We start from the raw sequence: 111158 nt of genomic DNA on the forward strand, positions 1-111158 counted from the left end.
GACGCTGACCAACAGCGGCCTGATCAGCGGCGACGGCACCAACGGCGGCTATGGCCTGCTGAACCGCGGCACCATAGCCACGCTGGTCAACACGGTGGGCGGCACCTTCGCCGCGCTGGCCGGCACGGTGGGCTATGGCCTGCTCAATCAAAGCATCCTGAACACCGTCGTCAACTATGGCCTCATGACCGGCCACGACGGCGGCGTGCAGAACATGGGCACCATCCAGCTGCTGGACAACGCGGCAGGCGGGACTTCTTAACTTGCTCGACCAAGTCACCCGAACAGCCCGCCTCGTAAGAGCGCGGGCTGTTGGTCGTTTGCGGCTCGGCCGTTCGGGTCGCGGCGACGGTGAGGATGCCGGCGAGATCTCCGTGCAGGTCTATCCCGCAAGCCATCCGCCGCTGGGGTCAGAACGATGCGGCTGACCAGCGACCGGATCAGCTCAGCGGCGCGGGGGCGCGTCTCCTCCTGTTGCAGGGCGTCATGCGTGGCCGGGCCGTCCGCAGCTGGTTGCCGCACCACGTCATAGCCGTAGGCGTTGCCACCGCCGGATTTACCGAGTTCGACCCGGCCGCGAAGCCCCCGGTGGGTCTTGTCGCGCAGCTCCTTGAGGAACAGGGCGTTCATGGTGCCCTTGAGGCCGACATGCAGGGCGCTGACCTCGCTCTCGGCCAGGGTGACGATCTTGACGCCCGCGAATCCCATGCGTTTGAACAGGCCGGCGATATCCTCCTGGTCGCGGCTGAGGCGGTCCATCGCTTCGGCCAGCACGATGGCGAACATCCCCCGTGTCGCGTCCTGGATCAGTTCCTGGATGCCGGGACGCAGCAGTGACGCGCCGGACATGGTGCGGTCGGTATAGCTGTCAGTGATTGTCCACCCTTGGCGCTCGGCATGGAGGCGACAGAGCCGTAGCTGGTCTTCAATCGACGCATCGCGCTGATTGTCGGAACTGTAGCGGGCGTAGAGCGCGACCTTGGTCATTCCGGCCTCTTGCTACTTGGGCTTCGCCTTCGGTTGCCGCGCGCTGTCAAAGTATTGATCAGCCGCGTGCCGCGCGAGGAGCCGGACCAGCTCCACCAGCCGAGGATCCGGCATGACAGCAGGCTGGAAGGTGAGCCGGACTTTTCCATGGTGCCGATTTCTTGCGTCAGGCGCGTCACGGGTGTTCCCCAGCTTTGGTTGGAGCCGATCCAGTCCGCCAGGATGACCAGGCCGGTTACGCGCCACGTCTCGGCGCCCAGCTCTTCCGGGTAATTGTCGGGGAACGCCGGCCGACCGATCAGATCCAACGCTGCGTCGGTGAAGGCCCCGGCATCGGTGATGCTGGCCTCCGTCATGGCGTTGTTGAGGGCCGGGTCTGTCGTGGGGGCGCCATGGTGGGCGACCGCGGCCTGTACCCACGGGGTGAGGCCGCGCAGGCGCCGCTCCCTGGCTAGGGCTTTCCACAGGCTGTGGCCGATGTCGCCATGGCCCGAGGTCGAAAGGCGGGCGTGTGGCGTCCGGCCGGCCTCGGCGGACAGCAGTTGCTGCAAGGCCGGGACCTTGCACTGGAAGTTCTCGGCGAACTTACCGAGATCGTGCAGCGCCGCCGCCAGAACCAGCCGCTGGCGGCATGCCTCAGGGGACAGGTTCAGGGCTGCCGCCACCGCCGCCAGCCATGCTGGCCGGACGTCCAGCAAGGCGGCCATCGCGGCAGCCACGTCCAAGCTGTGGTAGGCCACGGGATGCCAGGACTGAACGGCATCCGGTCGAGGCTGAGCCTTGCCCCAGTAGGCGGTGAGGAAGGGCAAGACCATACTATGACGCATCTTTCGCCTACATTGAGGTTGTAGGGGATAAACATCAATAAAACGAAAATGTGAATCTATGCCCATCTTTAAATTGGGGAGAGGGGGCCCTTTGCCTCCTCTCCCCCGCGAGTGCCGGCCGCCGCCCGGCAGGGTCGCGGCCGCGCAGGCCCGGCGACATGGTCATGATCACCGGGGTCGCGACGGCCCGCCCGCCCTGGCAACCCGGCCGGGCGCGCCGGCGCTCGCCCCCCTCTCCCCCCGCGCGGTCGCCCGCCTCCGGGAAACACGCACGGCGCCCGGCGGCGCCTTCCGTATCGCCAACGCCGCTGTTGCCGCCACCGTCGTCGATGCCGGCATTCACCGGTCCCGACGGCCCGAACCAGGCAGTGCAGGAACGGGACCAGCAGCGCCGGCAAGCCGCCGCGTCCCCGGTGTTCTTCACCGTTACGGCCCATACGGCCGGTCCGTTGCGGGAAGCGAGGGAGACGGCAGGGCAGGGCGGCGCCGGCCCATCTGACGAAAATGTTGGCGAGGAAAACGATCCCAACCAGCAGGCTCATAAGCGCGCCTTCCTGCACGGACCGGCGAACACCGCGACCGTGACGGCCCATCGGCTGCAGCCGCCAATCTCCCCTTATGTCATCCAGGCCGGAACAGTCCTGGCGGCGGCGCTGGTGACCGGGCTGAACTCCGACCTGCCGGGGCAGGTCATCGCCCAGGTGACGGAAGACATCTACAGTGTCACCGGCCGCTTCCTGCTGATCCCCCAGGGCGCCCGGCTGCTGGGCACTTACGACAGCGCCGTGACCTACTACGGCCAGTCGCGCATCCTGGTGGTGTGGACGCGCCTGCTGCTGCCCAACGGTAAATCCCTGGTTCTGGACCGCCTGTCAGCCACCAACACGGAAGGCCACGCCGGCCTGGAGGACGAGGTCGATTACCATACCGGCCGTTTGCTGCGCGGCATGGGTGTCAGGCGAACTGGCCAGCAATGGCGACACCCAGACCAGCGGCGGCGGCAACGTCGTCGTGGCCGTGCGCCAGAGCGGCGACAACGCTGCCAACCAGGTAGGGCAGCGGCTGGCCGCCAATGACTTGGGCGTCCAGCCCACTCAGACGGATCGACCGGGGCTGCCCCTGCGGGTGTTGGGTGAACCGCGACTTGGTTCTTGAACCGTACTCTCAGAAGTGAACCTCCCGACAATTTCAGCGCGGTTCATTAGAGGTTGCCGGTTCCCCTGGGCGTTACGCTATCAGGACGCGGGTTCGGCAGCTCCTCCCGTCAACTCACCCATCGCTGACTTGGTTCGATGCCGGAACAGCATCCCGGCCACGGCCGGCAGTACCAGCAGCGTCAAAGCGGTGGAGGTTATCAGGCCACCGATCACCACCGTTGCCAACGGCCGCTGCACCTCGGCACCCGTGCCGGTGGCCAGGGCCATGGGCACGAAGCCCAGGGAGGCGACCAGGGCCGTCATGAGCACGGGGCGCACCCGCTCCATGGCGCCCCGCAGCACCGATTGGTCCGCGTCCATGCCATCATCCAGGTGCTTTCGGATGGCGCCGATCATGACCAGGCCGTTCAGCACGGCCACGCCGGAGAGGGCGATGAAGCCCACCGCGGCGCTGATCGAGAACGGGATGTCCCGCAGCACCAAGGCGAACACGCCGCCGGCCAGGGCCAAGGGCACGGCGGAGAACACCGCCACGGCCGCGCCGAAGCTGCCCAGGGCCATGTACAGCAGGGCGAAGATCAGGATGAAACAAGCGGGCACCACGATGGTCAGGCGCCGGGTGGCCGACTGCAGGTTTTCGAACTGCCCACCCCAGTCGGTGTAGCAGCCGGGCGGCAGTTCGATGCGGCCCACCTTCTCCTGGGCCTCGTTGATGAACCCGCCCACGTCGCGGCCGCGGACGTTGGTCTGGACCACGATCATGCGCTTGCCGTTCTCACGGCTGATCTGGTTCAGGCCCTCCGTGTAGCTGAACCGCACCAGCTCCCTTAAGGGGACGGAAGCGCGGGGTTTGCCCGGCTCGGCCGGCAGCATGACGGGGATGGACCCCAGCAATGCCACATCGTCCCGCTGGGCCGCCGGGAGGCGGACCACCACGTTGAAGCGGCGGTCGCCCTCGAACAATAAACCAGCTTCTCGGCCGCTGAGTGCCGCAGCCACCGTGTCGGTGATGTCCTCCACCGTCAGGCCCAGCGGGCCGGCGGCGTCCCGGTCCACCTGGATGTCGAAGGTGGGGGCGCCGCTGGTCTGTTCCGCCTGCACGTCGGCGGCACCCGGAACGGTCCGCAAGGCCGCGGCGATCTTCTGCGCCGTGGCGCTCATGGCCTCCAGATCATCACCGTAGAGTTTGACCGCCACATCGCTGCGCACGCCGGCGATCAGTTCGTTGAACCGCATCTGGATGGGCTGCTGGATCTCATAGCGGTTGCCCACCAGCTCGTTCGACTTGTCCTCGATCCTTTTCAGCAGGTCGGCCTTGGTCTTCACGTCCGCCGGCCATTCGCTCTCCGGCTTGGGAATGACGTAGGTGTCCGAGGCGTTGGGCGGCATGGGGTCGGTGCCCAGGTCGGCGTTGCCGGTCTTGGAGAACACCATGGCCACCTCCGGCAGGCTCGACAACGCCCGCTCGATCTGCAGTTGCATGTTCTTGGACTGCTCCACCGAGGTGGAGGGGATGCGGAAGGCGGTGACCGTGACATCCTTTTCATCCAGTTGGGGCATGAACTCTTCCCCCAGCGTGGTGAACAGGGTGGCGGCCAGGGCGAAGACCGCCACGCCGCCCGCCAGGAACGGCAGGGGATGGGCCACGGCCCGGTGCAGCACCGGCTCATACCGGCGCTTGAACCACCGCACCGGCGCCACCTCCACCTCGCTGACCTTGCCCCGTACCACCAGGGCCACCATGGCTGGCACGAAGGTGATGGACAGGACGAAGGCGGCGACCAGGGCCAGCATCAGGGTGATGGCCATGGGCGAGAAGGTCTTGCCCTCAACTCCCTGGAAGGTCAACAGCGGCACGAACACCAGCAGGATGATGGCCTGGCCGTAGACGGTGGGGCGCACCATCTCCTTCGCCGCGGCGATGGTCTCCTCCATCCGTTCGCCGGCGCTGAGCAAACGGCCCTCATGGTGCTGGCGTTCCGCCAGGCGGCGGAGCGCGTTTTCCACGACGATGACGGCGCCGTCGACGATGAGGCCGAAGTCCAAAGCGCCCAGGCTCATCAGGTTGCCCGAGACGCGCAGGGCGTTCATGCCCGTGGCCGTCATAAGCATGGTCAGGGGAATGACCACCGCCGTGATCAGCGCGGCGCGGATGTTGCCCAGCAGCAGGAACAGTACGGCGATGACCAGCAGCGCCCCCTCCACCAGGTTCTTCTCCACCGTGCCGATGGTGGCGGCCACCAGTTTGGACCGGTCGTAGGCCGGCTTGGCGGTGATGTCCGGCGGCAGGGTCCGGGCGATCTGCTCCAGCTTCTCGCGCACCGCCGTGGCGACGATGCGGCTGTTTGATCCGGTGAGCATCAGGACGGTGCTGATCACCGCCTCGCTGCCCATCTTGCTGCCAGCGCCGGTGCGGACCGCGCCACCGATGACGACATTGGCCACGTCACCGATGCGGATGGGCACGCCGGCCTTGGTGGCGACCACCACGCGGCCGATCTCATCCATGGAGCGAAGGCGCGCGTCCGCGCGCACCAGAAACGATTCCCCGGCCCGCTGGACGTAGTTGGCGCCGGCCGAGAGGTTGCCGGCTTCCAGCGCACGGGCCAACTCGGTGAAGGAGATGCCGTGGGCCGCCATCTTCACCAGGTCTGGCTCCACCACGTACTGCTTCACGTAGCCGCCGTTGGAATCCACGCCAGCCACGCCCAGCACGTTGCGCAGCTGCGGCCGGATGACCCAATCCTGAACCGTGCGCAGGTAGGAGGCCTTGGATATCGTATCGGTCAGCCGCTCACCTTCCGGTGTCAGGTAGGAGCCGTCCTTCTGCCAGCCCGGTTTGCCATCGATGGCGGTGGCACCCTTGCCGTCGGGATGCTGGTATTCCACGCTGAACATGAAGATCTCGCCCAGGCCGGTGGTGACCGGGGCCAATTGCGGCTGTATGCCCGGCGGCAGGGTGTCCTTGGCCTGGGCCAGGCGTTCCGTCACCTGCTGGCGAGCGAAGTAGATGTCGGTGGCGTCGGTGAAGACAGCCGTCACCTGGCTGAAGCCGTTGCGGGTCAGCGACCGGGTGGTCTGCAGGCCAGGGATGCCGGCAAGGGCCGTCTCCACCGAGAAGGTAACCTGCTTTTCCAGGTCCACCGGCCCCAGCGTGGGGACGAAGGTGTTGATCTGGACCTGGCGGTTGGTGATGTCGGGCACGGCGTCGATGGGCAGCAGGGTGACCTGCCAGGCGCCGATGGCCGCGACGACGAGGGCGAGGAAGGCCACGAGCCAACGGGCCTTCACGGAGAATTCCAGGATTTTGGCGATCATTCCTCTACCTCCGCTTTGCCCAGTTCGGCCTTCAGCAGGAAAGAATTGATCGTGGCGATGCGCTGCCCGGCCTTCAGGCCGCCCGACAGTTCCACCAGATCGCCGCTGCGCCGGGCCAGGGTCACCGGCTGCGCCGTGAACCCCTCCTTGGTGCGCAGGAAGACGACCTCGCGGCCGGCGATGGTCTGCACGGCGATGGTGGGAACGGTGACCCTGTCGCCCGCCGTCTCCTTGGCGGTGAACAGCGTGGCCCGGACATACTGGCCGGGCAGCAGTCCTTCCGCCGGCTGGTCGAGCGCCAGCAGCGCGGTGGCCTGCAGCGTCTCCCGGTTCACACCCGGCGTCAGCGACAGCACATGGGCGTCCAGGGTGCGCCCATCGCCCGTGGTGATGGTGGCCCGGTCTCCGCTGCGCAAGCGGCTGGCCGCGTCCGCCGGCACCGTCGCCTCGATCTGGGTGCGGGCGGGATCGGCCACGCGGAACAGTTCGGATTCCACCTGGACATAGGCGCCCAGGCTGGCGGACACGATGGTGACCCGTCCGTCGATCGGGCTCACCACCTGGATGGAGCGGCCATCGGATGCCAGGCGGGCGGCGCCCGCCGAGGCGATGGCGCGGCGCAGTTCGGCCTCCGCCGCTTCGGCTGCGGCCTGGGCCGCCTCCAGGTCCTGGCGGGGGGAGACGCCCTGATCGAACAGGGATTTCTCGCGGGCGGCCTGCTGCCGGGCCTGGGTCGCCTTTGCCTGGGCGGCGGCGCGGTCGGCGGCAAGGGTGGCAACCTCACGGCCCTCCACCTCGGCGACGACGTCACCGGCGCGCACGGCCTCGCCGATGCGCTTGTGGATGCGGGTGATGGTGCCCGGCGCGTGGGCGGTCAGCACTGCCAGGCCGTCGGGGGTCGCCGCGACGGTGGCCGTGGTGATGGTCTCCGCCTCGATGCCGCCGGCGGCGGCCGGCTGCACCTGGATCTCCGAGACCTTGATCTGCTCCTCGGTCATGGGCACGGACTGGCTTTCAGCCGGGGCGGCGGTCTTCGCGGCGGTGGGTGTTGCGGCGGGAGCGGCGGCAGGCGCCGGCGCGGTCATGCGGGCGACGCCGAAGCCGACGGCGGCGGCCAGCACCAGGCCCACGGCCGTGCCGGCCAAGTAGCCTATTCTGGGGGTAGACATGACTTAGTCTCCGAAAGGAATGCGGCCTTCGACGCGGGCCAAAGCCGTGATCGCGTCGACGCGGGCGAGTTGGGCATCCACCTTGGTGGCGTTGGCGACGCCTAGGGCGTGCCGGGCGGTGAGGAGTTCGGACAGGGGGGCCTTGCCCCCTTCGTAGGCGATGCGCGTCAGGCGATAGGCTTCCTGCGCCGCCGCCAGCGACTGGTCGGCTGCGGCCAGGCGGTCCTGCGCCGCACGGGCCTGCAGCCGTGCCGACCGCACGCCGGCTTCCGCTTCGCGCCGCGCCGCCTCCAGCCGCGCTTCGGCCCCGGTGAGGGAGGCTTGGGCGGCGCTGATGTTGCCGCGGTTGCGGTCGAACAGGGGCAGCGGGATAGAGACGCCGGCGACGAAGGTGGTGGCGCGGTCGCCCTCCAGCCGGCGCACGCCGAGGGAGGCGGTGACGTCCGGGGTCGCCCGGGCGCGTTCCACCTCCAGCCGGCGAAACGCCGCTTCGCGATCCGCCACCGACGCCCGGTAGCCGGGGCTGGCCAATGGATCCCCGGTGGGGGGATCTTGCCGCCCATCACCGCCTGTCCTCGCGGCGGCGGTGTCGAGCAGGCTGACGGGAAAGGCGGTATAGGGCTCGGGAGCCCCGGCCAGGACCGCCAGCCTGTCCAGCGCCGCGGCGCGGGCCGCCTTGGCCTGGCTGAGGTCCGCCCGCATGGACGTCAGCGTCGCCTGGGATTGGATGGTACGGACGGTGGCTTCCCGCCCGGCGGCGACCAGGGCGCGGGCCGCCTGGTCATCCCGCTGCGCTTCCTCCAGCTCGTCCTCGGCCAGGTCCACGCGGCGATCCGCCGCCTCGGCATCGGCATAGGCGAGCGCCAGGTCGCAGGCGTAGGCGATGCGCGTGGCGGCGAAGTGAGCCTGGCTGGCATCGACATCGGCCTGTCCGGCCGCCTGGCGGGCGCCACGCTTGCCGCCCAGTTCCACCAGCTGGTTGAACTGCAGCGTGGTCTCCGCCTGGTCGAAGGCCCGGTAGTTCCGGGTGCCGGCCACGTTTTCCGTCAGGACGCTGACGGTGGGGTTGGGCAGCGTGCCCGCCTGGTCGGCCAGGCCTTCCGCCTGGGCGATCAGGGCTTTGGCCGCCAGCAGGCGGGGGGCGGTCACCTCCGCCTCACCCAGCAATTGGGCATAGGAGGGCGCCGGCGCGGCCAAGGCCGGCGCGAAAGGGGCCGTACCCACAAGTATCCATGTGGGTGCGGCCGCCACCAGCGCTGCAGTCAGCAGCCGCTGGCAGGGTGCGGTTCGCATTCAAGTCTCCGTGATCTGATAGGGAAAGGCGCGGAGGCCTGGTCCTTCAGACGCGCGGAGGGCGTTCTTCCATGGGGGGTGCGATGGAGGCCAGTTGCGCCTCCAGTGGCTGCGGCCAAGGGGCCGACACGAAGGCCGGCGGCTGCAGCTGGTTGTCGGCGGGCGGTACACCGACGGCGTGCATGATGGCGTGGGCGGCCGTCATGTCATGCTCATGGTCGCCTAATCCCTGGAAACCGGCATGGTCATGCCTGGCTACCGGGGCGTTCACTGCGGTCACCGTCATCTCGATGGCCGCGTCCTCGTCCGGCAGATCCGGATGGTCCAGATGCAGTTCCCCCAGCAAGGCCAGGGACAGCACCGCCACGACGCCGAGCGCCGCCTGCAGCCGCACCACGGCGGCGCGGCAGGCGCGGGCGACATCGCCCCAGGCTATGGTGAACGGTGGCTGCATGGAATGCGGGTTTCGGCCTTGCGGGAGGCGGTGAACGGGATGGTGGAGGGTATCATAGAGCCTTAGGGTGATCCTCAGGGCAAGGCATTCCATCCCTGCCAGCCGCTATAAAGGCCGACCAGGATGATCAGGGCGCTGGAGGCATAGGGCGCCCGGCGCGCCAGGACGGCGAAGGTGCCGGAGAAGCGCTTGGCCGCGTGCCGCATGCCCAGGGCCGCGGCGGCGCCGACGCTCACCATGGTCAGGGCTAGGCCGATGCTGAAACACAGCACCAAGGCGACACCTAGGGTGACCTGCTTCAGTTGCAGGCACAGCACCAGCACGGTGATGGCGGCGGGACAGGGGATCAGGCCGCCGGTCAGGCCGAACAGGATGATCTGGCCCGTCGTCACCTGACGGTTGGCGAAGCGCCGCTGAATGTCGTTGGCGTGTTGCAACTCATGGGCGTCCTGGTAGCCGGTTAGCCCCAAATCCACGCCCGCCGTTTCAGGCGCGGGCTCGGTGAAGCGGAAGGCGTGCTGGTGCATGTGGCGGCCATGGCTGGCGCTGAGCAGGGCGGAGAATTCGTGCGGCTCCGGGATTTCCTCGGTCGATTCCCAATAATCGACCTTGTCCACCATGCCGAACCGCTGGCGGGCGCCATCCGGGCGAATGGTCTCAATCCATACCGCATCCTGCGGGGCCGCCGGCAGCACGCGGTCCCCCGCCAGGAAACGCACACGGAAGCGGGGCGGCACGCCGTCCTCGAACACCTCCACGTCGGCAATCACGCCGTGGCCGATCTCGGCGCTCTGCATTCCATGGCCAGCGTGGGCCCCGTGACCGTGGTGGTCATGGCCGTGATCGCCGTGGTCATGATCGTGCCCGTGATCATGGGTATGGTCGTGGGCATCTTCCGCCACCTGGGCCTGGCGGGCGCGCCACAGCATCCATAGGGCGACGGCGATGATGATGACGGCGGAAGCGATCTGGAAATAGGGCTCCGTCGTCTCCGCGTTCCAGGTGCGGCCGAAATGCAGGCCCGCCAGCGCCACCATCCAGACCACCAGGGTATGGGAAACGGTGGCCGACAGGCCCAGCAGCACCGCCTGGGTGACGGTGCCCCGAATGGCGATGATGAAGGCCGCCATCATGGTCTTGGAATGCCCCGGTTCAAGCCCATGCAGGGCGCCCAGCAGGATGGCGCTGGGAATGAACAGCCAAGCGTTGCCGGCCCCTTGCTGGAGCAGGTCGGAAAGCGGGGTCATTTGGGGCTCACAGGTATTTGGTGATTTCGGCCATCTCGGCCAGGCGGTCCCGGGTTTCCTTCGGCAACGGCCCCACGGCTTCGTAGAGGTGATGCTCGATATGGTGCAGGACCAGGAAGGTCTTGGCCTTGTCCACGGCCTTGACCACCGCCTGCAGCTGTTGGGCGATCACCAGGGCGTCACGCCCTTCCTCCACCATCTCCACGATCTTGGAGAGATGGCCTTGGGCGCGCTTCAGGCGGTTCAGGACGTCTGGGTTGTTGGCGTGGCTCATGATGGCCATATCCTATCCCCCAGGGGGGGATGTAGCAACGAAAAGAATCGAGGCCGCGGGACTTCGCTTGGGAGCCCGCGAGCCTGTTAGGGTGTCGGACGGAACACCAGGATTGTGGCGTCACCACCGAACCATCCGGCGCGGGCGGCGACGAACAGCCGGTCGAGTTCGGGCACGAACAGCGACGTTCGTGCCCCCGACACGGTCCTGATCCGGTCGTGGTGGACCAGTCCTTCGGGCGTGCGGTCGATGACATCCACGGCGCCCTCGCCACAACTCACGTAGTAGCGGCTGCGCACGGCGTCGAAGAAAATATCGTCGGTGTCGCCGCAGGTGGGGATGCTGCCGGTGACCGCGCCGTCTGCCGTGCTCAGCTCGGTCAGGCGGGCGGGGTTGCGGTAGCCGATGGCGACCCGCCCGGCCGCCGCGTCCAACGCCATCGGAAAATTGGACCGCATCTCCGGCGGCGACCAGGCCGCCACCCTCTGGCCCGTCTTGCGATCCAGCACGTCGATCTGCCGGCGGTCCGGGACGTTGACGTAAAGGCGGCCGGTGGCGGCGTCATAGTGGAAGCCCTCTGGATGAGCGGGCAAGGCCACGTCCGCGATCTTGGCTGGGCGGGCCGGATCGATGACGGCGATGCCGCCAGCCCCATATCCGACCAGGATCTGCCCGGTGGTCGCATCGACCCGGACATTGTCGGCGTCCTCGCCCAGGTCGACGGTCCCGGCCGGCGCCAAGGTGGTCGCTGTGTATAGGCGCACGCTGCCGTCGCCGGCGTTGGCGACGACAATCAGGTCCCGGGCCGGCAGGTATCCGATCCCCTGGGGTTCCTTCAGGCCGGTGATCCGGCTTGAGCGTTTCCGGCTGGTGATGTCGATGCTGTCCACGGTGCCGTTGCCGAGTTCGGCCACGAACAGGCGGTCATGTGCCAAGTCTACCGCCATGTGATCGATCCGCCCGCCGACATCGGGCAGCGGGATCGTCGCTTCCAGCACCAAGGGAGGATCGCCCGCGCCGGCCGATCCGGTGAGCAGGATGAGCAGGGCCGCCAGGACGGGCCAGCCGGCGCGGGCAGAGGGCATCACGAGTGGGCGACCTTCATCTGCGCCAAGGCGTCATGTAGGCCCCTGGCCAGTTTGACCGCGTCGTCGTTAGCCCAGAAGTGCATGAAGAACAGCCGGGGCTCGTCATCCAGCATGTGGTTGTGCAGCGCCGTGATCTCGATGCCGTTGTCGCGCAGCGCCTTGATGACCGGATTGACCTCGGAGGCGATCAGCACGAAGTCGCCGGTGATGGCCGCCTTACCGGCGCCGGTGGGCTGAAAATTGATGGCGATGCCGGCACCCATGGACGGGGGGATTTCCATGCCGCCGGCTTTGGCGGCCTCCGCCCGGGGGATCGTTACCTGGTAGACGCCGCCATTGACCTTGCCCGTGTAGCCCAGCGCCTTATCCAGTGCGGCGGTGTCCAGGTCGATGGCAGCCGGGGCCGGTGCGGCCGCCGGCGCCGCCAGTGGCGTTTTGCTCTTGGCCAGAGCGTCGTGCAGCACCGTCGCCAGCTTGACCGCGTCGCCATGACCGTCGACATGCATGTAGAGCGTGGCGGGCTGGGCGCGCAGCAGGTGGTTGTGCAGGGCGGTGATCTGGATGCCGCCGTCCTCCAGTTCCTTCGCCACCGGGTTGACTTCGTCCTGGGTCAGCACCAGGTCGCCCATCACCATGGCCTGGCCCTGGGCGGTTTCCTTGAACGCGAGCCAGGAGCCCAGGGCCAGCGTGGGCTTTATGGCGACGCCGTCCAGGGTCACCGCAAGGTCGGTGCGCGGCAGGCCCACCTTGTAGACGCCGTCTGGCTGCACGGCGACGGCCTTGCCCAGCGCCTGGCCGACCGCCGTCCAGTCGGTGTCGGCTGCTATGCCCGGCGTCGCGGCGGCGGCCATGGCGGCGACCGCCATGGCGCGGAGAATGTGGGTATTCATACAGGATCGCTCCTTCAGTAAGGCCGGTTCACAGTGTTCGGCCGCTGTGTCCTGCCCACCGTCACGCGGCGGGCGCGGCCTGGGGAAGCCCGGCCTGGCGGATGGCCGGCGGCCAGTTGTGCTGCTCGCCCTGGCCGTCGCGGCACCAGGCGTAGAGGGCGTCGTAGACGGTCATACCGTGGCGCAGCATTTCGTGATCGTCCTGGAATAGCGCCGACAGCCCCAGCGACACGGCGACCAGACCAGCCGCCTGCGGCGCGAGGTCCAGCCGGGCCGTATCCGCCCCCCGGACGATCAAGGCCAGTTGCTGCAGGGCGGCGTTGCCAGCCAGGCCGTAACGGTCGAGGAAGATGTCGAAGCTGCACCTTTCGCCCACGTGGCTAAGATCGGCGCCGGGCAAGTCGTAGGGGATGGCGCCTGTCTCCGCTGCCACCTGGAAAACCATGTCGGCGGGCACGTAAAGGAATTCCGGTTCTGGATCGATGAAGCGCGCAACCAGCCAGGGGCAGGCGATGCGATCGATCTTGGGGCGTTCACGCGTGATCCATTTCATGGCTGGAACTCCCTCGGCGGCGTCGGGGCGCCGGCATGCCCGGTCGCCGCGATACAGGCTCCGTCGGCGTTCGGGGAAAATGATACACATGTTGCACTGAGTCAATCTCAGCGATAAGGTGTATCAAGATCGACATATGACCCACCAGGATTGGGGGCCCCTCATGCCCAGCTTCTTCAGCGAACTGTTCTCCGGTGGTGAGAACCTGGGCGCCATCGGCTTGGTTGGGCTCGGTTTCTTCCTTGCCGTTCTGCTCCTGAAGCGCCTGTATGCCGGCGGCGTCCGCCGTTGGCGGCGGGCGGTGTGGTGAAGGAATGAGGACGGGATGAACGACACCGGCACGACACGGGACGATTGGCTGCTGCTGGTCCATCAGCTGCCGGCCAAGCCGGCCTACCTGCGGGTCAAGGTCTGGCGGCGTCTTCAGGCCCTGGGCGCGGTGCCGATCAAGAATGCCGTTCACGTGTTGCCTTGCACCGAGGAGGCGCGGGAGGATTTCGCCTGGCTGATCCGGGAAATCCTGGAAGGCGGCGGCGAGGCCACCCTGTGCGAGGCGCGCTTTATCGACGGGTTGGCCGATGCGGATGTGCGCGGCCTGTTCGACCAGGCGCGGGACGAGGACTACGCCACCGTCGCGGCGGAGGCCCGTGCCCTGCTGGAAGGGGTGCAGGCCGATCCCGCGAAGATGGATGAGGCCCGTGCCGGGGCGGTTCGCCTGCGGACACGCCTGAACCAGATCGCCGCCATCGACTTCTTCGGCGCCCACGGGCGTGCGGCGGCGTCGGGTGTGCTCGACCTCCTGGAGACCACGACACGCGAGCGGAACGAGATGCCAGCCAATGAATCGGTCCAGGCCCCCCTGGACAGCTACAAGGGGCTACGGTGGATCACGCGCCAGGGTATCCATGTGGACCGCATCGCCACGGCTTGGCTGGTGCGGCGCTTCATCGATGCCGGGGCTGTGTTCACCTTCGTGCCGTCACGCTCGGTGGAGGCGGTCTCCGGCGCCGTGCGCTTCGACATGATGGACGGCGAGGTCACGCATGAGGGTGACCGCTGCACCTTCGAGGTGCTGCTGGGCCGCATCGGCCTCGCCGATCCCGCCCTCCAGGCCGTCGCCGAAATCATCCATGACATCGACCTGAAGGATGGCAAGTTCGGCCGGGCGGAGGCCGACGGCATCCGGGTGCTGATCGCCGGCATCTGCATGGGCACCAAGGACGACGAGGAACGCCTGGCCCGGGGCATGGCCGTGTTCGACGACCTGCTGGGCTTTTTCCGCAAGAAGGGAAACTGATGCCATGACCGATACGGTCCTCCGCCCTTCCGCCGAGGCTCCCGCCCACGGCATCTCCTTCGGGGAGGCCGCCCGCGTCTGGGCCCGGGTGGCGGCGCTCAGCTTCGGCGGGCCCGCCGGGCAGATCGCGGTGATGCACCGCATCGTGGTGGAGGAGAAGCGCTGGATCGGGGAGGAGCGGTTCCTGCACGCCCTGAACTACTGCATGCTGCTGCCCGGGCCGGAGGCGCAGCAACTGGCGGTCTACATCGGCTGGCTGCTGCACAAGACGCGGGGCGGCCTGGTCGCCGGCACCCTGTTCGTGCTGCCGGGCTTTCTCTCCATCCTGGCGCTGAGCTGGGTCTATGTCCTGCTGGGCTCGGTCGACGCCGTGGCCGGCCTGTTCTTCGGCCTGAAGTCGGCCGTGCTGGCCGTGGTGCTGCAGGCGGTGGTGCGCGTGGGCTCCCGCGCCCTGAAGAACCGGGCCATGGTGGTGCTGGCCGCAGTCGCGTTCGTGGCCATCTTCGTGGCGCAGGTGCCGTTCCCCCTCATCGTGCTGGGGGCCGGGCTCATTGGCTTCGCCGGCGGCAAGGCGGGGCACCCGGCCTTCAAGGGGGGCAAGGGACATGGGGCCGCCGGTGGCAAGGCGGTGCCGGACCGGGAGACGGCGCTGGGTGAGGAGATGCCGGCCCACGCCCATCCGTCCCTGTCCTGGTCCCTGATGATTTCCGGCGCCTGCCTGGCCCTGTGGCTCATTCCGGTCGCGTTGCTGCTCCTGCTGCTGGGCCCGGACGATGTGTTCAGCCGCATCGGCGTGTTCTTTTCGCAGATGGCCGTCGTCACCTTCGGCGGCGCCTACGCGGTGCTGGCCTACGTCGCCCAGCAGGCGGTGGACACCTATCACTGGCTGGCGCCGGGAGAGATGCTGGACGGCCTGGGCATGGCGGAAACGACGCCCGGCCCCCTGATCATGGTGCTGGAGTTCGTGGGCTTCCTGGCCGCGTTCCGGTCGCCCGGCGCCCTGCCGCCGCTGCTGGCTGGCACGCTGGCGGCGGTGCTGACCACCTGGGTGACCTTCGTGCCCTGCTTCCTGTGGATTTTCCTGGGTGCGCCCTTCATCGAGAAACTGCGTGGCAACCGTGCCGTCTCCGCCACCCTGACGGCGATCACCGCCGCCGTGGTGGGGGTGATCCTCAACCTCGCCGTCTGGTTCGCCCTGCACGCCCTGTTCCGGGAGGTGGCGGATGTCCAGGCGCTGGGCCTGGTGCTGGAGATCCCGGTGCTGGCCAGCGTGAACGTCGTCGCCCTGCTGCTGACCACGGCGGCCATCGTCGCCGTGTTCCGCTTCAAGGTCGGGATGATCCCGGTGCTGGCCGCCTGTTCCCTGGCCGGCCTGGCGCTGCGTCTGGCCGGCGTCGCCTGACCGGCCTCAGGTCTCCGAGTGCTCGTGCGTGTGCCGGTGGTGCAGGTCCGGATAGTGCGGATGCCGGTGCACCATGGGCGCATGGCGGTGGACGTGGGAATGGGGCTCGCTCACCGAGACGCCCGGCCCGTGATCATGCTGGTGATGTTCGTCGTGCACGTGGACGTGCTCATGTTCCATCTCCTCATGCGCGTGTTCATGGTCATGGTGCTCGACCAAGTGCAGGTAGAGCCCGATGCCCATCAGGACGGCCGCCGCCAGCAGGCGATAGGTCAGCGGTTCGCTGAACAGGATGATGGCCAGGATGGCGCCGATAAACGGGGCCATGGAGAAATAGGCGCCGGTCCGCGCCGTGCCCAGGTGGCGCAGGCCCAGGACGAACAGGACCAGGCTGAGGCCGTAGCCGAAGAAGCCGACCACGGCCGCTCCGCCGATGACTGCCAGGGACGGCAGGGTGGCGCCTTGCGACAGGGCCAAGGCCAGGTTGACCGATCCAGCCACCAGCCCCTTGGTCATGGCGATCTGCACCGGGTCTGCCGAACTGAGCTTGCGGGTCAGGTTGTTGTCCACCCCCCAGGCCAAGCAGGCCCCGGCAACGGCCAGGGCGCCCCAGCCCACGCCCTCCGGCCCGCCCTGCCAAGACAGCAGCAGCGCCCCTACCAGAATCGCCAGTGCGCCCAGCAGCAGGCGTCGGTCGACGTTCTCATGAAAGGCCAGCCAGGCGATGCCCATGGTGGCCAGGCCTTCCAGGTTCAGCAGCAGGGCGGCGCTGGAGGCGGGGGTACGGGTCAGGCCCACCATCAGCAGCACGGGGCCGATCACACCGCCGGCCAGCACGACGGCGCTCAGCCACGGCAGGTCGCTCCGGCGCAGGGGGGCCTCCGGCGCCTCGATGCCCAGGAAGCGCCGCGCCAGATGCACAATGCCCAGCCCCAGGCCGGACCCCAGATACAGCAGGTCCGCCAGCAGCCAGGGATCGGAGTGCCCCAGCAGAAGCTTGGCCAGCGGCGTGCTGGCGCCGAACAGCGCAGCCGAGGTCAGGGCGAGCGGAACGCCCGGCCAGGCGGCGGATCGATGAAGGGCCATGGCCCTTACTCCCAAGCGGGTTACGCGGACAGCAGGTGTTCAGCCAATGCCACGTGCAACCTAACCCCGGTCGCCATGATGTCGTCGTTAAAATCGTATTGCGGATGGTGCAGAGGGGCGGATCCGCTCTCCCGCCCCTGACCCAGCCAGAGATAGGCACCCTTGCACGCCTGCAGCATGAAGGCGAAGTCCTCGGAGGTGAAGGCCGGTTCAGGCGCCAGGATGGCTTGGGGACAGACGCTCGCGGCCACGGCCAATGCCTCCGCCGCGGCATCGGCATCGTTGATGGTGGCAGGATAATAGCGGTCATAGATGACCGTAACCCGCGTGCCGCTGGCGATGGCCACGCCCTCCGCCACTTGGCGCAGGGCCGCCTCGATCCGGTCCTGTACGGCTGGATCGAAGCTGCGCACCGTGCCGACGACCGTGACCGTGGCGGGCAGGACGTTATGCGCATGGCCGCCGTTGATCTGGGTGACCGACAGCACAGCATTGGTCATGGGCGGGATGCGGCGGGCGATGATGGTGTTCAGCTGGCCCACTAGGTCGCTGGCCGCCAAGATCGCATCGGGTGTCTGGTGGGGCAGGGCGGCGTGGCCACCGCGCCCTTCCAGGCGGATCTCGAACTTGTCGGCGGCGGCCATGATGGGCCCTGGCCGCGTGGCCGCGGTGCCGGCGGGAAGGTCCGGCCAGTTATGCAGGGCGAAGACGCGATCGCAGGGGAAACGCTGGAACAATCCGTCCTGCACCATGGCCCGCGCGCCGCCCTGGCCTTCCTCGGCCGGCTGGAAAATGAAGTGGACGGTACCGTCGAAGCGGCGGGTACGCGCCAGGTGGCGGGCGGCGCCCAGCAGCATGGAGACATGACCGTCGTGCCCGCAGCCATGGAAGGCGCCGGTATGGCGGCTTTGATAGGGCAGGCCAGTCTGCTCATGGATGGGCAAGGCGTCCATGTCGGCCCGCAGACCGACGCGGCGGTCTGACCCACCGGCCTTGAGCACGCCCACCACGCCGGTGCCGCCGATACCGGTGTGGACCTCCATGCCTAGGTCTTTCAGCGCCGCCGCGATGCGGGCGGCCGTGCGGTGCTCGGCGAAGCCCAGTTCGGGATGGGCATGCAGATCGCGCCGGAAGGCGATCAGCGGTTCAATGAGATCGTCGATTTCCGGCATGGCGTTTCTCCGGCGGCGGCTATCCCCCATGGCCGGCTATTCGCGCTCGAACAGGCCCTGGATGGGGTAGTGTTGTTTGATGAAGGGAGTCTTTATGACGATGTAGCTGAAGTATTTTTCAATGCCGAAATCACCCTCCAACATGCCTTCGATGATGGACTGGTAATGAGTGACGCCGGTGGTGATGAACTTCAGCAGGTAGTCGTAGCCGCCGCTGACCAGGTGGCATTCCACGATCTCGTCAATCTTGCGGATCTTGGATTCGAAGCGGGAGAAGTCGCCGCTGCGATGCTCCGACAACGTCACCTCGGTGAAAACCGTCATGAAGTCGCCCAGCTTCTGATAATTGATCTGGGCCCCGTAACCCGTGATGTACCCGGCCTTTTCCAGCCGCTTCACCCGCGCCAGACAGGGGCTGGGCGACAACCCCACGGCGTCGGCCAGCTCCACATTGGTGATGCGGCCGCTCTGCTGAAGCTGCACCAGGATGTTCAGGTCGATACGGTCTAGTTTGGGGCCGAGCGTCATGTTCCGATGGGATCTCCTGTCCCGGGCAATGGAAATTACTCAGCCCTGACGCCAACCGGGCGCGGCCGGGCCTACCATCAGCTTACACCGTTCGGGGGCCTAATTGCCCGCCAACTATTTATCATGAAAGCACCGCCCGGACGTCCGGCTGGTCAAGTATCCCGTCGAGTGTCCGCCGGATACGCGCAAAAATCAGATCCATTTCATCTTCCGTGCAGCACAAGGCCGGGGCCAGCCCCAGTATCCCGTCACCGAAAGCGCGGAAAATGACACCGTTGCGATAGCCTTCGGCGAACAGCCGGTCGGGAATTTTCAGTGCCGCGTCGAATCTCGTTTTGGATGTCTTGTCGGTGACCAATTCAATTGCGCCCAGAAGGCCTTGGCCACGTACGTCGCCAACCAGGGGATGATCGGCCAGACCGTCCAGCCCGGCCTTGAACCGCCCGGCCACATGCTGGCCATTGGCCAGGATGCCGCCCTCGGTGTAGAGGCGCAGGACTTCCAGCCCGATGGCGGCGCTGACCGGATGGCCGGAGTAGGTGTAGCCGTGGCCGATGGGCAGGTCGGGCGCCGCCCCGTCGGCGATGCCCTGGTACACGGCATCCGACATCAGGACCGCGCCCATGGGTGCGTAGCCGGCCGTCAGGCCCTTGGCCACGGTCATCAGGTCGGGGCTGACGTCCTCATGCTCGCAGGCGAACATCGGGCCGGTGCGACCGAAGCCGGTGATGACCTCATCCGCCACGAACAGGATGCCCAACTCGGCGCAGGTGTCGCGCATGGCTTTCAGCCAGCCCTTGGGCGGCACGATGACACCACCCGATCCTTGGATGGGTTCGCAGAAGAAGGCCGCCACGGTGTCCGCGCCCAACTCGGCCACCTTGGCGCGCAGGTCGGCCACGGACCGTGCGATCACCGCCGCCGGTTCCTCGCCCACCGGGCTGCGATAAGGATAGGGGGACGGTATATGATGCTGCCAGCGCAGCGGGACGTCGAAGTTGCGGTGGAAGTTGGCCAGCGCCGTCAGGCCGGAACTCATGGCGGAAGAGCCATGATAGCCTCGCTCCAGCGCGATGAACTGCTTCTTCTCCGGTTTGCCCAGGGCGTTGAAGTAGTGGATGACGTAGCGGATGGCGCTGTCCACCGCGTCCGACCCGCCCAGGGTGAAATAGACGTGGGTCAGCGATGGCGGCGCCAGTTCCACCAGGCGCTGGGCCAGACGCACCGCCGGCTCCGACCCGAAGTGGAAATAGCCGGTGGCGTAGGGTAGGCGGCGGATCTGCTCGGCCGCGACCTCGGCGATGCTCTCCTGCCCATAGCCGACATTGACGCACCACAGGCCGGCGAAGGCGTCCAGCAGTTCGCGGCCGTCCATGTCGGTCACGTACATCCCCCGGCCGCTTCGCAGAAGGGTGGCCCCACGTGCCTCATGGCCACGGAAGGAGGTGACGGGATGGATCAGATAGTCGCGATCGACATCCACGAGGGAACGGTTGCGCTTCAGCATCGGCCTCTGGCTCGTCAGGGGGTCCATGAGGGGAAGCCTAGCCGACGCCGGGTGGTGGGATGCGCCGTGTTGGCGGCCCAGGGGATGCGCCGCGACCCTTCTTGCGGGTCGCGGCAGCACAAAATGCCGCGTCAGCGCAACGCCTCGGCGATGGCCTTGCCGCACTCCTCGGTGCCGGCCTTGCCCTTCAGGTCGGCGGTGCGCAGGCCGGGTTCCTTCAGCACCGTTTCGATGGCGGCCATGATGGCCTTGGCGGCGTCGGTTTCCCCCAGATGCTCCAGCATCATGGCGGCCGACCATATCTGGCCCACGGGATTGGCTATGCCCTTGCCCGCGATGTCGGGGGCGGAGCCATGCACCGGCTCGAACAGCGAGGGGTGGACGCCGTCCGGATTGATGTTGCCCGACGGCGCCACGCCGATGGTGCCGGTGCAGGCGGGCCCGAGGTCCGACAGGATGTCGCCGAACAGGTTGGATGCCACCACCACGTCGAAACGGTCGGGGTTCAGCACGAACTGCGCCGTCAGGATGTCGATGTGGTACTTGTCCCAGCGCACGTCGGGATAGTGGGCCGCCATCGCCTCCACCCGCTGGTCCCAGAAGGGCATGGTGATGGCGATGCCGTTGGACTTGGTGGCGGAGGTCAGGTGCCGGTTGGGGCGGCGGTTGGCCAGGTCGAAGGCGTAGCGCAGCACGCGGTCGACGCCGAAGCGGGTCATGACCGTCTCCTGGATCACGACCTCGCGCTCCGTGCCGGCGAACATATGGCCGCCGACGGAGGAATACTCGCCCTCGGTGTTTTCCCGCACGATCCAGAAATCGATACTGCCAGGCTCACGGCCCGACAGGGGCGAGGGCACGCCGGGCAGCAGGCGGGCGGGACGCAGGTTGACGTACTGGTCGTATTCCCGGCGGAACTGCAGCAGCGATCCCCAAAGGGAGACATGGTCCGGCACCGTTTCCGGCCAGCCGACGGCGCCGAAGAAAAGGGCGTCGGGCGTGCCGATGCGCTCCTTCCAATCCTCCGGCATCATGCGGCCGTGCCGGGCGTAGTAATCGCAGGAGGCGAAGTCGTGCCAGCGCTGCTCCAGCGTGAAGCCGTACAGGCTGGCCGCCCGTTCCAGCACGCGGATGCCCTCCGGCACCACTTCCTTGCCGATGCCGTCACCGGGGATGACGGCGATGGCGTAGCTGCGCTCGGTCTTGGTCATGACAGGGTTCCCAGCTTGAGGCCGCCGATGTGGAAGGCCTTGTGCTCAAGGTACTCTTCAATGCCCGCCTGGCCACCCTCGCGACCCAGGCCGGACTGCTTGACGCCGCCGAAGGGCGACATCTCCATGGCGATGGATCCGGTGTTCAGCGCCACCATGCCGGCCTCCAGCCGTTCGGACACGCGGAAGGCCCGGTGCAGGTCATTGGTATAGAAATAGCTGGCCAGGCCATAGGGCGTGGCGTTGGCCAGGGCGACCGCCTCATCCTCGCCGTGGAACCGGAACAACGGCGCTACGGGCCCGAAGGTTTCCTCGTGCGCCAGGCGCATGTCCGGTGTGGCGCCCGTCAGCACCACCGGGGCCGCGAACCGGCTGATGTCGCCGTCGTTGTCGGCCTGGGCGGTGACGCGGGCGCCGTGGGCCAGGGCGTCCTCGACATGGTCGCGCACTTTGCGCACGGCGGCGGCGTTGATCAGGGGGCCGATGGTGGTGCCGGCGGCCATGCCGGGCCCCACGCGCAGGGCCGTGACCGCCCGGCCCAGTCGTTCGGCAAAGGCGTCATGGATGCCGGCCTGCACCAGGATGCGGTTGGGGCATACGCAGGTCTGGCCGGCATTGCGGAACTTGGCGGCCATGGCGCCGGCCACGGCCTGGTCCAGGTCGGCGTCGTCGAAGACGATAAGGGGCGCGTTGCCGCCCAGCTCCAGGCTCAGGCGCTTCACCGTGTCGGCACATTGCCGCATCAGCAGGGCGCCGACACGGGTGGACCCGGTGAAGGATAGCTTGCGTACCAGCGGGTTCGCCGTCAGCTCCCGACCGATGGCGTCGGGCATGCCGGTGACGACGTTCAGCACGCCGGCCGGAACGCCCGCCCGTTCGGCGAGCACGGCCAGCGCCAGGGCGGTGAAGGGCGTCAGGTCGGACGGCTTGATCACCACGGTGCAGCCGGCCGCCAGGGCCGGCGCGCATTTGCGGGTGATCATGGCAGCGGGGAAGTTCCAGGGGGTGATGACGGCGCAGACGCCAACCGCCTCCTTGCGCACCAGGATGCGGCGGTCAGCTTCCGGCGCCGGCACTTCATAGCCCTGCACCCGCCGGCCTTCCTCCGCGAACCACCTCACGAAGGAGGCGGCGTAGCGCACCTCACCGGCCGCTTCGGCCAGGGGCTTGCCCTGCTCCGCCGTCATGATGCGGGCCAAGTCGTCGACATGTTCCAGGATCAGCGCGTGCCAACGCGCCAGAATATCGCAGCGCTGTCCGGCGGTGCGGGCGCGCCAGGGTCCGTGCGCCGCCGCCGCCGCGTCGATGGCGGCGCGGGTGTCGTCCTCATTGCAATCGGGCGCCGTGCCCAGGGGCCGGCCGGTCGCGGGATCGGTGACGGTGATGGTTCGGTCGGTGGACGACGGGCGCCAGGCGCCGCCAATGAAGGCCAGGCCCGGCAGCAGCGCCGGGTCCTTCAGGTCAAGCATGGTCATGGGAAGCCCTCTTGGGGTGGGGCGCTGTCAGCCGAGCGCCTGGCTGGCCAGCGCGAAGGTGTGCACGTCCACGTCCGGCGGGGCCAGGGGCCCGCGCGCCATGCGGGTCACCCGGCCGACACAGGGCAGGCCCAGGTCGTCCAGCCAGGTGGCCAGGTCGTCGTCGCCCGGGATGTCGACGCGGGAGAACATGCCGGCGTTGGATCCCAGCCAGTGGGAGATCAGGGTCTTGGCCCCCTCCGCATCCGGGGCCACCACCGGGCCGATGACGTAGCCGCGGCCGAAGCGGCGGAACAGGGCGAAGCCGATCGCCCGGCTGTCCCGGTCCAGCACCACCCCGTGGGCGGCCTTGCGCAGCTCCGCGAACAGGCTGGCGCGGTCCATGCCGCAGGCCCGGCGATCCAGGGTGACGATGGCGTCATGGTCGCTGCTACTCAGCGGCCGCACCCGCTCATTCGGGCGCAGGCTGGGGATCGGGACGGAAAACGCCGCCCCCTGGTGCTGCCGGATCTCACCAAAGGCGGTGAAGCCCAGGCGGGTGTAGAGGGGCAGGCCCTCGGTCGTGGCGTTCAGCACGATGGTGCGATCGCCCAGCCGCGCCATCATCGCGTCCATCAATTGGCGGCCGATACCCGCACCTTGCTTTTCCCCGGCGACGATGACCATGCCCAGCGTGGCGACCTCGGGGCCGTAGGGCCAGCCCATGATGGTGCCGACGATGGCCCCGTTCTCCTCCACCACGATGCCCGTGCCGGCCCGCAGCATGAAATCCCAATCCTCAATTCGATGCGGCCATTGCAGCTTGCGGGAAAGCGCATGCGCTTGGGGCAGGTCATCCGCCGTCATGTCCCGCAGTTTCACCAGGAGATCGGTACGTCTTTCCATCGGCCATCTTCTCGTTGGCTTCCCCGGGGAATCCCGGTGCGTTCTTGGCGGTCGATGTCGGCATGATATGCCGAAGGATGCGGTCGACCCTGTCAATCGTGCACAGACTATAAGGGCGGCGGCGGAGCATTCGATGCCGCCTTGCGCGTCAAATCAGAAGATTATGGCGCGCGCGGTTCGATCCGATCCCGCCAAATGCCGGCATTGGCACCCCTGTCACGGGCTGACGGCCGATTGGCGGTCGCGTTGGAGATGCTGCAACGCCTGCCCGTCATGGTGGCACAGCAGTTCGTTGCCACCACCCAGAACGATACGGGGCGGGGGCAGGCGGTCGCACAAGCCCTCAACCCGGGCGGCGCATCGCGGCAGAAAGCGGCACAGATTCGCACTCTGGGCGGTGGCCAGGGGCGGCGGAGTCGCCGCCATTTCCTTCTCCTCCAGCCAGCCCCGGCGCATTTCCGGAACCGACCCGATCAGCAAATCGGTGTAGGGGTGGACGGGAGCGTCGCCGAAGCCGTTGCGCGGCCCCATCTCCACCTTCTGGCCGGCGTACAGCACCGCGATGTCGTCGCAGATGGCGCGGACAGTGGAGATGTCGTGGCTGATGAACAGGTAGGACAGGTCCAGTTCACGCCGCAGCTCGGCCAGCAAATCCAGGATGGCGGCGCCGACCACTGTGTCCAGCGCCGACGTCACCTCGTCGCACAGGATAAGGTGGGGATCGGCCGCCAGGGCCCTGGCCAGGTTCACACGCTGCTTTTGGCCGCCGGACAGCTCGCCACAGTGCCGGTCGGCAAGACCTGCGGGCAGTTGGGTCAGGTCCAGCAGTTCGGCCACACGGCGGTTCCGCGCCCGGCCGTCCATGCCATGATAGAAGGCCAGGGGCCGGCCCAGGATGCGGGACACGGTATGGGCGGGGTTCAGCGCGGTATCCGCGTTCTGAAAGACCAGTTGGATGCGCTGGAACTGTTCGCGGGTTCGGCCCGACAATGTGGGGGCCAGGGGGTGTCCCTGGAACAGCACTTGGCCGCTGGCGGGCGCCACCAGGCCGGCGATGACCCGGGCCAGCGTGGACTTTCCGGAACCGGATTCGCCAATGACACCCAGCGTCGTGCCCTTGGTGATGGATAGGGTGACGTCGCGCAGGACCGGGAGCTTGGGCACGCCCCCTTCCACCCGGCCATAGCCCGCCGTCAGGCCGCGTACCTCCAGAAGCGGGGGCGCCTGCTGGGGGGCGGGGCGGTGGGGCCTAGCTTGCGTCGAGGGACGTGCCGCCGCCATGAGGGTGCGGGTATAGATGTCGGCTGGTTTCTCCAGCACCTGGCTGGCGTCACCGGCCTCGCGCACCCGACCCCGTTGCAGCACCACGATGCGGTCCGCGACCTGCGCCACGACTGCCAGATCGTGCGAAACGTACAGCGCCGTGGCGCCCTGTTGGCGCACCACCCGCTTGAAGGCGCGCAGCACGTCGATCTGGGTGGTGACGTCCAGGGCGGTGGTCGGTTCGTCCAGGATCACCAGCTCCGGATCCGTCATCAGGGCCATTGCGGCCATCAGCCGCTGCAGTTGCCCGCCCGACAGCTGGTGGACATAGCGCCCGCCGATGGCTTCCGGCTCGGGCAGGGCCAGGGCGCGGAACAGGCCCACGGCCTTGGCCTCGGCCGCCGGCCGGGATATCAGGCCGCGCCCCACCGCCGCCTCCACCACCTGGTCCATGATGGTGCGCGACGGGTTGAAGGCGGAAGCGGCGCTTTGCGCCACATAGGCGATCCGGTTGCCGCGCACGGTGCGCAACTGCGACGCGTCCAGGGTCAAGATTTCCGTGTCGCCCACCCGCACGCCTCCGCCCGCGAGGCGGCAGCCCCCCCTGGCATAGCCCATCAAGGCCAGGGCGATGCTGGTCTTGCCCGACCCGGATTCCCCAATCAGCGCCAGCACCTGCCCCTTGGGGATGGTGAAGTCCACATCGTTGACGATGGGCGTTTCCTGGCCGCCAGCGGCTGGCGCGGTAATCCGCAGGCCTGAAACTTGGACATGATCCTGCGCGGCGCCCATCTCAACGCCCCCCAGTGATGCGCCGGCCGCGCTCCGGCAGGGCGTCGATCAGCAAGTTGACGCCGATGGTCAGCGTGGCGATGGCCATGGCCGGCGCCAGGATGGCCAGAGCGCCGTCGCCCAGGCCGGAGATATTCTCCCGGACCAGTGAGCCCAAGTCGGCGTTGGGCGGCTGCACGCCCAGGCCCAGGAAGCTCAAGCCTGAGAGCAGCAGTACAATGAAAACGAAGCGCAGGCCGAAATCCGCCAGTACGGGATGGATCATGTTGGGCATGATTTCCGCGGTGGCGATGTACAGCCGGCCCTCGCCTCGGGCGTAAGCCACCTGCACGTAGTCCATCTGATTTAGATTGATGGCCAAGGCCCGGGCGATACGGAAGGCCCCCGGGGTGTAGGTCGCCGCCGCGATCAGCAGCAGCAAGGTCAGGGACGACCCGAAGGCGGCGACCAGCACCAGGGCGAACACCTTGCTGGGAATGGATATCAGGGTGTCCATGAAACGGCTGATCACCTCATCGACCCAACGGGGGCAGACGGTGGCGGTCAACGCCAAGCCGGCGCCGGTCGCGCTGGCCAGCAAGGCGGAGGCCAGGGCCAGGCCGACCGTGTATTGGGCCCCGGAAAGCAGGCGGCTCAGCACGTCGCGGCCCAGATAGTCACTGCCCAGCCAGTGCTGGGCGCTCATGCTGTCGAAAACCTCCGGCGAGACGAAGGCGCCCACGTCATAGGGGGCCAGCAGGGGCCCGGCGGCGCCCAGGACCAGCCACAGGACGACCAGCGCCAAGCCCACCCGCCCCGATGTGGGCAGACCGGACAACCAGTGCCGAACCCGGCTCGCGGCTGTGGACGCCGGTTTCAACATGCTTTCCTCGCGCAAGGGGACGGTGGGGGTCATTGGCCGCGCAGCCTCGGGTTGGCCAGAATGGCGCAGACGTCGGCCGCCAGCATCAGCAACAGGTAGGCCACGCAGAAGATCATGGCGCATGCCTGCAGCAGGGGCATGTCACGGCTGGTGACGGCATTGACCATCAGGCTGGCGATGCCGGGATAATTGAAGATCGTCTCGACGATGACGGCACCACCCAGCAGGTAGGATAGGCTGAGCGCCATGGCGTTGACGATGGGGGCCACGGCGTTGGGCAGCACATGGACCAGCACGACGCGCGAGGGGGACAACCCCTTCAACAGCGCCATCTCCACATAAGGACGGCTCAACTGGTCGATGACGGCCGCGCGGGTCATGCGCGCCATCTGCGCCACGGTCACGCAGGCCAGGGTCATCACCGGCATGGCATATCCGCGCAGCATCTCCGCCCAGCCAATTCCCTCGCGCACCACGGTGATGGACGGCAGCCACCGCAGTGTGACGGAAAAGACCAGGACGGCGATGGTCGCCACCAGGAATTCCGGCACCGCCACCATGCCCAGGGTCATCAGGTTCAAGGCCCGGTCCAGTCCCGTGTCGCGGTAAAGGGCCGACAGGATGCCAATGGCCAGGGCCAGCGGAATGGCGACGGCGGCGGTGAGGCCGGCCAGCGTCAGTGAATTGGGCAGGCGTCCGGCGATGACCTGGCCGACCGGCATGTTCGCCACCAGCGACTGGCCGGGATCGCCCTTGATCATGCCGCCCAGCCAGCGCACATAGCGCAGGTGTGCCGGCTGGTCCAGACCCATCTGGTGGCGCAGGGCGGCCACGGCCTCCGGCGTGGCGCTTTGTCCCAGCGTCTCTTCCGCGGCGTCGCCGGGCAGCAGCGCGCTTATGGTGAAGACCACCAGGGACACCAACAGCAAGGTCAGCAGCGCCGATCCTAGCCTGCGCAGGATCAGGCGACCGGCCGCGGCGATGCCGCTGCGATTTCTTAGGGAGCCATGGGCCACGGGTCAGCCCTCCCACCAGACATGTTCTGCGAAGGAATAGCCCATAAGACCGCCGATGGGGATGGAGCCCAGCCCCTTCAAGCGCTGGTCATATCCATCCAGCGAACTGATGAAGACCGGAATGCCGACGCCGCAATGGTCATGCACCAGTACCTGCATGTCGCCGTACATCTGGCGCCGGCGCGCCTCGTCCCGTTCGCCACGCGCCGCTAGCAGCAATTGGTCGAACTGCTCATTCCGCCAGCCGGATTCGTTCCACGGCGCGTCCGACTTGTAGAACAGGCTGAACAGCATGTCTGCCGTGGGCCGCGGGTTGGTATTGCCGAAGCCCAGCGGGTGCTTCATCCAGTGGGTAGACCAGTAGCCGTCGGCCGGCACCCGGTTAACCGCCAGGTGCAGCCCCGCTTGGGCTGCGAATTCCTGCAGCATCGAGGCCATGTCCACCGATCCATCGGCGGCCGGCGAGGCGTAGACAGGCAGCCGCGCCCCCGCCAGGCCCGCCTTGCGCAGATGGAAGCCGGCGCGATCCGGGTCGTAGGGCCGCTGTGGCAGATCGGCTAGGTAATAGGGACTGCCGGGCGGGATTGGCTGGTCGTTGGCGATGGTGGCGTAGTTGCGGTACAGCGTGCGGCGGACGAGTTCGCGGTTGAACAGGAACTTCATGGCCAGCACGAAATCCGGATCCCGTGTGGGCAGGGCGTCCTGCCGCATGATCAGATTGGTGTACAGGCCGGATTTGGTTTCCAGCACGCGGTGGCCGAGCGACGCCTCGATACGGCGGGCGGAGCGGGGGTTCACCGCGTTGACCAGGTGGACATCGCCTGACAGTAGGGCGTTGACGCGCGACACCTCATCCGGAATGCCGAGCAGCTCGATCCCGTCCAAATAAGGTCTGCCCTCGACCCAGTAGTTTTCGTTGCGCGCGGCGATGGTCGCGATGCCGGGTTGGAAGGAGGTGCAGCGATAGGGCCCGGTGCCGATGGCCTGGCGAAAGTCGGCGGTGCCGTCCTGCACGATCAGGAAGTGCGAGTCCGCCAGGATGGCCGGCAGGTCGGCGTTGGGGCCGGTCAGTTCGATCGTCACCTCGTTGGAGCCGGAGACGGTGACGCGCCTGAACTGGTCCGCGATGGTCCTGACCTTCGATGCTGTGGCCGGGTCCTGGTGCCGCATCAGGGAATAGACCACGTCCTGCGGTGACAGCGGCTTGCCATCATGAAAAGTCACGCCCGTGCGCAGGACGGCCCGCCATAGGATCCGGTCGTCGCTTTCCAGCGTCTCAGCCAGGGCGGGTTCCGCTGACAGGTCCGCGCGGTATCGCGTCAGGCCGCTGTAGAACATGTAGTGGCGGGCGTAGTCGGTTGACAGGGCGCCCTTGGCCGGATCTAGCGTATCGGCCGTGGAGCTGGACATGCCGGCCACGCGGATGCGGCCACCTCGCTGGGGCAGCGCCGGGTCCTGACCGGCCCCGAACGCCGGTCCGCCCGCCGTCAGACCCGCTGCCAGCATCCCGCCCATGAGGTGCCGCCGCGTGATCAGGGATGTGGTCGCACGGGCCGTCAATGCAGGATGTCCTGGACGCGGTAATAGGCGCCCACCAGCGGAAGGAACCAGGGCTTGCCGAGGTGCCCCGGGATGCTGGGCCAATCCAGGTCCGCCCAGGGGTTGGCCTGGGGCCGGCCCATCATCACCTCGGCCATGCGCTCCCCCATGTAGGTCGCCATCTGCACGCCATGGCCGCTGTAGCCCATCGAGTAATACAGGCCGTCATGCTGGCCGGCGCGGGGCAGGCGGTCGGCGGTCAGGTCGACCATGCCGCCCCAGCAATAGTCGATGCGCGTTCCCGCCAGTTCGGGGAAGGTCTGGCCCAGCGTCGCCTCCAGGATGCGCCCGCTCTTGAGGTCGGACAGGGGATTGGAAACGGCGAACCGCGCCCGCCCGCCGAAGACCAGGCGGTTGTCGGTGGTGGTCCGGAAGTAGTTGCCGATATTCTTGCTGGTGACGTAGTTGCGCCGCCTGGGGAACAGCCGGTCCAGCAGCGCCGGGTCCAACGGCTGGGTGACGATGATGAAGCTGCCGACGGAAACGATGCGGCGGCGGAACCATTGCAGTGGGCGCAGGGCGCCCCCGGTGCCGCCGCCGCCCGTGGCGATCAGAACCTGGTCGGCGACGATCTCGCCCCGGGGCGTCACCACCCGCCAGTCGCCGCCGGGGCGGCGTAGGATGTCGACCGCCGGGGTGTGTTCATGAATGCGGGCGCCCGCCCGGGCGGCAGCGTGGGCCATTCCCACCCCGAACTTGCCGACGTGCAGCTGGGCGCTGGTCGTCTGGATCAGGCCACCGTGGAAGGCGGCGGAGCCGATCTCGTCCCCGATGCGGCCGGGCGCTACCAACTCCACATCGGTGTCGATTTCCGCCCGCAACACGTCGTATGCCCTGGCCAGCTTCTCGAAATGCTCGGGCTTGGCCGCCAGCTTGAGACGGCCGGGACGGCGGAAATCACAGTCGATATCATTCTCGCGCGCCAGCCGTTCCACCGTGTCCACGGCCGCGACATGGGCGCGGTAGTAGGCGCCGGCGCGATCCCGGCCCAGCTTGGCGGACAGGGCGGCGTAATCGTGCGCCAGGCCATTGTTGCAATGGCCCCCATTGCGTCCCGACGCCGCCCCGATGGCACGGTCCGCCTCCAGCGCGGTGACGGACACACCCTGTTGGCTGAGCGCCAGGGCGGCGGAGAGGCCGGTGAAGCCGGCGCCGATGATGGCGACGTCCGTGCGGTTGTCCAGGCCGCCGTCCGCGCCGCCGGTGAAGGGGGGCGCGGTGTCCAGCCAGTAGGAGCAGGTCTTGGGTCCGGTCATGGAAGTCAGGGCCCGATGAGTGCGGCCACCAAGGCGCCGTGGCGGTTGACGGTGACTTTTGGGGGCCGGAACGCGATCATGCGACGTCTTTCCTTTTGGGATGCCATGATTTGGCTGTTCGGCTCCGGCGTGGGCCCAGTCGAAGGGAAGGGTTCGGCCTTGCCGGCCGGCACCGCTTTCCACATTCCATGCGCACCCTGTCCGGTGACCATTCTTGTGAACCCATTAGGCCACAGGCCGATAAGAACATGTCCTTAAACTGCCCCGGGCCGGCGCAGGATTCCGCCTTTTGCCCATTGCATTCAGCATAGTTTGCTGCGGCGCGGGAAAGGCGGGCGGCGTCAATATCCGAGATCGCGCCGGATCAGGCCCTGCATAGGAATGCCGGCTTGATGACGCCGGATATTGTCCAGTAGGGCCTGACCGCCGGTGTCGGCTGTGGTCATGCTGGCGACGTGTGGTGTCAGGAGAATCTTGGGATGGCGCCAGAATGGATGAGTGGCGGGCGGTGGTTCGCTGTTCAGCACATCCAGCACGGCACCGGCCAGCCGACCGCCATCCAAGGCATCCAGCAAGTCGCTCTCGATCAGGTGTCCGCCCCGGCCAGCGTTGATCAGCCCTGCACCTTCGGGCAGCTGGTCGAAGGTCTCGCGGCATAATATGCCACGCGTCTCCGGCGTCAGCGGCAGCAGGCAGATCAGGATATCGCATTGCGCCAGGAAGTCCGGCAACTGCTCGCGTCCGGCGTAGCAGTCCACGCCGGCAATGGTATGCGGGGTTCGGCTCCATCCCAGTAAAGGGAAGCCGAAGGCGCTCAGTCGGGCTAGTACCGCCTGCCCCAGCACACCCAGACCCATGACGCCCACCCGCCGCTTGGCTGGCGGCACAAGACGGGCAGGTTGCCATCGGCCCTGGCGCTGGTCGCTGATGTAGTCGATCACCCGGCGGTGCAGGGCCAAGGTCGCGAATACCGCATATTCGACCATGCCTTCGGTCAGGCCAGCCTCAACCATGCGCACCACGGCAACGGACTGCGGCACCTGTGACAGGTCAAGCTGGTCAACGCCGGCACCGATGGAGAATAGAACCTCCAGGTTGGGCAAGGCCGCAAAGATGTCGGCGGCTGGCGCCCAGGCCGCGAGGTAGCGTATGGCTGCCGGATCCCCCATCTCCGGCCAAAGGTGAAAGCCGATGTCGGGGGCGTGGTCCGCAAACAGGGCCTGCCAAGCGCGGCCACGGTCAGACTCGGACTTGTAGAGGACGCTCATGACCGCACCTTCTGGATTGCGGTGACAGGGGATGGCGCTCCGGCCATGCGGCGCCGACGGTTGCGGGCCTTCGCCAACGCCAGGTGCAGCCACAGGGCCGGACCCGTGATCGCCAGCATCGCCAGCGAGAGGCCGGCGAACAAGGCAAACCCGAATCCGGCGGCGCCCGCGATTCCTCCGGTATGGATGGGCAGGGCGACCACCCAGGCGTCGGTATTCCGGTCAGCGGGCACGGACAGGGTCTCGTGCCCGGACATCAGATCGATGGTCACTTGGTGCACCGCCACGGGGCCGTACTCCGGCGCTCGGAAGTACACATCCAAAAGGTCGGCGCCCCGCGAACGCAGATCGCGAACGGGGTGGCCGGGGAAGCGCGCACGGGCCAGCGCCAGCGCCCCATCCCAATCGCTCATTGTCGCTAGGGTCGCCGTAGGCGATGGGGATGGAGCGGCCAGCACCATGGGTACCGCCAGGGTCAAGCCCGTCAGCGCGCTGATGGCGATGACGACGGCCGCGACCGCGCCCAGGATGCGATGGCCTTGCCGCAGAATCATGCGTGCCGGTTGGCTCCAGTGGATGGTCAGGCTTTGGCGCCAGCGTCCGGGGCGGGGCCACCAGTGTGCGAGGCCCACCAGCGTCACCATCAACGTGGCGAGACCAACCAGGATGATGACGGCCGTGCCCGGCCTGCCCGTCAGCATCTGGTCGTGCAGCCGGAGTAACGCGATGGCTGGAAAACGCCAGACGGATCCATCCCGCAGAATTCCGGCCGACTTCGGGTCAAGCGCGACATAGCGGGCGCAGCTATCGGGGTCGGTCAAATGGGCCAGGTAGGGGGCATCCGCCTGGCTGGGGAAGTCCAGCCGGCGCAACGTGGCGTTGGGATGCGCGGTGGCGAGAACCGCCTGCAGGCGTCTCAGCCGCACGGTGTCGGCGGCGGCACCATCCGTGGTTTGAGGGAGCGGCTCTTTCGTGTCCAAGCGAGGGCTCAGGGTATCCTGGAACAGCAGCAGGAGACCTGACGCCGCCTGGATCAGGATGAAAACCGCGGCGATCAGGCCGCAGTATTTATGCAGTTGATAAAGGGCGCGCTTGGAAATCACGAGGTCCTCCCGGCCCAAGGCGGCCACCCGGGGGCGCTGGCGGGCCGGGAGGGTCGCGGAATGGCGGCAGGGGCCGCCCTGTCGAGCCCTATCCCCGGAGGGATAGGGCGCCCTCGGGTCAGAACTTGTAGCGGACCCGTGCCTTGAACGTGCGTGGCGCGCCAGGCTGTACCCATAGCGCCGCGTAGCTGTTCGCGTACCACGTTTTATCGAACAGATTGTTGATTTCGCCGCTGAGCTCGATGTCGTCAGTCAAATGGACGGATCCCATCAACCGCACCAGCGTGTAGGCGGGCAGGGTGAAGGTCGTGCCGGTCTCCCCCAGCCGCTTGTCGACGTAGTTGACCCCGATGCCGACGTTGGCGGGCTTTTCCATCACGGAGAAGTCTTTGAACAGGATCAGGTTGCCGCTCAGTTCGGGAATGTTGATCAGTGGATCGCCCGTGGCCACGACCTTGCCGAAGTCGGGGTCGAGAACCGATGACGTCGAATAGGCGTCGACATAGGCGAAGCTGCCCAGCAACCGAAAATCATAGGGCAGCTTGGCACTGACGTCGAACTCGACACCCTTGCTTTCCGCGGTGCCGATGGCGATCACGTAGCCCGAGTGCACGGGATCGGCCGTGATGATGTTGTCCTTGCTCATCTTGAACAGGGCGATGGAACTGGTAATCCCCTGGTCCGGTGACACGTATTTTGCGCCGACCTCGTAAGATTCCGTTCTCTCGGGCGCGAAGGGCGTTCCGTAATAATCTTGCCCGGTATTCGCACGGAACCCTTGCCCGTAGCTGAAATAAACCGAGATTGACTTGGTGGGCTCATAGACGATGCCGACCTGCGGGCTGAAGGAATCCGGATTCTGACGTGTCGTCACATTCGTCGCCCGGGTCAGGATCGACTGCGAAAAGTCATCGTAACGCGCGCCCAGACGCAGCTTGATGCTGTCGGTGACATCGATCTGATCCTGCACGTAGGCGCCGGTGGTCTTGTCGCGCTCGTACTGATTAAAGACTAGGCTGGTGGTGGCGGGCAGCAAGCTCGCCGGCGTGTAGATGGGATTGTAGATGTCGATGGCGTTCTGCTGGGCGAATGTCGGATGTGTCGACAGGGCGGGCGGCCGCGACCGCGTCTGGAAGTTGTTGAATTTGAAGTCGTCGTAGTCGGCGCCCACCAGCACGTGGTGCGTGATGCCGAAGGTGTCGAACTGCCCGTTGATTTCGCCACGCAGGACCAGATCCTTGGTGTCGTAGCTGGTGTAGCGGCGCTGCCGGGAGAGCGTGCGGCCATCGGTGAAGAACGGCTGGCGGGATGTGACCAGTTCCGGCGTCTCACCGTAGCCGGTAAGGTCGGTGGTGCGATAGCCCGCCCCCAGCAAGACTCCCCACTTGTCGTTGAAGTCATGCTGCAACTGCAGTTGGTGGCCATAATCGTTGGTCTTGGTCGGCCCATCGGCTGGCTCGCCCAGGAAACGGGAAATGGGGATGACGCCGAGTTTGCCGTTGACCGCCACGACACCGCGGTCGAACGGGATCTCCTGATGCGTGTACGCGAACTGATAGGATACGCTGGTATTGTCGTTGAGGAACCACAGGATCGAGGGCGATACGGTTTCCTTCCTGGCGTGAACCGTGTCGCGGAAGCTGTCCTCGTCCTCGAAGGCGCCGTTCATACGGACGGCCAACCGCCTGCTGAGCGGGGTGGTATAGTCCGCCTCCCCTCGGAAATGACTATAGCTTCCACCTTCGAGCATGACGCTGCCCTCCGGCGTGAACTGCGGCTGCTTCGTGATGATGTTGACGGTGCCGCCTGGCTCGCCACGGCCGAACAGGGCGGATGTCGGGCCTTTCAAGACATCGATCCGTTCCACGCCGGAGACATCCCGGGGGCCGCCGAATCCCCGACCATAGTTGAAACCGTTGACGAGGAATCCGCTGGGAACATTGATATCGCCGGCGAAGCCTCGAACGGCGAAACCGTCCCACAGGCCGCCATAGCTGTTTTGCCGGGCCACGCCGCTGACCAAATCCAGGGCGTCGGCGAGGCGGGTGATGCCAACTTCCTGCAGCGTGGCGCCGCTTAACGTCTGAACATTTTGCGGTACGTCCTTGGCCGGCACGGTACCGACATATTGCTGCTTTTGCGCTGTGACCGTGATTTCCTCAAGGGTGTCGCCGGTGGCCGGGGCCTGGTCTTCCGCAGCGTGGGCCACGGGCTGGAGCATCAGGTAAGCCGCGGTCGCGGCACAAAAGAATCGAATACCGGAATGGCCCTTCATTTTCTCGCCCCCTGTTCTGATTTTAATGTGAAGGCTCCCTAGGGATTTTTTTGTAAAATCTCCCGCTTCGCGACGAATGTGCGCCGCGGCGTAAGATGTCAGAAGAGTGGACCCAACTTTCGCCCGTTTTATTAGGAATGATGGTGCCTGATCTTTCGGGAATCTTTGTTCGAAGACCAGGTTGTTTTCAGGGGGAAATATTGCGGCATCTTGCGAAACAGATGAATCTGCCGGCTCCTGATGGCAGACGTCATCACACCTATTCGGCGTGGGGCCTGAACAAATCCCCGTAAAATCCGACGGTCTTCACGGTCACTGTGACAGGAACATCGCTGCGGTTATGCCAATACCAGCCGTGCGTGCCCTCGAAAGGGGCGGTCAGGTCGCCCTGTGCGGCCGAAAGCTCCTTTTCCTTCCAGTAGCTGGTGAACTCGTCACCGGCATTCACCCGTTCGCCATGCATGTCCACCTTCACGGGCGCGCTCGCTTCCCAGCGGAAGATGAAATGATCGCCCTCCCGCATGTGGGCCTTGATCTCGGCGCCGGTGTGGGGCGCCAGGGTCAGGGTCATTTCATCGCTGCGCAGGGCCGTCGTCTTTTCGATCATGGCCCGGTTGGGAATGGGGATGCCGGTCGGTGCCTGGGACGGGGCCGTCACCCCCCTTTCGGTCTGGCTCATTCGGGTCAGGCCGATGGTGGAACCGATCCCGGTCAGGTCGATGCCGCGTTCGGCCGGCAGCACGAACAGGGTCAGGATCAGGGCCGCGGCCACGCCCGCCCCCGCTGTCGCCTTGGTCAGGGTGCCGCGGGCGACCACGTATTGGTCCATGGAAGGGCTCGCCATGTCAGGCTCCTTGCTGGAAATAGCCCGCCAGCTGATAGCCGGTCAGCACGAAGCCGGCGGCCATAAGGGCGGCGTTGGCCAGGACGACGCTGTGCCGGAAGTTCTCGGTCTGGCGCCATAGGCTCATCAGGATGAGGATGACGCTCAGCGCCAGGAACTGACCGATCTCCACACCCACGTTGAAGCTGACCAGGTTGGGGATCAGCCCCTCATGGGACAGCGCCAGTTCCTGCAGTTTGGTCGCCAGGCCGAAGCCATGGAAAAAGCCGAAGACCAGGACGGCGGCGCGGGGATTGGGCGTGAAGCCCAGCACGGTCTTGAAGGCTCCCAGGTTGTCCAGGGCCTTGTAGACCACTGACAGGCCGATGATGGCATCCACCAGGTAGGCATTGGCCCGCACGTCGGTCAGCACGCCCAGCAACAGCGTCGTGCTGTGGCCGATGGCGAACAGGGTGACGTAGCGGCCCACGTCCTTCAGCCGGTACAGCAGAAAGATGACGCCGACCAGGAACAGCAGATGATCATAGCCGGTGACCATGTGCTTGGCGCCCAGATAGATGTAGGGGACGATGTTGACGCCGTCGGCGCCGGTGATGAAGGCTTTGTCGGCGTCCGAAACGCCGTGGGCCCGGGCGGCCGTGGCGGTAAGGGCCGTGACAAGGGCGGCCAGCACAGCCAGCCGGCTCAACGCCTTGGCCGTGCGTGGGGTCGATGTGGAAAGCGGGCCTGCTGCCTGCATCGAGGCCCCCTTAGTTGATGGTGAAGGTGGTGCCCAGGCTGGTTTTCGTCGCGGTGTCGACGACCTGGACGGCGACCTGGGACTTGGCCGGGATGGTGGCGCCAGGCGCGTCGAAGCGGTTGCCGTCGGCGGGCTTCAGCGCCACCACCTGCGTCTTGCCGCCGGTTGTGATGCTGATCTGCCCCGTCATGGCGGTGGCCGCCACCGGTTCGTCATCATCGGTGACGTACAGAGCCACGGCGCCGGCCTTGTTCACCAGTTCGAACACTGTTTCGCCAGCCATCAGCACCACGCCGCCGTGCTGCGGCTTGGTGTTGCCATGCGCCAGGGCGGGCTGGGTGGCGGCCAGCGCCAGGGCGACCAGGGCTGGGCTCAGGAACTTTGGGAGGGTCATGGCGGGGCCTTTCAAAGAGGGGGCCGGGTTCATTCCGGCGCGTGCTGCAGCAGGAAGGACAGCGTGGCCCCAAGCTCGATTTCGTCGTATTTCTTCGGATCGTCCGTGGGGGCCTTATAGACCGCCTCGATCACGTTCAGGCCCTGGTTGCGCACCGGCAGGGTGACGGTGCCGTCGGCGGCCGTCTTCATCGGGGTGGCGTCGGGGTCGTTAACCAAGTCGTTGATGACCGACACGCCGGCGATTGGCTTGCCCTTGTACAGGACCCTGTAGGTCATGGGCGTGCCCAGCTTTTCCGGTATGGGGCCGACCGGGACGATCTGCAGTACCTGTCCCGGCAGGGCGGGAATGGGCTTCTCCAGCGGGCCGCGAACGCCCACCGTGTATTTGATGGTCTTTTCCGAATAGAAGGCGTTCGGCATTTCCTCCCGCGTCTTCTTCTCGAACTCCTCGCCCTTCATCCGCGACCAGATGCCGTTCTGCAGGACGGCGGCCACCAGGGTCGGGCGCTGCTCGGTGTCCAGGACCACCAGGGGGCCAGCCACGCGCAGCTTGGCCTCGATTGGCTGGTAATTGGCGTCATAGGCGGCAATGCCTTCGAAGCCCGGCAGACGCTTCACGGAATCCAGGTCGTCGGCGCCAACACCGTAGATCAAGGCTAACTGGCGGGCATGTTCGGCATACCAGATGGCGTGGGCGCCGGCGGGGCCGGACAAGAGGGCGCTGGTGAGCGCGGCGAGGGCGACGGGCTTGAAACGACGCATTATCGATCCCCTGTTTATGTTTTGACCCAGCACGCCTTTTGATGGCGGTCCCGTTCTTTTTAAGAAGGCTAACACCCCGGATTGGCGGGATGGCACCGATTGCGGGGGGCTTGGCGGCAGAAAACCATCCCGGGCCGGCGGGCGGACGGCCGATTGTGCTTTGGGTTTAACGGATGCGCCGGCGGATGGCCGCAGTTGCCGTCCGCCGGCGCGCCCCGCTTGTCAGTGGCGGTGGTCGGCTTCCGGATCACCGTTCGGCGATGCCGGGTCGTCATGATCGTGGTGATGATGGTGGGCATGCCCCTGATGATCGTCGAGGGCGGCGGGGTCGGGCAGGCGCTGTACGCCGATGCCATGGCGGTAGACGTTCTCCGCCCCATACCACCCGGTGATTGCCACCAGTCCCATGCCGCCAGCCACGCACAGCAGCAGCAGGGGATGGGCGCCTACGGCCCGCTTGCGGTCCAGCCAAGCGCCCAGCGACGCGACGGCCAGCACGGCCGCGGTGCGGTAGGCCCAGGTCAGGTGGATATGCACGTTCTCATGGCCGGCCAGGTCCATGGTGGACGTGGTCATGGCCCGCTGTCCCGTCAGGACGGCTGCCAGCGCCGCCACCGTACCCAGGCACAGCGACCAGCGCGCGGCGGTGGTCAGGGCTGGTGCCCATCCGGTCCTGTGCCGGACGGATGCCGCGATGAAAAACAGGAAGGTCAGAAGGGGCAGCGCCACGGCGAAATGAACCACCGCAGGGTGCCAGTTGGGCAGGATTTCCGGCATGGCTCAACCCTCGTGGTCATCGGGGCCGTGGCCCGTGGGCATGGCGGCGTCGTCCGGCATGACATGATCGATCCAGTAGGCGCCGGCCGAGGATCTCCCCAAGGTGAACATGACCTGGGCGCCGGGCCGCAATCCGACCAAGTCGATCCCCGGGGCTACCGGGAAGTCCATGGTCATGCCGGGCCAGTTCAGAGCGGTGATCGGGCCATGTGTCAGAGTAACGGTGCGGCGGGTGGCATCCACGGTGTTCACCGTGCCGGTGCCGACCGGCGTCTTGTCGGGCGTCTTGCCGGAATGGTCGTGGTCCATTTGAGGCGGGGCCGCCGCCAGGGCGGGCGCGTGCGTGATCATCAGCGCCGCCACGACGGCGCGCGCGAAGGTCTTCGGGATCATTTGATTCTCCCAGGGAATCTGGACTGGGCCGCCGATTGCGGAACGGCCGGGGTGGGGCGTGGCCTTACAGCCGGATCACGCCCCTGGGAGGTTCAAGTGGGGGAAGGGAGGTGATGCCGGTCCCGTCCGTATGCGCCGGCGATCCTGGCGCTCGCGCCTGGTCCGCCAGCCAGTCCGGTGCAGCCTGGGGGCTGAGTGCCGCCCCGTGGCAGGCCATGGCGCAGCACGGGGAGATCCCATGGCAGCAACAGCCGTCCTGGCATCCAAGGTCCTGCACGTCGGCCACCAGGACGGTGGGCGCCACGACGGCGACAGGGGCCGCCGCGACCTCGATGACAGTTTGTCGTCCCACGCCATGGGCCTGCGCCCGGCCAGCCCATCCGAGGACGCAGGCGGCGATGCATAGCAGGACGAAGAGTTGTGGGAGCGAACGGAGGCGCATGCCGGCACCATAACGGTCCGGTGCCGGGTGTGCAAAGGCGCATCGCAGGGCGCCGGCACCCATCCGTCACAACGGTATATCGTGCTGCGCCGATGCCCGCTGACGCGGAAGCCTGCCAATCGGAGCGATAACAAAGGCGCCATCATGTCGCGCGTTGGCGCTAGGCTTTTATGAATCGCGCCGGCCGGTATGCCGACCGCAAATCCAAAAACCTTAAGCGACAGGGGGCCTCCATGACTGTCTTGCGGCCGAAGTTCATCACGTTCGACTGCTATGGCACGCTGATCAACTTCGAGATGGCGCCGGTGGCGCGGACGGTTTACGCCGACCGCCTGGCGGGGGAGGCGCTGGAAGAGTTCTGCCGCGACTTCTCCGCCTACAGGCTGGACGCCGTCCTCGGCGCCTGGCGGCCGTACCGCGATGTGGTGGTCGAGGCCCTGCAGCGTGCGTGCAAGAAGGCGGGGGTCCCATATCGTGACGCCGACGGCGCGGCGCTGTATGCCGCCATTCCGACGTGGAACCCCCATTCCGACGTCGTTGAGCCGCTGAAGCGCGTCGCGGCCGAGTTTCCGCTCGTCATTCTGTCCAATTCGATGGTCGATCTCATCCCCCACAGCGTCGAGAGGCTGCAGGCGCCATTCCACACGGTCTGCACGGCGGAGGAGGCCCAGGCCTACAAGCCGCGGATGCGCGCCTTCGAGTTCATGTTTGACACTCTGGGCTGCGGGCCGGCGGACGTGCTCCACTGCTCCTCCAGCTTCCGCTACGACTTGATGACCGCCTATGACATGGGCATCACCATGAAGGCCTTCGTCAACCGGGGGCACGAGCCGCTGAACAGCTACTACCAGGTCCACGACATCCCCAACATCGGCGGCCTGCCTGCACTGGTGGGACTATGACCGCGAAGGCGCTGAAGGGCCTGGTGGGGGCCCCGGTGGGGGCCCCGGTGGGGGCCGTTGTCGATCTGCGGGCCTATGCGGCCGGCACGACCCCTGCGGACGACTGGATCGGCGGTCGCGCCGTGCCGGCCTTTACCGACGCCGCGGCCACCGTCGCGGCCCTGGCGCCGCGCGGGGAAGGGGGCGTCGATGGCCTGCTGGCAGACGAATTCGTCCTCGTTCTGAACGGTGGGCTTGAAATCGACAGCGATGGCGGCCGTCTCTCGCTGCGGGCGGGCATGAGCGCCGTGCTGCCAGTAGGGACAAGCTTCACCTGGCGGGCCGCCGAGGGAACGCTGCTGGTCATCGCCAGCTGCCCGGCGGCCCAGCCCGGGACGGCGGAGACGCCGGTGACGATCGACCAGGCCGCACCTCTCTCGCCCTCCAACCCGCCGCTGGCCGAATTACTGGTCGGCCCCACACCGTCCTGCCGGAACCATTCCGATTACTGGTCGGCCAGTCGTGAATTCGTTTGCGGGACCTGGGATTCCACGCCCTATCACCGCAGGCAGATGCCCTATCGCCATATCGAGCTCATGCATCTGCTGGAGGGCAGCGTCACTTTCGCTGACGCGGGCGGCAGCGTCACCTTCTCCGCCGGCGATGTTTGCCTGGTCATCCGGGGCGATGGCTGCGCGTGGATCAGCGAGACGCATGTCAAAAAGGTCTACGCGACGCAGCGTCCCGCGTGACCATCGCGGCGGCCACGCGCCCGGACCGCCGGCGCCCCAACCACTGGCGCGTCGCCACGGTATCTTATATCGCCTTGCGTCCATGTCGCCGCATGACGGTGGCGCGGTTCGGCGACATACGGGAGAAGTTGCCGGCGGAGGCTGGCTTAATAAACGGCAACAAAGTCATCGCCGACAAGCACGGGGAACGGGACATGGGCCAAATCGCGTCGGTTGGATCTGGATCATTTGTGGTGAGTGAAGCGTCCGCGAAGCGCACGACGATGGCGCGGCCGCGACTTCAGAATATCGACGCGCTGCGCGGGCTGGTCATGGTCTTCATGCTGCTCGACCATGTTCGCGAGACGTGGTTCCTGTATGTGCCCGTCGCCGATCCGGTCGATGCCCGGACGGCTGCGCCGGCGGTGTTTCTCGCCCGTCTGCTGGTCAGCCTGTGTGCGCCCATCTTCGTCGCCCTCACCGGTCTCGGCGTCTATCTGTATGCCAGCAATCACACCAGGGGCGAAACGACGGCTTATTTGGTGAAACGCGGCCTTCTGCTGATGGCGATCGAGGTGCTGATCCTGTCGCCCATTTATTGGGGCATATCGCCGCCGATGCTCTGGCTGCAAGTCATCTGGTGCATCGGTGTGTGCATGATCGTGCTGGCGGCCTTGATCCGGCTGCCACGCCCCGCGTTGATCACCCTAGGCCTGGTCATCGTCTGCGGTCACAATCTTCTCGATCCCATCCACCTCACCCCCGATAATCCGCTGTTCATCCTTTGGGCCGAGCTGCATCAGCGCGATTTCATCGCGCTGCCGTTCGGCCTCGTCGCGAAAACGAGCTATCCCATTCTTCCGTGGATTGGTGTGATATCGCTGGGCTATGGCATCGGTCCGTGGTTCGAGGCAGACATTTCCCCGGAAACGCGCCAGCGCCGTCTTCTGACGCTTGGTTTCGGGATGATTGCCGCCTTCGTCGTGTTGCGCGCGCTCAACATCTATGGCGACAAGCCGTGGTTCGTCGTCGACGGTGATCCGCTGCGCACGATGATGAGCTTTCTGGCGCTCACCAAGTATCCGCCGTCTCTTCTCTTCCTGCTGCCGACCTTGGGCGTCGGCGCGGTTCTGCTCGCCTTGCTGGACCGCGTACGGGACTCCGGCTTCGTCGGTGTGCTGTCGGTGTTCGGTGGGGCGCCGATGTTCTTTTACATCGTCCATCTCTGCACGCTTCGTATTCTGTATCATATCGCCTTCGCGATCTGGGGTTCGAACCACGGCACCGTGTTCGGGGTTGGCAGCTACGGCTGGGTGGTCGTCTGGTATCTCGGTTTGATAATTCCCTTCTACGTGCCGACCGCGTGGTTCTCCCGCCTCAAGAGGCGCCGTCGCGACATCGCCTGGCTGAAATACTTTTAAGGCGGGGGGCTTTAACCAGCGCGCGCGTGGCGGCCCCTTCCTGATCCGGCATTGGACCCGCTTGACCACGCTTTCCAACCGGTCGCCCAACCAATCGTCGGCATGCATTTCCAAGAATCTCCAAGAGAACCCAAGATGATTGAAACCTTGTCCAAGCCGCCCGCCCATTCTGGTCAGATGACCCTTGACGCGGCTGAGACCCCGGCGCTGGTGCTTGACGTGGCGCGGTTTGATCGGAACGTGGCCCGATTGAAGGCGCGTTTGGCGCATCTCGGCGTTGGCTTCCGACCGCATGTGAAAACCGCCAAATCGATCGACGTGGCCCAGCGCCTTTTCGCGGGTGACCTGGGGCCGATCACCGTTTCGACAATAGCTGAAGCGGAATACTTCGCCGCCGCAGGTGCGACGGACATCGTCTATGCCGTCGGCTTGGCGCCGAAGAAGATCCCGCGGATACGTGACCTTGTGGCCCAGGGCGTGGACGTCGCGGTACTTATCGATACCGTCGAACAGGCCCAGGCCCTTGCCACGACGGCACTGGACGGCGGCGCGATGCCGGCGGTGTTGATCGAGATCGATTGTGACGGCCATCGCGGCGGGCTTTCCCCCGGTAACGCCGCGATCATCGAGATCGCGGATATTCTGCGGGCAGGGGCGGTGGAGGTCCGGGGTGTGCTCACCCATGCCGGGGAATCCTACGCGTGCCGGGGAGGTGTGGGCCTGGTGGAGGCTGCTGAGGGCGAGCGCGCGGCCGCGGTGGCCGCCGCCCAGGCTTTGCGCCGCCACGGGCACGCGGCGCCGGTGGTCAGCGTGGGCTCGACCCCGACCGCGCATTTCGCCCGCGATCTCGATGGTGTGACGGAAGTGCGCGCCGGTGTCTTCATGTTCTTCGATCTCGTGATGCATGGCATCGGCGTCTGCGCGGTCGATGACATCGCCGTCTCGGTGCTGGCCACCGTCATCGGACACAAGCTGGAAAAGGGCTGGATCCTGATTGACGCTGGCTGGATGGCCATGTCTCGCGACCGGGGGACGCAACGCCATCCCGTTGATCAAGGGTACGGCCTCGTCTGCGATATCGACGGTGTGCCGTGGCCGGATCTGATCGTGGATGATGCCAGCCAGGAGCATGGGATCATCAAGGTCCGGCCCGGCAGCGCCGCCGCGTTGCCCGACCTTCCGGTCGGTGCACGCGTGCGTATTCTGCCCAACCATGCATGCGCGACGGCGGCTCAGCATTGGGCCTACCAGGTGGTCACAACCGGCAGCCGCGACATCGTGGCGGCGTGGCCACGGATGCGGGGATGGTGAACCTCATGGAGATGAAGATCGAGACGTTGGAACCCGAGGGCCTTGCACGGCCAGGCGGCCACTACAGCCATGCCATCCGCTATGGCGGCTTGGTCTTCACGGCGGGCCAACTCGGCGTGCGCGCGGACGGCTCCCATACCGCTGATTTGGGGTTCGAAGATCAGGTCCGGCAGGCGCTGTCCAACGTGTTGGTGGCATTGCGCGCCGCTGGCGCTGGGCCCGGCGATATTCTCAAGGTCACTGCCTACATCGTCGGCGTTGAGAATTGGCCCTGCTTCAACGCGGTCTATGCCGAGATGATGGGGGACGCGCGGCCGGCGCGGACGGTGGTTCCGGTCGGCGAGTTGCATTACGGCTATCTGGTCGAGATCGATGCCGTGGCGGTGTGTGGCGCGACCGGCGCCCGGGAGGGCGCGATGAACATGATCTGATCGCAGCCTTCAGGTTTTCGATGGGCCGGCCATTCCGGCGAGCCCTGGTTTCCGTCCATCGTCGGCGCCTACCGCCGTCAGGATCTGGTGCGATGACATCTGGAATGAATTCGGTTGCGGCCGGGGATGTGAATCCGGGGCGGGCGCTTTATATCGACGGGGCATGGGGGCCGGCGTCCGGCCCGGTGTCGTTGCCGGTGGTCGACCCGGCAAGCGAGGCTGTGATCGCCGAACTCGCGGCGGCGACCGCCGCCGATCTCGACCGCGCCGTCGCGGCGGCGCGCGCGGCCCTGCCGGCGTTCAGCGCCACGCCGGTCGCGGATCGGCGTGCGCTGCTTGAGCGCATACACGCGCTGATCCTGGAGCGGGCGGAACCGCTGACCCAGGTGCTGTCGCGTGAGATGGGTGCGGCCATCAGCCATGCCCGCGCCGCCCATGTCCCCCTCGCGGCGGCGCACGTCCGTGCGGCTGCCGATGTGCTGGCGACCTATCCGTTCCTGACCATGCGGGGCACCACCGCCATCGTACGCGAGCCGATCGGGGTCTGTGGCCTGATCACGCCGTGGAACTGGCCGCTGTACCAAATAACGGCGAAGGTCGCCCCGGCCTTGGCTGCCGGATGCACCGTGGTGCTGAAGCCCAGCGAGTTGTCACCGCTGAACGCGTTGCTGTTTGCCGAAATCATGCACGACGCGGGCACGCCGCCAGGTGTCTTCAACTTGGTCAACGGCACCGGCCCGGAAATCGGGGCAGCCATGGCGGCCCATCCCGGTATCGACATGATCTCGATCACCGGTTCCAACCGGGCCGGCGTGCTGGTCGCCCAGGCGGCGGCGGTGACCGTCAAGCGGGTGACACAGGAACTGGGCGGCAAGTCGCCCAACGTTTTCCTGCCCGATGCCGATTTCCCGCGCGCCGTTCCGCTGGGTGTCATGGCCGCGTTCCGCAATGTTGGCCAGTCCTGCAGCGCGCCCACCCGCATGATCGTGCCCCGGGCCCGAATGGCGGAGGTGGAGGCCATCGCCCGGGCGACGGCCAGGGCCATCATCGTCGGCGATCCGTCCGACGGGAAGACCGTCTTGGGCCCCATCGCCAACCGCGCCCAGTTTGAACGCGTCCAGGCCATGATCGCCGCAGGTATCGCGGAGGGTGCCACTTTGGTCTGCGGCGGGCCCGGGCGTCCGGAGGGCAGGACCCGCGGCTTCTATGTCCGCCCGACGATCTTTTCGGGCGTCACGCGCGCGATGAGGGTCGCGCAGGAGGAAATCTTCGGGCCTGTCCTGTGCGTCATGCCTTACGACGATGTGGACGAGGCCGTCGATATCGCCAACGACACGGTCTTCGGGCTGGGCGGTCACGTCCAGGGGGGCGATATCGAACGCGCGCGCGATGTCGCTCGCCGCATCCGCACCGGGCAGGTTCATCTCAATCATCCCGCCTGGGATCCCCACGCGCCGTTCGGCGGCTACAAGCGGTCGGGCAACGGCCGGGAATACGGGGTCTTCGGTGTCGAGGAGTACCTCGAAACCAAGGCCATACTCGGCTACGCCTGACCTTCGTCTCATGGGAGATCGCATCGCCATGTCGGCGCCTCTACGTCTCATCCAGTCCTCCCCCGCCTTGCCCACCGAGGCCGATGCCGTGGTGATCGGTGGCGGCATCGTCGGCGCCTTCGCCACCTATTATCTCGCGATGCGGGGCCTGAAGGTCGCGCTGGTCGAGAAGGGCGTGGTCGGCGGTGAGCAATCGAGCCGCAACTGGGGCTGGTGCCGGCAGCAGAACCGCGATGCGCGTGAACTGCCGATATCAACCAAGAGCCTCGATCTTTGGGACCGCTTCGCCGCCGACAGTGGTGAGGATGCCGGATTTCGACGCTGCGGCTTGTTTTATCTGAGCAACGACGAAGAGGAACTGGACACCTGGGCCCGCTGGGGCGCCTTCGCGCGGACGGTCGGCGTCAGCACGCGGATGCTCGATGGCGCCGAGGCGACCGAACGGGGCGGTTTCACGGGGCGGCGTTGGCGGGGGGGCGTGTTGGCCCCGACCGACGGCATCGCCGACCCCGGGCTCGCGGCCCCGGCGGCGGCAAAGGCGGCGATGCGGCACGGCGGCACCGTTCATCAAGGCTGTGCCGCGCGGGGCATCGAACTGGCGGGCGGCGCAGTGAGCGGCGTCATTACCGAAAAGGGCACCATCCGTACGAAGCTGGCCATACACACCGGCGGCGCGTGGGCCTCTTCCTTTTGTCATCAGTTGGGCATTCGCTTCCCCCAGGCATCGGTGCGCCAGTCCATTGTCGCGGTGGCCAGCGACCAGATCGATTTGCCGGACGCCCTTCACACCAAGTCGGTGTCGATCACGCGCCGTGGCGACGGGTGTCATACCCTGTCGATCAGCGGGTGGGCGCGGGTCGATCCGACACCCCAGTTCTTCCGCTTCCACCGCGAATTCCTGCCCATGTTCCTGCGGCGCTGGCGCAGCCTGTCGCCGGGGGGGCTGGAAGGCTGGCGCTCCGGTCATGAAACGGGCTCCCGCTGGACCGTCGATCAGTCGACGCCGATGGAGCGGATGCGTGTTCTAGATCCAACGCCGGATCCGCGCACGGTACGCCTGACAGTGAAGCGGGCGGTCGACCTCGTTCCTGCCCTTAGGGCCGCTCCAGTCATGAACACCTGGGCCGGCTATATCGATAGCACGCCCGATGGCGTCCCAGTGATTGGTGAGATACCCGACGTCCCTGGCTTCATCCTTGCGGCGGGATTCAGTGGCCACGGCTTCGGCATCGGACCTGGCGCGGGGCACCTGATCGCTGATCTTGCAACGGGCTCCACACCGATCGTCGATCCTCGCCCTTATGCCCTATCACGCTTCGACAAGGGCGAGAAAATCGATGTCGCGGACTTCTGAGTAGTAGAACTAGCGCGACAGCGTCGGCATTTAGGGCCGACGATGCGGTATTTCGAGCAGAGAAGCAGCTGACCCTGCGCCATTTTCTCCGCCATCTGACATAAGAACCGCCAGACAGTCCGAATAGCATCTAATTCTAGGTGTTCGGTCCCAGGGATTGATGGTGCAATGACCTCACAGGAATGGAGGGATGCACTATGGGCCAGATACTTCACGGCAGCGCCCGCCGAAGCTGAGGCTCGCTTCCACGCCATGACGGACACTCCGGCCATGGCCGCCTGACTCAAACCAAAACGCCTCCGACAATCCCGGCGCGCTTCAGTTTGCCGACACTGGCCCTTCTGGGCGCCAGGCGGCTTTAACGTTAAAGCACATCGACATAAAGACTCTTATTGAGCATCAAGTGTAGCGCCATCATCTGGGCGGTCATCATTGCTGCTTTTGGATGAAGGAGATATGGCTGTTTCCGTCAGGCGGCTGCCCGAAACAGCAAGTTAAGATGGTTGCGGGCCCCCGCAACCAAATACGAAACCCCCGCCCGCATTGCGCAGGCGGGGGTTTTGCTTTTTGGGCCCCGGGAGATTGGCCAGGACGACCCCGGTTCGGTCCTTTGGCATGGCCAAGGCTGGCGGAACCCGACCGCCTTCCCTATGTTCTTCACGCCCACATCGCCAACCGGAGGGTCGTGCATGCACTTGAATTTGCTCGCAGTGGATATCCCCGCGCTGGATACCGTGGACCAGAAGACCCAGGCGTTCCTGGTCAGCCTCAACGCCCTCATCCCTTGGATCGTGACCAACGGTGTCAACCTGCTGGCGGCCATCCTGATCCTGCTGATCGGCCTGTGGCTGTCGGGCAAGGTCAGCCGCATCGTCACGGCCGTCCTGGGCCGCACCCCGCAGTTCGACGCCATGTTGCGCGGTTTCTTCGCCAGCCTGGCGCGCTACGCCGTGCTGACGCTGACCGTGCTGGCCTAATACAGCCCGCCCTCGGCCGTCCAGCTGTAGGTGAAGTCCGCCACCCATTTCTGGTTCGGGCCGTCGGCGCTGAACTGCCGATCCAGCATGTTGCCGGCGACGAGGGATCGTTTCCCCGCATCCTTGGGAAGATCACGCCGGCGCGGCCGGGCATGCAGTCCCCGTTGGCGCATCAACCGTTCCACACGATGCAGGCCGCAGGCGATCCCCTCCGCCAGCAAGGTCGTGCCGGACACGCCAGGCGCCGTAGACGGTATCGGCGCGTTTCGGTGGCGTTCTTGACACGGCTGGCTTGTCCGGAGATGGCGGCTACGCGGCGGACGCGATTCAAAGATATGTCACTGCCGGCCTCATGGCGCGCCCTAAGGCGGGGGCCTCAGCGGATCGGCACTGGACGGATGTGCGTGGTCAGTGCCGTGCCGACGGCTTGGGCTATGGTCTGGGCGCGGTCATCGACGCCGGCCCAGACGGCGCCCCGGACACGGGGGTCGACCTCCAGCAGCTTGACGCCGGCGGGCACCTCCGTCCCGTCCCGCACCACGCCGCGCAGGATGCCGTCGAAAGGGGCCTGGACGGCGGCGGCGCCCAGATAGCCAATGACATAGTCCTTGAAGACGCGGGAGCCGATCTCCATCGCCGTGTGCCAGCGGCCGGGGAAGGCGGAATAGGCGAAGCGTTCCGCCCCGCGGTTGCCCAGGGGCCGGACGATGCCGTCCGCGGGTTCCGTCGCGCCCTCGCGTACCAGGGCGCCCTGTCTGCCGGGCTTGGTCTCGATGGCGAAGTCGCAATTCTCACCGGCGGTGAAGCCGGGGCCGAGGCCGACGGTGACCTTGGCCAGGCGGCGCAGGTCGGGGGTGGTGCTGTATTTCTGCAGCCGGGCATCGACCAGCAGATCCAGGGTTCGGATGACGATCAGGTCCAGCAGGCCCAGTTCGGTGATGACCACGCCCTGGCGGCGGGCCAGGGCCGCCGCCGCGGCCATGCCACCGTCCACCCTTTCGGCGGCGATGCCCGCCAGGGTCACCGGGTCGTCGAACAGCGCGTCGTGGAAGGCCATCTTGCGGCGGATGACGGGGGGCGACGGGTCGTGGGACATGACCACGCCGTAACCCTGCTGGTGAAGCCGGATCGCTACGGCGGAGGCGATCTCATTGGTGCCTAGGATGATGGCGTAAGGCGCACGATCGGTCATCACGGCGTTCCAGTGCTCTTGGGGGTGGGGCAGGGGCTGTGCGGGTGGGAGCAGCCGGTGGCCACGGCCTCCAGGTCCCCCGCCAGGCCCAACCAGTCGCGCAAGCTCTCGAACCCGGCATGGCGCAGGCCGTCCACCTCCGCCAGCGGCCGGCGGATCAGCAGCGGATCGGCCACCATGAGGTTCAGGGCTGTGGCCGCGTCCAGGACGGCGGGATCGACGGTTCCCGCCTTCACGGCGGGTGCCGCCGGGTTGAACCAGGTGGCGACGGGCGCGTGGCCGAGGAAATCGCGCAGCCGTTCCGCCGTCCAGGGCTCGGCCAGCAGGTCGCGGACCAGCACCGTATGCCCCGCCGCCTCCAGCGCCCGGCGCTGGCGGGCGTTGGTGCGGCAGCCGGGCTTTTCATAGAAGACAATGGTGCTCATACCAGTTGCACCAGGGCGGCGCCGCCGATGCGGCCCAGCACCGTGTCCACCTTGCGGCGCACGTCGGCCAGGGCCAGCGGCTTGACCAGCGCGCCGTGGGCGCCTGCGGCCAGGGCTTGTAGCGCCAGCGCTTCCTCCGCTTTGGCGCAGACGATCAGCACCCGCACGCCGGGGAAGGTGCGCAGCAGGTCGCCCACCAGGCCCACGCCCCGTTCCGCCAGGAAGGCGGCACCCAGCAGCACCACGTCGGGTTTCAGCCAGTCCACGCCCTTGGCGTAGGCCTCCTCCGGCGTCGCCAGTTCATGCGCCTCGATCTCGTCATGCAGCATGAACTGCAAGGCGGCGCGGGTGATCTCATCCTGGTCCACGACGAAAACCCGCCGTTGGTCCACGGCCTTGGCGGTCTCGACCCCAATCTGCATGGCACGCCCTTTCCAATGATGGGCTGCCCCGTCCCGGGCATTGGGGTGTCCACAGCAATTTCCGTTCCGCAGGCGCTCATGGCCCAGGGAAGCAGCGGGGCCGGGCTTTTCCCGCACGGACGGGCGGCGGTGGGCTTGTTCCGTTTGCGACAGCCGCACACCGCCTGTCGGGTTCGGCACATCTTTGTCGGGGGCGTGGCAGTCGGTACAAGTATAATAATATCAACAGCTTATCATAAATCCTCCACTTGGCACACCGGTTGCTGAAATACCGGTCGGCTAGTGAGGGCTGAGTGCACGCCTACGCGTTGTCGAGCGATGTGCTCCTTCCCGAAATCCGCGGGCCAGCTTCTGCGAACGAGGATCGCCCCGACCTCAACCGGGGCATTGGCAATCGGCTCAACAATCGGTTCAAGGAGACCTTGAATGTCGGCACTGCGACAGATCGCGTTTTACGGCAAGGGTGGCATCGGCAAGTCCACCACCTCCCAGAACACCCTGGCGGCCCTGGCTGAAATGGGCCACCGCATCCTAATCGTCGGCTGCGATCCCAAGGCGGATTCCACCCGCCTCATCCTGCACGCCAAGGCCCAGGACACCATCCTCAGCCTGGCCGCCGCCGCCGGCAGCGTGGAGGATTTGGAGATCGAGGATGTCATGAAGGTCGGCTACCAGGACATCCGCTGCGTGGAATCCGGCGGTCCGGAGCCGGGCGTGGGCTGCGCCGGCCGCGGCGTCATCACCTCCATCAATTTCCTGGAGGAGAACGGCGCCTATGAAGACATCGACTACGTTTCCTATGACGTGCTGGGCGACGTGGTGTGCGGCGGCTTCGCCATGCCTATCCGCGAGAACAAGGCGCAGGAAATCTACATCGTCATGTCCGGCGAGATGATGGCCATGTACGCGGCCAACAACATCTCCAAGGGCATCCTGAAGTACGCCGTGTCCGGCGGCGTGCGCCTGGGCGGCCTGATCTGCAACGAGCGCCAGACCGACAAGGAGCTGGAGCTGGCGGAGAACCTGGCCAAGAAGCTGGGCACACAGCTGATCTACTTCGTGCCGCGCGACAACATCGTGCAGCACGCGGAACTGCGCCGCATGACGGTGCTGGAATACGCGCCGGAGAGCGCCCAGGCCAACCACTACCGCAACCTGGCCACCCGCATCCACAACAACGCCGGCAAGGGCATCATCCCCACCCCCATCACCATGGACGAGCTTGAGGACATGCTGATGGAGCACGGGATCATGAAGGCCGTGGACGAAAGCCTGGTCGGCCGGACCGCCGCCCAGCTGGAACTGGCCTGAGCTGGAACTCGCCTGATCGGCGACGGCCGCCGGTGCCGCCCGGTCCCTCCGCATGGGGGCCGGGCGCGCGCCAGCGGGCTTTCTTCACCGGGGAACATGAGGGCAGCGAAATGAGTATGTCGGAGACGCAGAGCGTTGCGGAGATCAAGGAACGCAACAAGGAACTGATTGCCGAGGTCTTGCAGGTTTACCCGGAGAAGACCGCGAAACGGCGCGCCAAGCACCTGAACGTGCATGAGGCCGGCAAGTCCGATTGCGGCGTGAAGTCCAACCTGAAGTCCATTCCGGGCGTCATGACCATCCGCGGCTGCGCCTACGCCGGGTCCAAGGGCGTGGTGTGGGGCCCGATCAAGGACATGATCCACATCAGCCACGGCCCCGTGGGCTGCGGCCAGTATTCCTGGGCGGCGCGGCGCAACTATTACATCGGCACGACGGGCATCGACACCTTCGTGACCATGCAGTTCACCTCAGACTTCCAGGAAAAGGACATCGTTTTCGGCGGCGACAAGAAGCTGGCCAAGATCATCGATGAAATCCAGGAGCTGTTCCCGCTGAACAACGGCATCAGCATACAATCGGAATGCCCCATCGGCCTGATCGGTGACGACATCGAGGCGGTGTCGAAGGCCAAGTCCAAGGAATACGAGGGCAAGACCATCGTGCCCGTGCGCTGCGAGGGCTTTCGCGGCGTGTCGCAGTCCCTGGGCCACCACGTCGCCAACGACGCCATCCGCGACTGGGTTTTCGACAAGAGCGCGGCCAAGCCGGCGGCGTTCGAGGCCAGCCCCTACGACGTGGCCATCATCGGCGACTACAACATCGGCGGCGACGCCTGGTCATCCCGCATCCTGCTGGAGGAGATGGGCTTGCGCGTCATCGCCCAATGGTCGGGTGACGGTACCCTGGCGGAGCTGGAGAACACGCCCAAGGCCAAGCTGAACGTCCTGCACTGCTACCGTTCGATGAACTACATCTCGCGCCACATGGAAGAGAAGTACGGCATTCCCTGGTGCGAGTACAATTTCTTCGGCCCCAGCAAGATCGCCGAATCCCTGCGCAAGATTGCCAGTTACTTCGACGACAAGATCAAGGAGGGGGCCGAGCGCGTCATCGCCAAGTACCAGGCGCTGACGGACGCCGTCATCGCCAAGTACCGCCCGCGCCTGGAAGGCAAGACGGTGATGCTGTTCGTGGGCGGTCTGCGCCCCCGCCACGTCATCGGCGCCTATGAGGACCTGGGCATGGAGGTGGTGGGTACCGGCTATGAGTTCGGCCACAACGACGACTATCAGCGCACGGCCCAGCACTACGTCAAGGACGGCACGCTGATCTACGACGACGTGACCGGCTACGAGTTCGAGAAGTTCGTGGAACGCATCCAGCCGGACCTGGTCGGGTCGGGCATCAAGGAAAAGTACGTCTTCCAGAAGATGGGCGTGCCCTTCCGCCAGATGCATTCCTGGGACTATTCCGGCCCGTATCACGGCTATGACGGCTTCGCCATCTTCGCGCGGGACATGGACATGGCCATCAACGCCCCCGTCTGGAAGATGGCCAAGGCCCCCTGGAAGGGCGCGGCGCAACCCCGCCTGCTGGCCGCCGAATAAGGCGCTCCCGTACGACGTTCTTCGGAAAGGTTTCCATCATGACGCAGAGTGCCGAAAACGTGCTCGACCATTTCGAGCTGTTCCGTGGCCCGGAATACCAGGAAATGCTGGTCAACAAGCGCCAGCAGTTCGAGAACCGCCGCGATCCGGCGGAGGTGGAGCGGGTGCGGGAATGGGCCAAGACGCCCGAGTACCAGGAAAAGAACTTCGCCCGCGAGGCGCTGACCATCAATCCGGCCAAGGCCTGCCAGCCGCTGGGCGCCGTCTTCGCCGCCGTCGGCTTTGAAAGCACACTGCCCTTCGTACACGGTTCCCAAGGCTGCGTCGCCTATTACCGCAGCCATTTCTCCCGCCATTTCAAGGAGCCGTCCTCCTGCGTGTCGTCGTCGATGACCGAGGACGCGGCGGTGTTCGGCGGCCTGAACAACATGATCGACGGGCTGGCCAACGCCTATGCCATGTACAAGCCCAAGATGATCGCCGTCTCCACCACCTGCATGGCGGAGGTGATCGGCGACGACCTGAACGCCTTCATCAAGACGGCGAAGGAGAAGGGCTCCGTCCCCGCCGAGTATGACGTGCCCTTCGCCCACACCCCCGCCTTCGTCGGCAGCCACGTCACCGGCTACGACAACGTCATGAAGGGCATCCTGGACCATTTCTGGGACGGCAAGGCCGGCACCGCGCCCAAGCTGGAGCGCGTGCCCAACGGCAAGATCAACTTCATCGGCGGCTTCGACGGCTACACCGTCGGCAACCTGCGGGAGATCAAGCGCATCTTCGGGCTGATGGGGATCGACTACACCATCCTGGGCGACACCAGCGACGTCTGGGACACCCCCACGGATGGCGAATTCCGTATGTACGATGGCGGCACCACCCTGGAAGAGGCGGCCGACGCCATCCATGCCAAGGCCACCGTTTCCATGCAGGAATACTGCACGGAAAAGACCCTGCCGTTCATCGCGGCGCATGGGCAGGAGGTCGCCGCCTTCAACCACCCGGTGGGTGTCGCCGGCACCGACCGTTTCCTGATGGCATTGGCCCGCCTGACGGGTACGGAGATCCCGGTGGAGCTGGAGCGGGAGCGCGGCCGGCTGGTCGACGCCATCGCGGACTCCAGTGCCCACATCCATGGCAAGAAGTTCGCCATCTACGGCGATCCCGACCTGTGCCTGGGCCTGGCCGGCTTCCTGCTGGAACTGGGGGCGGAACCGACGCACGTGCTGGCCACCAACGGCAGCAAGGCCTGGGCGGCGAAGGTGCAGGAGCTGTTCGACAGTTCCCCCTTCGGGAAGAACTGCCACGTCCATCCCGGCCGCGACCTGTGGCACCTGCGCTCCCTGCTGTTCACGGAGCCGGTGGACTTCCTGATCGGCAACACCTACGGCAAGTACCTGGAGCGTGACACGGGCACGCCGCTGATCCGCATCGGCTTCCCCATCTTCGACCGGCACCACCATCACCGCTTCCCGCTGTGGGGATATCAGGGCGGGCTGAACGTGCTGGTGACCATCCTGGACAAGATCTTCGACACGATCGACCTCAACACCAACGTGCCATCCAAGACGGACTACAGCTTCGACATCATCCGCTGACGGCGGGCTTGGCCTCTCCGTGGCGTCTTCCCCAAAGACGCTTGCGTCCTGGCCGCGCCGCTTTGTCCCCCGGGGTTTCCCGTCGGGGCTGGCGGCGCGGCGCTTCTTGACCCGTTCAGGTGAGGAACACGGAAATGAGTTCGCTGTCGGCCACCATCCAGGACGTCTTCAACGAGCCCGGTTGCGCCAAGAACGCCACCAAGTCGGCGGCTGACCGCAAGAAGGGCTGCACCAAGCAGCTGCAGCCGGGCGGGGCGGCTGGCGGGTGTGCCTTCGACGGCGCCAAGATCGCCCTGCAGCCGCTGACCGACGTGGCCCACCTGGTCCACGGCCCCATCGCCTGCGAGGGCAATTCCTGGGACAACCGGGGCGCCAAATCCTCCGGCCCGACCCTGTGGCGCACCGGCTTCACCACCGACATCAATGAGACGGACATCGTCTTCGGCGGGGAGAAACGCCTGTTCAAGGCTATTCGTGAGATCATCGAGAAGTACGACCCGCCGGCGGTCTTCGTCTACCAGACCTGTATCCCGGCCATGACCGGCGACGATATCAACGCCGTGTGCAAGGCGGCGCGGGAGAAGTTCGGCAAGCCGGTCATCCCCGTCAATTCCCCGGGCTTCGTCGGGCCCAAGAACCTGGGCAACAAGCTGGCGGGCGAGGCCCTGCTGGACCACGTCATCGGCACCGAGGAACCGGACGAGACGACGCCCTACGACATCAACATCATCGGTGAATACAATCTGTCGGGCGAGCTGTGGCAGGTGAAGCCCCTGCTGGATGAGCTGGGCATCCGCATCCTGTCCTGCATCTCTGGCGATGGACGCTATCGCGAGGTGGCCTATTCCCACCGCGCCCGCGCGGCGATGATGGTGTGCTCCAAGGCCATGATCAACGTGGCCCGCAAGATGGAGGAACGCTACGGCATCCCCTTCTTCGAAGGGTCGTTCTACGGCATCGGCGATACCAGCGACAGCCTGCGCCAGATCGCCCGGCTGCTGGTCGAGCGGGGGGCGCCGTCCGACCTGCTGGACCGGACGGAGGCGCTGATCGCGCGGGAGGAGGCGCGGGCCTGGGCCGCCATCGCGCCGCTCAAGCCGCGCTTCGCCGGCAAGAAGGTGCTGCTGATCACCGGCGGGGTGAAGTCCTGGTCCGTGGTGGCGGCCCTGCAGGAGGCGGGGCTGGAACTGGTGGGCACCAGCGTCAAGAAATCCACCAAGGAGGACAAGGAGCGCATCAAGGAACTGCTGGGCCAGGATGCCCACATGATCGAGGACATGACCCCGCGCGAGATGTACCGCCTGCTTAAGGATGCCAAGGCGGACATCATGCTGTCGGGCGGCCGGTCGCAGTTCGTGGCGCTGAAGGCCGCCATGCCCTGGCTGGACATCAACCAGGAACGCCACCACGCCTACATGGGCTATGTCGGCATGGTGACGCTGATGGAACAAATCGCGCGCACCCTGTTCAACCCGGTGTGGGAGCAGGTGCGGCGCCCGGCGCCCTGGGATGACCCGGGCAATACCTGGCAGGCCCGCGCCGACGCCCAGCTGGCGGCGGAGGCTGCCGATCCGGAGAAGATTGAACAGGCGCGGCGGGCTGGTGCCGTCTGCACCTGCAAGGGTGTGGACCTCGGCACCATCGAGGACGCGGTCCGCGCGCATGGGCTGACATCGCTTGACGATGTACGCCGGCATACCGCGGCGGGCACCGGCTGTGGCGCCTGCGCCAGCCGGGTGGAAGAGGTGCTGGCCGCCCTGCCGGCCCTGGCGGCGGAGTAGGGGCCATGGCGACGGTCACCCACGTCAAGAAGGCCTGCGCGGTCAACCCGCTGAAGATGAGCCAACCCATCGGCGCCGCCTTGGCCTTCATGGGCCTGCGCGGCGCCATGCCCCTGCTGCACGGGTCGCAGGGCTGCACCTCCTTCGGGCTGGTGCTGTTCGTCCGCCACTTCAAGGAGGCCATCCCCCTGCAGACGACGGCGATGAGCGAGGTCGCCACCGTGCTGGGCGGCTACGACAATGTCGAACAAGCCATCCTGAACATCCACAAGCGCACCAAGCCGGAGATCATCGGCATCTGTTCCACCGGCGTCACCGAGACCAAGGGCGACGATGTGGAGGGTTACATCCGCCTGGTGCGGGAACGCCATGCGGAGGTGGCGCACCTGCCGCTGGTCTACGTTTCCACCCCCGACTTCAAGGACGCGTTCCAGGATGGGTGGGGCAAGGCCGTGACCCGCATGGTGCAGGAACTGGTGGCAGCCCCCCCGGCCGATGCTGCGCGCGACCCGGCCAGGGTCACGATACTGCCCGGCTGCCACATGACGCCGGGTGATTTGGACGAGTTGCGCACCATCCTGGAGGATTTCGGGCTGAAGTCCAGCTTCCTGCCCGACCTGGCGGGCTCGTTGGACGGCCACATTCCGGAAGACTTCACCCCCACCACCATCGGCGGCATCGGCGTGGATGAGGTGGCGGGCCTGGGCGCCTCATCCTGGGCCATCGCCATCGGTGAGCAGATGCGCCCAGCGGCGGAAGCCTTGCGGGACAGGACGGGCGTGCCCTTCCGCCTTTTCCCCCGCCTGTGCGGGCTGGAGGCGACCGACGCCTTCATCATGTTCCTGTCGGAGATCAGCGGCCGGCCGGTGCCTGTCAAATACCGGCGGCAGCGCGGACAGCTGGTGGACGCCATGCTGGACGGACACTTCCACATTGGCGGCCGTAAGGTGGCCATCGGGGCGGAGCCCGACCTGCTGGCCCATGTCGGCGGTATGCTGCACGCCATGGGCGCCCACATCACCGCCGCCGTCACCACCACCCATTCGCCCGTGCTGGCTGGGGTGGAGACGGACGAGGTGCTGATCGGCGACCTGGAGGATCTGGAGCGGCGGGCGCGGGAACGGGGGTGCGACCTCTTGATCACCCATTCCCATGGGCGCCAGGCGGCGGCCCGCCTGGGCATTCCGTTCTTTCGCATGGGCCTGCCCCTGTTCGACCGGCTGGGGGCCGGGCACCTGGTTTCCGTCGGCTACCGCGGGGCGCGGGATTTGATCTTCGCCCTCAGCAACCTGGTGATGGCCGACACCGAACAGCATCACGGGGCCACCCCCGACACCTGGCGGGTGGTGGACGGGGACGGCGCTCAATCGAAAGGGGAAGCCGCATGAAGGTCGCTTTCGCCACGCAGGACATGAAGCGGGTCGACGCCCATTTCGGCTGGGCCCGCAACATCGCCATCTATGAGCTGGATCCCGACGGCTATCGCCTGCTGCAGGCGGTGGAGTTCGCCGGTGATCTGCAGGAGGACGGCAACGAGGACAAGCTGGCGCCCAAGATCGAGGCGATCAAGGACTGCGCCATCCTCTATGTCGCCGCCATCGGCGGGTCCGGCGCCGCCCGCGTCGTCGCCAGCAACATCCACCCCATGAAGGTCACCCAGCCGGAACCCATCGAGGATCTGCTGGAACGCCTGCGCGCCGTGCTGAACGGCACGCCGCCGCCCTGGCTGCGCAAGGCCATGGCCAAGGGGGCCGTCCGTACTCTGGATTTCGAGGATTGATACCCATGTCCGACGTTCTGGAACTGCCGCCCGAAACGGTGGCGGCGCAAAGCCCCTTCATCCGCCAGCTGATCGTGATCTGGCGCGCCCAGGACACCCACGGCACCTGGGAGGGCAAGGCCGACCTGGATTTGCTGGAACCCTACATCGTCGACAAGGAGAAGCGGCGGCAGCTGCCCATCCTGGGCGATCCGGATCCGGAGACCATCTGGCGGCTGGAGCTGTTCTTCAACGCCGTGGCGCTCAGCATCGAGCAGGCGACGGGCGTCATGGTGTCCCCCATGCTGAAGATGAGCCATGAGGGTTTCGGCCGCATGGTGCTGATCGGCGGCCGTCTGGTGGTGGTGAACAAGCAGCTGCGCGATGTCCACCGCTTCGGCTTCGACACCCTGGCCAAGCTGGCGGAGGAGGGGGGCAAATACGTCCAGGCGGGCGTGGACATGATCGGGCGCTTTCCCGACGTCGCCCGTTATTGAGCGGATAGGGGAATTGCCATGAGCGATGTCGAGGCCCTGAAGAACGAGATCAAGAAGCAATCGGCCCGGGCCATGCAGGCCAAGATGGACCTGCATGACCTGTCGGAGGAACTGCCCGTCAACTGGACCTCCATCCTGGAGGTGGCACAGCGCGCCCACGACGCCTTCGCGGCGCTGGAGCTCAAGCGCGCCGACCTGAAGACGCTGGAAACCGCCGGGGCCACCGCCGCCCAGCTGTCCGTCGCGCCTTAGAAGGAGTTCGCCCCCATGTCCTCGCTCACCCGCGACGGCCGGTCCTGGCAGCCGGATTTCCTGATCGCCATCGATGCCAAGCGCTGCATCGGCTGCGGTCGCTGCTTCAAGGTCTGCGGCCGTGGGGTCATGGTCCTGAAGGGCCTGACCGAGGAGGGCGACCTGGTCGATCTCGGCAATGATGATGACGATGATGAGATCGAGAAGAAGGTGATGGTCATGGACGACGCAGGCGCCTGCGTCGGCTGCCGCGCCTGCGCCCGCGTCTGCCCCGCCAATTGCCAGACCCATGCGCCCCTGGCGGCGGACGCGGCGTGAGGAAGTGATGCGTGCCGCCGATGCGTATGGCTGGCTGATGAAGCGGGCGGGGCCGGCCGACCCCTTCGATCTGCATGTGGTGGCCAGCATCCTGGCGCTGGCCTGGGCCGAGGCGCTGGCGGGGCGGGGATCTTTGCCGCTCTGCGCCGGCCTGGATGGCATCGCCCTTGAGGGCCTGGCCCTCCGCCTGTTTCCGGGCGCCTGGGCCGGCATGGCCGCGCTGGCGGACGGCCCCGCCGCGCTGGAGGAGGATGAGCAGGCGGTGCGTGACCTGCTGTGGATGTATGCCGACGGCGGCACCCCGCTGCAGCGCGACCTGGCGACCATGATCGCCCGACGGTGCAGCCGACCCAACCACCTTTGGCAGGATCTGGGTCTGCGCAACCGGGGCGAGCTGTCGTCGTTGATGCAGCGCCACTTCGGCGGCCTCGCCCGCCGCAACAGCCAGGACATGAAATGGAAGAAGTTCCTGTTCCGCATGATCTGCCGGGCGGAGGGCTTCACCCTGTGCACCGCCCCCATCTGTACCGAGTGCGATGACTTCGACCATTGCTTCGGGGCGGAGGACGGCGAGGCCATGCTGGCCCACCTCCGCTCCGGCCGGCCTCCGCCCGCCCATTGAAGATACCGCCCATGTCAGAGACTTATGTCCTGTGCCGCGTGGACGACATCCCCAGCCGCAAGGCCCGGGGCTTTCAGCTGTTGCGCGTTGATGACGAGGGAGAGCATCGGCCCTGGGGCATCATCGTTGTGCGCTGGGGCCGGCAGGTGGTGGGCTACGTCAACCGCTGCCCGCACAACGGCGTGCACCTGGACTGGGAACGCAACCAGTTCCTGGACCCGGACGGCACACGGCTGATGTGCGGCAAGCACGGCGCCCTGTTCGACCTGGGCACGGGCCTGTGCGTGGATGGTCCCTGCCAGGGCGCCGGGCTTGAGCCGGTGGCGCTGTCCGTCGAGGACGGCGACATCTGCGTCACCGGCGTCACCCTGGTGGAAGAGGCGCCGTAGCGCCCCCGCCCTGTATCAGACCGGGTATCAGACCGGCCGGTTCTCGTTGCGGTTCTTCACCGGCAGCATCTGCGCCACGCCATCCTCATAGCTTATGGCCGGATAGCTTCGGTCGAAGCGCCGGGCGACATCCAGCAGCACGTCCAGCTTGCCGGCGGTGTCCAGCTTCTTGATGTCGTTCTTGTCGACGCCCATCAGGTCCATCATCTCCTTCCACACGGTGGATTCATCGCAGGGCAGGACGATGAAGGTGATGCCGTTCAGGGTGACCTGGTAACCGGCCAGCAGGTCGATGTTGTTGCAGAAGATGAAGTACTTGCCGCCGGATCGCAGCAGGCCGGACAGCACCTCCGACACGTCCTTGAGGTAGGCGAAGGAATGGATGTAGCCCGCCAGCACGGGGATCGTCGCCTCTCCCTCCTGCGCGTAGGTCAGCACCTGTTCCAGCTTGTACTCCGGCGGGCGCTTTTCATCCGCGATGTGCGGCTGAAACTTCAGGGCGATGTCGCCGCGAAAGCCGAAGCGGCCGGGCTTGGTCGTGGGCGCCTTCAGCACGGCGTTCATCAGGCGGTCTTCCTGGGCCAGGCGGGCCAGGGCGGTTTTTTCGATCGTTGTCGCGGTGGTCGTCATCGGGGTGCGGCTCCTGTACGGGGGAGGCCCGCGGGGGCGGGGCCTCGAGCGCCCCTTTGCAAAGGCTTTGCCGGTTGGGGCAACCGGTCCGCCACCCTTGGATTTGCGGGATTTTTCGCGCGTCCCGTCCCACCGATTGCAGCAAATACCCCTGTCGCAAACCCGACATCGGGGGTGTGAACGCAACAGGGTTCGGCGGGAAAACCCATATTTTCCAATGAACTCGGCCTTGGCACGTCCCTTGCGGAGGATCGCAGGTCACCAACCCTGGCAGGTGCCCCATGATCAACTTGACCCCCAGCGCCCTGAATGCCGTCCGCAGCGCCATCGCCGGCGCCGCCAACCCCACGGGCGGGCTACGCATCAGCGTCGATGCCGGCGGATGCGCCGGCTACAAATACATGATGGGCCTGGCCGGCGAGGCGGGGCCGGAGGACACCGTCATCGACCAGGACGGCGTCAAGGTCTTTGTCGACACCAAGAGTCATGAGCTGCTGGACGGCACCACCATCGACTTCGTCGTGGCGCTGGAAGGTTCGGGCTTCACCTTCGACAACCCCAACGCCAAGTCCGCCTGCGGCTGCGGCAAGTCCTTCGGTTGAGGGGGCCGGCCATGCTGATCCCCACGCTTGAGGAACAGACGGTTGACCGGGCGGTGCCGGACGGGACGGAAGACCGCCGCGTCCAGGTCATCCGCGCCGCCATCGCCGAAATCCGCCCCGGCCTGCAACGGGACGGCGGGGATTGTGAGTTGCTGGATGTGGAGGGCGACATCGTGCGCGTCCGGCTGACCGGGGCCTGTGTCATGTGCCGCCTCAGTAGCGCCACGCTGGACGGCATTCAGGCCCGGGTGGTGGAGCGCCTGGGAACCTTCGTCCGCCTGGTCCCGGTCCTGGGCCGGGCGCCGGGCCCGCACTAATCCGGGAGGGGAACCATCTCATGCGCCCCGTCTACCTCGACAACAATGCGACGACCGCCACCGACGCCAGCGTGGTGGCCGCCATGTTGCCCTGGTTCACGGAGCGGTTCGGCAACCCGTCCTCCGCCCACGCCGTCGGCGCGGCGGCGGCGGACGGCATCCGGCTGGCGCGGCGCCAGGTGCAGGCCCTGCTGGGCGCCGCCCACGACCATGAGATCATCTTCACCTCCGGCGGGACGGAGGCCAACAACACGGCCATCCTGTCGGCCCTGGACAGCCAGCCCGGCCGGGATGAGATCGTGACCACCGCTGTGGAACACCCCGCCATCCTGGCGCTGGCGGCGCACCTGGAAAAGACGCGCGGCATCAAGGTGCACACGGTCGGGGTGGACGGCGACGGCCGCCTGGACATGGACGATTTCGAACGGGCGCTGGGGCCGCGCACGGCCCTGGTCTCCGTCATGTGGGCGAATAACGAGACGGGGACCTTGTTTCCGGTGGCGGCGCTAGCACGCCAGGCCCATGCCGCCGGCGCCCTGTTCCACACCGACGCCGTCCAGGCCGTGGGCCGGGTGCCCCTGGGCCTGCGGGACACGGACATCGACATGCTGTCGCTGTCGGGACACAAGCTGCACGGTCCCAAGGGTATCGGCGCGCTGTACCTGCGCAAGGGCACCGCCTTCCGTCCGCTGCTGCGCGGCGGCCGGCAGGAACGGGGCCGGCGCGGCGGAACGGAAAACGTACCCGGCATCGTTGGCTTGGGCGCCGCGGCCGACCTGGCGGCGCGCTATCTGGAAACGGAACGCGGCTGGATCGGCCGTCTGCGCGACCGGCTGGAGCAAGGCGTGCTGGCGCGGATCGGCCAGGCCCACGTTCTGGGCGACCGGGGCAACCGCCTGGCCAACACCGCCTGCATCGCCTTCGACTATGTCGATGCCGACGCCCTGCTGCTGATGCTGGACCGGGCGGGCATTGCCGTGTCCTCCGGCTCGGCTTGCGCCTCCGGCGGGACGGAGCCGTCGCATGTGCTGCGCGCCATGCGCGTGCCGGCCGGCGCCATCCGGGGCGCCTTGCGCTTCTCACTTTCCCGTGACACGGCCGTCGCCGACATCGACCGGGTGCTGGATGTCCTGCCCGACATCGTCGGCCGCCTGCGGTCCAGTTCGCCCCTCTGGCGGGACCGTGCCCCCACCTTCGCCTGACCCTTCGCTCAAGGAGACGCAGCATGCTCAAGGCACCGCCCATCGTCATCAATGACAGCACGTTGCGCGATGGTGAACAGGCGCCCGGCGTCGCCTTCACCACGGCGGAAAAGGTGGCCATCGCCCGCAAGCTGGAGGCCGCCGGCGTGGATGAGATCGAGGCCGGCATCCCCGCCATGGGCGCCGAGGAGATCGAGGCCATGGCCGAGATCGGCGCCTCCCTCCACCAGGCGGCGGCCATTGCCTGGTGCCGCATGACGGAGGCCGATGTGGACGCCGCCCTGCGCACCGGCCTGACGCGCGTGAACCTGTCCGTGCCGGTGTCCGACCGGCAGATCCGGGTGAAGCTGCAGATCAGCCGCCAGGACATCATCCCCCGCATCCGCCGCGTGGTGTCCTACGCGCGGGACCGGGGCCTGGCCGTGGCGGTCGGCGGCGAGGATTCCAGCCGGGCGGAGATGGACTTCCTGCTGCGCGTCGTCGCCGCGGCGGAGGAGGCGGGCGCCCATCGTTTCCGCTTCGCCGATACCGTGGGCATCCTGGATCCCTTCCGCACCCATGAGATCTTCCGCCAGCTGTGCGCGGAGACGGATTTGGAACTGGAATTCCACGGCCACGATGATCTTGGCTTGGCCACCGCCAACACCCTGGCGGCGGTGCGCGGCGGCGCCACCCATGCCAGCGTCTGCGTCCTGGGCCTGGGTGAGCGGGCGGGCAACGCGGCGCTGGAAGAGGTGGTGGCCGCCCTGGGTCCCATCGCCCAACGGCGGACGGGCGTGGACCTGACCCAGTTGACAGGCCTGGCCGAACTGGTGGCCGTAGCCGCCGGCCGGCCCATCCCGGCGGCCAAGTCCATCGTCGGTTCGGCCGTCTTCGCCCACGAGTCCGGCATCCACGTGTCCGGCCTGCTGCGTGACCCCGAAACCTATGAGGCCATCCACCCCGCCTGGTTCGGCCGCGTGCGCTCCATCGTGCTGGGCAAGCATTCCGGCATGGCCGCCATCAACAACGCCCTGGAATCGCTGGGCCTGTCACCGGATGAGGGCCGCACGCGCCGCGTGCTGGATGAGGTGCGCAACTGCGCCGTCGCCTGGAAGCGCCCCATCAATGAGGGCGAACTCTTGAAGTTCTACGAGGCCGCTGGCGACTGACCAGGGTGACGGACCGGCGGGATGGGGGCGGCCATGGCACAGGAACGCGGACTGTGGGGGCTGGTGGGTGAGGACATCGCCTGCGTGAAGGCGCGCGACCCGGCGGCCCGGCACACGATGGAGATCGCGCTGACCTATCCGGGGCTGCACGCTGTCATCCACCACCGCATCGCCCACCGGCTGTGGCGGCGCGGCCTGCGCTTTCCTGCCCGGTTGCTGTCCTGGTTCGCGCGGCTGGTGACCAATGTCGACATCCACCCCGGTGCCCGCATCGGCCGGCGCTTCTTCATCGACCACGGTGCCGGCGTGGTCATCGGGGAAACAGCGGAGATCGGCGACGACGTGACCCTGTATCACGGCGTCACCCTGGGCGGGACCAGCTGGTCGCCCGGCAAGCGCCATCCCACCGTCGGGTCCGGCGTGCTGATCGGCGCCGGTGCCAAGGTGCTGGGGCCCATCACCGTGGGGACCGGCGCCCGCATCGGCGCCAATTCCGTGGTGGTGGAGGACGTGCCGCCGGGGATGACGGTGGTCGGTATTCCCGGCCGGGTGGTGCGCGACCCCCGCACCCGGCGGGGCACGGCCGGCCGTATCGACCTGGACCACCACCTGATCCCCGATCCGGTGGGGGATGCGTTGACCCTGATGTTGGACCGCATCGCCTTTCTTGAGGCGCGCCTGGCCCACACGCAGGGCCGGCTGGCGGCGCTTTTGTACGAACCCGAAGCGAAGGGCAGGGATCATGGGCGTGTTGGATGAGCTGTCGCGGCTGTCGTCGGCCGAGGATTTCTTCGTGTTCCTGGAGGTGCCGTTCGAGGCGGCGGTGGTCCGCGTCGCGCGCCTGCACATCCTGCGGCGCATGGGCCAGTACCTGCGCGGCAGCGAGGTGGAGGGCGCGTTCACCGGCCTGGACGAGGGCGAAATCCGGACGCTCTGTCGTGGCCATCTGGAACAGGCCTATCAGGACTTCGTCGCCTCCACCCCCATCGCGGAACGGCTGTTCAAGGTGCACCGCGACGCGGTGGCGCCCAAGCAGCCGGCGCCCAAGCCCTTCGTGCCGCTGGCGGTGCTGGACGGCGCCAAGGGGCCGTGAGGCCGAGAGCCGACAGGGGCTGTCGCGTATCCGACAAAGCGTCGCTTACGGGCGGACGGCGGAATGAAGGTGATTCAATGGCTTAGCGGGGCGCCCTCAATTGGCATGCCCCTTGCCAATCATGGCTGTGACCGCCGGATCGGCCGAGGGAAAGGAATAGGGAAATGCACATCGTCGTCTGCATGAAGCAGGTCCCTGACAGCGCGCAGATCCGGGTCCATCCCGTGACCAACACCATCATGCGCCAGGGCGTGCCCACCATCATCAACCCCTATGATTTGTTCGCGCTGGAGGAGGCCTTGCGCCTGCGCGACCGGTTGGGGGGCGAGGTGACGGTGCTGACCATGGGACCGCCCATGGCGGAGGAGTCGCTGCGCAAGGCGCTGACCTTCGGCGCCGACCGTGCCGTGCTGCTGACCGACCGGGCCTTCGCGGGCTCGGACACCCTGGCCACCAGCTTCGCCCTGGCCGCTGCCCTGGACAAGGTCAGCCAGGAGTTCGGGGAGCCGCCAATCATCTTCACCGGCAAGCAGACCATCGATGGCGACACGGCCCAGGTGGGGCCGGGCATCGCCAAGCGTCTGGGCCTGAACCAGCTGACCTACGTTGCCCGCATCGCCGACCTGGACCCCGCCGCCGGCACCATCACGGTGGAGCGTCGGGCGGAAGGGGGCCTGCAGGTCCTGCAAACCCGCCTGCCCGTGCTGATCACCATGCTGGAAGGCGTGAACGAGATCCGCCGGGGCAGCCTGGATGACGCCTACCGCGCGGCCCGGGCCCAAATCGTGCGGTGGAGTGCCGCCGATGCCGGCATCACCGAACTGGCGCGCTGCGGCTTGAAGGGATCGCCCACCATCGTGAAGAAGGTGTTCGCGCCCCAGGGTCGGGCGGAAAAGGTTCACCAGGTCCCGACCGCCGACCGGTCCGCCGACGAACTGGCGGCCGATGTCATCGCCGCGATTTTCCGGACCCAGCCGCCGCTGGAAGACGATCTGCTGCGGTTCGCCGCCGGCCAGTGACACCCCCGAGGGAGTAGAAGACGATGAGCGACGCCCCCCCCACCGGCCCCAAGCCTCCCGCCGCCGGCCGTGCCGGCACCAAGCGCGAACTGCCGGAGCGGTTCAAGGCTTACCGCCACGTCTGGGTGGTGGTCGAGTGCGAACACGGCGTCGTCCACCCCGTGTCGCTGGAACTGTTGGGGGAGGGGCGCAAGCTGGCGGACAAGCGCGGTGCCGACCTGGCGGGCGTGGTGCTGGCGGGCGACAGCCTGACGGCGGCCCAGACGGCGGCCGCCGCGTTCGAGCATGGCGCCGACCTGGTCTATACCGTGACGGCGCCCATCTTGGCGCACTATCGCAATGAGACCTACACCCGGGCCATGACCGATCTGGTGAACACCCACCAGCCGGAAATCCTGCTGCTGGGCGCCACCAACCTGGGGCGTGACCTGGCGGGATCGGTGGCGACCACGCTGCAAACCGGCCTGACGGCCGATTGCACCGAACTGGCCATCGATGACGAGGGTTCATTGGCGGCGACGCGGCCGACCTTCGGCGGGTCCTTGCTGTGCACCATCCTGACCCTGAACTATCGGCCGCAGATGGCCACCGTGCGCCCGCGCGTCATGGCCATGCCGGCGCGGGAACCGGGGCGCTGGGGTCGCATCGTCGAACACCCGCTGGACCTTGCGGAAGAGGACGTGGTCACCAAGGTGCTGCGCTTCATCGCCGACCGGGAAAGCGACAAGGCGCAGCTGGCCTATGCCGACATCGTGGTGGCCGGCGGCCTGGGCCTGCGCTCGGCGGAGAATTTCCAGCTGGTCCGCGCGCTGGCGGAGGTGCTGGGCGGCGACTACGGCGGGTCGCGCCCCCTGGTGCAGAAGGGCTGGATCACCGCCGACCGCCAGATCGGCCAGACGGGCAAGACCATCCGGCCCAAGCTGTACATCGCCGCCGGCATCTCCGGCGCCATCCAGCACCGCGTGGGGGTGGAGGGGGCGGACACCATCGTCGCCATCAACACCGACCCCAACGCCCCCATCTTCGACTTCGCCCACCTGGGCGTGGTTGCCGACGCGATAGAGTTGCTGCCGGCCCTGACCCGGGCCTTCCAGGCGCACCTGTCCGTCAACCGCCTTGCCGGCTGAAGGAGGGCCCCGTCATGATCAGGGACAAGTTCGACGCTATCGTCGTGGGAGCCGGCCCCTCGGGCAACGCCGCCGCCTATACCATGGCCAAGGAAGGGCTGAAGGTCCTGCAGCTGGAACGGGGGGAATACCCAGGCTCCAAGAACGTGCAGGGCGCCATCCTCTATGCCGACGCGCTGGAAAAGATCATTCCGGATTTCCGCGAGGACGCGCCGCTGGAACGCCATGTGATCGAGCAGCGGCTGTGGACCATGGACGACACGTCCTATGTCGGCATGCACTACCGTTCCGACGACTTCAATGAGGAAAAGCCCAATCGTTACACCATCATCCGCGCCCAGTTCGACAGGTGGTTCAGCGGCAAGGTGCGTGAGGCCGGTGCGGTCCTGCTGTGCGAGACGACGGTGACGGAACTGTTGCGCGATCCGCAGGGCCGGGTCATCGGTGTGCGCACCGACCGTGACGGCGGCACCGCCTTCGCCGATGTCGTCATCCTGGGAGAAGGGGTGAACGGCCTGGTGGGCCAGCGCTCCGGCCTGCGGCCCGAACTGAAGCCGGACACGGTGGCCCTGGCGGTCAAGGAAATGCATTTCCTGCCGCGCGAGGTCATCGAAAGCCGCTTCAACCTGGCGGGCAACGAGGGCGTGGTGATCGAGGCCATGGGCACCATCACCGACGGCATGACCGGCACCGGCTTCATCTACACCAACCAGGAATCCATCTCGATCGGCATCGGCTGCATCGTCTCGGACTTCGCGGAAAGCGGCCGCACGCCCTATGGCCTGCTGGAGGCGTTCAAGCGCCACCCCAGCGTCCGCCCCCTGCTGGAAGGTTCGGAATGCAAGGAGTATGCGGCCCACCTGATCCCGGAGGGCGGCTACAACGCCATGCCGGAGCTGTTCGGGGACGGCTGGATCGTGGTGGGCGATGCCGGGCAGTTCGTGAACGCCGTTCACCGTGAAGGCTCCAACCTGGCCATGACCACCGGCCGCATCGCCGGTGAGACGGTGGTGTGGCTGAAGCGGCGGCGGGAGATGGCGACCAAGGCCAACCTGGCCGAATACCAGCGCCGGCTGGAGGAAACCTTCGTCATGAAGGATCTGAGGAAGTATCGGCGCATCCCGGATTTCCTGCACCGCAACAAGCACATCTTCGGCGTCTATCCCAAGCTGCTGAGCGCCGCCGCCCAGACCTGGTTCCGGGTGGACGGCGTCGATAAGCGCGCCAAGGAAAAGCAGATCTTCCAATCATTCCGCAGCGGCCGGACCCTGCCCGGCCTGATCGGGGACGCCCTCAAACTGGCGAGGTCATGGCGATGATGAACACGACTGAGGTGGGGGCGGGCGCCCCTGGCGCACCGCTCGTGAAGGTGGAGGAGCGGCTGTTCCAGAACCGCTACCTGGTGGATGCCGGACGCCCGCATATCAAGATCAAGCCCCACACCGAACCCTCCAAGGCGCTGATGGCGCTGACCCACCTGTGTCCGGCCGGCTGTTACAGCCAGAACGACAAGGGCCAGGTCGAGGCGGTGGTGGACGGCTGCGTGGAATGCGGCACCTGCCGCGTGCTGACCGCCAAGACCGGGGAGGTGGAGTGGAACTATCCCCGCGGCGGCTTCGGCGTCCTGTTCAAGTTCGGCTGATGGCCATCGACGCGGGCGCCGGTGACCCGCTTCACCTCGCGGATGGGGCCATAGAACGGCTGCTGGAAGAGGACGTGCGCTTTGGCGACCTGACGACCCGTGCCTTGGGCATCGGTGGCCGGCCGGGCCGCATGCGCTTCCAGGCCCGCGCGGACATGGTGCTGTCCGGCGTGGACGAGGCCGCGCGTCTGCTGGCTCGGCTGGGCGCTGCGGTGACCGTCATGGCGCCCGCCGGATGCCGTTATGGCGGGGATGCCGTGCTTCTGGAGGCCACCGGTTCCGCCGCCGCCCTGCACGCCGGCTGGAAGGTGGCGCAGACCTTGATGGAGTGGGCGTCGGGCCTGGCCAGCGAGACCCGCGCCATCGTCGATGCCGCGCGGGCAGTCAACCCCGACATCGCGGTGCTGTGCACCCGCAAGTCCGTTCCCTACACGCGCCAGCTGGCATGCAAGGCGGTGCTGGCGGGGGGTGGGGACATCCACCGCCTGGGGCTTTCCGACACCATCCTGCTGTTCCCGGAACATCGGGTGTTTTTCGATCCGCCGCATGACTTGGCGGCGGCTATCGCGCGGCTGAAGCGGACGGCGCCGGAGCGCGCGGTCATGGTGGAGGTGACCAGCGAGGAGGATGCCCTGGCCGCCGCCGCCGCGCACGTCGATGTCATCCAACTGGAAAAGTTTGCGCCCGAGGCGGTGCACCGGCTGGTGCGCCGGTTGCCCCGGCGCGTGGACGGCCGGCCAGTCGTCGCCGCGGCCGGTGGCGTCACTGCCCAGAACGCGGGTGCATATGCGAAGGCGGGTGCCGACACGCTGGTTACCTCGGCCCCCTTCTTCGCCAAGCCGCGCGATATACAGGTGACTATAACGGCCTTATGAATCAAATGGATCTCAAAGAATAGTTTGCTGAATGAACATAATATTTTGCTGATTGAATATTGTGAATTCACTTGCGGTCTCGTGTTGCACCTGCGAAGCTTGCTTGCAGGTACTTGACTGGACTGGCAGTTGGCGGGGGCCGCGCCGCCGCATCGGTAGGCCTCGGGACACGAAAGGATTCGTGCGATGCCTATGACTGGTTCCGCCTCTCACGCGTCCGCGACATCCAGCCCGCCCTCGGCGGCCGATCGGTCGCGTGCCGGTGAATTCTCCTCCCGCGCGGAAATAGCGTTGCACGGGGTGTACGAGATTTCCAAGATCCTGGCGGTGCCCACCCGCCTGGAAACGACGCTGTCCAATGTCCTGGCGCTGCTCTCCAGCTTCCTGGAGATGCATCACGGCATCATCGCCCTGCTGGGCGATGACGGCTCACCCCAGGTGGTGGTGGGCCTGGGCTGGACGGAGAAGAACGCCAAGAGCCATTTCGACCGGCTGCCCGAACGGGCCATCGGCCAGATCGTCACGACGCAGATGCCGGTCGTGGTGGAGAACGTGGCCGACAATCCCCTGTTCGACGATTGGTCGGCCGTGGAATGGGGTGCCGGCTCGCGCGTGTCCTTCATCGGCGTGCCCATCAAGGAAAGGGACCGGGTCATCGGGACCTTGACGCTGGACCGCACGTGGGAGGGCAAGGCGACCTTCCGCCTGGATGAGGATGTGCGCTTCCTGGTCATGATCGCCAACCTGGTGGGTCAGACGGTGCGCCTGCACGACCTGATCGGCCGGGATCGCGACCGGCTGATGAGCGCGCAGCGCCGTCTGGAAAAGGAACTGATCGAAACCGCACGGCCGGAACGCGAGGTCAGGCCCCAGGGCATCGTCGGCAACAGCCCGGCCATCCGTTCGGTCATCGACAAGATCAAGATCGTGGCGCGCAGCCATTCCACCGTGCTGCTGCGCGGGGAATCCGGCACCGGCAAGGAATTGTTCGCCCGGGCGACGCACGACCTGTCGCCGCGCAGCGGCGGCCCGTTCGTGAAGCTGAACTGCGCCGCCCTGCCCGAGAGCATGCTGGAGTCAGAACTGTTCGGGCATGAGAAGGGGGCCTTCACCGGTGCCCTGTCCCAGCGCAAGGGCCGGTTCGAACTGGCCCACGGCGGCACCTTGTTCCTGGATGAGATCGGGGAAATCTCGGGCGCCTTCCAGGCCAAGCTGCTGCGCGTCCTGCAGGAAGGGGAGTTCGAGCGGGTGGGCGGCTCGCGCACGCTGAAGGTGGATGTCCGGCTGGTGGCCGCGACCAACAAAAACCTGGAGGAAGCGGTGGCGCGGGGGCAGTTCCGGGCCGACCTGTATTACCGCATCAACGTCGTCTCCATCTTCCTGCCGGCGGTGCGCGACCGCCGGGAAGACATCACCCTGCTGGCCCGCGAATTCCTGAAGCGCTTCAATGAGGAACACGGCACGCGCAAGAGCCTGACCGGCTCCGCCTACGCCGTCCTGGAAAGCTGCTACTTTCCCGGCAACGTGCGGGAGCTTGAGAATTGCGTGCGCCGGACGGCCACCCTCTCGCGGGACGCCGGCATCATCGCGGACGACTTCGCCTGCCGGCATGACGAGTGCCTGTCCTCCACCCTGTGGAAGGGGGCCATCGGTCCGGGCAGCGCCTTCAAGATCATGTCCCGCCCCTCGGCGCCCACGCCCCTCCCGCTCCGCCAGCCGGTGCCGATCGAGCCGGCCGCGGCGTTGGGGGATGGGGATGGCCCTCCGGCCACCTGCCCGCAGGCGGGAACCTGTGCTGCGGCCCAGGGCGATGGCTTGTCGGAACGGGATCGCCTGATCCAGGCGATGGAGACGGCGGGGTGGGTGCAGGCCAAAGCCGCAAGGTTGCTGAACCTGACGCCGCGCCAGGTGGGCTACGCCCTGATCAAGCACAACATCCCGGTGAAGAAGTTCTGAATTCCCGCCAAGGCCAAGAGCGGGTGCCCGTGGTCCCCGTGGACGTCCCAGTGGACCGCTGACTTGAGGATGAGACAGGAATGAAGCTGAGTGCCCGCAACGTCATCGCCGGTAAGGTCGTGGCCGTCACCAAGGGAGTGACCACCGCCCATGTGAAGATCGAGATCGCCGCCGGCAGCGTCATCACCTCATCGATCACCAATGAGTCGGTGGACGATCTGGGCCTGAAGGTGGGTGACACCGTCTCCGCCATCATCAAGTCCTCCGACGTGATCATCGGCAAGGAATAGGCGCTGCGGGGGGCCGGTGCCCGGCACCGGCCCCCCGGCCATCAGCGCAGGGCGCCCGCGACAACTTTTCCGCCGTCAATTGGCCCGCCGCCGGTCGGCCCGGCGGGCCCAGTCCTCCCACCAGGTGGTGATTACGCCCGTGTCGCACACCAGGGTGGTGCCATAGCCGCCGGTGAAGGCCGTCCACGCGTCGTAGAAACGCCAGGGCACAGCGGTCAGCACCGGCAATCCGGCGTCGATGGCGGCCGCGATCTCTCCCCTCAGGCCGCGACCCTCGGCCTCCGTCTTGCCGAATTTGTTGACCAGGACCAGTTCGACCCGGTCGGCCACGGCCTGGGCCACCGCCAGGGCCGCATCCGCCAGCCCGCCCGTGTCCAGGCGGCAGGCCACGGAACCGGGGCCCAGGTTCTGGCAGATGGGGATGACGCGGCCGGTGTTCAGGTCCATCACCTCCATCAGCTTCACCGGTCCGCAGTCGCCCTTGCGGTTGCGCTGGACGATGCCACCCACCCGGCGGCCGCGGTCGCGCAGACCCAGCGCGAAGTCGGCCAGCAGGGTGTCCACGTCATCCTCCGGCTGATAGATCACGGCGGCCAGGTTCAGCAGGTTGTCGGTATAGGCGACGCTGTCGGGCATGGGGGATCTCCTGTCCAGGGAAGCGGTCGCGGCGCGTGGCCGGATCAAGGGCGGGACTTGCACCGCGCATGCCACCGTTCGGCCGGTGCTGTGCCGCCACTTTACCAGGGGAAAGCGTCCATCGGCGGTAAGGGATACGACAGGCCTTGTCGGTTTCCCAACGCGACGACGCGTGGGAAAGCGCCGGTTTCAGGGCCTTCCAGCGTGGCACGGCCCTTGCTGAACTGAGGACGGCTTCCAATGGAAAGGACCGGCCCCGATGAAAGTGATGATCCGCCGCTCACCCGAGATCGGCCTTTCCGTCTACGTGCCGAAGAAGGATCTGGAAGAGCCGGTGGTGGAGGCGGAGCGGGAGGATCTGTGGGGGGGCTGGATCCGCATCGCCAATGGCTGGGTCCTGGACCTGCCGGAGATGGCGGCCGACACGCGCCTGCCGGTGACGGTCAACGCCCGCAAGCGGGGGGAGGAGGAGTGAGATGACAGCCTTGGCAACCGCCGCTTCCGTCATGCCCGACGGCCTTGCGGCCGAGCGCCTGCTGGTCGACCTGGCCGCGCAGTTGCGCGCCGGTGGGCTGGTTCCCTATCTGGGACCGGCGCTGGCCTGCCTGGCTCCGGTGGCGGCCCCAACCACGCATGAGGCGCTGGCCGACTTCTTCGCCGCCAAGGTGGCGCTGCCCCGCCGCGCCAAGGGCAACGCCTGGGCGGCGGCCCAGCACATCGAAAGCACGCGCCACCGTTCCACCGTTTCCACCCTGATGGCGGAGGCGTTCCGGCCGCCGGTGGCGCCTACGGCCCTGCATCGCCACCTGGCGGCCTTGGGCGTCCCGCTGATCGTCGACACCTGGTACGACGGCGCCATGCGCGCCGCCCTGGCGGCTTCCCGAGCCAGCTGGGGGGAGGTGCAGGGCATCACCCGCGCCGGCATCGGCGAGGATCGCTGGTACCGCTTCTATGACGCCGGCGGGCGGGAAACCACGCGCGACGCTGCGAGCGCCTGGGAAACCGTGCTGTACAAGCCGCACGGCGGCGTGGACCCGGTGCGCAATTTCCTGATCACCGATGCCGATTATGTCGAGGTGCTGACGGAAATCGATATCCAGACGCCCATTCCCGACATCGTGAAGGAACGGCGGCATGGCCGGGGTTTCCTGTTCGTGGGCTGCCGCTTCCACGACCAGCTGCTGCGCACCTATGCCCGCCAGGTTTCCAAGCGATCGGGTGACCGGCACTACGTGGTGGTGGAGCCGGCGACGCTGACCCGCAATGAGGTCAAGTTCTTCGCCGCGCAGGGCCTGACGCCCGTTGCCGTGCCGTTGCCGCGGGCTGTCGAAATCCTGTGCGGGGCTGTTGCGTAACGGACGCCGGTGTCCGGCTTCGGCGCGGTTTGTCGATAACCGCACAGCTGGCGTGAGGGCTTGAACTGAGGGTTCCCGCCGTTCTTCGGGATTCAAAGACGTGGCACGGCCTTTGCTGAAATACGGCGTGGGTTCAGGCGGGCCCGGCCAGGAAATGTCAAGCAAGCTTTCCCATTGAAATCGCCGCGCCCGCGCGCCGGGCCCAACAGTGAGGAACGGACATGCACGCATCCACAACGCAGGACGGGGCCGCCGGCCGTCTGGTCACCATCGACGCGGTGATGCAGCAGGTGGCCGAACACAAGGGGTGTGGTACCCAAGGGGGCAGCGGCAAGGCCAGCTGCGGTTCCGCCGCCGGCCAGGGCGACTTGCCGACCGAGATTTGGGAGAAGGTGAAGAACCACCCCTGCTACAGCGAGGAGGCGCATCACCATTACGCCCGCATGCACGTCGCCGTGGCGCCCGCCTGCAACATCCAGTGCAACTACTGCAATCGCAAGTACGACTGCGCCAACGAATCCCGCCCCGGCGTGGTGAGCGAGCGGCTGACGCCGGAGCAGGCGGCCAGGAAGGTGCTGGCCGTCGCCTCCACCATCCCGCAGATGACCGTGCTGGGCATCGCCGGGCCGGGCGACCCGCTGGCCAATCCGGCCAAGACGTTCAAGACCTTCGAGCTGATCTCCCAGACCGCGCCCGACATCAAGCTGTGCCTGTCCACCAACGGCCTGGCGCTGCCCGACCATGTCGACACCATCGCGCGCTACAACGTCGACCACGTCACCATCACCATCAACATGGTGGATCCGGAGGTGGGGGCGAAGATCTATCCCTGGGTCTATTGGAACCACAAGCGCTACACGGGCGTGGAGGCGGCGCGGCTGCTGACCGAGCGCCAGCTGCGCGGGCTGGAAATGCTGACCGAGCGGGGGATCCTGTGCAAGGTCAACTCCGTCATGATCCCGGGCGTCAACGACCGGCATCTGGTGGAGGTGAACCGGGCGGTGAAGTCGCGTGGCGCCTTCCTGCACAACATCATGCCCCTGATCTCCGCGCCCGAGCACGGCACCGTTTTCGGCCTGACGGGCCAGCGCGGCCCCACCGCCCAGGAACTGAAGGCCCTGCAGGATGACTGCGAGGGCGAGATGAACATGATGCGGCACTGCCGCCAGTGCCGGGCCGACGCCGTCGGCCTGCTGGGCGAGGATCGCAGCGCCGAATTCACCACCGAAAAGATCATGGAAATGGAGGTCGACTACGACCTGGAGGGCCGCCAGGCCTACCAGGCGCGGGTGGAGGAGGAACGGGTGGCCAAGGTGGCCGCCAAGCAGGAGGAACTGGCCACGCTTGCAGGCGCGCGCAGCGACATCACCCTGCTGGTGGCGGTGGCGACCAAGGGCTCGGGCCTGATCAACGAGCACTTCGGCCACGCCAAGGAATTCCAGGTCTACGAGCTGTCCACCGCCGGGGCCAAGTTCGTGGGTCACCGGCGCGTCGACCTCTATTGCCAGGGTGGCTTTGGCGATGAGGACAACCTGCAGACCGTCATCCGCGCCATCAACGACTGTCACGCCGTCTTCGTCGCCAAGATCGGCGGCTGTCCCAAGGCGGACCTGCTGGGGGCGGGCATCGAGCCCGTGGACCAGTACGCCCATGAGTTCATCGAGAAATCCGCCATCGCCTGGTTCAAGGGCTACCTGGGGAAGGTGGCGGCCGGTGAGCTGGTCCACAGCCCGCGCGGCGATGCCGCCATCCGCCAGGGCGCCCTGATCGTCGCCGCCTGATGCGCATTCCATTTGGACCGGGGCGGGCCGCATCCGGCCCCGGACCCATCCACCCGAAGGAGAATATGAAGCATGGCCTACAAGATCATCGCCTCGCAATGCACCAGCTGCTCCGCCTGCGAGGCGGAGTGCCCGAACGTGGCGATTTCGGAAAAGGGCGGCACCTTCGTCATCAATCCGAAGAAGTGCACGGAATGCATCGGGTATTTCGATGTGCCGCAGTGTGTCGCCGTCTGCCCAGTGGACAACACCTGCGTCATCGACACCACCTATCCCCGCTATCAGGCGGCCGGCTGAGGGGGATGGCGATGACCTTCACGATCACCCCGGCGGCCGAGCGTTTCATCCGCTTCATGCTGCGGGCCGATGGCGGGCCCGAGGCCGGGTTCCGCCTGGTCCTGAGCCCCGGTGGCTGTTCCGGCCTGTCGGCCGACATGAGCGTCCGCGCGGCGCCAGAGCCTGGCGACGCCGTGGTGGAGTGCTACGGCCTGCGTCTGTTCCTGCCCACGGAAAGCCGCCTGCTGCTGGCCGGCGTCACCATCGACTTCGCGGACGGCACTGCGCAGAGCGGCCTGGTGTTCCGCGACCCCAAGGCCGCCACCTCCTGCGCCACGGCACCCACGCCCATCGTGCGGCTGCAATAGGCGGGTGCCGGATGAGAGGGAATGGGGCCATGCGGGCAGGGCAAAAGGCGGCTGCGACGCCATTCCGGAAAGGCGGGCGGCCGCCCATCCCCGATGACGAATGGCTGTCCGCCGCCGTGTTGGGCGGCGGCCTGCCGCCGGATGTGCACCACAACCTGTCGGCCGCCGCCCAGGCCTATCATCTGGAGGAGGTGGCGGAACGCCATCTGCGTCTGGCGCGCCTGGCGGCACCCTGGCATCCGGCCGTCCTGATCGCCCTCTACCGCTTCTATTTCTACAAGGGCCGTCTGAAGGACGCGCTGGATATCGCCCGCCTTTGCCTGGCCAAGGCGGCGCAGGACAACAAGCTGCCGGCCGATTGGCGCCAGGTGGTGGCCACGGACGCGGATTTCGGCCGCTTCGACGCGCCGCTGCCCCGCTTCTTCCTGTTCACCCTCAAGGGCTACGCCTACCTGCACATGCGCATGGGCGGTCTGGACGAGGGCTTGGCGGCCGTCCTCAAGCTGCTGGAACTGGACCCCAGCGACAAGGTCGGCGCCCAGGTGCTGCTGAACGTCATCCAGCGCATGGGAGAGGACGACCATGACTGACATCGACGAGGCCGTGGACTGGCGGGGCAATGCCATTTCCTGCGATGCCTGCGGTTATGCCGCCCTGCTGGCGGCCGGCCGGTGTCGGCTGAAGCACGCCTGCGTCAACGATCGCTACGCCCGCCGCATCGACCGCTTCTTCACCTGGAATCCCACCCTGGCGGACACCCATGTGCGCCATCCCCATTTCGAGGTGCGGGCGATCGCGGCCAAGCACGCCGACATCTTCCTGCTGCCGCCCATGCTGGACGATCCGGAGGAGGCGGTGCGCTGGAACGCGGTGCGACGCCTGCCCCGGCGCTACGCCCTGCGCCTGCGCGACGATCCCCACCGCGAGGTGCGCATCCGCGTCGCCGCCCTGCTGGACGAAGCCGACTTGATCTCCATGGTCCGCGACCCCGATTACTACGTGCGCCTGATGGTGGCGCGCCGCGTCGGTCCCGGCCTGCTGGCCCGCATGATCGAGGACAAGGAGCCGGAGGTGCGCCGCATGGTCGCCGCCCGCGCGCCTGTCGAGTGGCTGATCCGCATGGCGGCCGATGCCGACGCCGACGTGCGGTACGAGGTGTCCAAGCGCCTGCCGGGCGACCTGCTGGCCCGCCTGAAGCGCGACCCCGACTGGCGGGTGCGGTTCGAGGTCGCCAGCCGCCTGCCCGTGGCGCAAGTCACCGACCTGGCCCGGGATGAGGACATCCTGGTGCGGGAAATGGTGGCGTCACGCCTGTTGCCGCCTACAACGCCTCGGACGCTGGAGCCCGCCATATTGGAGCCCACCATGTTGGAAATTGTGTCATGAGCAACATCGTCCGCGACAGCGACGTGGTGGAGATCGTCGATCCCCCCACCTTCACCTATGGGGAAAAGGTGCGGTCCCGGCGCACCGTCCGCAACGACGGCACCTACGCCGGCAAGGAGATCGGCGACATCCTCGCCAAGAAGGGGGAGGAAGGCTACGTCGTCAGCATCGGCACCTTCCTCCAGCAATTCTACATCTACGGCGTCGAATTCCCGGGCAGCGGCAACCGCGTGGGCATGAAGCGCAAGGAGCTGGAGGCCGTGCTGGCGGTTGCCGACGAGGACGACCTGCCCCTGCCCACCGCCCTGCCGGTGCCGGGCCGGGCCGTCAGGGGGCGACCATGATTGAGCCCCGCCAACCCCTGTACCAGTGGGGACAGCGCATGCGCGTGGTCAGCGACTTGGTCAACGACGGCGGCTATCCCGACACGCCGGCCGACGCCCTGCTGGAACCGGCGGGCACGGTGGGGGAGATCGTGCAGGTCGGGACCCATGTGGACAGCGGCACGCCCATCTACTTGGTCGAATTCCCCGACCGGCGGGTGATCGGCTGCCTGGAGGAAGAGATCGTTCCTGTCTGATACCAGCGGCACGGGACAGCGGCTCGTGCCGCTGTAGCCCGCGACGGCGGGCACCGGAGATTTCCGGGGAGCCGAAGGCGGACTGGAAATCGAGGAGAAGCCAAGCCAGCGGATGCTGGCGCCCGGCGTCTGAGGGGCATTTGAGCGGTCACGATCAAATGCCGTTGTTATGAGGGAGCCAGGGGAGGACCCCACGGGAGGAGGTATGTGCATGATGGCGGCGTCGCAAGGTCTCACCGCGGCGGGGCATCCCAACGATGTGGACCGCAAGCGCATCGAGCGCGCGTTGCAGGCGCGCCAGCGCTACCTCTACGTCCGGCCCAGCGTCGTGCCGGCCCAGGGCGGCTATCGCATCGAAAGCCCCTGCTGTTCCCGCAACGTGGACCGCGAGGGCGGGATCATCGACGTGGCGCTGATCCAGTTCAGCCAGGGGTATTGGCGGCTGTATCGCAAGGACCACGCCCAGGGGACCTGGGAGCCGCACGGCGCCTTCGGCCGGCTGGGCGACCTGCTGGACCTGCTGAACGTGGATGCCGACCGGCAGTTCTGGCAATGACGGGGGACGACATGGCGTTGAGCGTGGAAGACCTGGGGATGTTGGATGCGGTCCTGGCCGCCGCATCCGAGGATGCCTTCGCCACCCTGCGCCGCCAGCTGCCCCATCTGGCCTGGACGCGCTGCGACGCGTCGGACGTGGCGGAGGATCCCTTCCGCCGCTACGGCGGTTTTGACGTGCATTTGCTGGACGGCAGCGGGCATTGCGTGCGCCTGACGGCGGAGCCCGCCGATGCCACCGGCGTGCTGCTGGCCCGGCGGGTGGGATCATGACCACGCTGGCCGAGGTGCCGGCGGCGGCGGACCTGATCCGTCTCAGCGATCCGGACATCACGCCGGCGGAACTGGCGGCGGTGGAGCGGGTGCTGCGCACCCCCAACCTGGCCGCCGGCGCCGTGACGGAGGCGTTCGAAGAGGCGTTCGCGGCATATCTTGGCCGGCGCTACGCGGTGGCGGTGGCCAGCGGCACGCTGGGCCTGCTGATGGCGCTGCGCGCCCACGGCATCGGCCCGGGGCAGGAGGTCATTCTCTCCCCCTACGGTTTCCGCGAGACCCAGCATGCTGTCAGCCTGTCCGGCGCCCGGCCGGTCTTCGCCGATATCGACTATTGGGCGGGGACGCTGGCGCCGGACAAGGTGGCCGTCCGCATCACGCCCGACACGCGCGCCATCGTGGCCGCCAACACCAATGGCCACCCGGCCGCATGGGCGGGGTTGCGGGACCTGGCGAACCGGCACGGCCTGGTGCTGATCGAGGACAGCACGGAGGCCATCGGCTCCCGTTACCAGGGCGGTTTGGTCGGGACCTTCGGCGACACCGCCGTGTTCGATTTCTCCCAGCCCGGCGCGTTGTGCTGTGGCGAGGGCGGCATGGTGGTGACCGATGACGTGGACATCGCCATGGCCCTGCGCCGGCAATGCCGCCATCGCCTGGCCGAGCGAACCTCCGTGGTGGTGGGCGGCACGGCTCCTTATCAGGCGGCCTTGAGCGACCTGGCGTCCGCCCTGGGCCTGGCGCAGCTGCGCCGCCTGGATGAGATCCTGGAGAGGCGCCGGGGCGTGCAGCATCTGTATTTCAAGTACCTCCAGTCGTTCGAGGGCATCAAGGACCCCTATGTCGGGCCGGACGTCACCGAGGTGAACTGGTTCCTTTACCAGGTGCACCTGGGCACGCGCTTCTCCCGCTCCAGCCGCGACGCCATCGTGGAGGATTTGCGGCTGGCCGAGGTCGAGGCCGCCGCCTTCGGCCAGCCCCTGCATCTGCAGCGGCATTACTTCGACCTGGGTTATCGCCGGGGCGATTACTTCGTCACGGAGAAGGTGGCGGACCGCGCCATCGCCCTGCCGTTCCACACGCACCTCAACGAGGACCAGATCGCCCACATCGTCGAGACGATGAAGGATGCGTCGGTCAACGTCGGCGCCGGGGCGGCGATTTACTGACCCCTGATCAAAACCTTGAGGGAGCTTTTGGACATGTCGCTGCTCACCATCCTGCCGTCCGGCAAGACCATAGACGCCGCCGAGGGCATGACCCTGCTGGCCGCCATCCTGGCGGCGGACGAGACCCTGACCCACAAGTGCGACGGCAAGGCCTCGTGCGGGACCTGTCACGTCTTCGTCCAGGAAGGGCGCAAGGGCCTCTCCCGCATCGCGCGGGAAGAGAATGAGCGGCTGGACGCCATGGTCGGCGTGGGATCGAAATCGCGCCTGGCCTGCCAGGCCAAGGTGCTGGGGACCGAACCCATCAAGGTTGAACTGTTGGGCTTCGGCTCCGGCTTCTGACGAGGGGAACAGGAATGCACGTCGAGACGGTGATGATCCACGTCCGCTTCGCGCCGGACGGCACGGTGACGGAGATAGGGGAGCGGCCGGCCGCCGTTCCGGCCCAGGCCTGGTTCAACCTGCTGAGCCTGAAAGCCACTGGCCCCTACCAGGCCCTCGCCGGCGGCCGGGGTGTGTTCCGCCTGGCGCGATCAGAGATCGAGAGCCTGAAGGGGGAGGCCGCCGCCTAGGCCGCCCCTTTGCGGGGCCTCCAGCCCGCTTTCGGCTCCCTCAGAAATCTCCGGCGGACGCGGTCGCGTCCTTCAGCGGCTGAGGGCATTATTGTCCGGGCTGGTTGCGCATCCAGTCGGCCAAGGGCGTCAGCGCCTGCAGGATGGCCCCGCGCAAATCCGCATCCGGCACGGTGGCCATCAGCGCCTGGCTCATGCACAGCAGCCAGGCGTCGCGCTCGGCCACCCCCACCGTGAAGCCCAGGTGCCGCGCCCGCAGGCGCGGATGCCCGCGCTCCGCCGAATAATCGGCGGGGCCGCCCATCCATTGGGCCAGATAGAGCTTCAGCACGCGCTTGGTTTCCGTCAGGTCGGGGGCGTGCATTGCGCGCAGGCCGCGCACCTCCGGCAGGGTGTCCATCTGGTGGTAGAACGCCTCCACCAGCCGGTCGACGGCCGCCTGGCCGCCGATAGCCTCAAAGATCGTCTGCTGGGAAACCGCTTCGGTGATCATGGCGCCGCCTCTGTTCTGGTCCTATCGAAGGCCGGTTTTGCAGGAAACATGCCGGTGGCGGTGGCGGCGGAAAGCACGTGCGGCGGCGACGTTCGTTCCAAATCCCCCTGTCGGGATTGCAACAAACGTCCGGTTGCCGACGAGGCCAGTCCCTTGGAAAGGCCCGGGAATCCTGACTTCAGGCGGCTGGCACGGCCGTTGCTGATCATCCTGCTTAGCCAAGACCCAGCCACGATCGGATGGACCGCCATGTCGGACAGCGCGACCGCGAACCGCCCCGCCAGCAACGCCCCGTCCACCGGCCTGTTGGAGGGCATCGTCCAGGCGGAGGGCTACAAATACGGCTTCACCACCGATGTGGAGACGGAAGACGCGCCGCCCGGCCTGAACGAGGACACCGTCCGCTTCATCTCCGCCAAGAAGGGGGAGCCGGCGTGGCTGCTGGAATGGCGGCTGAAGGCCTTCCGCCGCTGGCAGACGATGGCGCCGCCGGATTGGGCCAAGCTGGACATCGCTCCCATCGACTACCAGGCCGCCAGCTATTATTCCGCGCCCAAGGCCGCGTCCGGCCCCAAGAGCCTGGACGAGGTCGATCCCGAGCTGCTGAAAACCTACGAGAAGCTGGGCATCCCCCTGGGGGAGCGCGCGGCCCTGGCCGGGGTGGCGGTGGACGCCGTGTTCGACAGCGTGTCGGTCGCCACCACCTTCAAGGACAAGCTGGCCGACCTGGGCATCATCTTCTGCTCCTTTGGTGAGGCGGTGCGGGAGCATCCGGAGCTGGTGCGGCGTTACCTGGGTTCCGTCGTCCCCCAGGGTGACAATTTCTTCGCGGCGCTCAATTCAGCGGTGTTTAGCGACGGTTCCTTCGTCTACGTGCCGGCGGGTGTCCGCTGTCCCATGGAACTGTCCACCTACTTTCGCATCAACGCCGCCAAGACGGGGCAGTTCGAGCGCACGTTGCTGATTGCCGACAAGGGCGCCTATGTCAGCTACCTGGAAGGTTGCACAGCGCCGCAGCGGGACGAAAACCAGCTGCATGCCGCCGTGGTGGAATTGGTGGCGCTGGAGGATGCGGAGATCAAGTACGCCACCGTCCAGAACTGGTATCCCGGGGACGAGAACGGCAAGGGCGGCATCTACAACTTCGTCACCAAGCGCGGCGCCTGCCGGGGGGCCCGATCCAAGATCAGCTGGGCGCAGGTGGAGACGGGCAGTGCCATCACCTGGAAGTATCCCAGCTGCCTGCTGGAAGGGGAAGGGTCTACCGGCGCCTTCTATTCCGTGGCCATTACCAACAACCGTCAGCAGGCCGACACCGGCACCAAGATGATCCACATCGGGCGCGACACCAGCTCGACCGTCATTTCCAAGGGCATCTCGGCCGGCCGGGGGCAGAACACCTATCGCGGCCAAGTCAAGGTGCTGTCGAATGCCGACGGCGCCCGCAACTATACCCAGTGCGACAGCCTGCTGATCGGCAAGCGCTGCGGCGCCCACACCGTGCCCTACATCGACGTGCGCCATCCGGGTGCCAAGGTGGAGCATGAGGCGACGACATCGAAGATCAGCGAAGACCAGATGTTCTATTGCCAGCAGCGCGGCCTGACGGCGGAAGACGCGCTGTCGCTGATCGTGAACGGTTTCTGCAAGGAAGTGCTGAACGAACTGCCCATGGAGTTCGCGGTCGAGGCGCAGAAGCTGCTGGCCGTAAGCCTGGAAGGCAGCGTGGGCTAGGCCGCTTGATACCCCCGCAACCCCGACCCAGCGAAGGGAACCATCATGAGCAAGCTTCTGGAAATCCGTGGACTGCGGGCCCGCATCGCCAATGGGCGGGAGGTGCTGAAGGGCATCGACCTGGACGTGGCGGCGGGGGAGGTGCACGCCATCATGGGCCCCAACGGTGCGGGCAAGAGCACCCTGTCCAGCGTGCTGGCGGGCAAGCCGGGGTATGAGGTGACCGGGGGCACGGTGCGCTACCTGGGCCGGGACCTGCTGGCCATGCCGGCGGACGAGCGAGCGCGGGAAGGGGTGTTCCTGGCCTTCCAGTACCCGGTGGAGATACCGGGCGTGAACAACATGTACTTCCTGCGCGCGGCCCTGAACGCCGGGCGCCGCCAGCGCGGCCAGGCGGAACTGGACGCGCAGCAGTTCCTGAAGGCCGTGCGCGACCGGCTGAAGCTGCTGGACATCGGTGACGACCTGCTGCGGCGCGCGGTCAATGTCGGCTTCTCCGGCGGGGAGAAGAAGCGGAACGAGATTTTCCAGATGGCCATGCTGGAGCCGAAGCTGGCCATCCTGGATGAAACCGACAGCGGCCTGGACATCGACGCCCTGCGCGCCGTGTCGGACGGTGTCAACCGCCTGCGCGATCCGGCCCGCGCCATCGTCATGATCACCCATTACCAGCGGCTGCTGGACTATATCGTGCCTGACCGGGTGCATGTGTTGGCCGACGGACGCATCGTCGCGTCCGGTGACAAGACCTTCGCCGCCGAATTGGAGCGCACCGGCTACGCTTATCTGGGCGACGCGGCTTGAGCGGGGGCGATGCCATGCTGATGACAGACGACAGCGCACCGTTCCGCGACGCCTTCGACCAGCTGCTGGCCACGGTGGCGGAACCCGCCTGGCTCACCACCCGCCGGCGGGTGGCGATGGACCGCTTCGCCCTGCTGGGCTTTCCCACCCGGCGGCAGGAAGCCTGGCGGTTCACCGACCTGGAACCGCTGATCGCGGCGCCCCCCCTGCCGGCGCCTCCCCTGCCGTCAGCAGGCGGTGGCGATGGGCCGGCACCGGCGTCGCTGGCGCCCTGGCTGCTGCCTGTTCCCACCCATCGGCTGGTCCTGGTGGACGGCCGGTTCGCGCCCGCGCTGTCGGCCGGTGGAACTCTGCCGGCTGGCGTATGGCTTGCCTCGGTGGCGGAGACGTTGCGGTGCCGACCGGACATGCTGGAACGCGCCTTCGGGGAAGGTGAGGAGGCATTTGCCGCCCTGAACGCCGCCCTGTTCACCGACGGGGCGGTCCTGGCGCTGGAACCGGGCGTGGTGCTGGAAACGCCGGTGGAGATCATCCATCACACCAGGTCCGCCGCCCATGCCCGTCTGCACATTGCCCTCGGGGCGGGTGCCCAGGCCATGGTGGTGGAAACGGCGATAAGCACGGGGGCCGGCTGGGGCAATACCGTCGGCGTCATCACCCTGGGCGCGGGTGCCGCGCTGACCCACGTACACATCCAGGCGGAGGATCCGGCCGCCTGCCATACGACCGCGGTGCGGGCCGTGCTGGCGGACCAGGCCCGGTATGAGACCTGCACCCTGATCACCGGCGGGCGCCTGTCCCGGCGGGACGTGGCGGTCACCCTGGCCGGCGACGGGGCGCAATTCCGCCTGCACGGCGCCTATCTGCTGGACGGCGGGCAGGAGGCCACCCTGTCGGTCCGGGCCGATCATCTGGGCCTGGGCTGCCGCACGGAGGAAGTGGTGAAGGGCGTGCTGGCGGGGGCCTCTCACGGCGTGTTCCTGGGCACCGTGGCCGTGGCGCCGGGCGCCGACGGCACCGACGCGCGCCAGCTGAACCGCAACCTGCTGCTCAGCCCCCAGGCGCGGGTGGACACCAAGCCGGAACTGGAAATCCTGGCCGACGACGTGAAGTGCAGCCACGGCGCCACGGTGGGTAGTCTGGACGAGGCGTCGCTGTTCTATCTCCAGGCGCGCGGGATCGATCCGGACGCCGCCCGCCGCATGCTGGTGGAGGCCTTCGCCGTCGACGCCATCGATGCCGCCGGCCTGCCGGATGCGCTGGCCGCCCTGGCCCGCCGGCACCTGCGGCGCTGGCTGGATGGGGGTGCGTCATGACCCTGCTGCTGGAAGACCGGGCCGCGATCCGGCCCGATGGCGCCGCGTTCGATCCGGTGGCTGTCCGCCGCCAGTTTCCCATCTTCGGGCGCAATCCCGGCCTGACCTTCCTGGACACGGCCGCCAGCGCGCAGAAGCCGCGCGCCGTGATCGACGGCATGGCCGAGTTCTACCGCACCGACTATGCCAACGTGCATCGCGGCGTCTACGGCCTGAGCGCCCGTTCCACCGCCCGGTTCGAGGCGGCGCGGGAAACGGTGGCGCGTTTCCTGAACGCCACCGACTCGTCGGAGATCGTCTTCGTGCGCGGTGCCACGGAGGGCATCAACCTGGTGGCGCAAAGCTGGGGGCCGGCCTTCCTGCGCCCCGGTGACCAGGTGGTGGTGTCGGAGTTGGAGCACCATTCCAATATCGTGCCGTGGCAGATGCTGCGCCAGCGCTTGGGGATAGAGCTGGTGGTGGCGCCTATCGGTGCCGATGGCGCCTTGGATCTGGTGGCGTTCCAGGGCCTGTTGAGCCCGCGCACCCGGCTGGTAGCCATGACCCACTTGGCCAATGTCACCGGCCATGTCGTGGCGGTGGAGGCTGTGGTGCGCCTGGCCCACGCCCAGGGCGCCGTGGTCCTGCTGGACGGATGCCAGGCGGTACCGCGCCTGCCGGTGGACGTGCGGGCGCTGGATTGCGACTTCTACGTCTTCTCTGGCCACAAGTGCTATGGCCCTACCGGCATCGGCGTGCTGTACGCCAAGCGCGCGCTGCTGGATGCCATGCCCCCCTGGCAGGGTGGCGGCGATATGATCCGCACCGTCAGCTTCGCTGAGACCACCTACCAGGACGCCCCCCAGCGGTTCGAGGCCGGGACGCCCGACATCGCCGGCGCCGTCGGCCTGGCCCTGGCGCTGGACTTCATGGACGGGCTGGGTCGCGCTGCCATCCGCGACCATGAAGCTGCCCTGACCCGTTATGCCGAGGCGCTGCTGACGGAAATCCCGGGGGTCAGCCTGGTGGCGGCGGGCGGCAGCCGGCTGGGTGCCCTGTCCTTCCTGGTGGACGGCATCCACCCGCACGATCTGGCCACCATTTTCGACCAGCACGACGTTGCGGTGCGGGCTGGCCACCACTGCGCCCAACCGCTGATGGACCGGCTGGACCTGCCGGCGACGGCCCGCGCCTCGTTTGGGGTCTACAGCACGGAGGCTGACGTGGAGCGCCTGGCCGAGGCCATCCGCGCGGCGCAAAAGCTGTTTGGTGTCGCGGCGCGATAGGAAGGGGCATCCCCATGGATTTGCGCGATCTCTACCAGGACATCATCCTGGACCACGGCCGTTCCCCCCGCAATTTCCGGGCCTTGGCCACGCCCAGCCACTTCGCCCATGGCCATAACCCGCTGTGCGGCGACAAGGTCACCATCTTCCTGCGCCTGGATGGCGACCGCATCGTGGATGTCAGTTTCGAGGGCAAGGGCTGCGCCATCTCCACCGCCTCCGCCTCCCTGATGACGGAGGTCGTACTGAACAAGACTCTGGCGGAGGCCGAGGCCCTGTTTGGCCATTTCCACGGCGCCGTGACAGGCGGGGGCGGTGATTTGCCTGTTGCACTGGCGGAGGAGGGGGAGCGGCTGCAGCCCCTGACGGGGGTCAAGGCCTACCCCACGCGGGTGAAGTGCGCGACCTTGGCCTGGCACACGCTGGAGGCGGCGGTGAAAGGCGGCGGCCTGCCCGTGCCGGTGAAGACGGAATAGGGGCGGCATCCATGCGCATCATCCGGGAAGAACCACTGCTGGCGGACGGGACGGCGGACGACGGCGACCCCGCCTTGATGGCGGCGGTGTTCGAGGCGCTGCGCACCGTCCGCGATCCAGAGATACCGGTCAACCTGGTCGATCTTGGCCTGATCTATCGGGTGCTGGTCCGCCGCGACGGCCTGGTCCATATCAACATGACCCTGACCACACCCGCCTGTCCCGTGGCCACCACGCTGCCGGGCCAGGTCCAGAACCTGGTCTCGCTGGTGCCGGGGGTCAGCGTGGTGCTGGTCGACATGGTCTGGGACCCGCCTTGGACCCGGGAACGCATGACTGAAAGCGCGCGCCTGGAACTGGGGCTGATTTAGGGGGTGTGACGATGGCTGCGGTTTCGGCCCTCGTGAACGCCGGGGGAAATCCGGCTGAGGTTTGCTGCGAGAAACCCAAGATCGATTTGAAAGGGCTGGGTCATATCTGGAAGGTCCCGCCATCATTCTCGCGATGCCAGTCCGCTAAAAAAGCGAAAGCCGGCCGCCGGAGGCGACGTAGTCCTTGAATGCCGCGAAGCGCGCCTCGCCGGAGACACCCAGGCGCGAGCCGCCCGGCCGCGTCATCATGAAGGCGGCGGCCGGCAACCTGAAGCGGCTGACCTTGGAACTTGGGGCAACGACCCGGCGACCGTCCTGCCGAGGGGAAGCCCGCCCTCCCCGTGAGCGCGGGCTTCGTCGTTTTAGGCCCCAAGTGGGACTTGGCCCAAAAGCGTCCGACCTTGGCCGGAACCTCGGCGTTGCGTTCCCGCTTACTCTGTACCCGCCGATAGCGCTTTCATCCAAGCCTCCGCCGGCTTGAGGCGCGCATGTCAGCGAGGCGTGGCCGGCACGGTGGGGGGTAGCAGGCGGCCCTGCAGGGCGCGGAACACCGTGCCCGCGGCCACCACGCCCACCACCAGGTTGGCCAGCAGGAACAGCCCCGGCGCCAACTGGGCCAGGACGCCGGTGTCGCCCCTGGCCGTCATGCGGACTGGCGTGGTCGCCAAGGCGGTAGCGCCGAAGGTAAAGGCCCAGAAGGCCGGGGTGAACGATTCCTTCAAAATCCAAGGCAACAGGCGCAGCAGCACCAAGGCTTGCAACAGGCCATAGCCGACCAGCATGCGGGGGAAAAGGGCCGGCAGGTCGGGTGCCACGCTGATCAGGGCGACCGCACCCACTACCGGTGGCGCCAGTTGCACACCCAGGGTGGGGCGCAGAGCAGGGGCCAGGGCCGGCGTGGTCAGCAGCCGGTGCAGCAGCACGGACTCGATGGCCAGCCAGCCGAAGAAGCCGGCGCCGAAGGCCATTTGGCCCGCCTCGCGATAGCCCAGGGCCGCCGCCACGATGGCGGCGACGAAGCTGCCCGCCACCGTGGGCAGGTACAACACGGCGGTGGTGGTGGTGGGGTCGCGCCCGCCCTGCCACAGCCCGCCCGTGCGCCACACGGCGAACAGCAGGGTGAAGGCGGCACCCAGGGTGTATAGCGCCAGGGCCAGGGGCCGCGAATGGGGCAGGGCGCCCCCCGCGACCAGCATGGTGGCGACGCCGGCCAGGCCGATGAAGCAGCATTGGACGGGATGATCCACCTCCGCCAGGGCGGCCGCGCGATGGTTGATCCATTTGGCGACGTACAGCAGCAGCACGATGGCCCACACCGCGGCGCCTGCTGCCATCAGCGTCTCGCCCACTGCAGACGGCAGGCCCCAGGCGTCATGGGCCGCCCGCCAGCTGGCACCCAGGCCGGTCAGGCCCAGCACGATGCCGAAGAAGGCGGCCGGGACGGGAGGCAGAAAGGGACGGTCGCTCATGGAGGCTCCTTGATGGCTCGAGCGGCATTTGCCAGGTCATTCAGCCTGACCAACTTGCCGCGCCCGTCAAGGTGGCGCTTAAGCCTCGCAACAAAGTTTGCGCTGACCCTAAATGGAGTAGTTGCCCTAAATGGAGTAGTTGAAGGAGTTGTAGGCTAGGTCGCTCAGCACCTGGTCCAACTGCTGGGCCGCCTGTCGCCCCGCCTCGTCCACCTTCACCACCTTGGCCGGGATGCCGGCGACGGTGGAATAAGGTTCCGTCGGCCGCAGCACGACCGAGCCGGCGGCGACGCGGGTGTAGGCACCGATCTCGATATTGCCCAGGATCTTGGCGCCGGCGCCGATGATCGTGCCCTTGCGCACCTTTGGATGGCGGTCGGTCGTATTCTTGCCGGTGCCGCCCAGGGTCACGTCCTGCAACAGCGACACGTCATCCTCAATCACCGCCGTCTCGCCCACCACCAGACCGGTCGCGTGGTCGAGGAAGACGCCTTGGCCAATGGCGGCAGCCGGGTGGATGTCGGTCTGGAACACCTCGGATGAGCGGCTCTGCAGGTACAGCGCGAAGTCACGCGCCCCGTTGATCCACAGCCAATGGGCCAGCCGGTGGGTCTGAATGGCGTGGAAGCCCTTGAAATAAAGGAAGGGCTCAATCAGCCGCTCGCAGGCCGGGTCCCGATCCAGCACGGCGGTGATGTCCGCGCGCAGGGCCGCCGCCAGCGTGGTGTCGTCGGCCGCCGCCTGGTTGAAGGTGTCGACGATCAGGGGCTGCGACACCACGTCGTTCTTCAGGCGCGCCGCGATGCGGTGGAACAGCGCCGTCTCGAACGAGGACTGGTTGATGATGGAATCCAGGAATAGGGGCGCCAACATGGGCGCGCCGGCCAGGGCTTCCTCCGCCTCGGTCCGGATGCGATCCCACAGACCGTCGCCGGTCAGCTGGGCTGCTGCTTTTTCACGGCGCACCAAAGCCAACCGTCCCCCAAGCACCGGCATCGCCATCCCTCCGCCCACGCGTCCACGCGACAGCGAAGGCTGCGCCCGGAAGCTATAAAGCCCCCATCGGGGCGTCAACAATTTGACAATGCTCAAGCGACCGAAGTGGTTCCTTGAGCCGGCCTCAATGAAAATAGGAACGGCCGCGACGATAGCCCCGGCCGTTCCTTGTGTGAAATGACGCGTGTCACATGGGCGGGTGGGGCTCAGTGGCCCATGACCTGCACCAGCTCCGCCGGCGCCTTGGCGAAAGGCTCGCGCGAGCCGTCGGCCGTCAGCTTGCCCGCGTGATCGTCCCAATGCAGGGTGGCGGTGGCGCCGCCCTTGCCCTTCTCATAGTCCAGGCTCAGGCCGTCGTCGTCATAGACGGTGAAGCTGGCGTCGCGGCCGGGATAGACCTTCAGGGCCACGATCTTCTGCTTTTCCGCCGTCGACTGCACGGCGGAGCCCAGGGGCAGGATGGACCCCGCCCGCACGAACAGGGGGATCTGGTCGATAGGGGACGCCACGGTCACCCACTGGCCGCCGGCCAGTTTCTCGTTGGTCCAGTAATTGTACCAGTCGGTCCCAGCCGGCAGGTAGACCTGCTTGCGCGTCTGACCGGGCTCCGTCACCGGCGCCACCAGGAAGGCTGGGCCGAACATGTATTCGGTGCCGATGTCCGCCACGGTGGGATCGTGGGGGAAGTCCATCCACAAGGCCCGCATGAAGGGCACGCCTGTGTCGTAGGTGGCCTTGGCCTGGGCGTAAAGGTAGGGCACCAGGGCGTAGCGCAGCGTGTCGTAGCGGGCCATGATGGCCTCCGCCTCCGGACCGAAGGCCCAGATCTCCGTGTGCTTGCGGTCGCCGTGCAGGCGCAGGGTGGGCAGGAAGGTGCCGTATTGGAACCAGCGGACCATCAGTTCCGGATAGTCGTGGTTCTGGCCAACCGTCTCCTCGGCGCCCGCCGGGCTGACCAGTGGCGTGCCGGTGTAGCTGGTCGTCTGTGGCAGGTACTGCCAGCCGCCGATGTCGTTGCCCCAATAGGCGATGCCCGAGGCTGTCATGTTCAGGCCGGTGGGGATCTGGCGGGCCAGTACCTCCCACTGCGGGCTGATGTCCGACGACCAGAACAGGGCGCCGGTGCGCTGGGACCCCAGATAGGCGGCGCGCGACAAGATCAGCGGCCGGCGGTTGGGCCGCCAGGCCCGCAGGCCTTGCGACGCATTTTCCACATGCAGCAGCGGGAAGACGTTGTGGTACCGGTCGCCGGAGCCGATGGAATAGAAGAAGCCGTCGGGCACCAGGTCCGGTTCCGTCTCATCCAGCCAGGGATAGTCGAAGCCGTGGCTCAGCACATTGTCGCGGGCGTGTTCCCAAAACCACTTGCGGGCGTCGGGATTGGTCACGTCGATCAGGCCGCCGGTGCGGTCGGAACGGAAGGGCAGGCCGTCCACGCTTCTGCCGTCCTCGTCCTTCAGCAGATAGCCCTTGGCATCCAGTTCGTTGAAATAGCGGCCCGAAGTCTCGAAACGCGGCCAGATGGAGATGATGGACTGCATGCCCATGGCGTGCAGGTCCTGGTTCATGGCGTCGGGGTTGGGGAATTCCGCCGGGTTGATGTCCAACTGGCCCATGCGGGTCCAGTAGAACCAGTCGATGACCATGATATCCAGCGGGTACTTCTTCTGCCGGTAGGTCTTGGCCACCCGCAGGATTTCATCCTGGCTGTCATACCGCGCCTTGGACTGGATCAGGCCGAAGGCGGCCTTGGGGGGAATGGGCGTCTTGCCGGTCAGGCGGGCGTAGGCGCCATAAATGTCGGCGGACGTATCGCCGGTGATGACGAAGAAGCTGACCCGCTCCCCCACGGTGGAGGTGAGGGAGGTGGCGCCGTTGATGCCGGCATTCAGCACCGTCTCCGCCGGGTTGTCCCAAACGATGGCATAGCCCTTGGAACTGACCAGCACCGGCACGCACACGGTTTCACCACCGGGCGCGTCATACCAGTGCTTGCAGTCCAGGGTGCGGCCGCGCAGGTCCAGCGGGCCGACCGACTGCTGGTTCTGCCCCATGCCGTAATAATGCTCGTCCGCCGGCGACTTGAAGCTGGCGCCGACCTGATAGGTCTTCTCGCCGGCCACGGTGTGCGGGGCCATGGACCAGCCGTCCATGTTCAGGACGACCTCACCGCGCGCGTTCTTCACCTGCAGGGTGACGGGCGGCAGCTGGGGCGCGAAGTACTTCTCCATGGTGGAGGGCACGCGCGGCGCCTTGGCCGCATCGACATGCAGGGTCAGGGCGCTGGAGGCGAAACTGTCGCCGCCCTGGTCGCTGGTCCGGTGGAATCCACTGTTGTCCACGGCGCCGGGCAGAAGACCGTAGCCAGGGCCCTTTAGCGCCTGGTCCTTTTCGGTGGCGATGGTGACGCGCACGACGTTGGCGCCGTAGCCTTCGACCGAGACGAAGGCACCGTAGCGGTCCAGCACCGCGATGGGGTCGGCCTTGGCCCCAGTGGTCAAAGTCGCCGTGAGGGCCAGGGCCGACACGAAACCCACCAGCGCCGCCCGCAGGAACGGCTTCCTTTTTCTCGAACTCAGCATCTCGCGACCATCCCCTCCGGGTGCCGGGCGTATCCATCCCGGTGGGAAGGGGCCGGCTTTATTGGACATTAATAATACAAAACCGTTCTCGCACGTCGCGGTCCAGGCGCCAAGACGGGAAAATGGGCCGGGAACCGAATGCCATGGCACGTTGAAATGGATTTCAGACCGCGAGTCCAATGGGGTTGCCGCCCAAGCGTGCGCCGCCGCCTCATGGAACCTGGAATTGGCATACAATGAAAAGTTTCAGCCCATCGCCGAAGGCACTGGCGCGACCGGGCGGGCTTCCTTCGTCTGGGAACTTTGCCCCGCGGCGGCCGGTTTTTTCGGGGTGCGAAACGGAGGGCTCTACGATGTCCAATACCCAGGAAATGACCGGTGACGGCATACCGACGGTGGAACTCAACATCAGTCTGGAAAAGGTCTGCTTCATCATTGTCAAGGCGCGGGAATTCGATGTGAAGGTCGATCCGGTGGAACCGGACCCGGCATCCAACCCCGCTGACGACGGCGGGCGCGGCGTGCTGGAGGACTATGACGACGATCCCACCCAGGCGGAACTGGTGGGGGCCATCACGTCCCTGAACGAGGATGAGGTGGTGGACCTGATCGCCCTCACCTGGATCGGGCGTGGCGACTACACCGCGGCCGAATGGGCCGAAGCCCGCGCCCTGGCGTTCGAGCGTCACCGGGAAAGGTCCGCCCGCTACCTCATCGGCATCCCCACCCTGGGTGACTTCCTGGAGGAGGGCTTGGCCGCCCTGGGCTATTCCTGTGAGGAATTCGAGGTGAACCGCCTGTGACGGCGGCGGAGGGGGCGTTCAGAAATCCCGGAACCGGGTCGAGGTTCAGGAATTGAGTACTGGCCGGCGACCCCTACCGAGGCCGGCGCCTCAAAAATATCCCGCGTCCAATCCCCAGGAGGAACACCATGGGTTTGTTCACCAAGGACATTGAGACCATGAACGACCTGTTCGTTCATCAGCTGAAGGACATCTATTACGCGGAGAAGCGCATTCTGAAGGCGCTGCCCGACATGATCGAAAAGGCCACCAACTCGGAACTGAAGCAGGGATTCCAGACCCACCTGCGGGAAACCGAGGGCCAGATCCAGCGCCTGGAGCAGGTGTTCCGCCAGCACGGCGTGGAACCGGAGGCGGTGAAGTGCCCGGCCATCGACGGGATCATCGATGAGGCCGACGATATCGCCGGGGACGTGGACGACAAGCAGGTCCTGGACGCCGCCCTGGTCGCCGCCGGCCAGGCGGTGGAGCATTATGAGATCTCGCGCTACGGCACGCTGGTGACCTGGGCCAAGCTGCTGGGCCGCGATGACTGCGCCGCCCTGCTGCACCAGAACCTGGAAGAGGAAAAGGCCACGGATGAGAAGCTGACCATGCTGGCCAAGTCGCATATCAACGCCATGGCGGCGGAATAAGCGACCCGGCGTCAGCCGGTCGTGGCCCGGGCGCCTCCTGTGGTGGGGCGCCCATCCCCGGCCACCCCGTTCCCGGCTGGTCGCGCCCGTTTGGAGGCCGTCCCCCTCGCGCTTGCCCGGGGGGCGGCCTTTTTCGTTGGGATTCCGCCGGTCCCGTCGCGCTCCGTTTTGGTCCGCGCCATCTTGCGGTTGGCCAACGCGTCAGCAAAGGCCTCGCCCCACGCCAGGGCCGACGTGTCCTTGATGACGTCCCACAGGTCGCGCCAGCGCTCCCGCCGCTCCGCCAGCGGCATGGTGAGCGCCCGGCGCAGGGCCTCCTCGATCTGGTCGGGGTCATAGGGATTGACCTGCAGGGCGGCGTCCAGCTGGGTGGCGGCGCCGGCGAAGCGGGACAGCACCAGCACGCCCGGGTCGTCCGGGTCCTGTGCCGCCACGAACTCCTTGGCTACCAGGTTCATGCCGTCACGCAAGGGGGTGACCAGCCCCACGCGTGCATGCCGCATATAGCTGGCGACGGTGTTACGGGTGCTGCTTTGCGTCACCAGCTTCAGCGGCGTCCAGTCGGGTTCGGCATAGGCGCCGTTGGTGGCGCCGGCGATCTTTTCCAGGTCCCGCAACAGGCTGCGGTAGGCCTGTACACCCTCGCGCGACCTGGCGGCGATCTGTAGGAAGCTGACACGGCGATGCCATTTCGGCTCCGCCGCCAGAAACTGCCGGAAGGCGGTCAGGCGTTCCACCAGTCCCTTGCTGGGATCCAGCCGGTCCACCCCGAGCACCAACGCGCGGTCGCGCATATTGTGAGCCAGATCCTGGGCCGGCCGCCGCTCCATGGCGGCCTCGGTCACGCGCGCGAATTCCCGCGCGTCGATCTCCACCGGGAAAACACCTAGGCGGACGGTGCGGTCGCCCAGTCTAAGCCCCAGTTTGCCCACCCGGCGGGCGCCGGCGTACCGCGCCGCCGTCTGGGCGAAATGCTCTGCGTCCGTTGCCGTCTGGAAACCGATGAGATCGGCGGCCAACACGTCGCGCACCAGTCCCAACAGGCCTTCGGAGATGGCCGCCACCACAGGCGGCGGGAAGGGAATGTGCAGGAAGAAGCCGATGAGGTTGCCGACCTTCAGGTCCCGCAGCGCCGCCGGCACGGCCAGCAACTGGTAGTCCTGCACCCAGATCAGGTCGTCCTTTTTCAGCAGACCCTTCAACGCTGTGGCGAAACGGACGTTCACGGCGCGATAGGTTTCCAGCTCGTTCCGGTGGAAGCTCACCACGCCGGGCAGGATATGCATCAGCGGCCACAGCACGCCGTTGGCGAAGCCGAGGTAGTATTTGCGATGCTCGTCCGGCGTCAGGTCGATCATGGCGCAACTGATGCCTTGCCGGTCGACCACCCGCGGCTCGGGATCGGGATGGTCCGTCAACGCGTCGCTCCACCCGAACCACAGGCCCTTGTGCCGGCGCAACAGGCCCACCAGCGCCACGACCAGGCCGCCGGCCTGCGGCGTGCCAGCGGCCGGAACCCGGTTGGAAACAATAACAAGGCGCTTCATGGGTGCCCCCTCGAATGATGTCTGCCCATGCAGGCAACATCCCCGGGCGCCGCCGGTTCCCGCCTTAAATGAAAAAATCTCTACGCTTCAATGGCTTCCGCATTAATGGCTTCCAGGGTGGCTCTCCATCCCCACCACGCTGGCGCCCGGCGTGGGCAGGGCGTAGGCCATGATGTAGTCGCCGTTGCGCGTGCGCAGGCCACCATGCCCGCCGGCGGCGATGACCACGTACTGTCGTCCATCCTTGCCCTGATAGGTCATAGGGTTGGCTTGGCCGCCCGCCGGCAGGCGCGCCTTCCACAGCTCCCGACCCGTATGCTCGTCGAAGGCGCGCAGGTACTGGTCGGCGGTGGCGCCGACGAAGATGACGCCGCTGGCCGTCACCAGATTGCCGCCGATGTTGAAGATGCCGGTCGGCAGGGGCAGGTTCGTCCGCGTGTTGAACAGGTTGGTGTCCCGCGTGGTGCCTAGGGGGTGCTGCCAGACGATCGTGCGGCTTTGCAGGTCAATGGCTACCAGCTTTCCCCAGGGCGGGGCGTGGCAGGGGGCGCCGAACGCACCCAGCCAGGGCTGGACCACGGCGGCATAGGGGGTGCCGTACTGCGGGCCGATGCTGAAGTCCTTGGGCTTGGGGTAGGGTTCGCTCCAGCCTTTCCACGGCTTGATCATGCCCTTCTTCATCGCCTCCTCGCGCGGCAGGATGTCGACAGTGAAGGGGATGTAGCTGGCATTGGCGATCAGCAGGTGGCGGCTGGGGTCGATGCTGGCGCCGTGCCAATCGACCACGCCGTCGAAGGCGGGATAGGCGATGGTCCCTCGGTCCAGCGTGGGCGGGGTGTAAAGCCCATCATAGCGCCGGCGCTGGAAATCCAGCCGGCACAGCAACTGGTCGATGGGCGTGGCGCCCCAGGCGTCCGTGGCCTTCAACGGCGGCGGGGTCAGCGAGGGCATGCCGGTGGAAAAGGGCTGGGTGGGGGACAGGTGCTCGCCCGGCAAGCCCCGGCCGGGCACCGCCTTTTCCTCCACCCGCGCCAGCGGATGGCCGTCGCGCCGGTCCAGCAGGTACAGCTCCCCCATCTTGGTGGTCTGCACCAGGGCCGGGACGACGCCGTCGGGCGTGGACACCTCCACCAGCGACGGGCCGATGGGCAGGTCGAAATCCCAGACGTCATGGTGCACGGTCTGGAAGTGCCAGCGTTCCTGGCCCGTGGCGATGTCCAGCGCCACCAGCGCGCTGGAATAGGCATCGTCGAAGGGGCGGCGGTCGGCGCCGTAATAGTCCGGCGTGGCATTGCCCAGCGGGATGTAGACCAGGCCCAGCGCCGGGTCGGCGGTGTAGGTGCCCCAGCCGTTGGGCGTGCCGCGGGTATACACCTCACCCGGCTTCAGCGGTGCCGTGGGGTCAGGCCGGCCCATGTCCCAAGCCCAGGCCAGCGCGCCGCTGACGGGATCATAGGCACGCACCACGCCCGAGGGTTCGCCCTTGGACTGGTTGTCGTAGATCCAGCCACCCAGGATGACGCGATTGTTCACCACCAGCGGCTGCGAGGTGATGAAGTGGAAGCCCGGCGGGACCGGTCCCATGGCGTCTGTCAGGCTGACGTAGCCGTTGCTGCCGAAATCGGGGCAGGGCTGCCCCGTGTCGGCATCCAGCGCCATCAGCCGGGCGTCCGCCGTGGTGGCGATGATGCGCCGGGGGCAGGCGGCGGCCATGGGGTTGGCCGAGGGCGCAAGGGGCGTGGGGGTGAGGGGCGTTGGTGTCGTCTCGGCCGGTTTCTCGTAATAGGCCACGCCCCGGCAGGCCAAGTATTCGTTGGCCGATGTGTCGTTGTGGGGATCGTATTTCCACTTCACGGTGCCGGCGGTGGCATCCAGGGCGATGACCTGGCGGTGCGGTGTGCAGAAGTAAAGGGTGTCGTTCACCTTGATAGGCGTCGCCTCGAAATTGAATTCCCGCCCGTTCTGGTTCTCGAAATCGCTGGGCAAGTCGCCCGTGCGGTAATACCAGGCCAAATCCAGCTGGTTCACATTGTCCGGCCGGATTTGGCTCAACGGGGAGAAGCGGTCGCCATCGGCGGTGCGGCCGTAATACTGCCAGCCGCCCTCGGGCACCGGCGGGTTGGGCGCCGGTTCCGTGACGGGCTTGCCGCCCACCAGCGGGCCGCCCTCCACCGTGCGGATGGCCGTGACGCGGTAGCCCAGCACCACAATCACCGCTACCACCAGGGCGTAGACGCCCACGCCCAGCCAGGGTCGATATGTCAAGGGCCGGGGCCGGACGCTGTGCGTCGCCAGGGAATCGTCCTCCGGCGGCCCCGCCGGGCGCGGCGCCCCGTGCAGGGGACGCACCACCCACGGCAGGCTGAGCCAGGCGCCCAGCAAGGCCGGCGTCAGCAGGCGGGGAACCAGCTGCCAGCCGTCCAGCCCCACCTCCCAGTAGGCCCAAAGCGCCGTTGCCAGGAACAGCAGGGCGTATAGCCATAAGGCTTCCCACCGGCCCAGCCCCAGCAGTACGCCCACCGCAACCAGCGTCAGGCCGGCCAGGAGGTAGTACCAGCTGCCGCCCGCCACGATCAGCCAGCCGCCGGGGATCGCCAGCGCCAGCCCGAGAAGGATGACGACGATGCCCGTCAGGCCGGGCCAGGACAGCCAGGAGGAGACGTGGCGCGATTTCAGGGACATAGGCATAGGTCCGACCTCCGTTCGTGACGGGGAAACGCCGCAGCTTGTGCCCGGTTCCGCCTCAGTAATCCGGTGGGTCGGGCAACTGCGCCGGGTCCACCGGCTGCCAGCCCAGGCCCAGGCTTTTCTGCAGGGCGATGTAGTCTTCACTGGTCTGTGCCTGGGCCTGGGCCAGGCTCTGCTCCACCTGCAAACGCTGGCGCTCGGCGTCCAGCACCTCCAGCGCGGTGGCGGTGCCACCACGATAGCGGGCGTCGGCCAGCCGCTGGGCCCGGGTGGCCACGTCCAGCGCGCCGGCCAGCTGGAAAGTGGCCTCGCGTTGGTGGCCATAGCGCGACAGCCCGCCTTCCGCATCCTGCAGGGCCTGCAGCACCGTGCTTTGATACTGCGCCAGGCTTTCCTGGTTGGCGGCGCTGGCCTGTCGGATCTGCGCGCGCACGCGACCCCAGTCCAGGACGTTCCAGCTCAGCATGGGGGCGCCGATCAAGCTGAGGCTGCTGCTGCGGAACAGGGTGTCCACCTTGTTGGACCCGAAGCCGATGCTGCCGAACAGGCTGACATTGGGAAACAGTTGCGCCACGGCGTGGCCGATCTCCGCATTGCTGGCGGCCAGCTGGCGTTCGGCGGCGCGGATGTCCGGCCGGCGCCGCAGCAGGGCGGCCGGGTCGGCCACCGGCACCACCGCCGGCGGCAGGGGCACGGGGCGAAGGGGCGTCAGCTCCGCATCCAGGGTGCCGGGCTCCTGGCCCGCCAACAGGGCCAGCTGGTCCATGGCCTGTTCCACCCGGCCTTCCAGCGGCGGAATCTGGGCGTCGGTCTGCCGGGCCTGGGTCTCCATCCGGGCCACGTCGGCGTCGGTGGCCGTGCCCAAGTGGCGCTTGTCCACCGTCAGGTCCAGCATGCGGTGCTCGGCCGCTGCCGAGGCGCGGGTCAGATCCAGCCGGTGCTGGGCATCACGCAAGCCCACGTAGGCCTGGCCCACCTCGGCCGCCAGCTGCACCTGGGCGTCCTCGACCTTGGCGGCGGCCGCGTCGGTCTGGGCCGCCGCCGCTTCGATCTCCCGCCGCGTGCCGCCGAAGAGATCCAGTTCCCAGCGCGCGTCGAAGCCCAGGTTGTACAGCTCCGTCGTCACATGGTTGGGGATGTCGACATGGGGCGGCGTGCCGCCGGGGAACAGGCTTGGGTTGGTGATGGCCTCCCGCGCCAAGGCGGCGTTGATCTGGTTGTCGGCCGTGGACAGGGCGCCGGTGGGGATGCGGGCCTTGGCCGCCAGGGCGGTGGCATTGCCCTGGGGGAACAGGGCGGCCCGCTGCTGCGCCACCAGGGCGCGGGCCTCCAGCACGCGGGCCTGCGCCGCCTTCAGCGTCGGGCTGGCGGCCAGGGCCAGATCCACCAGGCGGGTCAGCTCCGGGTCGCCCATGCCGTCCCACCAGCGCGCCGGCGGGGTGGCGACGTCCACCGGCGCGGTCGCGGCGCGGCGGAACTGGCCGGCGGCTTCGGACCGGGGCGCCACGTCGGGCGGGCCCTTGTAGTCGGGTCCCACCGTGCAGGCGGCCGATAACAAAAGCAGGGGCAGCAGAGACGGGCGCCGCATCGTCAATGCCCCCCGCCGGGCGCGCCGCCCTTGGGCAGCGGCCGCATCATGAGCACCAGGGGGATGGAGCCGAACAGGATCATGCCGAACAGCCAGAACAGATCGCTGAAGGTCAGGACGTTGGCCTGGTGGGCCACCTGCTGGCTGAACACCGCCAGGCCCCGCAGCCGGCCGCCCTCCGGGTCGCCGTTGGCGAAGGCCTGGGTCAGCTGGGCGACGTAGGCCTGCCCTTCGGGGGAGTTGTAGGTGACGCTTTCGCCGATGCGGTTGATGTGCAGCGTGTCGCGCTGGTCCAGCAGGGTGGAGATGACGGCCAGGCCGAACGATCCGCCCAGGTTGCGGGCGGCGTTGAACAGGCAGGACGCGTCCTCCGCATGCTCCTTGCCGGCCGACGCGGTCGCCGCCTGGTTCAGGAACAGCATGGAGAAGAACTGGCCGACACCGCGCAGCAGCTGCGGCACCACCAGTTCCGGCCCGGCGATGTCGGGTGTCAGGTGGCTGTTCAGCATGCAGCTGATACCGTAGAAGCCCAGGCCCATGGCGACCGCCAGGCGCACGTCGATGCGGCGCACGGCGATGGGGAAGAGGGGCATGAGCATCAGGGTGGGCACGCCGCTGATCATGGCGATGTAGCCAGACTGTTCCGGGTTGTAGCCCTGCACATTGGCCAGGTATTGCGGGATCAGGTACAGCAGGCCATAGAGCGCCCCGCCTACCACCAGGCTCATGGCGAAGACGGCGGCGAAGCTGTGGTTGCTGACCAGGATGCTGAGGCGGATGACCGGCCGGCGGGCCACGAACTGCCCCGCGATCAGCAGCACGAAGCCGAGGATGGAGACGCCGGCCAGCGTGTTGATCATGTCGGATTCGAACCACCGCTCCCGCTGGCCCTCCTCCAGCAGGGTGGTCAGGCAGCCCAGGCCCAGGGTCAGCCCCAGGATGCCCAGCCAGTCGGCGTCGGCCAGCTGACCCCAATCACCCTTTTCCGAAGGCAGCCCCAAGGTCAGCAGGCCCAGCAGCGTGAGCCCGATGGGCAGGTTCAGGAAAAAGGCGTAATGCCAGCTGACATTCTCCGCCAGATAGCCGCCGATGGCGGGCCCCAGCACGGGCCCCAGCACGGCGGTGGCGCCGAACATGGCAATGCCCACCGGCTGCTGGCTGGGCGGCAGGCGGGTGGAAACGATGGTCATGGCGGTCGGGATCATGGCGCCGCCGGTCATGCCCTGGCCGACGCGGCCGATGATCATCTGCACCAGGTTGCTGGAGATGCCGCAAGCCATGGACGACAGCACGAAGCCGCTGGTGACGATCAGCAGGAAGGTGCGCAGGCCCAACAGGCGAACGAACCAGCCGGCCAAGGCGATCATGACGATCTCCGCCACCAGGTAGGCGGTGGAGATCCAGGTGCCCTCGCTGCCGCTGGCGCCCACCTCGCCCTGGATCAGGGGCAGGGCGGCGTTGACGATGGAAACGTCCAGCGTGGCCATCAGGGCGCCGATGGTGCCGGCCGCCACGGCCAGCCAGGCCCCGCTGTCGGCCTTGGACGCATTCCCTTTCGGGTCCGCTGTCGCGGCGGCGGCGCTCATTTCCCAGCCCCGTTCTGCGGCTGGTTGGCCTTCTCCGCCTCCCGGTTGCGCTGGACGGCGTCGTCATGCTCGCGCTGGCGGCGCTCCTCCGTGCGCTTGGCCTCTTCCTTGATGCGGCGCTGCTCCTCCTTGGCGCCGATGGTGTCGACGGTGACGATGACCGACAGCCCCGGCACCAGCACCTTGCGCGCTTCCGGCCCCGCCTCGATGCGGATGCGCACCGGCACGCGCTGCACGATCTTGGTGAAGTTGCCGGTGGCGTTCTGCGGCGGCAGCAGGGCGAACTGGGCGCCGGTGCCGGGGGCGAAGCTGTCCACCGTGCCGTGGAACTCCCCGCCGCTGACGGCATCGACGGTGAAGGTGGCAGGCTGGCCGATGCGCATCAGGCCGATCTGCGTCTCCTTGTAGTTGGCGACCAGGTAGACGCCCTCCAGCGGCACGATGGACATCATGCGCGTGCCCGTTTGCACGTATTGGCCGACGCGCACGGTGCGGTCGCCTACCCGGCCCCTGATGCTGCTGCGCACCAGGGTGCTGCGCAAATCCACGTCCGCCTGGTCCACCTGGGCCTGGGCTTGTTCCACCTGGGCCTGGGCGCTCTGGATCTGGGCGTTCAGCACATCGATCTGGCGCCGCGCGCTTTCCACCTGCGCCTCGTCGGCGACGGCCTCGGCCTTGGCCTGGTCGCGGGTCTGGCGCATCTGGTCCAGCTGCTCCGCCGTCTGGGCGCCGCTGGCGGCGAGCGGTGTGTAGCGGTCGACCTGACGCTGGGCATAGAGGGCCGTGCTGCGGGCGCCGGCCAGCTGGGCCTGGGCGCGCACAATCTCCGCCTCCTGCCGGCGGATCTGGGCCTGGTACTCCACGATGGCGGCCTTGCCCTGAGCCACCTGGGCCACGGCCTGGTCGTGGCGGGCCCTGGTCTCCCGCTCATCAATCTTCACCAGGGGCTGGCCGGGCTCCACCAGTTGGTTGTCCTCGACCAGCACCTGCTCGACATAACCGCCCACCTTGGGCGCGACGGTCACCATGTCCGCCTGCAGATAGGCGTCGTTGGTCTCCTGCTCATACTGGCCGGTGGTCCAGTAGTAGACGCCCCAGGCGATCAGGGCCGCGACGACCACCACGGCCGCGATGATCAGGCCGATGCGCACCCGCGGGTTGGCGAGGGGGGAGGGCTTCTTTTCCTCCTTGCCGTCCTTGTCCCGGCCGTCCTTGTCCCGGCCGTCCGCGTCCCGCTTCTTGTCGTCCTGTCGCTTGTCGTCGCCCTGATGACGATCGCCCTGGGGCTGCTGGTCCTTGCGTGGCGTCTCGTCATCACTCATGGGGCAGGCCTGCTCAGGTAGGGGCGGCTGGTGAACGGCCGCTGTAAACGGACAGGCCTGTCCAGATGTTCCGTGACAATCGCCGTGGCAGGAAATTTTGGAAGCGGTGCAACCCGATACGCCATCGCGGCGTTCCGGTTGAAGAATCTCCCCAGGGAAGGAGCGGCCCGGTGCGTCGGGATGCGCAGGACCGTCGGGAACGGCTGATCACGGCGGCGGCGGCGCTGTTCCAGTGCCACGGCTATCATGTCGCGCTGGAGGCCATCGCGGCGGAGGCCGGGGTGGGCCGCGCCACCCTCTATCGCAACTTCGCCGATCGGCGCGCGCTGGCCCTGGCGGTGTTCGAGCGGCAACTGGCGGTCCTGGCCCAGGATTGGGCGGCCACCGGCGGCGACCCGGCCGCCTTCTATCCCTTTCTGTGCCGCATCGCCCGACAGGCCGTGCTGCACGGCCCGCTGATCGCCAGCCTGGAGGCGGAGGAGGATGGGCCCGCCCTCATCCAGGGGCTACACGGGCGGCTGGACGCCGTGCTGGCCCCGCCGCTGGCTTCGGCGCAGGCGGCGGGCCTGGTGCGGGCGGACCTGACGGTGGTGGAGCTGCACCGCGCGGCCAAGATGCTGGTGGGCGCCGCCGAGCGCCTGGCGGTGGAGGCGCAGGAGCAAGCCCTGGCCGAAGCCTTGGCCCTGCTGGTTGAGGGCTTGCGGCCGCGGTAGGGTCAGCCCGCCAGGAAGGGGCGGGTGACCGCCATGAACGCGTCGAAGCGGTCGTGATGCGGCCAATGACCGGCGTCCGCGATCATGGCCGTCCGCCCTTGCGGGAACAAGGCGGCGGCACCATTGGCCACCGGATCCTCCACCCAGCTTTTCCCGCCGTTGATCAGCAAGGTGGGGCAGGTGACCGCCGACCAAAGGTCCCGCAGCTCATCCAGGCTGATGCGGAAGGGATAGGCGGTGCGGATATAGTTGTCGAACTTCCAGCTGTAGGTGCCGTCCTCATTCTGGTGCAGGCCGTGGACCGTCAGGTGGCGCGCCTGATCGGTCGACAGGAAACTGTTCTCCGCCTGCATGCGGGCCACGGCTTCCTCCAGCGTCTGGTATTTGCGCGGGCCCCGGGCCGACAGTTCGTGCACCTTGTCCACCCAGTCGCGGAAACGGTCGGCCAGAGGCTTCTGCGTCCGCAGTTCCTGCCAGGGCCAGGTGCCCTCCACCACCGCCAGCCGCTCCACCAGCTCTGGGTACAGGCTGGCGAGGAACAGCGCCGCCGCCCCGCCGTAGGAATGGCCCATGACCACCACCTTGCGGCCGGCGCGCTGGCGCAGCAGCTGCACCAGGTCGGCCACCACCTCCGCCAGGGTATAGGCGCCGCCTTGCGACCAGGCGGAATCGCCATGGCCGCGAAGGTCGGGCGCCAGGATGTGGAAGTCGCGCGCCAAGTCCTGCGCCACCCAGTCCCAGCTGCGGCAATGGTCGCGGCCGCCGTGGACCAGCAGCAGGGTGGGCTTGTCCTCCCGTCCCCACTCGACATAGTGCAGGCGCAAGCGGTCGGAGAAATAGAAGCGAGAGACGGGCCCGTTCATCAACGTTATCCCTTTAACGTTACGGGGACGGAATGATGGGCCGTCCCCCTTTTGTTGGCTCAGTCGCGGGGGGCGATGGATTCCCGCTCTACCTCCGGCGACACCCAGTCCAGCATCAGGCGGTTCTGCCGGCGCGCCAGCAGCACGGCCATCTCCGGGTCGCGGGCCAGGATGGCGTCCACCATGCGCAGGCGTCCCGTGCGCCAATGGGCGCAACGGTCGGGATGGCCCTGGAAGACGCGCAGGTTCGCATCGCGCTGGCCGAACTCGAACAGCGTGCGGTGGAACAGTTCCAGCGCTGGGTTGCCCGCCATGCGCATAAGGATGGCGTACAGGGCCACCTCGTCCCGTACCACGTCGGCCGCCAGATAGGTCACGTCCTTGCGGTCCATCAGGTGCTGGCGGAATTCCGCCAGGTCCAGCCGCGCGCCCGTGGCGTCGGCCGCCATCGTGTCCGCCAGGGCGGCCAGGCGGGCGGCCTCCACATTCACCAGCTGGAAGGCGTCCAGCACGTCGCGCACCGTGGTCTGGCGCAGGCGCAGGTAAAGCGCCGCGGCCTGGGTGACGGCGCCGATGTCCGGCCGCCGGCCATAATAGCCGCCGCCGTTGCCCCGGCGCACGACCAGCAACTGTTCCTGCTCCAGGATACGCGCCGTCTGACGCAGGGTGGGCCGGCTCAGGCCATAGCGGGCCAGCAGTTCCTCTTCCGATCCCAGCGGCGCGCCATCGGGCAAGGCCAGGATCTCATCGCGCATCCGCCGCGCCGCCTGGGCCGGCGCCCCGCCACGAGGGGGAACCGCGGGCGTCTTTGCAGTCTGGGTCGTCACGGTGTCGGTTTCACGAGCGAGGCAGGGTCATAGGTACCGGTTTGGGGCCGCCAGGCCCGCGCATCGCGGCGGATCATTCCAGGATTGCCCGTAACAGGCAACCTTTCGGGCTTGGGCAGGGCGGCGCGACAGCTGTGCCAGGGGCGACTTCACAAACTTCGCAAGGCCCATTTCCAGCCTTCACCCCCTTTTCCTAGTCAGGCCGGGCGGATCGCTGAATAATCCTGGGAACTTCGGTATTCGCTGCCCTTTCCATGATATGGGGCAGTTTGCAGGCACTGTCCGGGCCTCGGTGCGGTCCCGGTCCCACCCCGGCGCCGACGACACGACGCCCGTGGCAATCATCCTGGAGAGGACCCCAATGTCCGAGTTCGCCTACGAGAACATCCTGGTCGAGGTGCGGGGCCCCGTGGGCCTGATCCGCCTGAACCGTCCCAAGGCGCTGAACGCCCTGTCGGACGGCCTGGTGACCGACCTGCAGGACGCGCTGGACCGGCTGGAGGCCGATGATTCCATTGGCGCCATCGTTGTGACGGGCAGCGAGAAGGCCTTCGCCGCCGGCGCCGACATCAAGGAGATGCAGTCCAAGACCTATATGGACGCCTACCTGGGTGACTTCATCACCAAGAAGTGGGGACGCCTGGCCACCTGCCGCAAGCCGACCATCGCGGCGGTCGCGGGCTATGCCCTGGGTGGCGGATGCGAACTGGCCATGATGGCCGACATCCTGCTGGCCGCCGACACGGCCAAGTTCGGCCAGCCCGAAATCACCATCGGCACCATTCCCGGTGCCGGCGGCACCCAGCGCCTGACCCGCGCCATCGGCAAGGCCAAGGCCATGGAGCTGGTGCTGACCGGCCGCATGATGGACGCGGTGGAGGCCGAGCGGGCAGGCCTGGTGGCGCGCATCGTGCCGGCGGCCGAATTGGTGGAAGAGGCGGTGAAGGTGGCGGAGAAGATCTGCGGCTATTCCCGCCCCGCCGTGATGATGGCGAAGGAGGCGGTGGACCGCGCGTTCGAGCTGACGCTGGCCGAAGGCCTGCGGTTCGAGCGCCGGCTGTTCCACTCGACCTTCGCGCTGGAGGATCAGAAGGAAGGCATGAGCGCGTTCGCCGAGAAGCGTCCGCCCCAGTTCAAGGGCCGGTAAGCGCTTCCATTCGGCATCAGACGACGGCGACGCGGAACAGGAGACGACCAACCCAGGGAGGACGGCATGGCGGCGGCGGAAGGGCCGGGGCAATGGGGCGACCGGTGGATTGGCACGCAACGGATAGCGGCGGCCCTGCTGGCCCTTGTCGACGCCCTGCATCCCTGGCGCATCTACCTCCTGGTCCCGTCGCCGATGCGTGCCGAGGGCGCCACCGGCCACTTCCTGATCGTCATTGACGACGAGGCGCCGCTGCCCTGCTGGGACGGCAACTTGGCGCTGGCCACCCTTGGCCGCCTGGATCTGCCCGCCGCCGTCACCGTCCTGTGCATGGGCGACTTCCGTAGCGCCCTGCAAGTCGACGGTTCCATCGCCCAGCGCATGGTGGAGGAGGGCGAACTCCTCTTCGCGGCCCGGTCGCCCTGGAAAGACGGGGAAGTTCGATTGAAAGCCTAGAGTTGATTTTTACCAAAGACTTGGATGCCGTTTCTAACACTCAAGGTGAGAGCATGCGTAGCGCCGCCAAACTTGGCCCCGCGCGATCCTGGGATGAAGAGAGCCTGGCCCAGCTGATCGCCATGAACGCCGCCGGGCAGGGCGACCGGGAAATCGCCCAAGCCCTGGGCCGCACCGTCGCCTCCGTCCAGCATAAGCGTCACCTGTTGCGCCTGGCGACGCCGGTGGATCATCGCCGCGGCCGGCGCATGCGGCTGGAGGGGACGGCCGTTCCCGCCTAGAGCAAGATGCGATCAGCCATGATCGCGTTCCGCTCTAGGCGGGCCGGCGGGCGACCAGGACGAAGGTCGCGATGCCACTCAACACCGCCATCGGGATGATGCCCATCAGCACGTCGGCGCGGCTGCCGCCGCTGGCGATCAACTGGCCGGCCAGCAGCGGCCCGGCGACGGAACCCAGGCGGCCGGCGGCCACAACGGCACCCACGCCTTGTCCACGCACCTCTGCCGGATAATAGCTGGGTGCCAGGCCATAAATCAGCGCCTGGGCGGCCAGTACCGCCGCGCCGGCGACGGCGGCCACGGCCATGAGGAAATTGGCCTCCACCCCGGCCAGGCCGGCCAGGGCCAGCGCCAGGGCCAGGAAGATGACGATCACGGCCAGCCGGCGGTCCACCCGGTCCATCAACTGGCCGGCAATGCCGGAGCCGCAGGCGCCGCCCATGTTGAAGACGATCTGCACGCCCAGAACCAGGGTGCGGGGCAGGCCGCGCGACAGCAGCAGTACGGGCAGCCAATTCAGCAGCAGGTACAGGACCAGCAGGGCGAAGAAGGAGCCCAGCCACAGGGCGCCTGTGTCCACGCGTCGCCCCGGGGCGAACAGGGCCTGAACGATGCCCTGGCGCGGGGTGTCGGCCGCCGGTGCCACGCAAAAGGCGGGCAGGGCCACGGCCAGGATGGGCAGCAGCGCCAGCGGGGCGACGCCGCCCATCCAGAACACGGTCTGCCAATCACCGTGTCCGCCGCGCAAGGCCATGACGGCGGCCAGCGCCCCGCCCAGGGGCATGCCGGCATAGATGATGGCCACGGCGCCGGCCTTGCCCCGCTCCGTGCTTTCCGAGGCGATGGCGATCAGGTTGGGAAAGGCGCCGCCCAGGCCCAGGCCGGTCAGGAAACGCGCGGCCAGCAGGCTGGGATAGTCCCAGGCAAGTGCCGTGAGGCAGGAGAACAGACCGAAGACGCCCAGCGACAGCATCAGCGCCACCTTGCGCCCCCTGAGGTCGGAGACGCGGCCCCCCACCAGGGCGCCCACGATCAGGCCGGCGATGGCGGCGCTGAACACCAAGCTCATCTGTGTGGGGTCCAGCTGGAAGGCGGGGCCCAGGCGGGGTGCGGCCACACCGGCCGACTGCAGATCGAACCCTTCAATGGCGGCCGCCAGGAAGCATAGCCCCATGGTCAGGCGCTGCGCACCCGCCGACATCCCCGCTGGCCCGGCCGCCCCGGCCATCGGCAATGTTTCGCCCATACAATCCTCCGCCGTTGTTCTTTAATGGCGTTTCGCATCAGATTTAGCTTCGATCTGATCCGTCCGCTAGGCAGGTTTGAAAATCCGCCGTACCACGTCGGACTAAAAATACACGACCGTATGCGACCAGCCGATCGGTTAGGCTGCCGGCATGGGACACGAAGGCTTGAGATCATGACGTTCACGATAGACCGCACCGCCAATCCGACCGACGCCGCCACGCGCGCGCGGGTCACCGCCTGGCGGTGGCCCGCTCTTCCTTTGGTGTGATGCCGAAATGCCTTTTGTAGGCGACGCTGAAGTTGCAGGAGTAGTCGTAGCCGACCTCGAAGGCGATCTCCGTGACCGAGAGCTTGCCGGCGCGCAGTAGGCGCTGGCCTTCTTCCATGCGGCGGGCGCGGATGTACTCAAAGATGGTCATGCCGAAGACGGTGCGAAACGCCTGGGACAGCTTGGTCTCGTTCGTGCCGACATGCCTGGCCAGCTTCTGCATGGCCAGCGGTTCCCTGAAATAGGTGTCGATATGGTCGCGCGCCCGCTCCACCTTGGACAGCGTGCGCTCATCGACGGCCGGGTTGGGCGGTGTTCCGCCCCGGCTGATCTGCGACCAGAATTCACAAAGCAATTCCACGCCGCGCGCCTCGACATAGGCGTTGCGCATGGCGCCCTTGAAGGACATGGCCTCCAGCGCGCGCACGCTCATCACCATTTCGGGCGTCATCTTGCCGGTTTCGGCGTACCAGGTGGGCTCGCCCTGTTCCAAGTATCGTGACAACGGACTTGGCATGTTCGACGGGTGGACGCCAAAGCGTTCGCGCAGCATTTCCGGACGGCACAGCACCGTCACGGCAAAGCCGGGGCGGGGGGCGACAAAGCTTTTCTTCACTATGCCCTGACCGTGCAGGGCCGCCACGCAGGTCAGGTCGTCAACGGCTAGCGGCGACTGTCCCGGCACGGTATAAGATATCGTGCCGCGCAGCTGAAAGTGGAATTTTAACCAGTCCTGGCCGATCTCCTCATCGACGATTTCCGCCGTTGGGTTGAATCGGGAAAGGCCAACTAAAAAATTCGGGCCAAAAGAAATGATTTCGGCATCCGGATCTTGCGGCAGACTATTAGGCAGAAGGCCCACATCAGCCCATTCCTGAAGCATGGTTCACACATGATTGCTTGAGGATTAACGGGCTGAGAATACAGCAGACCGGGCAAGTTCTCCACAGCCAGATGTGACAGTTACACTCTCATTTCGCGGGCAATCAGCCGTCCAGCCGCGCGATGGCCTCTATCTCTACCAAGGCGCCGGTGATGGCCAACGCGGCCACCACGGTCGAGCGCGCGGGCTTGTGCTCGCCGAAGAAAGAGGCGTAGGCGTCGTTGAAAGCCGCGAAGGACGTTGCGTCCGTCAGCCATACCGTGGTCTTCGCGATGGCGTTGCGGTCGAGGCCGTGCTGGTGCAGCACGGCTTCAAGCCGGTCCAGGCAGCGGCGGGTCTGTTGGGCGACGTCGCCGGTCACCACGCCCCGGTCGTCAAAGGCGATCTGGCCGGACAGGAAAAGCGAGCCACCCAACGCCACGGCCGGGCTGAGATGTGGAGCCGTCATAGTGTTTTCCTTAAGAATCAATAGCTTATGATTTCAGGCCTCACATCGTCGCGCCGGGGCCAATAGTCCAGGGACTTCACCTGGTAGGGGATATTGGCGAAGTCCGGTGTCAGGGCACCGGGCGCAGCGATATAGAGCACCCCCCCGCGGGCGATGGGGGCGAACAGGGCATGGAAGTGCTGGATCGACTTCACGACGATCAGGCGCTTGCGGGACAGGTCAATGCCCAGCTGTTGCAGGCAGACGGGATCGAACGCCTGGCTGCGCGCCGAGGTCAGGACTAGGTCCAGGTCATGGGGCCCACGCACCCAGACAGTCGCGCCCAGAGGCCAGCGGAGGCCCAGGCCCGTCTGGTAGTGGTCGGGGATGACCTGCCTGACCTGTACGCGCAGGTCCACCGGCGCGCCCGACGCCGGGCCGGTTTTGCCGCCGATGCGCATATCCAGGGTGGCGCCGACACCGGCATCGGACAGAACCCGGACGGCTTCCGGGTCATAAAAGAACGCGATCAACGCCCCTTCCAGTCCCCGGTCCAGGATGCGCTGCAGCACGAAGGTGCTGTCGGACGGGGCGCCGCCGCCGGGGTTGTCGGCGCCATCCGCGCCGACGATGGGGAAGACGTCGCTCCGCGTCACCTCATCCAGCACCTGGTCGATCGACAGCAGCGGCTGGACCGTGTCTTTCCGTATCTGGAAAAACCTGTTGGCCAGGTCCAGCGCCAGCTGTTCACCCAGGGCGGGGCGGCCGTCGGTGATGACCCAGAGCTTGGCGCCCGCCTCGGCCACATCCCCCCAGGGGAAGCCATGACCCAGGGAGACGCTCAGGACCTCTTTGCCATCCTGGCACGCTTCCATGCTGCGTACGAATGAGGCCATCGGCTCGCGGGTGGTGTGCCAGAGGCCGACCATGTGGCAATCGGCGACCGAGATCACCGGCTTTATTCGCCCCGCCGCCGTGGCCAGGGTCAGCTCCAGCACTTCCCGCGCCCGGTCCGCTATGTCGGTGTGGGGATAGTGCTTGTAGGCGACGATGATGTCGGCAGCCCGCAGCAT

At 67.2% G+C, this 111158-nt stretch carries 115 protein-coding genes and 1 pseudogene (1 of these 116 running past the window's edge); 63 read left to right on the forward strand and 53 right to left on the reverse strand.

Going from position 1 to position 111158, the window contains the following annotated elements; genetic code table 11:
• Window positions 1-262 (forward strand): hypothetical protein (locus P5F91_RS01535; RefSeq protein WP_277906270.1); only part of this gene is annotated, 262 nt, incomplete at its 5' end.
• A 14-nt stretch (window positions 263-276) separates the two neighbouring features.
• Here the strand turns inward: P5F91_RS01535 and P5F91_RS01540 are convergent.
• Window positions 277-987 (reverse strand): recombinase family protein, encoded by a 711-nt coding sequence (locus P5F91_RS01540; protein ID WP_422394438.1) that lies wholly within the window; start codon window positions 985-987, stop codon window positions 277-279.
• On the reverse strand, window positions 984-1796 hold the full coding sequence (locus tag P5F91_RS01545) for a CRISPR-associated endonuclease Cas3'' (protein WP_277906271.1): 813 nt from the start codon (window positions 1794-1796) through the stop codon (window positions 984-986). The genes P5F91_RS01540 and P5F91_RS01545 overlap by 4 nt, the downstream gene beginning before the upstream one ends.
• A 347-nt stretch (window positions 1797-2143) precedes the next feature.
• Between P5F91_RS01545 and P5F91_RS01550 the strand changes: the two genes are divergently transcribed.
• Complete coding sequence (locus tag P5F91_RS01550) at window positions 2144-2890, forward strand: TraB/TrbI/VirB10 family type IV secretion system protein (RefSeq protein ID WP_186454982.1); 747 nt, start codon at window positions 2144-2146, stop codon at window positions 2888-2890.
• A gap of 159 nt (window positions 2891-3049) precedes the next feature.
• Here the strand turns inward: P5F91_RS01550 and P5F91_RS01555 are convergent, their stop codons facing one another.
• From P5F91_RS01555 to P5F91_RS01595, 9 genes are all read right to left on the reverse strand, one after another.
• Window positions 3050-6289, reverse strand: coding sequence for an efflux RND transporter permease subunit (locus tag P5F91_RS01555; RefSeq protein WP_277906272.1), 3240 nt, complete (start codon window positions 6287-6289; stop codon window positions 3050-3052).
• The gene (locus tag P5F91_RS01560; RefSeq protein ID WP_277906274.1) at window positions 6286-7458 is read right to left on the reverse strand and encodes an efflux RND transporter periplasmic adaptor subunit; all 1173 of its coding nucleotides are present in this window, start codon (window positions 7456-7458) and stop codon (window positions 6286-6288) included. Before P5F91_RS01560 ends, P5F91_RS01555 begins: the two co-directional genes overlap by 4 nt.
• 3 nt (window positions 7459-7461) lie before the next feature.
• A complete protein-coding gene (locus P5F91_RS01565; RefSeq protein WP_277906276.1) occupies window positions 7462-8751 on the reverse strand; it encodes a TolC family protein in 1290 nt (429 codons plus the stop codon).
• 46 nt (window positions 8752-8797) lie between these two features.
• The gene (locus P5F91_RS01570) at window positions 8798-9205 is read right to left on the reverse strand and encodes a hypothetical protein (RefSeq protein ID WP_145613463.1); all 408 of its coding nucleotides are present in this window, start codon (window positions 9203-9205) and stop codon (window positions 8798-8800) included.
• A gap of 74 nt (window positions 9206-9279) precedes the next feature.
• A complete protein-coding gene (locus P5F91_RS01575) occupies window positions 9280-10452 on the reverse strand; it encodes a nickel/cobalt efflux transporter (RefSeq protein WP_277906277.1) in 1173 nt (390 codons plus the stop codon).
• Window positions 10453-10459: 7 nt separating this feature from the next.
• Entirely contained in the window at window positions 10460-10726 is a 267-nt protein-coding gene (locus tag P5F91_RS01580) for a metal-sensing transcriptional repressor (RefSeq protein ID WP_184807674.1), read from the reverse strand.
• Window positions 10727-10812: 86 nt separating this feature from the next.
• Window positions 10813-11811, reverse strand: coding sequence for a YncE family protein (locus P5F91_RS01585; protein WP_277906278.1), 999 nt, complete (start codon window positions 11809-11811; stop codon window positions 10813-10815).
• Window positions 11811-12704 carry a DUF1259 domain-containing protein gene (locus P5F91_RS01590; RefSeq protein ID WP_246134607.1) on the reverse strand — a complete coding sequence of 298 codons (894 nt, stop codon included), beginning with the start codon at window positions 12702-12704 and terminating at the stop codon, window positions 11811-11813. The genes P5F91_RS01585 and P5F91_RS01590 overlap by 1 nt, the downstream gene beginning before the upstream one ends.
• A gap of 61 nt (window positions 12705-12765) precedes the next feature.
• A complete protein-coding gene (locus P5F91_RS01595) occupies window positions 12766-13257 on the reverse strand; it encodes a chromate resistance protein ChrB domain-containing protein (protein WP_277906279.1) in 492 nt (163 codons plus the stop codon).
• Window positions 13258-13420: 163 nt separating this feature from the next.
• Between P5F91_RS01595 and P5F91_RS01600 the strand changes: the two genes are divergently transcribed.
• Genes P5F91_RS01600 through chrA form a run of 3 tightly spaced genes read left to right on the forward strand, consistent with a single transcriptional unit; the run spans window position 13421 to window position 15956 of the window.
• Window positions 13421-13567: a hypothetical protein gene (locus P5F91_RS01600; protein WP_277906280.1), complete on the forward strand. Its 147-nt coding sequence runs from the start codon at window positions 13421-13423 to the stop codon at window positions 13565-13567.
• 15 nt (window positions 13568-13582) lie between these two features.
• Window positions 13583-14554, forward strand: a complete 972-nt coding sequence (locus P5F91_RS01605; RefSeq protein WP_277906281.1) for a chromate resistance protein ChrB domain-containing protein — start codon at window positions 13583-13585, stop codon at window positions 14552-14554.
• A gap of 4 nt (window positions 14555-14558) precedes the next feature.
• Window positions 14559-15956 (forward strand): chromate efflux transporter, encoded by a 1398-nt coding sequence (chrA, locus tag P5F91_RS01610; protein WP_277906282.1) that lies wholly within the window; start codon window positions 14559-14561, stop codon window positions 15954-15956.
• Window positions 15957-15962: 6 nt separating this feature from the next.
• Here the strand turns inward: chrA and P5F91_RS01615 are convergent, their stop codons facing one another.
• The 21 genes from P5F91_RS01615 to P5F91_RS01715 form a co-directional block, all read right to left on the reverse strand.
• Window positions 15963-17042: a DMT family transporter gene (locus P5F91_RS01615; RefSeq protein ID WP_277906283.1), complete on the reverse strand. Its 1080-nt coding sequence runs from the start codon at window positions 17040-17042 to the stop codon at window positions 15963-15965.
• 20 nt (window positions 17043-17062) lie between these two features.
• A complete protein-coding gene (locus P5F91_RS01620; RefSeq protein ID WP_277906284.1) occupies window positions 17063-18214 on the reverse strand; it encodes a M20 aminoacylase family protein in 1152 nt (383 codons plus the stop codon).
• Between the two features lie 36 nt (window positions 18215-18250).
• Window positions 18251-18742 carry an Lrp/AsnC family transcriptional regulator gene (locus tag P5F91_RS01625; protein WP_044559651.1) on the reverse strand — a complete coding sequence of 164 codons (492 nt, stop codon included), beginning with the start codon at window positions 18740-18742 and terminating at the stop codon, window positions 18251-18253.
• 121 nt (window positions 18743-18863) lie between these two features.
• Window positions 18864-20276 (reverse strand): aspartate aminotransferase family protein, encoded by a 1413-nt coding sequence (locus P5F91_RS01630; RefSeq protein ID WP_277906285.1) that lies wholly within the window; start codon window positions 20274-20276, stop codon window positions 18864-18866.
• A gap of 104 nt (window positions 20277-20380) precedes the next feature.
• Window positions 20381-21460 (reverse strand): tartrate dehydrogenase, encoded by a 1080-nt coding sequence (locus P5F91_RS01635; protein WP_277906286.1) that lies wholly within the window; start codon window positions 21458-21460, stop codon window positions 20381-20383.
• On the reverse strand, window positions 21457-22929 hold the full coding sequence (locus P5F91_RS01640; protein WP_422394449.1) for an NAD-dependent succinate-semialdehyde dehydrogenase: 1473 nt from the start codon (window positions 22927-22929) through the stop codon (window positions 21457-21459). Before P5F91_RS01640 ends, P5F91_RS01635 begins: the two co-directional genes overlap by 4 nt.
• Before the next feature lie 33 nt (window positions 22930-22962).
• Window positions 22963-23820: a GNAT family N-acetyltransferase gene (locus P5F91_RS01645; protein ID WP_277906288.1), complete on the reverse strand. Its 858-nt coding sequence runs from the start codon at window positions 23818-23820 to the stop codon at window positions 22963-22965.
• 216 nt (window positions 23821-24036) lie between these two features.
• Window positions 24037-25875, reverse strand: a complete 1839-nt coding sequence (locus P5F91_RS01650) for an ABC transporter ATP-binding protein (RefSeq protein WP_277906289.1) — start codon at window positions 25873-25875, stop codon at window positions 24037-24039.
• A 1-nt stretch (window position 25876) separates the two neighbouring features.
• On the reverse strand, window positions 25877-26770 hold the full coding sequence (locus tag P5F91_RS01655) for an ABC transporter permease (protein WP_277906290.1): 894 nt from the start codon (window positions 26768-26770) through the stop codon (window positions 25877-25879).
• Entirely contained in the window at window positions 26767-27753 is a 987-nt protein-coding gene (locus tag P5F91_RS01660) for an ABC transporter permease (protein WP_277906291.1), read from the reverse strand. Before P5F91_RS01660 ends, P5F91_RS01655 begins: the two co-directional genes overlap by 4 nt.
• A gap of 3 nt (window positions 27754-27756) precedes the next feature.
• The gene (locus P5F91_RS01665; protein ID WP_246134610.1) at window positions 27757-29313 is read right to left on the reverse strand and encodes an ABC transporter substrate-binding protein; all 1557 of its coding nucleotides are present in this window, start codon (window positions 29311-29313) and stop codon (window positions 27757-27759) included.
• Window positions 29310-30608, reverse strand: coding sequence for an NAD(P)/FAD-dependent oxidoreductase (locus P5F91_RS01670; protein ID WP_277906292.1), 1299 nt, complete (start codon window positions 30606-30608; stop codon window positions 29310-29312). The genes P5F91_RS01665 and P5F91_RS01670 overlap by 4 nt, the downstream gene beginning before the upstream one ends.
• Before the next feature lie 341 nt (window positions 30609-30949).
• A complete protein-coding gene (locus P5F91_RS01675) occupies window positions 30950-31876 on the reverse strand; it encodes a 2-hydroxyacid dehydrogenase (protein ID WP_145613476.1) in 927 nt (308 codons plus the stop codon).
• Window positions 31873-32979 (reverse strand): PepSY-associated TM helix domain-containing protein, encoded by a 1107-nt coding sequence (locus P5F91_RS01680; RefSeq protein ID WP_277906294.1) that lies wholly within the window; start codon window positions 32977-32979, stop codon window positions 31873-31875. Before P5F91_RS01680 ends, P5F91_RS01675 begins: the two co-directional genes overlap by 4 nt.
• 118 nt (window positions 32980-33097) lie before the next feature.
• Window positions 33098-35254, reverse strand: coding sequence for a TonB-dependent siderophore receptor (locus P5F91_RS01685; protein WP_145613478.1), 2157 nt, complete (start codon window positions 35252-35254; stop codon window positions 33098-33100).
• Between the two features lie 259 nt (window positions 35255-35513).
• Complete coding sequence (locus P5F91_RS01690) at window positions 35514-36098, reverse strand: hypothetical protein (RefSeq protein ID WP_246134611.1); 585 nt, start codon at window positions 36096-36098, stop codon at window positions 35514-35516.
• Window position 36099: 1 nt separating this feature from the next.
• Window positions 36100-36837: a HupE/UreJ family protein gene (locus tag P5F91_RS01695; RefSeq protein ID WP_145613479.1), complete on the reverse strand. Its 738-nt coding sequence runs from the start codon at window positions 36835-36837 to the stop codon at window positions 36100-36102.
• A gap of 10 nt (window positions 36838-36847) precedes the next feature.
• Window positions 36848-37231 carry a hypothetical protein gene (locus P5F91_RS01700; protein WP_145613480.1) on the reverse strand — a complete coding sequence of 128 codons (384 nt, stop codon included), beginning with the start codon at window positions 37229-37231 and terminating at the stop codon, window positions 36848-36850.
• A gap of 29 nt (window positions 37232-37260) precedes the next feature.
• Window positions 37261-37995 (reverse strand): DUF4198 domain-containing protein, encoded by a 735-nt coding sequence (locus tag P5F91_RS01705; RefSeq protein WP_145613481.1) that lies wholly within the window; start codon window positions 37993-37995, stop codon window positions 37261-37263.
• A gap of 222 nt (window positions 37996-38217) precedes the next feature.
• Window positions 38218-38772: a DUF2231 domain-containing protein gene (locus tag P5F91_RS01710; RefSeq protein ID WP_145613482.1), complete on the reverse strand. Its 555-nt coding sequence runs from the start codon at window positions 38770-38772 to the stop codon at window positions 38218-38220.
• Between the two features lie 3 nt (window positions 38773-38775).
• Window positions 38776-39165, reverse strand: coding sequence for a copper-binding protein (locus P5F91_RS01715; RefSeq protein ID WP_145613483.1), 390 nt, complete (start codon window positions 39163-39165; stop codon window positions 38776-38778).
• 675 nt (window positions 39166-39840) lie between these two features.
• Between P5F91_RS01715 and P5F91_RS01720 the strand changes: the two genes are divergently transcribed.
• The 8 genes from P5F91_RS01720 to P5F91_RS01755 all read left to right on the forward strand — a co-directional run bounded on the left by P5F91_RS01720 (window position 39841) and on the right by P5F91_RS01755 (window position 48266).
• Entirely contained in the window at window positions 39841-40509 is a 669-nt protein-coding gene (locus P5F91_RS01720; RefSeq protein ID WP_145613484.1) for a haloacid dehalogenase type II, read from the forward strand.
• Window positions 40506-41240 carry a cupin domain-containing protein gene (locus P5F91_RS01725; RefSeq protein ID WP_145613485.1) on the forward strand — a complete coding sequence of 245 codons (735 nt, stop codon included), beginning with the start codon at window positions 40506-40508 and terminating at the stop codon, window positions 41238-41240. Before P5F91_RS01720 ends, P5F91_RS01725 begins: the two co-directional genes overlap by 4 nt.
• Complete coding sequence (locus P5F91_RS01730) at window positions 41237-42640, forward strand: acetyltransferase domain-containing protein (RefSeq protein WP_211107209.1); 1404 nt, start codon at window positions 41237-41239, stop codon at window positions 42638-42640. The genes P5F91_RS01725 and P5F91_RS01730 overlap by 4 nt, the downstream gene beginning before the upstream one ends.
• Window positions 42641-42775: 135 nt before the next feature.
• Window positions 42776-43951: an alanine racemase gene (locus tag P5F91_RS01735; RefSeq protein WP_145613486.1), complete on the forward strand. Its 1176-nt coding sequence runs from the start codon at window positions 42776-42778 to the stop codon at window positions 43949-43951.
• Between the two features lie 5 nt (window positions 43952-43956).
• Entirely contained in the window at window positions 43957-44382 is a 426-nt protein-coding gene (locus P5F91_RS01740; RefSeq protein ID WP_145613487.1) for a RidA family protein, read from the forward strand.
• Window positions 44383-44486: 104 nt separating this feature from the next.
• On the forward strand, window positions 44487-45935 hold the full coding sequence (locus P5F91_RS01745; protein ID WP_246134612.1) for an aldehyde dehydrogenase family protein: 1449 nt from the start codon (window positions 44487-44489) through the stop codon (window positions 45933-45935).
• 10 nt (window positions 45936-45945) lie between these two features.
• Entirely contained in the window at window positions 45946-47289 is a 1344-nt protein-coding gene (locus P5F91_RS01750) for an NAD(P)/FAD-dependent oxidoreductase (protein WP_422394439.1), read from the forward strand.
• A gap of 689 nt (window positions 47290-47978) precedes the next feature.
• On the forward strand, window positions 47979-48266 hold the full coding sequence (locus P5F91_RS01755; RefSeq protein WP_277906297.1) for a mechanosensitive ion channel family protein: 288 nt from the start codon (window positions 47979-47981) through the stop codon (window positions 48264-48266).
• Here the strand turns inward: P5F91_RS01755 and P5F91_RS01760 are convergent.
• The 4 genes and pseudogenes from P5F91_RS01760 to P5F91_RS01775 all read right to left on the reverse strand — a co-directional run.
• Window positions 48266-48530, reverse strand: a pseudogene (locus tag P5F91_RS01760) (IS3 family transposase); the annotation flags it as partial. The gene P5F91_RS01755 and the pseudogene P5F91_RS01760 sit on opposite strands and share 1 nt — an antisense overlap.
• Before the next feature lie 112 nt (window positions 48531-48642).
• On the reverse strand, window positions 48643-49458 hold the full coding sequence (locus P5F91_RS01765) for a xanthine dehydrogenase (protein WP_145612720.1): 816 nt from the start codon (window positions 49456-49458) through the stop codon (window positions 48643-48645).
• The gene (locus P5F91_RS01770) at window positions 49458-49883 is read right to left on the reverse strand and encodes a thioredoxin domain-containing protein (RefSeq protein WP_145612719.1); all 426 of its coding nucleotides are present in this window, start codon (window positions 49881-49883) and stop codon (window positions 49458-49460) included. The genes P5F91_RS01765 and P5F91_RS01770 overlap by 1 nt, the downstream gene beginning before the upstream one ends.
• Window positions 49880-50305 (reverse strand): response regulator, encoded by a 426-nt coding sequence (locus P5F91_RS01775; protein ID WP_145612718.1) that lies wholly within the window; start codon window positions 50303-50305, stop codon window positions 49880-49882. The genes P5F91_RS01770 and P5F91_RS01775 overlap by 4 nt, the downstream gene beginning before the upstream one ends.
• 426 nt (window positions 50306-50731) lie before the next feature.
• Between P5F91_RS01775 and nifH the strand changes: the two genes are divergently transcribed.
• The 11 genes from nifH to P5F91_RS01835 all read left to right on the forward strand — a co-directional run bounded on the left by nifH (window position 50732) and on the right by P5F91_RS01835 (window position 60442).
• Window positions 50732-51616 (forward strand): nitrogenase iron protein, encoded by an 885-nt coding sequence (gene nifH / locus P5F91_RS01780; RefSeq protein WP_145612717.1) that lies wholly within the window; start codon window positions 50732-50734, stop codon window positions 51614-51616.
• Between the two features lie 110 nt (window positions 51617-51726).
• Window positions 51727-53226: a nitrogenase molybdenum-iron protein alpha chain gene (gene nifD / locus P5F91_RS01785; RefSeq protein ID WP_004274320.1), complete on the forward strand. Its 1500-nt coding sequence runs from the start codon at window positions 51727-51729 to the stop codon at window positions 53224-53226.
• A 38-nt stretch (window positions 53227-53264) separates the two neighbouring features.
• Window positions 53265-54824 carry a nitrogenase molybdenum-iron protein subunit beta gene (gene nifK, locus P5F91_RS01790; RefSeq protein WP_145612716.1) on the forward strand — a complete coding sequence of 520 codons (1560 nt, stop codon included), beginning with the start codon at window positions 53265-53267 and terminating at the stop codon, window positions 54822-54824.
• 134 nt (window positions 54825-54958) lie between these two features.
• A complete protein-coding gene (gene nifE, locus P5F91_RS01795; RefSeq protein ID WP_145612715.1) occupies window positions 54959-56605 on the forward strand; it encodes a nitrogenase iron-molybdenum cofactor biosynthesis protein NifE in 1647 nt (548 codons plus the stop codon).
• A 5-nt stretch (window positions 56606-56610) separates the two neighbouring features.
• Complete coding sequence (nifN, locus tag P5F91_RS01805) at window positions 56611-57993, forward strand: nitrogenase iron-molybdenum cofactor biosynthesis protein NifN (RefSeq protein WP_145612714.1); 1383 nt, start codon at window positions 56611-56613, stop codon at window positions 57991-57993.
• The gene (gene nifX / locus P5F91_RS01810) at window positions 57990-58385 is read left to right on the forward strand and encodes a nitrogen fixation protein NifX (protein ID WP_145612713.1); all 396 of its coding nucleotides are present in this window, start codon (window positions 57990-57992) and stop codon (window positions 58383-58385) included. Before nifN ends, nifX begins: the two co-directional genes overlap by 4 nt.
• 5 nt (window positions 58386-58390) lie before the next feature.
• A complete protein-coding gene (locus P5F91_RS01815; RefSeq protein WP_145612712.1) occupies window positions 58391-58861 on the forward strand; it encodes a NifX-associated nitrogen fixation protein in 471 nt (156 codons plus the stop codon).
• Between the two features lie 18 nt (window positions 58862-58879).
• Window positions 58880-59113, forward strand: coding sequence for a CCE_0567 family metalloprotein (locus tag P5F91_RS01820; RefSeq protein ID WP_145612711.1), 234 nt, complete (start codon window positions 58880-58882; stop codon window positions 59111-59113).
• A 15-nt stretch (window positions 59114-59128) separates the two neighbouring features.
• Entirely contained in the window at window positions 59129-59431 is a 303-nt protein-coding gene (gene fdxB, locus P5F91_RS01825) for a ferredoxin III, nif-specific (RefSeq protein WP_004274327.1), read from the forward strand.
• A 7-nt stretch (window positions 59432-59438) separates the two neighbouring features.
• Window positions 59439-60053, forward strand: a complete 615-nt coding sequence (locus P5F91_RS01830; protein ID WP_145612710.1) for a nitrogen fixation protein NifQ — start codon at window positions 59439-59441, stop codon at window positions 60051-60053.
• Window positions 60054-60064: 11 nt separating this feature from the next.
• Entirely contained in the window at window positions 60065-60442 is a 378-nt protein-coding gene (locus tag P5F91_RS01835) for a Rieske (2Fe-2S) protein (RefSeq protein ID WP_145612709.1), read from the forward strand.
• A gap of 27 nt (window positions 60443-60469) precedes the next feature.
• Here the strand turns inward: P5F91_RS01835 and P5F91_RS01840 are convergent, their stop codons facing one another.
• Complete coding sequence (locus P5F91_RS01840; protein ID WP_277906310.1) at window positions 60470-61072, reverse strand: hypothetical protein; 603 nt, start codon at window positions 61070-61072, stop codon at window positions 60470-60472.
• Window positions 61073-61353: 281 nt separating this feature from the next.
• Here P5F91_RS01840 and P5F91_RS01845 point away from each other — a divergent pair, with 281 nt between their 5' ends.
• The 13 genes from P5F91_RS01845 to P5F91_RS01905 all read left to right on the forward strand — a co-directional run bounded on the left by P5F91_RS01845 (window position 61354) and on the right by P5F91_RS01905 (window position 72346).
• On the forward strand, window positions 61354-61674 hold the full coding sequence (locus P5F91_RS01845; protein ID WP_004274331.1) for a HesB/IscA family protein: 321 nt from the start codon (window positions 61354-61356) through the stop codon (window positions 61672-61674).
• Between the two features lie 11 nt (window positions 61675-61685).
• Complete coding sequence (locus P5F91_RS01850; protein WP_277906311.1) at window positions 61686-61991, forward strand: NifU family protein; 306 nt, start codon at window positions 61686-61688, stop codon at window positions 61989-61991.
• 20 nt (window positions 61992-62011) lie between these two features.
• Entirely contained in the window at window positions 62012-63193 is a 1182-nt protein-coding gene (nifS, locus tag P5F91_RS01855) for a cysteine desulfurase NifS (RefSeq protein WP_277906312.1), read from the forward strand.
• 23 nt (window positions 63194-63216) lie between these two features.
• The gene (gene nifV, locus P5F91_RS01860; protein WP_277906313.1) at window positions 63217-64344 is read left to right on the forward strand and encodes a homocitrate synthase; all 1128 of its coding nucleotides are present in this window, start codon (window positions 63217-63219) and stop codon (window positions 64342-64344) included.
• Between the two features lie 33 nt (window positions 64345-64377).
• The gene (cysE, locus tag P5F91_RS01865; RefSeq protein WP_145612704.1) at window positions 64378-65103 is read left to right on the forward strand and encodes a serine O-acetyltransferase; all 726 of its coding nucleotides are present in this window, start codon (window positions 64378-64380) and stop codon (window positions 65101-65103) included.
• Window positions 65087-65437 (forward strand): nitrogenase stabilizing/protective protein NifW, encoded by a 351-nt coding sequence (gene nifW, locus P5F91_RS01870; protein ID WP_145612703.1) that lies wholly within the window; start codon window positions 65087-65089, stop codon window positions 65435-65437. The genes cysE (P5F91_RS01865) and nifW overlap by 17 nt, the downstream gene beginning before the upstream one ends.
• A 164-nt stretch (window positions 65438-65601) precedes the next feature.
• Complete coding sequence (locus P5F91_RS01875; protein ID WP_145612702.1) at window positions 65602-66456, forward strand: electron transfer flavoprotein subunit beta/FixA family protein; 855 nt, start codon at window positions 65602-65604, stop codon at window positions 66454-66456.
• A gap of 23 nt (window positions 66457-66479) precedes the next feature.
• The gene (locus P5F91_RS01880) at window positions 66480-67583 is read left to right on the forward strand and encodes an electron transfer flavoprotein subunit alpha/FixB family protein (protein ID WP_277906314.1); all 1104 of its coding nucleotides are present in this window, start codon (window positions 66480-66482) and stop codon (window positions 67581-67583) included.
• Between the two features lie 14 nt (window positions 67584-67597).
• Window positions 67598-68902 carry an FAD-dependent oxidoreductase gene (locus P5F91_RS01885; RefSeq protein WP_145612700.1) on the forward strand — a complete coding sequence of 435 codons (1305 nt, stop codon included), beginning with the start codon at window positions 67598-67600 and terminating at the stop codon, window positions 68900-68902.
• Window positions 68899-69225: a ferredoxin family protein gene (locus tag P5F91_RS01890; protein ID WP_422394440.1), complete on the forward strand. Its 327-nt coding sequence runs from the start codon at window positions 68899-68901 to the stop codon at window positions 69223-69225. The genes P5F91_RS01885 and P5F91_RS01890 overlap by 4 nt, the downstream gene beginning before the upstream one ends.
• Entirely contained in the window at window positions 69225-70100 is an 876-nt protein-coding gene (gene modD / locus P5F91_RS01895) for a ModD protein (protein ID WP_145612699.1), read from the forward strand. The genes P5F91_RS01890 and modD overlap by 1 nt, the downstream gene beginning before the upstream one ends.
• 186 nt (window positions 70101-70286) lie before the next feature.
• Window positions 70287-72056: a nif-specific transcriptional activator NifA gene (nifA, locus tag P5F91_RS01900; protein ID WP_145612698.1), complete on the forward strand. Its 1770-nt coding sequence runs from the start codon at window positions 70287-70289 to the stop codon at window positions 72054-72056.
• 80 nt (window positions 72057-72136) lie between these two features.
• A complete protein-coding gene (locus P5F91_RS01905) occupies window positions 72137-72346 on the forward strand; it encodes a TOBE domain-containing protein (protein ID WP_088871206.1) in 210 nt (69 codons plus the stop codon).
• Window positions 72347-72421: 75 nt separating this feature from the next.
• Here the strand turns inward: P5F91_RS01905 and P5F91_RS01910 are convergent, their stop codons facing one another.
• Entirely contained in the window at window positions 72422-72982 is a 561-nt protein-coding gene (locus tag P5F91_RS01910) for a DUF2478 domain-containing protein (RefSeq protein WP_145612697.1), read from the reverse strand.
• A 259-nt stretch (window positions 72983-73241) separates the two neighbouring features.
• Between P5F91_RS01910 and nifT the strand changes: the two genes are divergently transcribed.
• The 14 genes from nifT (at window position 73242) to P5F91_RS01980 (ending at window position 81297) form a co-directional block, all read left to right on the forward strand.
• Window positions 73242-73457 carry a putative nitrogen fixation protein NifT gene (gene nifT / locus P5F91_RS01915; RefSeq protein ID WP_040844955.1) on the forward strand — a complete coding sequence of 72 codons (216 nt, stop codon included), beginning with the start codon at window positions 73242-73244 and terminating at the stop codon, window positions 73455-73457.
• Window position 73458: 1 nt separating this feature from the next.
• Window positions 73459-74337, forward strand: coding sequence for an SIR2 family NAD-dependent protein deacylase (locus tag P5F91_RS01920; protein WP_277906315.1), 879 nt, complete (start codon window positions 73459-73461; stop codon window positions 74335-74337).
• Between the two features lie 281 nt (window positions 74338-74618).
• Window positions 74619-76118, forward strand: a complete 1500-nt coding sequence (nifB, locus tag P5F91_RS01925; protein ID WP_422394450.1) for a nitrogenase cofactor biosynthesis protein NifB — start codon at window positions 74619-74621, stop codon at window positions 76116-76118.
• A gap of 72 nt (window positions 76119-76190) precedes the next feature.
• Complete coding sequence (locus P5F91_RS01930; RefSeq protein ID WP_145612694.1) at window positions 76191-76415, forward strand: 4Fe-4S dicluster domain-containing protein; 225 nt, start codon at window positions 76191-76193, stop codon at window positions 76413-76415.
• An 11-nt stretch (window positions 76416-76426) separates the two neighbouring features.
• Entirely contained in the window at window positions 76427-76762 is a 336-nt protein-coding gene (locus P5F91_RS01935; RefSeq protein WP_088871209.1) for a HesB/IscA family protein, read from the forward strand.
• A 29-nt stretch (window positions 76763-76791) separates the two neighbouring features.
• A complete protein-coding gene (locus tag P5F91_RS01940) occupies window positions 76792-77352 on the forward strand; it encodes a hypothetical protein (RefSeq protein ID WP_277906317.1) in 561 nt (186 codons plus the stop codon).
• Window positions 77345-78148, forward strand: a complete 804-nt coding sequence (locus P5F91_RS01945) for a 4Fe4S-binding leucine-rich repeat protein (protein ID WP_277906318.1) — start codon at window positions 77345-77347, stop codon at window positions 78146-78148. Before P5F91_RS01940 ends, P5F91_RS01945 begins: the two co-directional genes overlap by 8 nt.
• Entirely contained in the window at window positions 78145-78492 is a 348-nt protein-coding gene (locus P5F91_RS01950) for a nitrogen fixation protein NifZ (protein ID WP_277906319.1), read from the forward strand. The genes P5F91_RS01945 and P5F91_RS01950 overlap by 4 nt, the downstream gene beginning before the upstream one ends.
• Entirely contained in the window at window positions 78489-78728 is a 240-nt protein-coding gene (locus tag P5F91_RS01955) for a nitrogen fixation protein NifZ (protein ID WP_277906320.1), read from the forward strand. Before P5F91_RS01950 ends, P5F91_RS01955 begins: the two co-directional genes overlap by 4 nt.
• 211 nt (window positions 78729-78939) lie before the next feature.
• Entirely contained in the window at window positions 78940-79284 is a 345-nt protein-coding gene (locus tag P5F91_RS01960; RefSeq protein WP_277906321.1) for a DUF3024 domain-containing protein, read from the forward strand.
• A 38-nt stretch (window positions 79285-79322) separates the two neighbouring features.
• The gene (locus P5F91_RS01965; protein WP_277906322.1) at window positions 79323-79556 is read left to right on the forward strand and encodes a hypothetical protein; all 234 of its coding nucleotides are present in this window, start codon (window positions 79323-79325) and stop codon (window positions 79554-79556) included.
• The gene (locus tag P5F91_RS01970; RefSeq protein ID WP_277906323.1) at window positions 79553-80725 is read left to right on the forward strand and encodes a DegT/DnrJ/EryC1/StrS family aminotransferase; all 1173 of its coding nucleotides are present in this window, start codon (window positions 79553-79555) and stop codon (window positions 80723-80725) included. Before P5F91_RS01965 ends, P5F91_RS01970 begins: the two co-directional genes overlap by 4 nt.
• 33 nt (window positions 80726-80758) lie before the next feature.
• Complete coding sequence (locus tag P5F91_RS01975; RefSeq protein WP_145612689.1) at window positions 80759-81067, forward strand: 2Fe-2S iron-sulfur cluster-binding protein; 309 nt, start codon at window positions 80759-80761, stop codon at window positions 81065-81067.
• A 14-nt stretch (window positions 81068-81081) separates the two neighbouring features.
• Window positions 81082-81297, forward strand: a complete 216-nt coding sequence (locus P5F91_RS01980; protein WP_145612688.1) for a hypothetical protein — start codon at window positions 81082-81084, stop codon at window positions 81295-81297.
• An 88-nt stretch (window positions 81298-81385) separates the two neighbouring features.
• Here P5F91_RS01980 and P5F91_RS01985 read toward each other — a convergent pair whose 3' ends face one another.
• Complete coding sequence (locus P5F91_RS01985) at window positions 81386-81790, reverse strand: group II truncated hemoglobin (protein WP_277906324.1); 405 nt, start codon at window positions 81788-81790, stop codon at window positions 81386-81388.
• A 249-nt stretch (window positions 81791-82039) separates the two neighbouring features.
• Between P5F91_RS01985 and sufB the strand changes: the two genes are divergently transcribed.
• The 6 genes from sufB to P5F91_RS02015 are packed head-to-tail and all read left to right on the forward strand — an operon-like array spanning window position 82040 to window position 87756.
• The gene (gene sufB / locus P5F91_RS01990) at window positions 82040-83524 is read left to right on the forward strand and encodes a Fe-S cluster assembly protein SufB (protein ID WP_277906325.1); all 1485 of its coding nucleotides are present in this window, start codon (window positions 82040-82042) and stop codon (window positions 83522-83524) included.
• Between the two features lie 45 nt (window positions 83525-83569).
• Window positions 83570-84328 carry a Fe-S cluster assembly ATPase SufC gene (gene sufC, locus P5F91_RS01995; RefSeq protein WP_277906326.1) on the forward strand — a complete coding sequence of 253 codons (759 nt, stop codon included), beginning with the start codon at window positions 83570-83572 and terminating at the stop codon, window positions 84326-84328.
• A 14-nt stretch (window positions 84329-84342) separates the two neighbouring features.
• The gene (sufD, locus tag P5F91_RS02000) at window positions 84343-85644 is read left to right on the forward strand and encodes a Fe-S cluster assembly protein SufD (RefSeq protein ID WP_277906327.1); all 1302 of its coding nucleotides are present in this window, start codon (window positions 84343-84345) and stop codon (window positions 85642-85644) included.
• Window positions 85641-86909, forward strand: a complete 1269-nt coding sequence (locus P5F91_RS02005; protein ID WP_277906328.1) for an aminotransferase class V-fold PLP-dependent enzyme — start codon at window positions 85641-85643, stop codon at window positions 86907-86909. The genes sufD and P5F91_RS02005 overlap by 4 nt, the downstream gene beginning before the upstream one ends.
• A 14-nt stretch (window positions 86910-86923) precedes the next feature.
• Window positions 86924-87385 carry a Fe-S cluster assembly sulfur transfer protein SufU gene (gene sufU / locus P5F91_RS02010; RefSeq protein ID WP_277906329.1) on the forward strand — a complete coding sequence of 154 codons (462 nt, stop codon included), beginning with the start codon at window positions 86924-86926 and terminating at the stop codon, window positions 87383-87385.
• A gap of 11 nt (window positions 87386-87396) precedes the next feature.
• Complete coding sequence (locus P5F91_RS02015; protein WP_145612681.1) at window positions 87397-87756, forward strand: iron-sulfur cluster assembly protein; 360 nt, start codon at window positions 87397-87399, stop codon at window positions 87754-87756.
• 491 nt (window positions 87757-88247) lie between these two features.
• Here P5F91_RS02015 and tehA read toward each other — a convergent pair whose 3' ends face one another.
• The 3 genes from tehA to P5F91_RS02030 all read right to left on the reverse strand — a co-directional run bounded on the left by tehA (window position 88248) and on the right by P5F91_RS02030 (window position 92803).
• The gene (gene tehA, locus P5F91_RS02020) at window positions 88248-89225 is read right to left on the reverse strand and encodes a dicarboxylate transporter/tellurite-resistance protein TehA (RefSeq protein ID WP_277906330.1); all 978 of its coding nucleotides are present in this window, start codon (window positions 89223-89225) and stop codon (window positions 88248-88250) included.
• A gap of 126 nt (window positions 89226-89351) precedes the next feature.
• A complete protein-coding gene (gene cysE, locus P5F91_RS02025; RefSeq protein ID WP_246134528.1) occupies window positions 89352-90191 on the reverse strand; it encodes a serine O-acetyltransferase in 840 nt (279 codons plus the stop codon).
• A gap of 236 nt (window positions 90192-90427) precedes the next feature.
• Window positions 90428-92803 (reverse strand): glycoside hydrolase family 31 protein, encoded by a 2376-nt coding sequence (locus P5F91_RS02030; protein ID WP_277906331.1) that lies wholly within the window; start codon window positions 92801-92803, stop codon window positions 90428-90430.
• A gap of 353 nt (window positions 92804-93156) precedes the next feature.
• On the opposite strand from P5F91_RS02030, the gene P5F91_RS02035 reads away from it, so the two are divergent.
• Window positions 93157-93606: a DUF3775 domain-containing protein gene (locus tag P5F91_RS02035; RefSeq protein WP_277906332.1), complete on the forward strand. Its 450-nt coding sequence runs from the start codon at window positions 93157-93159 to the stop codon at window positions 93604-93606.
• 128 nt (window positions 93607-93734) lie between these two features.
• Window positions 93735-94241, forward strand: a complete 507-nt coding sequence (locus P5F91_RS02040) for a YciE/YciF ferroxidase family protein (protein ID WP_145612677.1) — start codon at window positions 93735-93737, stop codon at window positions 94239-94241.
• Window positions 94242-94252: 11 nt separating this feature from the next.
• Here the strand turns inward: P5F91_RS02040 and P5F91_RS02045 are convergent, their stop codons facing one another.
• From P5F91_RS02045 to P5F91_RS02065, 5 genes are all read right to left on the reverse strand, one after another.
• Window positions 94253-95788, reverse strand: coding sequence for an alpha,alpha-trehalose-phosphate synthase (UDP-forming) (locus P5F91_RS02045; RefSeq protein ID WP_277906333.1), 1536 nt, complete (start codon window positions 95786-95788; stop codon window positions 94253-94255).
• Window positions 95789-95890: 102 nt separating this feature from the next.
• Window positions 95891-98476 carry a membrane-bound PQQ-dependent dehydrogenase, glucose/quinate/shikimate family gene (locus tag P5F91_RS02050; protein WP_277906334.1) on the reverse strand — a complete coding sequence of 862 codons (2586 nt, stop codon included), beginning with the start codon at window positions 98474-98476 and terminating at the stop codon, window positions 95891-95893.
• Window positions 98477-98531: 55 nt separating this feature from the next.
• A complete protein-coding gene (locus tag P5F91_RS02055; RefSeq protein WP_277906335.1) occupies window positions 98532-100064 on the reverse strand; it encodes an efflux transporter outer membrane subunit in 1533 nt (510 codons plus the stop codon).
• Between the two features lie 2 nt (window positions 100065-100066).
• Entirely contained in the window at window positions 100067-101650 is a 1584-nt protein-coding gene (locus tag P5F91_RS02060) for an MDR family MFS transporter (protein WP_145612673.1), read from the reverse strand.
• Window positions 101647-102972, reverse strand: coding sequence for an HlyD family secretion protein (locus tag P5F91_RS02065; RefSeq protein WP_145612672.1), 1326 nt, complete (start codon window positions 102970-102972; stop codon window positions 101647-101649). The genes P5F91_RS02060 and P5F91_RS02065 overlap by 4 nt, the downstream gene beginning before the upstream one ends.
• Window positions 102973-103142: 170 nt before the next feature.
• On the opposite strand from P5F91_RS02065, the gene P5F91_RS02070 reads away from it, so the two are divergent.
• Entirely contained in the window at window positions 103143-103685 is a 543-nt protein-coding gene (locus P5F91_RS02070; RefSeq protein ID WP_277906336.1) for a TetR/AcrR family transcriptional regulator, read from the forward strand.
• Window positions 103686-103687: 2 nt separating this feature from the next.
• Here the strand turns inward: P5F91_RS02070 and P5F91_RS02075 are convergent, their stop codons facing one another.
• A complete protein-coding gene (locus P5F91_RS02075; RefSeq protein ID WP_145612670.1) occupies window positions 103688-104548 on the reverse strand; it encodes an alpha/beta fold hydrolase in 861 nt (286 codons plus the stop codon).
• Window positions 104549-104607: 59 nt separating this feature from the next.
• Window positions 104608-105375, reverse strand: coding sequence for a FadR/GntR family transcriptional regulator (locus P5F91_RS02080; RefSeq protein WP_277906337.1), 768 nt, complete (start codon window positions 105373-105375; stop codon window positions 104608-104610).
• Between the two features lie 361 nt (window positions 105376-105736).
• On the opposite strand from P5F91_RS02080, the gene P5F91_RS02085 reads away from it, so the two are divergent.
• The 3 genes from P5F91_RS02085 to P5F91_RS02095 all read left to right on the forward strand — a co-directional run bounded on the left by P5F91_RS02085 (window position 105737) and on the right by P5F91_RS02095 (window position 107259).
• Window positions 105737-106522, forward strand: coding sequence for an enoyl-CoA hydratase (locus P5F91_RS02085; RefSeq protein WP_145612668.1), 786 nt, complete (start codon window positions 105737-105739; stop codon window positions 106520-106522).
• 66 nt (window positions 106523-106588) lie between these two features.
• Window positions 106589-106978 carry a hypothetical protein gene (locus P5F91_RS02090; RefSeq protein WP_145612667.1) on the forward strand — a complete coding sequence of 130 codons (390 nt, stop codon included), beginning with the start codon at window positions 106589-106591 and terminating at the stop codon, window positions 106976-106978.
• Window positions 106979-107031: 53 nt separating this feature from the next.
• Complete coding sequence (locus P5F91_RS02095) at window positions 107032-107259, forward strand: hypothetical protein (protein WP_088874750.1); 228 nt, start codon at window positions 107032-107034, stop codon at window positions 107257-107259.
• Between the two features lie 34 nt (window positions 107260-107293).
• Here the strand turns inward: P5F91_RS02095 and mhpT are convergent, their stop codons facing one another.
• From mhpT to P5F91_RS02115, 4 genes are all read right to left on the reverse strand, one after another.
• Window positions 107294-108505, reverse strand: a complete 1212-nt coding sequence (gene mhpT, locus P5F91_RS02100; RefSeq protein ID WP_277906338.1) for a 3-(3-hydroxy-phenyl)propionate transporter MhpT — start codon at window positions 108503-108505, stop codon at window positions 107294-107296.
• Between the two features lie 232 nt (window positions 108506-108737).
• Window positions 108738-109658: a helix-turn-helix transcriptional regulator gene (locus P5F91_RS02105; RefSeq protein ID WP_277906339.1), complete on the reverse strand. Its 921-nt coding sequence runs from the start codon at window positions 109656-109658 to the stop codon at window positions 108738-108740.
• A 103-nt stretch (window positions 109659-109761) separates the two neighbouring features.
• A complete protein-coding gene (locus P5F91_RS02110) occupies window positions 109762-110106 on the reverse strand; it encodes a RidA family protein (RefSeq protein ID WP_277906340.1) in 345 nt (114 codons plus the stop codon).
• Between the two features lie 17 nt (window positions 110107-110123).
• On the reverse strand, window positions 110124-111158 hold the 3' portion of the coding sequence (locus P5F91_RS02115) for a M81 family metallopeptidase (protein WP_277906341.1). Its footprint extends 441 nt past the window's final position; 1035 of the gene's 1476 nt are visible here — the last part of the coding sequence; the start codon falls outside the window, past its right edge; its stop codon occupies window positions 110124-110126.

The organism is Nitrospirillum amazonense, from assembly GCF_029594735.1.
GTDB lineage: Bacteria > Pseudomonadota > Alphaproteobacteria > Azospirillales > Azospirillaceae > Nitrospirillum > Nitrospirillum amazonense.

Bases quoted from the DNA above. Each gene is read 5' to 3' on its own strand.
- P5F91_RS01540 (WP_422394438.1), bottom strand. From the start codon at position 987: ATGACCAAGGTCGCGCTCTACGCCCGCTACAGTTCCGACAATCAGCGC.
- P5F91_RS01550 (WP_186454982.1), top strand. From the start codon at position 2,144: ATGCCGGCATTCACCGGTCCCGACGGCCCGAACCAGGCAGTGCAGGAA.
- P5F91_RS01555 (WP_277906272.1), bottom strand. From the start codon at position 6,289: ATGATCGCCAAAATCCTGGAATTCTCCGTGAAGGCCCGTTGGCTCGTG.
- P5F91_RS01560 (WP_277906274.1), bottom strand. From the start codon at position 7,458: ATGTCTACCCCCAGAATAGGCTACTTGGCCGGCACGGCCGTGGGCCTG.
- P5F91_RS01565 (WP_277906276.1), bottom strand. From the start codon at position 8,751: ATGCGAACCGCACCCTGCCAGCGGCTGCTGACTGCAGCGCTGGTGGCG.
- P5F91_RS01570 (WP_145613463.1), bottom strand. From the start codon at position 9,205: ATGCAGCCACCGTTCACCATAGCCTGGGGCGATGTCGCCCGCGCCTGC.
- P5F91_RS01575 (WP_277906277.1), bottom strand. From the start codon at position 10,452: ATGACCCCGCTTTCCGACCTGCTCCAGCAAGGGGCCGGCAACGCTTGG.
- P5F91_RS01580 (WP_184807674.1), bottom strand. From the start codon at position 10,726: ATGAGCCACGCCAACAACCCAGACGTCCTGAACCGCCTGAAGCGCGCC.
- P5F91_RS01585 (WP_277906278.1), bottom strand. From the start codon at position 11,811: ATGCCCTCTGCCCGCGCCGGCTGGCCCGTCCTGGCGGCCCTGCTCATC.
- P5F91_RS01590 (WP_246134607.1), bottom strand. From the start codon at position 12,704: ATGAATACCCACATTCTCCGCGCCATGGCGGTCGCCGCCATGGCCGCC.
- P5F91_RS01595 (WP_277906279.1), bottom strand. From the start codon at position 13,257: ATGAAATGGATCACGCGTGAACGCCCCAAGATCGATCGCATCGCCTGC.
- P5F91_RS01600 (WP_277906280.1), top strand. From the start codon at position 13,421: ATGCCCAGCTTCTTCAGCGAACTGTTCTCCGGTGGTGAGAACCTGGGC.
- P5F91_RS01605 (WP_277906281.1), top strand. From the start codon at position 13,583: ATGAACGACACCGGCACGACACGGGACGATTGGCTGCTGCTGGTCCAT.
- chrA (WP_277906282.1), top strand. From the start codon at position 14,559: ATGACCGATACGGTCCTCCGCCCTTCCGCCGAGGCTCCCGCCCACGGC.
- P5F91_RS01615 (WP_277906283.1), bottom strand. From the start codon at position 17,042: ATGGCCCTTCATCGATCCGCCGCCTGGCCGGGCGTTCCGCTCGCCCTG.
- P5F91_RS01620 (WP_277906284.1), bottom strand. From the start codon at position 18,214: ATGCCGGAAATCGACGATCTCATTGAACCGCTGATCGCCTTCCGGCGC.
- P5F91_RS01625 (WP_044559651.1), bottom strand. From the start codon at position 18,742: ATGACGCTCGGCCCCAAACTAGACCGTATCGACCTGAACATCCTGGTG.
- P5F91_RS01630 (WP_277906285.1), bottom strand. From the start codon at position 20,276: ATGGACCCCCTGACGAGCCAGAGGCCGATGCTGAAGCGCAACCGTTCC.
- P5F91_RS01635 (WP_277906286.1), bottom strand. From the start codon at position 21,460: ATGACCAAGACCGAGCGCAGCTACGCCATCGCCGTCATCCCCGGTGAC.
- P5F91_RS01640 (WP_422394449.1), bottom strand. From the start codon at position 22,929: ATGCTTGACCTGAAGGACCCGGCGCTGCTGCCGGGCCTGGCCTTCATT.
- P5F91_RS01645 (WP_277906288.1), bottom strand. From the start codon at position 23,820: ATGGAAAGACGTACCGATCTCCTGGTGAAACTGCGGGACATGACGGCG.
- P5F91_RS01650 (WP_277906289.1), bottom strand. From the start codon at position 25,875: ATGGGCGCCGCGCAGGATCATGTCCAAGTTTCAGGCCTGCGGATTACC.
- P5F91_RS01655 (WP_277906290.1), bottom strand. From the start codon at position 26,770: ATGACCCCCACCGTCCCCTTGCGCGAGGAAAGCATGTTGAAACCGGCG.
- P5F91_RS01670 (WP_277906292.1), bottom strand. From the start codon at position 30,608: ATGACCGGACCCAAGACCTGCTCCTACTGGCTGGACACCGCGCCCCCC.
- P5F91_RS01675 (WP_145613476.1), bottom strand. From the start codon at position 31,876: ATGAGCGTCCTCTACAAGTCCGAGTCTGACCGTGGCCGCGCTTGGCAG.
- P5F91_RS01685 (WP_145613478.1), bottom strand. From the start codon at position 35,254: ATGAAGGGCCATTCCGGTATTCGATTCTTTTGTGCCGCGACCGCGGCT.
- P5F91_RS01690 (WP_246134611.1), bottom strand. From the start codon at position 36,098: ATGGCGAGCCCTTCCATGGACCAATACGTGGTCGCCCGCGGCACCCTG.
- P5F91_RS01695 (WP_145613479.1), bottom strand. From the start codon at position 36,837: ATGCAGGCAGCAGGCCCGCTTTCCACATCGACCCCACGCACGGCCAAG.
- P5F91_RS01700 (WP_145613480.1), bottom strand. From the start codon at position 37,231: ATGACCCTCCCAAAGTTCCTGAGCCCAGCCCTGGTCGCCCTGGCGCTG.
- P5F91_RS01705 (WP_145613481.1), bottom strand. From the start codon at position 37,995: ATGCGTCGTTTCAAGCCCGTCGCCCTCGCCGCGCTCACCAGCGCCCTC.
- P5F91_RS01710 (WP_145613482.1), bottom strand. From the start codon at position 38,772: ATGCCGGAAATCCTGCCCAACTGGCACCCTGCGGTGGTTCATTTCGCC.
- P5F91_RS01715 (WP_145613483.1), bottom strand. From the start codon at position 39,165: ATGATCCCGAAGACCTTCGCGCGCGCCGTCGTGGCGGCGCTGATGATC.
- P5F91_RS01720 (WP_145613484.1), top strand. From the start codon at position 39,841: ATGACTGTCTTGCGGCCGAAGTTCATCACGTTCGACTGCTATGGCACG.
- P5F91_RS01725 (WP_145613485.1), top strand. From the start codon at position 40,506: ATGACCGCGAAGGCGCTGAAGGGCCTGGTGGGGGCCCCGGTGGGGGCC.
- P5F91_RS01735 (WP_145613486.1), top strand. From the start codon at position 42,776: ATGATTGAAACCTTGTCCAAGCCGCCCGCCCATTCTGGTCAGATGACC.
- P5F91_RS01740 (WP_145613487.1), top strand. From the start codon at position 43,957: ATGGAGATGAAGATCGAGACGTTGGAACCCGAGGGCCTTGCACGGCCA.
- P5F91_RS01745 (WP_246134612.1), top strand. From the start codon at position 44,487: ATGAATTCGGTTGCGGCCGGGGATGTGAATCCGGGGCGGGCGCTTTAT.
- P5F91_RS01750 (WP_422394439.1), top strand. From the start codon at position 45,946: ATGGGAGATCGCATCGCCATGTCGGCGCCTCTACGTCTCATCCAGTCC.
- P5F91_RS01755 (WP_277906297.1), top strand. From the start codon at position 47,979: ATGCACTTGAATTTGCTCGCAGTGGATATCCCCGCGCTGGATACCGTG.
- P5F91_RS01765 (WP_145612720.1), bottom strand. From the start codon at position 49,458: ATGACCGATCGTGCGCCTTACGCCATCATCCTAGGCACCAATGAGATC.
- P5F91_RS01770 (WP_145612719.1), bottom strand. From the start codon at position 49,883: ATGAGCACCATTGTCTTCTATGAAAAGCCCGGCTGCCGCACCAACGCC.
- P5F91_RS01775 (WP_145612718.1), bottom strand. From the start codon at position 50,305: ATGCAGATTGGGGTCGAGACCGCCAAGGCCGTGGACCAACGGCGGGTT.
- nifH (WP_145612717.1), top strand. From the start codon at position 50,732: ATGTCGGCACTGCGACAGATCGCGTTTTACGGCAAGGGTGGCATCGGC.
- nifD (WP_004274320.1), top strand. From the start codon at position 51,727: ATGAGTATGTCGGAGACGCAGAGCGTTGCGGAGATCAAGGAACGCAAC.
- nifK (WP_145612716.1), top strand. From the start codon at position 53,265: ATGACGCAGAGTGCCGAAAACGTGCTCGACCATTTCGAGCTGTTCCGT.
- nifE (WP_145612715.1), top strand. From the start codon at position 54,959: ATGAGTTCGCTGTCGGCCACCATCCAGGACGTCTTCAACGAGCCCGGT.
- nifN (WP_145612714.1), top strand. From the start codon at position 56,611: ATGGCGACGGTCACCCACGTCAAGAAGGCCTGCGCGGTCAACCCGCTG.
- nifX (WP_145612713.1), top strand. From the start codon at position 57,990: ATGAAGGTCGCTTTCGCCACGCAGGACATGAAGCGGGTCGACGCCCAT.
- P5F91_RS01815 (WP_145612712.1), top strand. From the start codon at position 58,391: ATGTCCGACGTTCTGGAACTGCCGCCCGAAACGGTGGCGGCGCAAAGC.
- P5F91_RS01820 (WP_145612711.1), top strand. From the start codon at position 58,880: ATGAGCGATGTCGAGGCCCTGAAGAACGAGATCAAGAAGCAATCGGCC.
- fdxB (WP_004274327.1), top strand. From the start codon at position 59,129: ATGTCCTCGCTCACCCGCGACGGCCGGTCCTGGCAGCCGGATTTCCTG.
- P5F91_RS01830 (WP_145612710.1), top strand. From the start codon at position 59,439: ATGCGTGCCGCCGATGCGTATGGCTGGCTGATGAAGCGGGCGGGGCCG.
- P5F91_RS01835 (WP_145612709.1), top strand. From the start codon at position 60,065: ATGTCAGAGACTTATGTCCTGTGCCGCGTGGACGACATCCCCAGCCGC.
- P5F91_RS01840 (WP_277906310.1), bottom strand. From the start codon at position 61,072: ATGACGACCACCGCGACAACGATCGAAAAAACCGCCCTGGCCCGCCTG.
- P5F91_RS01845 (WP_004274331.1), top strand. From the start codon at position 61,354: ATGATCAACTTGACCCCCAGCGCCCTGAATGCCGTCCGCAGCGCCATC.
- P5F91_RS01850 (WP_277906311.1), top strand. From the start codon at position 61,686: ATGCTGATCCCCACGCTTGAGGAACAGACGGTTGACCGGGCGGTGCCG.
- nifS (WP_277906312.1), top strand. From the start codon at position 62,012: ATGCGCCCCGTCTACCTCGACAACAATGCGACGACCGCCACCGACGCC.
- nifV (WP_277906313.1), top strand. From the start codon at position 63,217: ATGCTCAAGGCACCGCCCATCGTCATCAATGACAGCACGTTGCGCGAT.
- cysE (WP_145612704.1), top strand. From the start codon at position 64,378: ATGGCACAGGAACGCGGACTGTGGGGGCTGGTGGGTGAGGACATCGCC.
- nifW (WP_145612703.1), top strand. From the start codon at position 65,087: ATGGGCGTGTTGGATGAGCTGTCGCGGCTGTCGTCGGCCGAGGATTTC.
- P5F91_RS01875 (WP_145612702.1), top strand. From the start codon at position 65,602: ATGCACATCGTCGTCTGCATGAAGCAGGTCCCTGACAGCGCGCAGATC.
- P5F91_RS01880 (WP_277906314.1), top strand. From the start codon at position 66,480: ATGAGCGACGCCCCCCCCACCGGCCCCAAGCCTCCCGCCGCCGGCCGT.
- P5F91_RS01885 (WP_145612700.1), top strand. From the start codon at position 67,598: ATGATCAGGGACAAGTTCGACGCTATCGTCGTGGGAGCCGGCCCCTCG.
- P5F91_RS01890 (WP_422394440.1), top strand. From the start codon at position 68,899: ATGATGAACACGACTGAGGTGGGGGCGGGCGCCCCTGGCGCACCGCTC.
- modD (WP_145612699.1), top strand. From the start codon at position 69,225: ATGGCCATCGACGCGGGCGCCGGTGACCCGCTTCACCTCGCGGATGGG.
- nifA (WP_145612698.1), top strand. From the start codon at position 70,287: ATGCCTATGACTGGTTCCGCCTCTCACGCGTCCGCGACATCCAGCCCG.
- P5F91_RS01905 (WP_088871206.1), top strand. From the start codon at position 72,137: ATGAAGCTGAGTGCCCGCAACGTCATCGCCGGTAAGGTCGTGGCCGTC.
- P5F91_RS01910 (WP_145612697.1), bottom strand. From the start codon at position 72,982: ATGCCCGACAGCGTCGCCTATACCGACAACCTGCTGAACCTGGCCGCC.
- nifT (WP_040844955.1), top strand. From the start codon at position 73,242: ATGAAAGTGATGATCCGCCGCTCACCCGAGATCGGCCTTTCCGTCTAC.
- P5F91_RS01920 (WP_277906315.1), top strand. From the start codon at position 73,459: ATGACAGCCTTGGCAACCGCCGCTTCCGTCATGCCCGACGGCCTTGCG.
- nifB (WP_422394450.1), top strand. From the start codon at position 74,619: ATGCAGCAGGTGGCCGAACACAAGGGGTGTGGTACCCAAGGGGGCAGC.
- P5F91_RS01930 (WP_145612694.1), top strand. From the start codon at position 76,191: ATGGCCTACAAGATCATCGCCTCGCAATGCACCAGCTGCTCCGCCTGC.
- P5F91_RS01935 (WP_088871209.1), top strand. From the start codon at position 76,427: ATGACCTTCACGATCACCCCGGCGGCCGAGCGTTTCATCCGCTTCATG.
- P5F91_RS01940 (WP_277906317.1), top strand. From the start codon at position 76,792: ATGCGGGCAGGGCAAAAGGCGGCTGCGACGCCATTCCGGAAAGGCGGG.
- P5F91_RS01945 (WP_277906318.1), top strand. From the start codon at position 77,345: ATGACTGACATCGACGAGGCCGTGGACTGGCGGGGCAATGCCATTTCC.
- P5F91_RS01950 (WP_277906319.1), top strand. From the start codon at position 78,145: ATGAGCAACATCGTCCGCGACAGCGACGTGGTGGAGATCGTCGATCCC.
- P5F91_RS01955 (WP_277906320.1), top strand. From the start codon at position 78,489: ATGATTGAGCCCCGCCAACCCCTGTACCAGTGGGGACAGCGCATGCGC.
- P5F91_RS01960 (WP_277906321.1), top strand. From the start codon at position 78,940: ATGATGGCGGCGTCGCAAGGTCTCACCGCGGCGGGGCATCCCAACGAT.
- P5F91_RS01965 (WP_277906322.1), top strand. From the start codon at position 79,323: ATGTTGGATGCGGTCCTGGCCGCCGCATCCGAGGATGCCTTCGCCACC.
- P5F91_RS01970 (WP_277906323.1), top strand. From the start codon at position 79,553: ATGACCACGCTGGCCGAGGTGCCGGCGGCGGCGGACCTGATCCGTCTC.
- P5F91_RS01975 (WP_145612689.1), top strand. From the start codon at position 80,759: ATGTCGCTGCTCACCATCCTGCCGTCCGGCAAGACCATAGACGCCGCC.
- P5F91_RS01980 (WP_145612688.1), top strand. From the start codon at position 81,082: ATGCACGTCGAGACGGTGATGATCCACGTCCGCTTCGCGCCGGACGGC.
- P5F91_RS01985 (WP_277906324.1), bottom strand. From the start codon at position 81,790: ATGATCACCGAAGCGGTTTCCCAGCAGACGATCTTTGAGGCTATCGGC.
- sufB (WP_277906325.1), top strand. From the start codon at position 82,040: ATGTCGGACAGCGCGACCGCGAACCGCCCCGCCAGCAACGCCCCGTCC.
- sufC (WP_277906326.1), top strand. From the start codon at position 83,570: ATGAGCAAGCTTCTGGAAATCCGTGGACTGCGGGCCCGCATCGCCAAT.
- sufD (WP_277906327.1), top strand. From the start codon at position 84,343: ATGCTGATGACAGACGACAGCGCACCGTTCCGCGACGCCTTCGACCAG.
- P5F91_RS02005 (WP_277906328.1), top strand. From the start codon at position 85,641: ATGACCCTGCTGCTGGAAGACCGGGCCGCGATCCGGCCCGATGGCGCC.
- sufU (WP_277906329.1), top strand. From the start codon at position 86,924: ATGGATTTGCGCGATCTCTACCAGGACATCATCCTGGACCACGGCCGT.
- P5F91_RS02015 (WP_145612681.1), top strand. From the start codon at position 87,397: ATGCGCATCATCCGGGAAGAACCACTGCTGGCGGACGGGACGGCGGAC.
- tehA (WP_277906330.1), bottom strand. From the start codon at position 89,225: ATGAGCGACCGTCCCTTTCTGCCTCCCGTCCCGGCCGCCTTCTTCGGC.
- P5F91_RS02030 (WP_277906331.1), bottom strand. From the start codon at position 92,803: ATGCTGAGTTCGAGAAAAAGGAAGCCGTTCCTGCGGGCGGCGCTGGTG.
- P5F91_RS02035 (WP_277906332.1), top strand. From the start codon at position 93,157: ATGTCCAATACCCAGGAAATGACCGGTGACGGCATACCGACGGTGGAA.
- P5F91_RS02040 (WP_145612677.1), top strand. From the start codon at position 93,735: ATGGGTTTGTTCACCAAGGACATTGAGACCATGAACGACCTGTTCGTT.
- P5F91_RS02045 (WP_277906333.1), bottom strand. From the start codon at position 95,788: ATGAAGCGCCTTGTTATTGTTTCCAACCGGGTTCCGGCCGCTGGCACG.
- P5F91_RS02050 (WP_277906334.1), bottom strand. From the start codon at position 98,476: ATGCCTATGTCCCTGAAATCGCGCCACGTCTCCTCCTGGCTGTCCTGG.
- P5F91_RS02055 (WP_277906335.1), bottom strand. From the start codon at position 100,064: ATGCGGCGCCCGTCTCTGCTGCCCCTGCTTTTGTTATCGGCCGCCTGC.
- P5F91_RS02060 (WP_145612673.1), bottom strand. From the start codon at position 101,650: ATGAGCGCCGCCGCCGCGACAGCGGACCCGAAAGGGAATGCGTCCAAG.
- P5F91_RS02065 (WP_145612672.1), bottom strand. From the start codon at position 102,972: ATGAGTGATGACGAGACGCCACGCAAGGACCAGCAGCCCCAGGGCGAT.
- P5F91_RS02075 (WP_145612670.1), bottom strand. From the start codon at position 104,548: ATGAACGGGCCCGTCTCTCGCTTCTATTTCTCCGACCGCTTGCGCCTG.
- P5F91_RS02085 (WP_145612668.1), top strand. From the start codon at position 105,737: ATGTCCGAGTTCGCCTACGAGAACATCCTGGTCGAGGTGCGGGGCCCC.
- P5F91_RS02090 (WP_145612667.1), top strand. From the start codon at position 106,589: ATGGCGGCGGCGGAAGGGCCGGGGCAATGGGGCGACCGGTGGATTGGC.
- P5F91_RS02095 (WP_088874750.1), top strand. From the start codon at position 107,032: ATGCGTAGCGCCGCCAAACTTGGCCCCGCGCGATCCTGGGATGAAGAG.
- mhpT (WP_277906338.1), bottom strand. From the start codon at position 108,505: ATGGGCGAAACATTGCCGATGGCCGGGGCGGCCGGGCCAGCGGGGATG.
- P5F91_RS02105 (WP_277906339.1), bottom strand. From the start codon at position 109,658: ATGCTTCAGGAATGGGCTGATGTGGGCCTTCTGCCTAATAGTCTGCCG.
- P5F91_RS02110 (WP_277906340.1), bottom strand. From the start codon at position 110,106: ATGACGGCTCCACATCTCAGCCCGGCCGTGGCGTTGGGTGGCTCGCTT.